This window comes from Cryobacterium sp. TMB3-10, assembly GCF_004402305.1.
In the GTDB taxonomy this organism is placed as follows: domain Bacteria; phylum Actinomycetota; class Actinomycetes; order Actinomycetales; family Microbacteriaceae; genus Cryobacterium; species Cryobacterium zongtaii.
Genome location: NZ_SOGH01000002.1, coordinates 1 through 113,955, shown reverse-complemented (window position 1 = coordinate 113,955; position 113,955 = coordinate 1). Strand labels below are relative to the sequence as shown.

106 protein-coding genes, 3 tRNA genes and 1 other RNA gene (1 of these 110 only partly in view) are annotated in these 113,955 nt (G+C 68.5%); 38 read left to right on the top strand and 72 right to left on the bottom strand.

What is annotated here, in order from left to right; genetic code table 11:
* The 3 genes in view from E3T22_RS00575 to E3T22_RS00565 are tightly spaced (at most 50 nt apart) and all read left to right on the top strand, a layout consistent with a single transcriptional unit that may run on beyond the window.
* Positions 1-61 carry the 3' portion of a YceI family protein gene (locus E3T22_RS00575; protein WP_134479707.1) on the top strand. 647 nt of this gene lie to the left of the window's left edge, so the window shows 61 of its 708 coding nt (coding positions 648-708); the start codon falls outside the window, past its left edge; it ends in the stop codon at positions 59-61.
* Positions 62-111: 50 nt separating this feature from the next.
* Positions 112-618 carry a sigma-70 family RNA polymerase sigma factor gene (locus tag E3T22_RS00570; protein ID WP_088458060.1) on the top strand — a complete coding sequence of 169 codons (507 nt, stop codon included), beginning with the start codon at positions 112-114 and terminating at the stop codon, positions 616-618.
* Positions 615-1,406 (top strand): anti-sigma factor, encoded by a 792-nt coding sequence (locus E3T22_RS00565; protein ID WP_134479706.1) that lies wholly within the window; start codon positions 615-617, stop codon positions 1,404-1,406. Before E3T22_RS00570 ends, E3T22_RS00565 begins: the two co-directional genes overlap by 4 nt.
* Positions 1,407-1,420: 14 nt before the next feature.
* Here the strand turns inward: E3T22_RS00565 and E3T22_RS00560 are convergent, their stop codons facing one another.
* Positions 1,421-2,320: a LysR family transcriptional regulator ArgP gene (locus E3T22_RS00560; RefSeq protein ID WP_088456678.1), complete on the bottom strand. Its 900-nt coding sequence runs from the start codon at positions 2,318-2,320 to the stop codon at positions 1,421-1,423.
* Between the two features lie 69 nt (positions 2,321-2,389).
* Here E3T22_RS00560 and E3T22_RS00555 point away from each other — a divergent pair, with 69 nt between their 5' ends.
* Entirely contained in the window at positions 2,390-3,019 is a 630-nt protein-coding gene (locus E3T22_RS00555) for a LysE/ArgO family amino acid transporter (protein WP_103461548.1), read from the top strand.
* A 37-nt stretch (positions 3,020-3,056) separates the two neighbouring features.
* Positions 3,057-3,719 (top strand): hypothetical protein, encoded by a 663-nt coding sequence (locus tag E3T22_RS00550; protein ID WP_134479704.1) that lies wholly within the window; start codon positions 3,057-3,059, stop codon positions 3,717-3,719.
* Positions 3,720-3,818: 99 nt separating this feature from the next.
* Here the strand turns inward: E3T22_RS00550 and E3T22_RS00545 are convergent, their stop codons facing one another.
* The 4 genes from E3T22_RS00545 to E3T22_RS00530 all read right to left on the bottom strand — a co-directional run bounded on the left by E3T22_RS00545 (position 3,819) and on the right by E3T22_RS00530 (position 7,125).
* Complete coding sequence (locus E3T22_RS00545) at positions 3,819-5,468, bottom strand: DUF2252 domain-containing protein (RefSeq protein ID WP_134479703.1); 1,650 nt, start codon at positions 5,466-5,468, stop codon at positions 3,819-3,821.
* A 210-nt stretch (positions 5,469-5,678) separates the two neighbouring features.
* On the bottom strand, positions 5,679-6,344 hold the full coding sequence (locus tag E3T22_RS00540; protein ID WP_241983554.1) for a M23 family metallopeptidase: 666 nt from the start codon (positions 6,342-6,344) through the stop codon (positions 5,679-5,681).
* A 25-nt stretch (positions 6,345-6,369) separates the two neighbouring features.
* Positions 6,370-6,888 carry a peptide-methionine (S)-S-oxide reductase MsrA gene (gene msrA / locus E3T22_RS00535; protein WP_134409317.1) on the bottom strand — a complete coding sequence of 173 codons (519 nt, stop codon included), beginning with the start codon at positions 6,886-6,888 and terminating at the stop codon, positions 6,370-6,372.
* 161 nt (positions 6,889-7,049) lie between these two features.
* A tRNA-Lys gene (locus E3T22_RS00530) sits at positions 7,050-7,125 on the bottom strand.
* Positions 7,126-7,252: 127 nt separating this feature from the next.
* On the opposite strand from E3T22_RS00530, the gene E3T22_RS00525 reads away from it, so the two are divergent.
* On the top strand, positions 7,253-8,068 hold the full coding sequence (locus E3T22_RS00525; RefSeq protein ID WP_241980301.1) for an inositol monophosphatase family protein: 816 nt from the start codon (positions 7,253-7,255) through the stop codon (positions 8,066-8,068).
* Between the two features lie 38 nt (positions 8,069-8,106).
* On the opposite strand, the gene E3T22_RS00520 is transcribed toward E3T22_RS00525, so the two are convergent.
* Positions 8,107-9,360 carry a GAF domain-containing protein gene (locus E3T22_RS00520; protein ID WP_134479699.1) on the bottom strand — a complete coding sequence of 418 codons (1,254 nt, stop codon included), beginning with the start codon at positions 9,358-9,360 and terminating at the stop codon, positions 8,107-8,109.
* A gap of 103 nt (positions 9,361-9,463) precedes the next feature.
* Here E3T22_RS00520 and E3T22_RS00515 point away from each other — a divergent pair, with 103 nt between their 5' ends.
* Both E3T22_RS00515 and E3T22_RS00510 read left to right on the top strand, forming a co-directional pair.
* Positions 9,464-10,693 (top strand): glycosyltransferase, encoded by a 1,230-nt coding sequence (locus tag E3T22_RS00515; RefSeq protein WP_134409319.1) that lies wholly within the window; start codon positions 9,464-9,466, stop codon positions 10,691-10,693.
* Entirely contained in the window at positions 10,690-11,436 is a 747-nt protein-coding gene (locus E3T22_RS00510; protein ID WP_241983553.1) for a PIG-L family deacetylase, read from the top strand. The genes E3T22_RS00515 and E3T22_RS00510 overlap by 4 nt, the downstream gene beginning before the upstream one ends.
* A 15-nt stretch (positions 11,437-11,451) precedes the next feature.
* On the opposite strand, the gene E3T22_RS00505 is transcribed toward E3T22_RS00510, so the two are convergent.
* Positions 11,452-12,600, bottom strand: a complete 1,149-nt coding sequence (locus E3T22_RS00505) for a YbdK family carboxylate-amine ligase (RefSeq protein ID WP_166789237.1) — start codon at positions 12,598-12,600, stop codon at positions 11,452-11,454.
* Between the two features lie 230 nt (positions 12,601-12,830).
* Between E3T22_RS00505 and E3T22_RS00500 the strand changes: the two genes are divergently transcribed.
* Positions 12,831-13,622 (top strand): class II glutamine amidotransferase, encoded by a 792-nt coding sequence (locus tag E3T22_RS00500; protein WP_241983552.1) that lies wholly within the window; start codon positions 12,831-12,833, stop codon positions 13,620-13,622.
* 95 nt (positions 13,623-13,717) lie between these two features.
* Here the strand turns inward: E3T22_RS00500 and ssrA are convergent.
* Positions 13,718-14,103: a transfer-messenger RNA gene (ssrA, locus tag E3T22_RS00495) on the bottom strand.
* Positions 14,104-14,379: 276 nt separating this feature from the next.
* Here ssrA and E3T22_RS00490 point away from each other — a divergent pair.
* Complete coding sequence (locus E3T22_RS00490; RefSeq protein WP_134479694.1) at positions 14,380-16,080, top strand: HNH endonuclease signature motif containing protein; 1,701 nt, start codon at positions 14,380-14,382, stop codon at positions 16,078-16,080.
* A 46-nt stretch (positions 16,081-16,126) separates the two neighbouring features.
* Here E3T22_RS00490 and smpB read toward each other — a convergent pair whose 3' ends face one another.
* The 4 genes from smpB to prfB form a co-directional block, all read right to left on the bottom strand.
* Positions 16,127-16,603 (bottom strand): SsrA-binding protein SmpB, encoded by a 477-nt coding sequence (gene smpB / locus E3T22_RS00485; protein WP_088458063.1) that lies wholly within the window; start codon positions 16,601-16,603, stop codon positions 16,127-16,129.
* 72 nt (positions 16,604-16,675) lie between these two features.
* The gene (gene ftsX / locus E3T22_RS00480; RefSeq protein ID WP_088456690.1) at positions 16,676-17,590 is read right to left on the bottom strand and encodes a permease-like cell division protein FtsX; all 915 of its coding nucleotides are present in this window, start codon (positions 17,588-17,590) and stop codon (positions 16,676-16,678) included.
* On the bottom strand, positions 17,587-18,795 hold the full coding sequence (gene ftsE, locus E3T22_RS00475) for a cell division ATP-binding protein FtsE (protein WP_134479692.1): 1,209 nt from the start codon (positions 18,793-18,795) through the stop codon (positions 17,587-17,589). The genes ftsX and ftsE overlap by 4 nt, the downstream gene beginning before the upstream one ends.
* A gap of 80 nt (positions 18,796-18,875) precedes the next feature.
* Complete coding sequence (prfB, locus tag E3T22_RS00470) at positions 18,876-19,982, bottom strand: peptide chain release factor 2 (RefSeq protein ID WP_088456692.1); 1,107 nt, start codon at positions 19,980-19,982, stop codon at positions 18,876-18,878.
* A 41-nt stretch (positions 19,983-20,023) separates the two neighbouring features.
* On the opposite strand from prfB, the gene E3T22_RS00465 reads away from it, so the two are divergent.
* The 3 genes from E3T22_RS00465 to E3T22_RS00455 are packed head-to-tail and all read left to right on the top strand — an operon-like array spanning position 20,024 to position 22,379.
* Entirely contained in the window at positions 20,024-21,256 is a 1,233-nt protein-coding gene (locus E3T22_RS00465; RefSeq protein ID WP_088456693.1) for an MFS transporter, read from the top strand.
* A 5-nt stretch (positions 21,257-21,261) separates the two neighbouring features.
* Positions 21,262-21,711 (top strand): nitroreductase family deazaflavin-dependent oxidoreductase, encoded by a 450-nt coding sequence (locus E3T22_RS00460; RefSeq protein WP_088456694.1) that lies wholly within the window; start codon positions 21,262-21,264, stop codon positions 21,709-21,711.
* Complete coding sequence (locus tag E3T22_RS00455) at positions 21,711-22,379, top strand: pentapeptide repeat-containing protein (RefSeq protein ID WP_134479691.1); 669 nt, start codon at positions 21,711-21,713, stop codon at positions 22,377-22,379. The genes E3T22_RS00460 and E3T22_RS00455 overlap by 1 nt, the downstream gene beginning before the upstream one ends.
* 12 nt (positions 22,380-22,391) lie before the next feature.
* On the opposite strand, the gene glpX is transcribed toward E3T22_RS00455, so the two are convergent.
* On the bottom strand, positions 22,392-23,324 hold the full coding sequence (gene glpX, locus E3T22_RS00450; protein ID WP_174776216.1) for a class II fructose-bisphosphatase: 933 nt from the start codon (positions 23,322-23,324) through the stop codon (positions 22,392-22,394).
* A gap of 226 nt (positions 23,325-23,550) precedes the next feature.
* On the opposite strand from glpX, the gene fbaA reads away from it, so the two are divergent.
* Both fbaA and E3T22_RS00440 read left to right on the top strand, forming a co-directional pair.
* Positions 23,551-24,576, top strand: a complete 1,026-nt coding sequence (fbaA, locus tag E3T22_RS00445; RefSeq protein WP_088456697.1) for a class II fructose-bisphosphate aldolase — start codon at positions 23,551-23,553, stop codon at positions 24,574-24,576.
* A gap of 18 nt (positions 24,577-24,594) precedes the next feature.
* On the top strand, positions 24,595-25,194 hold the full coding sequence (locus E3T22_RS00440; RefSeq protein WP_121678487.1) for a DUF6264 family protein: 600 nt from the start codon (positions 24,595-24,597) through the stop codon (positions 25,192-25,194).
* Between the two features lie 18 nt (positions 25,195-25,212).
* Here the strand turns inward: E3T22_RS00440 and E3T22_RS00435 are convergent, their stop codons facing one another.
* Positions 25,213-26,253, bottom strand: a complete 1,041-nt coding sequence (locus tag E3T22_RS00435) for a 4-hydroxy-3-methylbut-2-enyl diphosphate reductase (RefSeq protein WP_134479827.1) — start codon at positions 26,251-26,253, stop codon at positions 25,213-25,215.
* A 102-nt stretch (positions 26,254-26,355) separates the two neighbouring features.
* On the opposite strand from E3T22_RS00435, the gene xseA reads away from it, so the two are divergent.
* Genes xseA through E3T22_RS00410 form a run of 5 tightly spaced genes read left to right on the top strand, consistent with a single transcriptional unit; the run spans position 26,356 to position 30,638 of the window.
* Positions 26,356-27,582 (top strand): exodeoxyribonuclease VII large subunit, encoded by a 1,227-nt coding sequence (gene xseA, locus E3T22_RS00430; protein ID WP_240632223.1) that lies wholly within the window; start codon positions 26,356-26,358, stop codon positions 27,580-27,582.
* Between the two features lie 24 nt (positions 27,583-27,606).
* Positions 27,607-27,855 (top strand): exodeoxyribonuclease VII small subunit, encoded by a 249-nt coding sequence (locus E3T22_RS00425; RefSeq protein ID WP_088458066.1) that lies wholly within the window; start codon positions 27,607-27,609, stop codon positions 27,853-27,855.
* Entirely contained in the window at positions 27,852-28,529 is a 678-nt protein-coding gene (locus E3T22_RS00420) for a DUF4245 domain-containing protein (RefSeq protein ID WP_134479689.1), read from the top strand. The genes E3T22_RS00425 and E3T22_RS00420 overlap by 4 nt, the downstream gene beginning before the upstream one ends.
* Positions 28,526-29,170, top strand: a complete 645-nt coding sequence (locus E3T22_RS00415) for a carbonic anhydrase (protein WP_088456700.1) — start codon at positions 28,526-28,528, stop codon at positions 29,168-29,170. The genes E3T22_RS00420 and E3T22_RS00415 overlap by 4 nt, the downstream gene beginning before the upstream one ends.
* A 52-nt stretch (positions 29,171-29,222) precedes the next feature.
* Complete coding sequence (locus E3T22_RS00410) at positions 29,223-30,638, top strand: aspartate ammonia-lyase (protein ID WP_174776212.1); 1,416 nt, start codon at positions 29,223-29,225, stop codon at positions 30,636-30,638.
* Positions 30,639-30,709: 71 nt separating this feature from the next.
* On the opposite strand, the gene E3T22_RS00405 is transcribed toward E3T22_RS00410, so the two are convergent.
* From E3T22_RS00405 to E3T22_RS00395, 3 genes are all read right to left on the bottom strand, one after another.
* Entirely contained in the window at positions 30,710-32,059 is a 1,350-nt protein-coding gene (locus tag E3T22_RS00405) for a PhoH family protein (protein WP_370291286.1), read from the bottom strand.
* 199 nt (positions 32,060-32,258) lie between these two features.
* Entirely contained in the window at positions 32,259-33,407 is a 1,149-nt protein-coding gene (locus E3T22_RS00400; protein ID WP_241983551.1) for an aminotransferase class V-fold PLP-dependent enzyme, read from the bottom strand.
* The gene (locus E3T22_RS00395; RefSeq protein ID WP_103429803.1) at positions 33,404-34,183 is read right to left on the bottom strand and encodes an isoprenyl transferase; all 780 of its coding nucleotides are present in this window, start codon (positions 34,181-34,183) and stop codon (positions 33,404-33,406) included. The genes E3T22_RS00400 and E3T22_RS00395 overlap by 4 nt, the downstream gene beginning before the upstream one ends.
* Before the next feature lie 76 nt (positions 34,184-34,259).
* Here E3T22_RS00395 and E3T22_RS00390 point away from each other — a divergent pair, with 76 nt between their 5' ends.
* Positions 34,260-34,961, top strand: a complete 702-nt coding sequence (locus tag E3T22_RS00390) for a hemolysin III family protein (RefSeq protein ID WP_088456701.1) — start codon at positions 34,260-34,262, stop codon at positions 34,959-34,961.
* A 16-nt stretch (positions 34,962-34,977) separates the two neighbouring features.
* Here the strand turns inward: E3T22_RS00390 and E3T22_RS00385 are convergent, their stop codons facing one another.
* Both E3T22_RS00385 and mca read right to left on the bottom strand, forming a co-directional pair.
* Complete coding sequence (locus E3T22_RS00385; RefSeq protein ID WP_088456702.1) at positions 34,978-35,232, bottom strand: hypothetical protein; 255 nt, start codon at positions 35,230-35,232, stop codon at positions 34,978-34,980.
* 5 nt (positions 35,233-35,237) lie between these two features.
* Entirely contained in the window at positions 35,238-36,101 is an 864-nt protein-coding gene (gene mca / locus E3T22_RS00380) for a mycothiol conjugate amidase Mca (RefSeq protein ID WP_174776211.1), read from the bottom strand.
* 76 nt (positions 36,102-36,177) lie between these two features.
* Here mca and E3T22_RS00375 point away from each other — a divergent pair, with 76 nt between their 5' ends.
* Positions 36,178-36,573, top strand: coding sequence for a DUF4307 domain-containing protein (locus E3T22_RS00375; protein WP_166788903.1), 396 nt, complete (start codon positions 36,178-36,180; stop codon positions 36,571-36,573).
* Positions 36,574-36,757: 184 nt separating this feature from the next.
* Positions 36,758-37,246: a transcription elongation factor GreA gene (gene greA / locus E3T22_RS00370; protein ID WP_088456704.1), complete on the top strand. Its 489-nt coding sequence runs from the start codon at positions 36,758-36,760 to the stop codon at positions 37,244-37,246.
* A 61-nt stretch (positions 37,247-37,307) separates the two neighbouring features.
* Here the strand turns inward: greA and ilvA are convergent, their stop codons facing one another.
* From ilvA to E3T22_RS00340, 6 genes are read right to left on the bottom strand one after another with little or no spacing between them, the layout of a single operon-like run.
* Complete coding sequence (gene ilvA / locus E3T22_RS00365) at positions 37,308-38,579, bottom strand: threonine ammonia-lyase (protein ID WP_088456705.1); 1,272 nt, start codon at positions 38,577-38,579, stop codon at positions 37,308-37,310.
* The gene (locus E3T22_RS00360) at positions 38,576-39,865 is read right to left on the bottom strand and encodes an AI-2E family transporter (protein WP_241983550.1); all 1,290 of its coding nucleotides are present in this window, start codon (positions 39,863-39,865) and stop codon (positions 38,576-38,578) included. Before E3T22_RS00360 ends, ilvA begins: the two co-directional genes overlap by 4 nt.
* Entirely contained in the window at positions 39,862-40,992 is a 1,131-nt protein-coding gene (locus tag E3T22_RS00355) for an ABC transporter ATP-binding protein (RefSeq protein ID WP_134479687.1), read from the bottom strand. Before E3T22_RS00355 ends, E3T22_RS00360 begins: the two co-directional genes overlap by 4 nt.
* On the bottom strand, positions 40,989-41,864 hold the full coding sequence (locus E3T22_RS00350; protein WP_088456707.1) for an ABC transporter permease: 876 nt from the start codon (positions 41,862-41,864) through the stop codon (positions 40,989-40,991). The genes E3T22_RS00355 and E3T22_RS00350 overlap by 4 nt, the downstream gene beginning before the upstream one ends.
* Positions 41,861-42,703: an ABC transporter permease gene (locus E3T22_RS00345; protein WP_370291284.1), complete on the bottom strand. Its 843-nt coding sequence runs from the start codon at positions 42,701-42,703 to the stop codon at positions 41,861-41,863. Before E3T22_RS00345 ends, E3T22_RS00350 begins: the two co-directional genes overlap by 4 nt.
* A gap of 7 nt (positions 42,704-42,710) precedes the next feature.
* The gene (locus tag E3T22_RS00340) at positions 42,711-43,850 is read right to left on the bottom strand and encodes an ABC transporter substrate-binding protein (RefSeq protein WP_088456709.1); all 1,140 of its coding nucleotides are present in this window, start codon (positions 43,848-43,850) and stop codon (positions 42,711-42,713) included.
* 141 nt (positions 43,851-43,991) lie between these two features.
* On the opposite strand from E3T22_RS00340, the gene E3T22_RS00335 reads away from it, so the two are divergent.
* Complete coding sequence (locus E3T22_RS00335) at positions 43,992-45,194, top strand: winged helix-turn-helix domain-containing protein (protein WP_134479686.1); 1,203 nt, start codon at positions 43,992-43,994, stop codon at positions 45,192-45,194.
* Between the two features lie 18 nt (positions 45,195-45,212).
* Here E3T22_RS00335 and E3T22_RS00330 read toward each other — a convergent pair whose 3' ends face one another.
* From E3T22_RS00330 to E3T22_RS00305, 6 genes are all read right to left on the bottom strand, one after another.
* Entirely contained in the window at positions 45,213-46,097 is an 885-nt protein-coding gene (locus tag E3T22_RS00330) for a M48 family metalloprotease (RefSeq protein ID WP_103429758.1), read from the bottom strand.
* A gap of 36 nt (positions 46,098-46,133) precedes the next feature.
* Positions 46,134-46,700: a LemA family protein gene (locus E3T22_RS00325; RefSeq protein WP_088456712.1), complete on the bottom strand. Its 567-nt coding sequence runs from the start codon at positions 46,698-46,700 to the stop codon at positions 46,134-46,136.
* A 182-nt stretch (positions 46,701-46,882) separates the two neighbouring features.
* A complete protein-coding gene (locus tag E3T22_RS00320; protein WP_134479684.1) occupies positions 46,883-48,337 on the bottom strand; it encodes a glycoside hydrolase family 1 protein in 1,455 nt (484 codons plus the stop codon).
* Positions 48,334-49,644, bottom strand: coding sequence for a D-arabinono-1,4-lactone oxidase (locus E3T22_RS00315; protein WP_134479682.1), 1,311 nt, complete (start codon positions 49,642-49,644; stop codon positions 48,334-48,336). Before E3T22_RS00315 ends, E3T22_RS00320 begins: the two co-directional genes overlap by 4 nt.
* Positions 49,641-50,885 carry an alanine racemase gene (locus E3T22_RS00310; protein WP_088456715.1) on the bottom strand — a complete coding sequence of 415 codons (1,245 nt, stop codon included), beginning with the start codon at positions 50,883-50,885 and terminating at the stop codon, positions 49,641-49,643. The genes E3T22_RS00315 and E3T22_RS00310 overlap by 4 nt, the downstream gene beginning before the upstream one ends.
* Positions 50,882-51,502, bottom strand: coding sequence for a TetR/AcrR family transcriptional regulator (locus E3T22_RS00305; RefSeq protein WP_166789236.1), 621 nt, complete (start codon positions 51,500-51,502; stop codon positions 50,882-50,884). The genes E3T22_RS00310 and E3T22_RS00305 overlap by 4 nt, the downstream gene beginning before the upstream one ends.
* Before the next feature lie 221 nt (positions 51,503-51,723).
* Between E3T22_RS00305 and E3T22_RS00300 the strand changes: the two genes are divergently transcribed.
* Positions 51,724-53,913, top strand: a complete 2,190-nt coding sequence (locus E3T22_RS00300; protein WP_134479679.1) for an Ig-like domain-containing protein — start codon at positions 51,724-51,726, stop codon at positions 53,911-53,913.
* Between the two features lie 23 nt (positions 53,914-53,936).
* Here the strand turns inward: E3T22_RS00300 and E3T22_RS00295 are convergent.
* The 9 genes from E3T22_RS00295 to E3T22_RS00255 form a co-directional block, all read right to left on the bottom strand.
* A tRNA-Leu gene (locus E3T22_RS00295) sits at positions 53,937-54,013 on the bottom strand.
* Between the two features lie 64 nt (positions 54,014-54,077).
* The gene (locus E3T22_RS00290) at positions 54,078-55,532 is read right to left on the bottom strand and encodes an NAD(P)/FAD-dependent oxidoreductase (RefSeq protein ID WP_088456718.1); all 1,455 of its coding nucleotides are present in this window, start codon (positions 55,530-55,532) and stop codon (positions 54,078-54,080) included.
* Between the two features lie 39 nt (positions 55,533-55,571).
* Entirely contained in the window at positions 55,572-56,897 is a 1,326-nt protein-coding gene (locus tag E3T22_RS00285) for a S8 family serine peptidase (RefSeq protein ID WP_370289869.1), read from the bottom strand.
* A complete protein-coding gene (locus E3T22_RS00280) occupies positions 56,846-57,382 on the bottom strand; it encodes a DUF501 domain-containing protein (protein ID WP_088456719.1) in 537 nt (178 codons plus the stop codon). Before E3T22_RS00280 ends, E3T22_RS00285 begins: the two co-directional genes overlap by 52 nt.
* The gene (locus tag E3T22_RS00275; protein WP_134479677.1) at positions 57,379-57,981 is read right to left on the bottom strand and encodes a septum formation initiator family protein; all 603 of its coding nucleotides are present in this window, start codon (positions 57,979-57,981) and stop codon (positions 57,379-57,381) included. Before E3T22_RS00275 ends, E3T22_RS00280 begins: the two co-directional genes overlap by 4 nt.
* Before the next feature lie 240 nt (positions 57,982-58,221).
* Positions 58,222-59,502, bottom strand: a complete 1,281-nt coding sequence (gene eno, locus E3T22_RS00270) for a phosphopyruvate hydratase (protein ID WP_088456721.1) — start codon at positions 59,500-59,502, stop codon at positions 58,222-58,224.
* 176 nt (positions 59,503-59,678) lie between these two features.
* Positions 59,679-60,932 (bottom strand): histidine--tRNA ligase, encoded by a 1,254-nt coding sequence (hisS, locus tag E3T22_RS00265; protein WP_103461583.1) that lies wholly within the window; start codon positions 60,930-60,932, stop codon positions 59,679-59,681.
* 43 nt (positions 60,933-60,975) lie between these two features.
* Positions 60,976-61,509 (bottom strand): ferritin, encoded by a 534-nt coding sequence (locus E3T22_RS00260; protein WP_134479675.1) that lies wholly within the window; start codon positions 61,507-61,509, stop codon positions 60,976-60,978.
* A 32-nt stretch (positions 61,510-61,541) separates the two neighbouring features.
* Positions 61,542-62,279, bottom strand: coding sequence for a MazG family protein (locus E3T22_RS00255; protein WP_134409331.1), 738 nt, complete (start codon positions 62,277-62,279; stop codon positions 61,542-61,544).
* A gap of 123 nt (positions 62,280-62,402) precedes the next feature.
* On the opposite strand from E3T22_RS00255, the gene E3T22_RS00250 reads away from it, so the two are divergent.
* Positions 62,403-63,611 carry a Na+/H+ antiporter NhaA gene (locus E3T22_RS00250; RefSeq protein ID WP_134409332.1) on the top strand — a complete coding sequence of 403 codons (1,209 nt, stop codon included), beginning with the start codon at positions 62,403-62,405 and terminating at the stop codon, positions 63,609-63,611.
* Here E3T22_RS00250 and mfd read toward each other — a convergent pair.
* Genes mfd through E3T22_RS00235 form a run of 3 tightly spaced genes read right to left on the bottom strand, consistent with a single transcriptional unit; the run spans position 63,538 to position 68,447 of the window.
* Complete coding sequence (mfd, locus tag E3T22_RS00245) at positions 63,538-67,173, bottom strand: transcription-repair coupling factor (RefSeq protein ID WP_103429772.1); 3,636 nt, start codon at positions 67,171-67,173, stop codon at positions 63,538-63,540. The two genes, E3T22_RS00250 and mfd, sit on opposite strands and share 74 nt — an antisense overlap.
* Before the next feature lie 23 nt (positions 67,174-67,196).
* Positions 67,197-67,784 (bottom strand): aminoacyl-tRNA hydrolase, encoded by a 588-nt coding sequence (gene pth / locus E3T22_RS00240; RefSeq protein ID WP_088456727.1) that lies wholly within the window; start codon positions 67,782-67,784, stop codon positions 67,197-67,199.
* Between the two features lie 45 nt (positions 67,785-67,829).
* Positions 67,830-68,447, bottom strand: coding sequence for a 50S ribosomal protein L25/general stress protein Ctc (locus E3T22_RS00235; RefSeq protein ID WP_088456728.1), 618 nt, complete (start codon positions 68,445-68,447; stop codon positions 67,830-67,832).
* A 219-nt stretch (positions 68,448-68,666) separates the two neighbouring features.
* Between E3T22_RS00235 and E3T22_RS00230 the strand changes: the two genes are divergently transcribed.
* Together E3T22_RS00230 and gndA are read left to right on the top strand one after the other, a co-directional pair.
* The gene (locus E3T22_RS00230; protein WP_088458074.1) at positions 68,667-69,380 is read left to right on the top strand and encodes a FadR/GntR family transcriptional regulator; all 714 of its coding nucleotides are present in this window, start codon (positions 68,667-68,669) and stop codon (positions 69,378-69,380) included.
* A 72-nt stretch (positions 69,381-69,452) separates the two neighbouring features.
* A complete protein-coding gene (gene gndA / locus E3T22_RS00225) occupies positions 69,453-70,904 on the top strand; it encodes an NADP-dependent phosphogluconate dehydrogenase (protein ID WP_255453176.1) in 1,452 nt (483 codons plus the stop codon).
* Positions 70,905-71,053: 149 nt separating this feature from the next.
* Here the strand turns inward: gndA and E3T22_RS00220 are convergent, their stop codons facing one another.
* Both E3T22_RS00220 and E3T22_RS00215 read right to left on the bottom strand, forming a co-directional pair.
* A complete protein-coding gene (locus E3T22_RS00220; protein WP_134479673.1) occupies positions 71,054-72,010 on the bottom strand; it encodes a hypothetical protein in 957 nt (318 codons plus the stop codon).
* A gap of 176 nt (positions 72,011-72,186) precedes the next feature.
* On the bottom strand, positions 72,187-73,461 hold the full coding sequence (locus E3T22_RS00215) for an APC family permease (protein WP_088456731.1): 1,275 nt from the start codon (positions 73,459-73,461) through the stop codon (positions 72,187-72,189).
* 89 nt (positions 73,462-73,550) lie between these two features.
* Between E3T22_RS00215 and E3T22_RS00210 the strand changes: the two genes are divergently transcribed.
* On the top strand, positions 73,551-73,916 hold the full coding sequence (locus E3T22_RS00210) for a hypothetical protein (protein WP_134409334.1): 366 nt from the start codon (positions 73,551-73,553) through the stop codon (positions 73,914-73,916).
* An 18-nt stretch (positions 73,917-73,934) separates the two neighbouring features.
* A complete protein-coding gene (locus E3T22_RS00205; protein WP_088456733.1) occupies positions 73,935-74,234 on the top strand; it encodes a DUF1905 domain-containing protein in 300 nt (99 codons plus the stop codon).
* A gap of 61 nt (positions 74,235-74,295) precedes the next feature.
* Here the strand turns inward: E3T22_RS00205 and E3T22_RS00200 are convergent, their stop codons facing one another.
* From E3T22_RS00200 to E3T22_RS00190, 3 genes are all read right to left on the bottom strand, one after another.
* The gene (locus tag E3T22_RS00200) at positions 74,296-75,273 is read right to left on the bottom strand and encodes a ribose-phosphate diphosphokinase (protein WP_134479672.1); all 978 of its coding nucleotides are present in this window, start codon (positions 75,271-75,273) and stop codon (positions 74,296-74,298) included.
* Positions 75,274-76,731, bottom strand: coding sequence for a bifunctional UDP-N-acetylglucosamine diphosphorylase/glucosamine-1-phosphate N-acetyltransferase GlmU (gene glmU, locus E3T22_RS00195; RefSeq protein ID WP_198415067.1), 1,458 nt, complete (start codon positions 76,729-76,731; stop codon positions 75,274-75,276).
* Positions 76,732-76,734: 3 nt separating this feature from the next.
* Positions 76,735-76,806, bottom strand: a tRNA-Gln gene (locus E3T22_RS00190).
* Between the two features lie 104 nt (positions 76,807-76,910).
* Between E3T22_RS00190 and E3T22_RS00185 the strand changes: the two genes are divergently transcribed.
* The gene (locus E3T22_RS00185; protein ID WP_088456734.1) at positions 76,911-77,402 is read left to right on the top strand and encodes a MarR family winged helix-turn-helix transcriptional regulator; all 492 of its coding nucleotides are present in this window, start codon (positions 76,911-76,913) and stop codon (positions 77,400-77,402) included.
* Between the two features lie 12 nt (positions 77,403-77,414).
* Here E3T22_RS00185 and E3T22_RS00180 read toward each other — a convergent pair whose 3' ends face one another.
* The 22 genes from E3T22_RS00180 to rsmI all read right to left on the bottom strand — a co-directional run bounded on the left by E3T22_RS00180 (position 77,415) and on the right by rsmI (position 103,889).
* Positions 77,415-78,383 carry a phosphate ABC transporter ATP-binding protein gene (locus E3T22_RS00180; RefSeq protein WP_241983548.1) on the bottom strand — a complete coding sequence of 323 codons (969 nt, stop codon included), beginning with the start codon at positions 78,381-78,383 and terminating at the stop codon, positions 77,415-77,417.
* Between the two features lie 18 nt (positions 78,384-78,401).
* Complete coding sequence (locus tag E3T22_RS00175) at positions 78,402-79,277, bottom strand: sortase (protein WP_134479668.1); 876 nt, start codon at positions 79,275-79,277, stop codon at positions 78,402-78,404.
* 140 nt (positions 79,278-79,417) lie between these two features.
* Entirely contained in the window at positions 79,418-80,158 is a 741-nt protein-coding gene (locus E3T22_RS00170; RefSeq protein ID WP_088456736.1) for a hypothetical protein, read from the bottom strand.
* 130 nt (positions 80,159-80,288) lie between these two features.
* On the bottom strand, positions 80,289-81,347 hold the full coding sequence (locus E3T22_RS00165; RefSeq protein WP_166788905.1) for a WxL protein peptidoglycan domain-containing protein: 1,059 nt from the start codon (positions 81,345-81,347) through the stop codon (positions 80,289-80,291).
* Between the two features lie 91 nt (positions 81,348-81,438).
* The gene (locus tag E3T22_RS00160) at positions 81,439-82,530 is read right to left on the bottom strand and encodes a WxL domain-containing protein (protein WP_166788906.1); all 1,092 of its coding nucleotides are present in this window, start codon (positions 82,528-82,530) and stop codon (positions 81,439-81,441) included.
* Between the two features lie 36 nt (positions 82,531-82,566).
* The gene (locus tag E3T22_RS00155; RefSeq protein ID WP_088456739.1) at positions 82,567-83,673 is read right to left on the bottom strand and encodes a hypothetical protein; all 1,107 of its coding nucleotides are present in this window, start codon (positions 83,671-83,673) and stop codon (positions 82,567-82,569) included.
* Between the two features lie 110 nt (positions 83,674-83,783).
* Positions 83,784-86,381 carry a hypothetical protein gene (locus E3T22_RS00150; protein ID WP_134479666.1) on the bottom strand — a complete coding sequence of 866 codons (2,598 nt, stop codon included), beginning with the start codon at positions 86,379-86,381 and terminating at the stop codon, positions 83,784-83,786.
* On the bottom strand, positions 86,378-88,021 hold the full coding sequence (gene pstS / locus E3T22_RS00145; protein ID WP_241980310.1) for a phosphate ABC transporter substrate-binding protein PstS: 1,644 nt from the start codon (positions 88,019-88,021) through the stop codon (positions 86,378-86,380). The genes E3T22_RS00150 and pstS overlap by 4 nt, the downstream gene beginning before the upstream one ends.
* Positions 88,018-89,268, bottom strand: coding sequence for a phosphate ABC transporter permease PstA (gene pstA / locus E3T22_RS00140; RefSeq protein WP_134409337.1), 1,251 nt, complete (start codon positions 89,266-89,268; stop codon positions 88,018-88,020). Before pstA ends, pstS begins: the two co-directional genes overlap by 4 nt.
* A 2-nt stretch (positions 89,269-89,270) precedes the next feature.
* Positions 89,271-90,311 (bottom strand): phosphate ABC transporter permease subunit PstC, encoded by a 1,041-nt coding sequence (gene pstC, locus E3T22_RS00135; RefSeq protein WP_088456742.1) that lies wholly within the window; start codon positions 90,309-90,311, stop codon positions 89,271-89,273.
* 164 nt (positions 90,312-90,475) lie between these two features.
* Positions 90,476-92,278: a PASTA domain-containing protein gene (locus E3T22_RS00130; protein WP_166789234.1), complete on the bottom strand. Its 1,803-nt coding sequence runs from the start codon at positions 92,276-92,278 to the stop codon at positions 90,476-90,478.
* Positions 92,275-93,093, bottom strand: a complete 819-nt coding sequence (locus E3T22_RS18925) for a lytic transglycosylase domain-containing protein (protein ID WP_166789233.1) — start codon at positions 93,091-93,093, stop codon at positions 92,275-92,277. The genes E3T22_RS00130 and E3T22_RS18925 overlap by 4 nt, the downstream gene beginning before the upstream one ends.
* A complete protein-coding gene (locus tag E3T22_RS00125) occupies positions 93,090-93,644 on the bottom strand; it encodes a hypothetical protein (protein ID WP_134409338.1) in 555 nt (184 codons plus the stop codon). The genes E3T22_RS18925 and E3T22_RS00125 overlap by 4 nt, the downstream gene beginning before the upstream one ends.
* Positions 93,645-93,813: 169 nt before the next feature.
* Entirely contained in the window at positions 93,814-94,473 is a 660-nt protein-coding gene (locus E3T22_RS00120; RefSeq protein ID WP_088456745.1) for a methionine ABC transporter permease, read from the bottom strand.
* A gap of 2 nt (positions 94,474-94,475) precedes the next feature.
* Positions 94,476-95,516 (bottom strand): methionine ABC transporter ATP-binding protein, encoded by a 1,041-nt coding sequence (locus E3T22_RS00115; RefSeq protein WP_134409339.1) that lies wholly within the window; start codon positions 95,514-95,516, stop codon positions 94,476-94,478.
* Between the two features lie 70 nt (positions 95,517-95,586).
* Complete coding sequence (locus E3T22_RS00110; RefSeq protein WP_370028148.1) at positions 95,587-96,477, bottom strand: MetQ/NlpA family ABC transporter substrate-binding protein; 891 nt, start codon at positions 96,475-96,477, stop codon at positions 95,587-95,589.
* Between the two features lie 269 nt (positions 96,478-96,746).
* Positions 96,747-98,552, bottom strand: coding sequence for an ABC-F family ATP-binding cassette domain-containing protein (locus E3T22_RS00105; protein WP_103429582.1), 1,806 nt, complete (start codon positions 98,550-98,552; stop codon positions 96,747-96,749).
* Positions 98,553-98,602: 50 nt separating this feature from the next.
* Positions 98,603-99,538 (bottom strand): 4-(cytidine 5'-diphospho)-2-C-methyl-D-erythritol kinase, encoded by a 936-nt coding sequence (locus E3T22_RS00100; protein ID WP_134479662.1) that lies wholly within the window; start codon positions 99,536-99,538, stop codon positions 98,603-98,605.
* A 9-nt stretch (positions 99,539-99,547) separates the two neighbouring features.
* A complete protein-coding gene (gene rsmA / locus E3T22_RS00095) occupies positions 99,548-100,426 on the bottom strand; it encodes a 16S rRNA (adenine(1518)-N(6)/adenine(1519)-N(6))-dimethyltransferase RsmA (RefSeq protein ID WP_134409341.1) in 879 nt (292 codons plus the stop codon).
* Positions 100,423-101,379: a TatD family hydrolase gene (locus tag E3T22_RS00090; RefSeq protein WP_134479660.1), complete on the bottom strand. Its 957-nt coding sequence runs from the start codon at positions 101,377-101,379 to the stop codon at positions 100,423-100,425. Before E3T22_RS00090 ends, rsmA begins: the two co-directional genes overlap by 4 nt.
* Positions 101,372-102,934: a methionine--tRNA ligase gene (gene metG / locus E3T22_RS00085; protein WP_134409343.1), complete on the bottom strand. Its 1,563-nt coding sequence runs from the start codon at positions 102,932-102,934 to the stop codon at positions 101,372-101,374. The genes E3T22_RS00090 and metG overlap by 8 nt, the downstream gene beginning before the upstream one ends.
* A 79-nt stretch (positions 102,935-103,013) precedes the next feature.
* Positions 103,014-103,889 (bottom strand): 16S rRNA (cytidine(1402)-2'-O)-methyltransferase, encoded by an 876-nt coding sequence (gene rsmI, locus E3T22_RS00080; RefSeq protein WP_088456752.1) that lies wholly within the window; start codon positions 103,887-103,889, stop codon positions 103,014-103,016.
* A gap of 44 nt (positions 103,890-103,933) precedes the next feature.
* Between rsmI and E3T22_RS00075 the strand changes: the two genes are divergently transcribed.
* The 6 genes from E3T22_RS00075 to E3T22_RS00050 all read left to right on the top strand — a co-directional run bounded on the left by E3T22_RS00075 (position 103,934) and on the right by E3T22_RS00050 (position 111,211).
* Positions 103,934-105,496 (top strand): dolichyl-phosphate-mannose--protein mannosyltransferase, encoded by a 1,563-nt coding sequence (locus tag E3T22_RS00075; protein WP_241983547.1) that lies wholly within the window; start codon positions 103,934-103,936, stop codon positions 105,494-105,496.
* A 190-nt stretch (positions 105,497-105,686) separates the two neighbouring features.
* Positions 105,687-106,787, top strand: coding sequence for an acyl-CoA desaturase (locus tag E3T22_RS00070; RefSeq protein ID WP_088456754.1), 1,101 nt, complete (start codon positions 105,687-105,689; stop codon positions 106,785-106,787).
* Positions 106,788-106,877: 90 nt separating this feature from the next.
* A complete protein-coding gene (locus E3T22_RS00065; protein ID WP_241980316.1) occupies positions 106,878-107,858 on the top strand; it encodes a YeiH family protein in 981 nt (326 codons plus the stop codon).
* A gap of 92 nt (positions 107,859-107,950) precedes the next feature.
* Positions 107,951-109,249: an O-acetylhomoserine aminocarboxypropyltransferase/cysteine synthase family protein gene (locus E3T22_RS00060; RefSeq protein WP_088456756.1), complete on the top strand. Its 1,299-nt coding sequence runs from the start codon at positions 107,951-107,953 to the stop codon at positions 109,247-109,249.
* Entirely contained in the window at positions 109,246-109,809 is a 564-nt protein-coding gene (locus E3T22_RS00055) for a CoA-binding protein (RefSeq protein ID WP_088456757.1), read from the top strand. The genes E3T22_RS00060 and E3T22_RS00055 overlap by 4 nt, the downstream gene beginning before the upstream one ends.
* 22 nt (positions 109,810-109,831) lie before the next feature.
* Positions 109,832-111,211 carry an L-serine ammonia-lyase gene (locus tag E3T22_RS00050; protein WP_134479657.1) on the top strand — a complete coding sequence of 460 codons (1,380 nt, stop codon included), beginning with the start codon at positions 109,832-109,834 and terminating at the stop codon, positions 111,209-111,211.
* Between the two features lie 160 nt (positions 111,212-111,371).
* On the opposite strand, the gene E3T22_RS18920 is transcribed toward E3T22_RS00050, so the two are convergent.
* Positions 111,372-111,860, bottom strand: coding sequence for a hypothetical protein (locus E3T22_RS18920; protein ID WP_166789232.1), 489 nt, complete (start codon positions 111,858-111,860; stop codon positions 111,372-111,374).
* A gap of 267 nt (positions 111,861-112,127) precedes the next feature.
* Between E3T22_RS18920 and E3T22_RS00035 the strand changes: the two genes are divergently transcribed.
* Positions 112,128-112,574: a LysM domain-containing protein gene (locus E3T22_RS00035; RefSeq protein WP_166789231.1), complete on the top strand. Its 447-nt coding sequence runs from the start codon at positions 112,128-112,130 to the stop codon at positions 112,572-112,574.
* Positions 112,575-112,603: 29 nt separating this feature from the next.
* Here E3T22_RS00035 and E3T22_RS00030 read toward each other — a convergent pair whose 3' ends face one another.
* Positions 112,604-113,773, bottom strand: a complete 1,170-nt coding sequence (locus E3T22_RS00030) for a Gfo/Idh/MocA family oxidoreductase (protein WP_240632231.1) — start codon at positions 113,771-113,773, stop codon at positions 112,604-112,606.
* Positions 113,774-113,955 lie beyond the last annotated feature (182 nt).

Genomic DNA, 113,955 nt, shown 5'->3' with positions numbered 1-113,955 from the left:
CTTCGTCTCGGTCGAAGATGCCGGCTCCGTCGAGTTCGAGCTCTTCGTCGCGCAGAATTAGTCCAGCAGAGCCGTGTTCATTGTGGGCATCGGGCAGACCGGGAGGTGACCGTGGCAGAGCCACACGCGGAGCTCCTGCGGGCGCTGCACGACGCCCACGGGCCGGCACTGTTTCGGTACGTGGTGCGTTTGACCGGGGATTACGGGTTCGCGCAGGACGTGGTGCAGGAGACCCTGTTGCGCGCCTGGACGCGGCCGGCGTTGCTGGACCGGGATGACGACGCCGCTCGTGCCTGGCTGTTCACGGTGGCCCGCAACCTCGTCATCGACGACAGGCGCAGCGCTCGGTACGCCCGTGAGATCGCGACCGATGACCTGCCGGAGAGGTCGTCGACCGACGCCACCGAGGCCATCCTGGATCGCTGGCTGCTCACGGATGCCCTCACCGCGCTCACTCCCGAGCACCGCACCGTACTGGTGAGCGCCTACTACCTCGGGCAGTCGATCGCGGAAATCGCCCTCCTCCAACAGGTGCCGGAGGGCACCGTGAAGTCCCGCCTGCACTACGCCCTGCGAGCAATGCGGCTCGCCCTACAGGAAAGAGGGGTCACCGAATGACCTCCGACCGCTTCCGCGAGTGGGACGCCGCCTACCTGCTCGGCGCGCTCAGCCCCGAAGACCGGCACGCCTTCGAACGCCACCTGCCGACCTGCCCCGCCTGCGCCGTCGCCGTCGCCGAACTCGCCGGGCTGCCCGGCATCCTGGCGGCCCTGCCCGCGGCGGAGGCCGTGGCGCTCACCGAAACCACGCCCACCGAGATCGCCGCCTCTGCACCTCTGAGTGACGCGCATCTGCGCGCCGCGCCGCACCAGCCCGGAGCTGTGCAGCGGCTCGCCGGGGCGGCCGTCGCCCGCACGCGGCGCAACCGGCTGCGTCTGGCCGTGGCCGGCACGGCCGTCGCTGCCGGCCTCGCCCTGGGCGGCGGGTTCCTCGGCGCCACCCTGGGCACTCCGGCGACTCTCGAGGCCGCACCGCACTCATCCGCACCGTCCGCCACCGCGCCGCCCACACCCGCCGACCCGGCCCCGACGATGGTCGTTGCCATGGAGCCCGTGGAGGACGACGCCCTCACCGCGGCCCTCACCATCACCGACACCGACTGGGGCACCCGGTTCGACTGGTCGTGCGTGTACCTCAATCAGCTCTGGAAGGACAACGGGCCCCAGGACTACGACATGGTGATGACCGATCAGGACGGCACCGCGACGGTGCTCGCGACCTGGACGGCGACGAGCCCGAGCACCGAGAACCTCGCCGCGTCGACCGATGTGACCCTCGACCAGATTCGGAGCGTCGAGATCCGGGCCAGCCTCAGCGGCCTGCCGCTGGCGCACACAGACCTGTAGGACCGTTCGGAGAGTCAGACCGTGAGCGGCCGCAGTGTCCGCTCAGCCTGAACGCGCACCGCCGTCGAAACCGCGTCGAGCAGCGGCGACGCCAGGTTCCAGCGCTGCCAGTAGAGCGGCACGTCCACCGGATGCGCCGCCGCCAGCTCCACCAGACGGCCGTCGGCGATCTCGTCCAGACACTGCTGCTCGGGCAGCACTCCCCAGCCCATGCCCAGCAGCACTGTGCGGGCGAAATCGTGGGAGGTGGGGATGACGTGACGGGGTGGGTCACCGGGCCCGCCGGCGTGCGCCCGCAGGAAGGAGTCCTGCAGGTCGTCGTTGCGGTCGAAGGTGACCACGGGCGCCTCCGGCAACGCGGCGAGTCCGTGGGCGAGCCAGCGGGCCACGAAGGCCGGCGTGGCGACTGCACGGTAGCGCATCCGGCCCAGCGGCTCGGTGACACAGCCCTGGATCGATTCGCGGTCGGAGGTGACCGCGGCCATCACGGCGCCGGAGCGCAGCAGCGAGATCGTGTGCTCCTGGTCTTCGCGGTGCAGGTCGAAGGTGATGTCGAGTTCGTCGGCCACCCCGGCGAGCGCGCCGAGGAACCAGGTGGCCAGGCTGTCCGCGTTCACGGCGAGGGAGATCTGCACGGACCGTTCGGCGGACCCGTTCTCGCGCAGCGCTCGCTCGGTGTCGGCCTCCAGGAGTTCGACCTGGCGCGCGTAGCGCAGCACCACCGCACCGGCGGCTGTGAGACAGACCGGGGTGGTGCGCTGCACGAGGACCCGGCCGCAGGACTGCTCCATGGCCTTGACCCGCTGCGAGACCGCCGACGCCGTGACGTGCAGCCGGCGGGCGGCCTTCTCGAAGGTGCCGTCCTGTACCAGGGCGCGCAGGGTCTCCAGCTGGTCGAGGGTGAAGCGTTGCATAAGTCCAGCTTACGCATCCTAAGAAAACGTAGCTGGACTGAATCACTGCGACTCCCTAGCGTGGGAGGCATGACACCTGCGACAACCCTCCTCCCCGCACTGTTGGGCCTGGTCACGGGTCTGTCCCTCATCATCGCCATCGGCGCCCAGAACGCGTTCGTGTTGCGGCTGGGCATCGAGGGCCGCACCCGGGTGATCGCACCGGTGGTGGCCATTGCCGCTCTGTCCGATGCGGCTCTCATCCTCGCTGGCGTGCTGGGAATGGGTGCCCTGGTGGCGGCGGCGCCGGCGGTCATGGTGGTCGTGCGACTGGTCGGGGCCGCTTTCCTGGTCGGTTACGGCCTGTGGGCGGCGCGGCGGGCCATCCGTCCGGGCGCGCTTCTGGTGACCGGATCCTCGGGCAGCACCGGGATGCGGGTCGCCGTGGGCACGGTTCTCGCCCTCACCTGGCTCAACCCGCACGTTTACCTGGACACCGTGGTGTTCCTCGGCGCCGTGGCCAGCCAACAGGACCCCGCCGAGCGCTGGTGGTGGGCCGGCGGCGCCATCACGGCTAGCATCCTGTGGTTCACCGGCCTCGGCTTCGGGGCTCGTCTGCTGCGCCCGATCTTCGCGCGCCCCGGTGCCTGGCGGGTGCTCGACGGCGCTATCGCTGTGCTCATGCTTGCCCTCGGCGCCCGGCTCGCGTTCGACCTCTGACCCCGGTCGGCCGGCTAAGCGGCGGTACGCTTGCCCCGTGCTTTCCAAGGACCTGATCCGCCTCTACCCCGAGCTGTACCACGTGGCAGCGGATGGGTCGTGGCCGTCGATCGAGCGGCACGGACTGCTCAGCACGGCTGCGCTGGTCACCCGATGGGGCGTGCGGCAGGGGGCACCGCAGGCCGCGATCCTCACCAAGCGGCGTGGTGAGTCGCTGGAGTTGGAACATCCGGACTACGGCACCGCCGTCATCCGGCATCAGAAGGCGATTCACGAGTCATCGCTGGCGGCCGCGCTGGAGGACCTCTCCCCCAGCGAGTGGTACACGATGCTCAACGACCGGGTGTTCTTCTTCCTGCAGAAGCCGCGGCTGAACGAGCTGCTCGCCGCGCGCTCCTACCGGGACGACGCCCACACCGTGATCACGGTGGACACCCGCAGCCTGGTCACCGCGCACGAGGCCGACATCGAGCTCACCAGCGTGAACACCGGCTTCGCGCAGCGATTCAGCGCCGAGCCGCGCGGGCGGGACAGCTTCCAGTCGATCGAGGAATTCGCGCATCCGACCCGGTCACACGCCTCGACCAAGGTGGTGGATGTTGCCGAACTCGCGGTGTATCGCGGGGTGCGCGACATCGCCAAGCACGTGAAGCGCGTCGAGCGGATGCGCGAGGGCACGGTGCTCGAGCGCTTCGTCTAGCCGCGCGGCGTCCCGCCGCACTGTTCCCGTTCCGGACACGTTCGGCCGGCGCACCGGGACCATTTGTCCGCCGGCAACAGTTGCAGCCGCGGAGGCGGCTCAGACGCCCTCCCGGGCCTCCAGCCAGCCGGTGTGCACGGCCTCGAGGAAGGCCTCGTAGTCCTTCTCGTTCTGGTCGGCATACCGGTTGGAGAAGTCGGTGACCGCGCGGTCGAACGTGTCGCTCTTTCCGAGGTACGCCGCGATCGCGACGGGGTCGCCCGACCTGGCGTGGGCCCGGGCCAGGGTCCAGCCGCAGGCGTGCGCGTAGAACGTCATCCCCATCGGCACCATCGCCTCCACGATCGCCGAGCCCTTCATGTCACGCAGCTGACGCCAGTACAGGTACCGGTCGGCCTGCACTCCCTTGGTCCAGCCCAGGAAGATGTCGCTGGCGGCCTGCATCATCCGCTGCCCCTGCACCACCCGCTCCCCCGGCTGCTCGTAGACGCTCTTGGGCAGGTGGTCCTCGAGCACGGATGCCGTGGCCTCCTTCACCTGCAGGAACAACGGGTCCTGCTCGTCGCGGCCCTGCAGCAGGGCGATGAACGCCCGGTTGCCGACGCTGCCGACACCCACCACCTTGTGAGCCACATCCACCACCTCGAAGCGTTCGAGCAGCCGGCGCCTGTCGTCCTGCAGGCTCTCGCGGTACGACCTCAGCTGTTCCAGGACCGCCGCCTGCACATCGTCGGACGACAGGCCGAGGGACTCCGCGAGGTCGCGGACCGGAATGACGATCGGCGGTTGGCTGATGATCCGGTACTGGCCGTCGACGAGCTCGGCAAGCTTGGACAGAGCCTGCATGCTGTCGCGGGAGCGTGCCTTCGCAGCGTTCTTCAGCGCGGTCTTCTCCAGCCCCTTGGCCGCCTTTCGCGCCGCCTTGTCCTTCTGGGTGGCCCTGGCCATGTCCATGGCCTTGAGCATCTCCTGCTCGGTCATCCGGGCATACCAGATGTCCATGGTGCGCATCGCGGCGAACTGAGCCATCCCCTCCCGATAGGAGCGCACGGCTTCCAGCGTCACGCTCCGGATGTCCGCGGCACTGAACCCGTTGTTGCGGGCCGCGATCGTGAAGCTCGCCGTCATGCGCAGCACGTCGTATTCGAAGGGACCGGGCAGGGTCTCATCGAAGTCGTTGAGGTCGAAGAGCAGGTTGCGCTCCGGCGACGCGAACACGCCGAAGTTGGAGAGATGGGCGTCACCGCAGAGCTGGACTATGAGTCCGGCGCGCGGGGTGTCTTTGAGGTCGGTCGCCATGATCTTGGCGGCGCCGCGGTAGAAGGTGAACGGCGAGACCATCATCCGCCCGTGCCGCACCGGCACCAGATCGGGCACCCGGGTGCGATTCTGCTCCTCGATCAGAGCGACGGGGTCGGGGCGGTCGGCGGCCGGCTCCCACCCGTTGTGGCTGGCGCGGGGGGTCTCGGCTCTCGCCGCCTTGCCTCGAGCGGCGCGCGCGACCACGGTCGGGTGCTCGACGATGTGGGGCGCGCTGGTCCGGCGCTCGGTGCTCGACCGCGTGGTGGACAGCTTCTTGGCGGGGGCCTTCTTCGCGGGCGCTTTCTTGACGGGCGCTGTCTTAGCGGTCGCTTTCCTGACGGGCGCATTCTTCGCGGTCGGTTTCTTCGCGAGCGCTGCCTTGACGGGCGCTTTCTTCGCAGGCGCTTTCTTGACGGGCGCTTTCTTCGCGGTCGCTTTATCTGCCATGGTGGCGGCTCCTCTGTGGACGACGCTGGAGCCCTCGCGAGCGGCGAAACCCACCGGCGGGCGGAAAGACCCTGTGAAGGGTCCACGATTGCCCGGGGGTCGGCGGCTGTCAATGCCCGCCGAGGCAAAAAGTGTTCAGCCGGTGGGTGCCCGGACACCACGCGTTGAGCCTGGACGCCGAGTCCGTCGATGCCCAACTCGAGGCCTCCACTATGACGGCAGGGGCTCGACGGTGGCGCCCTCGCCAGGCATACCGACGTCCCGAAGTACTGAATGCTTCGCGCCGGCCGGCCACTCCCGGTAGCGCCGAAACGCCAGTGGCAGGCCTCGCGCGATAGACAGGTCCGGGCTGTCCATCACCTGCAGATGCAGGTGCGGCTGGGTCGAGTTGCCGGAATTCCCGCATTCGGCCAGAGGTTGCCCCGGGTTTACGGTGTCTCCCGGACGAACGCGAATGGAACCGGCCCGCAGATGCACGAGAGCCAGAAACCCGGCACCCCCGACGAGTTCGATGACGATGTGATTGCCCGCGATGGCTCCCACTCCGGCCCGGAGCCGCGCCACCTGGCCCAGGGCGTATGGCACGAGCGCCAGCTGAGATCGCCGGGCGGGGTGGTCGACCTCGCCGTCGAACGCCTCGACGACGACGCCGGCGGCCGGTGCCAGGATCGCCCGCCCGTAGGCGAAGAACCGCTCCGGTGGTTCTGTGCCGACGTAGGTGCCCCAGTCGCGGCTGGCTGCCGTGCGCCCGCGATCATCCACCCCGGTGAAGTCGATCGCGTAGCGCTCGCCGAGCAGGTCGGTGCCATGGCTCGGCACGCGTCGGGCCGGGCTGTTGCCCGCCAGCCACCGGCCCGCGAACGGCAGGGCGAGCACGACCGCGCCGCGCGCCGGGGGCTGGTTAGCTGGCGGTCTGCTCACGGCGCGGCAGGACCCAGCCCGGCCGCACGAAGTGGCAGGTGTAGCCGTTGGGGTAGTTCTGCAGGTAGTCCTGGTGCTCGGGCTCGGCCAACCAGAAGTCGCCGACAGGCTCCACCTCGGTCACGACGGGGCCCGGCCAGATACCGGATGCGTCGACATCCGCGATGGTGTCGCGGGCGACGCGCTCCTGCTCGGCATCCGCGAAGAAGATCGCCGAACGGTAGCTGCGGCCACGGTCGTTGCCCTGGCGGTCCTTCGTCGACGGGTCGTGGATCTGGAAGAAGAACTCCAGCAGTTCCCGGAAGCTGGTGCGCTCGGGGTCGAAGGTGATCTCGATCGCCTCGGCGTGGTCGCCGTGGTTGCGGTAGGTGGCGTTCGGGGTGTCGCCGCCGGTGTAGCCCACCCGGGTGGAGAGAACGCCCTCGCGCTTCCGCACCAGTTCCTCGACGCCCCAGAAACAGCCGCCGGCCAGTGTCGCCTTCTCAGTGGTTGTGCTCATAGTGTCTCTCCTCGTGTCGTGGACATTCCCTGGGCACAACGTGTCGGCGTACCGGCCTGTTCCGGCGCTCCCGTCACACACAGCCCGCTCACAGCTTAAGCGGTCGTTTGAGGGTACAGAAAAGCCCGGCCGCACACTCGCGGCCGGGCTTGTCTTTCGTGTGGTGCACCCCCCCGGACTTGAACCGGGAACCCGCTGATTAAGAGTCAGCTGCTCTGCCAATTGAGCTAGAGGTGCGTATTTTTGTGCATATCGTTCAGGCGGGGCATCCCCGCCGACATGAGACATTACCATCAGTTTCGGCGCTCGCGCCAATCGAGAGCTGACATCGGCGTGTCGCGCCCCAGTCACTATTCTGGGGAGCGTGACCGAGACCCTGCCGCCCACCCTCGCCGATGATCTCACGCTGGCCCTCGAGCTGGCCGATGCGGCCGACGCGATCTCGATGGCCCGATTCGAAGCCCTCGACCTTGTTGTCACCACCAAGCCGGACCGCACCCCGGTGACCGATGCCGACCAGGCGGTCGAGCGCGCCATCCGTGCTCTCCTGGCCGAGCGGCGCCCCGGCGACGGAATCCTCGGTGAGGAATTCGGCACGGCGGGGTCGACGACCCGGCAGTGGATCATCGACCCGATCGACGGCACCGCCGGCTTTTTGCGGGGCATCAGCATCTGGGGCACCCTGATCGCCCTCGCGATCGACGGGGTTCCGGTGCTCGGTGTGGTCAGCTCCCCCGCCCTGGGTAAACGGTGGTGGGCCGCGACCGGCGGCGGAGCCTGGGCGACCGATGCCCGCCGTCCCGAGGCCGCGCCCACCCGTCTGCACGTCTCCGGCGTCGAGACCCTCGCGGACGCGTCCCTCAGCTACGGCAGTATCCAGCAGTGGGATACGGCCGGCCGGCTCGACGGGCTCGTGGCGCTGACCCGGCAGGTCTGGCGCACCAGGGCCTACGGCGACATGTGGTCATACATGCTGCTCGCCGAGGGACACCTTGACATCGCCGGCGAATTCGACCTGCAGCCGTACGACATGGCGGCCCTCGTGCCCATCGTGCAGGAGGCCGGTGGCGTGTTCACCTCGGCCGATGGCGCGGCCGGCCCGTGGCACGGCAGCGCCCTGGCCACCAACGGCCTGCTGCACCAGCCGGCGCTGGACGCCATCGCCCCACCGGTTCGCTGAGCCGACCCCACTGGGCAGACGGCGCCAAGAGCCCGGACCTACGGCCCCGCGGTGTCGGCTCGGTCGACGGCGCCGGCCGACTGCCAGAGCTCGTACTGCAGCAACAGCGCCAACTCGCGCAACAACACCAGGTCAACGTCCTCCTGGGAGCGGGGGTTCTGGTCGTATACGCAGAGCGCGCCGATGCGTTCGCCCGAGGGTGATTCGATCGGGAAACCGGCGTAAAAGCGCAACCGGGGACCGGAGACGACCAGAGGATTGTCCCGGAATCTCGGGTCAAGCCGCGCATCGGGAACAACCAGAGCCGCCGACTCGAGCACCGTGACGGTGCAGAACGACTCGCTCCGTGGAATGTCGAACACCGCGAGGCCCACCGTCGCCTTGTGCCATTGCCTGTCACCGTCGATCACCGTGAACGCGGCCGCGCTGGTGCCCAGCGACGAGCGGGCCAGCGCAACAATCCGGTCGAACCGCGCCTCCGGTGCGGTGTCGAGCAGGTTCAACGCCATCAGCGCCCGGTGCCTGGCCTGCTCGATCTCCTCGGGCGTGCGGCCCTGTACCTCGGGTGCCGGCACCCCATCGGTGCGTCGCAGGGGCTCCAGCGGGCCGGCCATCGGCTCGGCCAGCACCTCCGCCCAGAGGTCGTAGTCGCTCGCGGACCGGAACCGGCCGGACCTGGCGACCGGCGTGCCGGGCAGCCTCACGAAGGTCAGCCGGTCCACGGCGGCACAGACGTCTTCGCTCAAAGCGTTGAGCTCCAGCGCGTGCCTGCCGGCCAGTGCGCCGAAGGGGCCGCTGAAGGCCGGAATCAACGCCACCGGGGCGATCCCGGCGACGAAGACCTCGGTGCCGAGGGAGCTCGAGTGCTGGATCTGCTCAACCAGGCTGGCGAGGTCCCGGCGCCAGGCCCGTGTGGACGTGAGCCGGCCCGCGTCGAACAGGCCGAGGGTGAGCACCACGGCGTCGTATCGCCACAGGTTGGCGAAGTCGATGTGCTCTGGCGCGTTGCGCGGCGTCATGTTCGACCGGGCGATCACGTCGACATCCACGCCGCGACCGGTGCGGGCCGTGAGCGCCCTGGCCAGAGCGCCCGGCAGTGCGAGGGTGTGACTGAGCACACCCCAGCCGATGGCCGGTCCGCCGCCGACGATGAGGATACGGTCACTGTCGATTCCCGGCGAGTGCGCCTGGGGAGCATCGTCCGGCACCGGGATGCCGCGGAACTTGCGCTCGAGAGTAGCCAGCCATGCCAGCATCACGGGGACCATCGCGCACCGCAGGGCTTCGCGCACGTGACCCTCCAACTCGAAGTTGTTGGTACTGGACGGTCGTAGGCGTACATTGCATACAACTGGGTCTCATCATACGCATCCGCCGGTGTCATAAGATTCTGTAGTGTCCCCTGTTACAGATCCCCTGCGTATCGCCCTGGTTTCCCTGCACACCTCCCCCGGTGCCGAGCCCGGTTCGGGGGACGCCGGCGGCATGAATGTCGTGGTGCGGCACCAGGCCGAGGCCATGGCCGCGCTGGGCCACCAGGTGGAGATCCTGACCCGACGGTCCTCCCCCGAGATGCCCGCCGCCCGGAGCCTGGGCGCCGGCGTCACCCTGCGTTACCTCGACGCCGGACCGCTCCGCTCGGTGCCCAAGGGCGACCACGAGGGGTTCATCGACGAATTCCGTGCGCAGGCCGCCGCGCTGGGTCCGTGGGACGTCATCCACTCGCATCACTGGTTCTCCGGCATGGCGATGCTGCCACTGGCCCGCGAGCTGGGCGTGCCGCACGTACAGAGCTTCCACTCCATCGCGGCCGACGAGGCCACCCCGCTGTCGGCGGGCGAGCGGCCCGAATCCGGCGGGCGGATGGCCGGCGAAGCCTGGCTGGCCCGGGAATCGGACCTGATCGTGGCCGTGAGCGCCGCCGAGGCCGACACCGTCGTGCGTCGGCTCGGCGGGTCGATGAACCGCATCGCGATAGTCCCACCCGGCGTGGACGGGTCCCTTTTCCATCCCGTCGCGCCCGCAGCAGCCGGAGCGGACCGGGCCACGCCATCGGACCGCGGCTACGCGGTGGTCGCCGGGCGCCTCCAGCCGCTCAAGGGCCTCGACCTGGCCATCGAGGCCATCGCCGCCGTGCCGGCTCACCTGAGGCCGGAGCTCGTGATCGCGGGTGACGCCTCGGCCGACTACGACGGCTACATCGATGAGCTGAACCGGCTCGCGGCCCGGCACGGCATTGAGAACGGGGTGCGCTTCGTCGGTCCGCGGTCCCGCGTCGACCTGGCGGCCCTGCTCCGCGGCGCCCGGGTGGTGCTGGTTCCCTCACACTCCGAGACCTTCGGCCTGGTGGCCCTGGAGGCCGCGGCCAGCGGTGTTCCCGTCGTCGCCCAGGGCACGGGCGGACTGCGCGAAGCTGTGCTCGACGGCGACACCGGTCTGCTCATCGAGTCGCGCGACCCGCAGGTCTGGGCGGATGCGCTCACCGACGTGCTCGCGGACCCCGCCCTGGCGCGGCGCCTGTCGCTGGCGGCCCGCGCGCGCGCCGAGACCTTTGACTGGTCGCGCTCCGCCGCGTCCCTGCTCGACGTTTACTGCGCCCTGCTGCCGGTATCGGTCTGCGCGTGAGCCTGCTCGACGGCCAGCGGTCGGTGCTGTTCGTGCACGCCCACCCCGACGACGAGACCATCTCCACCGGCGCACTCATCGCCGAGTTCGTCGCCAGGGGCAGCCGGGTGTGCCTGCTCACCTGCTCACGGGGCGAACGCGGCGAGGTCGTCGACGGTCCGCTCACGGCCCTGGCCGGCACCGAGGAGCTGGCGCGCGAACGGGAACTGGAGCTCGAACGGGCCACCGGCATCCTGGGCATCACCGAACGGTTCTGGCTCGGTGAGCCGCCCGCCAGGGTCGACGGCCTCGAGCCCCGCCGCTACCGCGACTCCGGCATGGTCTGGATTCGCCCCGGCCTGGCCGGGCCGGCGGACGACGCCGCCGACGACGCCCTCTCGGTGGCGCCGCTGGCCGAGGTCACGGCCGACATCGCGGCCCTGATTGTGCGGCTGCGGCCGTCCCTGGTGATCAGTTACGACGACGGCGGCGGTTACGGGCATCCCGACCACGTGCGCGCCCACGATGCCGCCCACGCCGCGACCACGGCCACCGGCACCGCCTTCGCCGAGGTCCTCGAGGCACCCGCGGGCGACGAAGAATGGTTCGATCTGCCCCAGCACCTCGCGGTGGTGACGGATGCGCTGCGCGCGCACGCAAGCCAGCTCACCGTGCACGGCACCGAGATCGTGCACTCCGGCGGTCAGCGCGAGGCGATCGGCACCTCGGCCGGCCTGCGGCTGCACCCACACCCCGCCGTCTGACCATGGCGAGCATCCTCAGCCGAGGATCGCTCCAGCGGCCACCGTCACCCTCTCGGCGCGCCGAGCCGGGGTCATCGTCCTGGTGAGCAGCCGGCGCAGCTCGGGCCGGCCGCCCCGGCTGAAGGCGGCACGCTGCTGTGCCGCACCGGTGCCGTCGACTCTGAGCCGGGCCACCGCCTCTCGCACCAGTTCGACGTCGCCCAGTTCTACGAGCTCGGGCTCGAGCATCCGCACGAATCGGCGGAGGCAGCCGTGAGCCGGGGCCAGCCCGCCGCGCAGCGGATCGAAGACCTGCCGGTCCATTCCGTGATGGGCCGAGTGCAGCAGGGCAGCGGAGAGGAGTTCGGAGGGCATCTGGGCGGATGCGCTCGCGGCGGCGGCCTGCGCGGCCGGCACCCCGAGTGAATGCGCCACGAACGCCCGGCACAGCGCAGTGATGAACAGCGTGGTCTGCGCGTCGAGCTGTGCGTCTGCCACCCGGAACTCGATCGTGGGCAGGTGCTCCGAGAGCCGCACATCCCACATGATCACGCCCAGGTCGACGGTGCCGCCGATGCCCAGCAGTCGTGCGATGCGTCGGTCGTAGTCCGCGGCGTCGAGGAAGGCCGGCGGGCAGCCCGAGGTCGTCCACCGGCGCAGCAATACCGTGCGCCAGCTGTCGTGCCCGGTGTCCTGCCCCCTCCACAGCGGAGAGTTCGCGGCGATGGCCGTGAAGAGCGGCAACCAGGGCCGCACCGCATTCAGGACGATCACCCCGGCCTCCCGGCTCGGGATGCCGACGTGCACGTGCAGACCACTCACCTGATGGTCGGCGATCACAGCGTCCATGGTGCGTACGATGCGTTGGTAGCGCTCGGTGTCGGTGATCGTGGGGAACGCCGTCGTGTCGGGCGGGGTGCCGATACTCGCCACGATCACACCGAGTTCGGCCGCCTGGTCGGCGACCGCGCGTCGAAAGCCCGTCATGGCCGCGTGAGCGTCGTCCATCTTTTCGAACACCGCCGAAGCGTGCTCGATCTGGGAGGCCAGGAACTCCCGGTGCGTCACGCCCTGCCACTCGGGCATCGTCGACAGGTGCTCGAAGGCCTGGGCGCCCACATCCACGGGGAACAGGGTGTCAGGATCGAGGAATTGGAACTCCTCTTCGATGCCAAACGTAGCCACGTTGACCTCTTCCGTCGCCGTCGGATCACGACAGTGTGAACCGTCTGCGATGAGTGTGACCTGTAGCCGGATAGCGGTCAAGGGTCTTGCATCACCCTGCTGGGGGAACCGGACCGCCCTCGGTGGACGGGTGCACAATGGTCGCGTGCGCGCCACCGCGGCGGTGCCGGATGGGAGATGGACGGATGTGCAGATGGCTGGCGTACCTCGGGGAACCCCTGCAACCCTCAATGATCGTGCTCGACGCTAAGCACTCGATAGTCGCGCAATCGCTGAACTCCCCGCTCGGGGCCGAGACGGTGAACGGGGATGGCTTCGGCTTCGGCTGGTACCCCACGGGAGCCCCGAAGGGCACCGCACCGGCGCTGTTCCACAGCATCGAACCCGCGTGGAACGACGCGAACCTGAGCGAGCTCACCAGGGCTCTCACCAGCCCGCTCTTCTTCACCCATGTTCGCGCGGCAACCGCACCGCCGATCCAGCAGACGAACTGCCATCCGTATCGCTATCAGAACTGGATGTTCATGCACAACGGCGCCATTGCGGGGTGGCGCGAGCTCAGGCGCGACCTGACGTTGGCGATCGACCCGTCGCTGTACCCGAACGTGCTCGGCACGACGGACTCAGAGGTGCTCTTTCACCTCGCGCTGACCTACGGGCTCCGTGATGACCCTATCGATGCCATCGGGCGCGCCATTCGCACCGTCGAGTCTGTCGGCCACGATCACGATGTGCGTTTTCCCTGGCAGGGCACCGTCGCCGTCTCCGACGGCACCACCTTGTGGGCCTTCCGTTACTCGACCCAGGGACGCACGCGCACGTTGTTTCATTCGGCGGACATCCGCACGCTCCGCCAGATGTACCCCGACCAGGAGCGGCTGGCCGCCTTCGGTGATCATGCGAAGGTCGTGGTGTCCGAGCCGCTCAACGACCTGCCCGGCGCCTTCGTCGAGGTACCGGAATCGTCCGCACTCATTCTCGAAATGGACGGGTATCGGCATCAGCCCTTCCTAATCGACTGACCACGTCGGGCCGGCCGCTCCTGAATACACAAAACGCCACCTCGAGAGGTGGCTTTTTGCATGTTGGTGGTCAACAGCGTGTGGCAACAACCCAATGGTGGAGATGCGGGGAATTGAACCCCGGTCCATTGCTGTGGTCATGTTTCTTCTACGGGTGTATCCAGTGAAGGCGTTCTACTCGGCTCCGGAACTTGCCACTGGCAGCTGATCCGACGAGCCCAGCCCTCGTTTAAGTCCCCCTATACCCCGAGGCTCAGGATAGGAGCAATCTCTCTAAATGACGTCAGGATCCGAGTAGAGAGCATTCCCGGTCTGACGGTCTCAATGTGGTTCTACTTAGGCCGCGAGGGCGAAAGCGGAACGCGAGACAGTGCGGTTTGAATTGGCACTTATTGTTTTGCAGAGATCGTTTACGAGATAACCCTGCATCCTCGACCCGCTTCTCACAGTTACGCAGGCAATGTCGAAACCGATCATCCCCATGTTCACGTGCTGCCGACTCGAATGAGTTGCGCAGAACGCGGTTGTTGTCACACGCTGTTGAGTTACCAATCCTGTTTCCAGAACCGCAGTGGCGAACATTGCAGCTCACCACCACGGCCTTTCAGGATACAACACTTTCGCGCCACCCCGGTAGCGACGGATGCCGCATGCCGTCATCGACAACGCGCCGTCTAGCGAAAATGTTTCCGATACCTGGCCTACAGATTCATGACAAATTCTCGCATACTTCTACGATTTATGAGATAATGGGCGTATGGACGACGAGCTGGCTCCAGGCTCCCCCGCACCGACGGGAACTTCTCCCACCGGTTCCAATCTCCACGACTGGAACACCGGCCTGACCGGGCCGGCACCGGATGCCGGCAGCGTGAGCGGCACCGCCGACACTCAATTCGGCGGTGAGGGCAAGCCGGAGTGGCGGGATCCGTCGGCGATCTCGGGGGTGCAGCGCGCGTTCACCGGCGCCTTCGGTGAAAAGCTCCGGGTCCTCGCGGATGCCGCGGAGATGGTGCAGGCCGTTCTGGAGTCGACCGACCTCGACTCGCTCAGTGACGCGGAGGTGGTGGCGTTCACCCAGACGGTCGAGAATGCCGGCCGGCCCGTGGACGCGGCCCGGGTTGGCGCGGCGACCGTTGTCGGATACCGGTCCCGCCCCGGGTTGGGCCGGGATTCGATGGCGTGGCGGTTGGGGGCGTCGCATCAAATCGACCTGCTCACCCGCCTCACCTTGACGTCTCGGCAGGAGATGAAACGGCGCCTGGCGCTGGGTGAGAAGGTGGCCCAGAGGATGCTGGCCGGCCAGGTGCTGGAGCCGGAGTTCCCCGCGGTGGCGGCCGCGATGCGCGCCGGGGAATTGGGGATCGATGCGGCGGAGACGATCGTGAAGGGGCTGGCCGACTATAAGGTGCACGGCCGCTTCGATGCCGACCAGGCCGACGTCGAATCCGCCGAGCTCGGCCTCGTCGAGCGGGCGACAGGGTCGGTCTTCGATCGCACCCGCGGCCCCGGCGACAGCGACATCCGGTGCACCGGTCCGATTCTGCGGCGTGGCGATTCGGAGGGGTTCACCTATCCGGCCGATGATCTGCGGTCCCTGGCGGCACGGATGCAGGCGCTACTAAACCCCGACGGGGCCGCCCCGAACGCGACCACGGTTGAAGCGAAATCCACCATATCCTTCGGCGAGCTCACCCGGGGCCTCTACCCGCTGCGTGGCGGCGTGACCCCGGTCCTCAAGGGTGTCATCCAGAACCTGTTCAACACCTTCCAATCCGCCCGCTCCGCACCACGGTTCCCGTCCGCACAGGAACAGCAACGCATCGAAGCCGGCGAACTCGTGCCCGGCGAGCTGATCGACGAACGCACCGGCGGGGAGAAGCGCGCCGATATTCTCCGCGGCATCCTGGTGCAGGTCGCCCAAGACCCCCGCACCCCGACCATGGGCGGCATGCCACCGACGGTGATGGTGCATGTGAACGCGGCCGACCTCCTCAAGGACGCCGGCGTCGGTTGGATCGACGGCGTCGACGGGCCGGTCTCGATGAAGACCATTACGCAGATGATCGACAACGGCGGCTTCCAGCCCGTCTTCTTCGGCAGGGCCGGTGCCGTCCTCGGCCTGGGCTCCAAAGCCCGTTGTTTCTCCCCGATGCAACGCAAAATGATCACCGCCAGAGACGGTGGCTGCATCATCCCGGGCTGCGACTGCCCACCCCAGTGGACCGAAGTACACCATGTGGTGCCGTGGCAGGTCGGTGGGAAAACCCATGCTTCCAACGGGGTATTGCTGTGCTGGTACCACCACCGCACCATCGACAGCAGCGGGTGGAGAATCCGGATGGTCGGCGGGCGGCCGCGAGTGATGGCCCCGCACTGGATCGACCCGTCCGGGACATGGCGCACACCCGGAAAACACCGGGCGCACGACCCGAAGACCCGACCACAAGACGAGTAGCGGCCAGATTGAGCGGGCGACTCGGGGCGGGTCGGGTCGGGGCTGGCTAGTCGCCGAGGTTGCGGCGGGCGGAGATGGCTCGGTCGGACTCGCGCTTGTCCTGGCGTTCGCGCAGGGTCTGCCGCTTGTCGTATTCCTTCTTACCCTTGGCCACCGCGATCTCGACCTTGGCCTTGCCGTCGCTGAAGTAGATCTTCAGCGGAATCAGGGTGTAGCCACCCTCTTTGGTCTTGTGGCTGATCTTGACGATCTCCGCCTTGTGCAGCAGCAGCTTGCGCTTGCGACGGGGCGGGTGGTTCGTCCAGGTGCCGGCGGTGTACTCCGGAATGTGCACGGCATCCAGCCAGGCCTCCCCGGACTCGATGAACGCGTAGCCGTCGACGAGGGACGCCCGTCCGGCGCGGAGGGACTTCACCTCGGTGCCGCTGAGCACCATTCCGGCCTCGTACGTATCCTCGATGAGGTAGTCGTGGCGCGCCTTGCGATTGGTCGCGACGACCTTCTCGCCTTTTTCCCTGGGCACGGCATTCTCCTCGATCGGTTCAGTGAAGCGGCCAGGCATCCGCCGGGCAACCCATTAGTCTAGTGGATCTGATCAGACCTTCAGATAGCGGGTGATCGCGAAGTTGGCCGACGCCGCGGCCAGCGCCGCACCGAGCACCAGCAGGATCGGCACCACGGTGAACGCGTCATCGAGGCCGACCAGGGCGAAGCCGGTGAGACTGGCACCCAGGTAGCCCTGCACGAAGTAGTGCACGATCGCCACGATCGCCCCACCGGCCAGCAGTGAACCCAGCAGCGCCGCGAAGACACCCTCAAGGATGAACGGCGTTTGGATGAACCGGTTCGACGCACCCACCAGTCGCATGATGCCCAACTCCTTGCGCCTGGAGAACGCCGACAGCCGGATGGTCGTGGCAATCAGCAGGGCCGCCGCCACGAGCATCAACGATGCGATGCCGATGGCTGTATAGCTGGCCACGTTCAGCACCGAGAAAATCTGATCGAGGTACTTGCGTTGATCGGCGACATTCTCGACCCCGGCGACGCCGGACAGGCTCTCGACCAGCACCTCGGAGTCCTCGGGGTTGTTGAGGTTGACCCAGAAGGTCTGGTTGAGCTGTTCGGCTGTCACGTAGTCGGCCACGGGGTTGCCCGCGAACTGCGTCTTGAAGTTCTCGAACGCCTGCTCGTGCGTCTCGAAGTAGTACTTGTCGATGAAGGTTGCCAGGGTCGGGGACTCCAGCTGCGCCTGCACCGAGTCGATCTGCTCCTGGGAGGCTTCGCCTGCGGTGCAGGTCTCCCCCGGCGAGATGGCGGTGCACATGTAAATGCCCACCTGAGCGCGGTCGTACCAGAAGTTCTTCATCTGGCCGATCTGCATCTGCATCAGGATCGCCGCGCCCACGAAGGTGAGCGAGATGAAGGTGACCAGCACGACCGAGACGACCATGGAGGCGTTGCGGCGCAGGCCGTTGGATGCTTCGGAAAGCACAAGTCCGAGTCTCATCGGGTGGGTCCTACGTTCTGCTCACTAGTGGGATCGGCCTTTTCGCCCGGAGCCCGCAGGCCGAGCTTCTCGGCCAGGGTGAGCTGTTCTGGTTCGTCGTGCTGGGTGACCGGGAGCACCGGCCTGGACATCGTGGAGGTCGGCTGCTCGACCGGCGGCGCAGCGGCCTGCTGGTCGGGTTCCGGCTGAGGGGTTTCCGGCTGACGGTCAACCGCTGCGGGCTGCTCGGCCATGGCCGGAACAGGCGGGATGGGCGCCAGGACAGGGACCGGCGGGGTGGAAGCCACGACCGACAGGGGCTCGGCCCGTTCGATCACCGGTGCCGGTTCGGGCGTCGGCTCCACCGGCAGCGCGGTGCTCACCGCAACGGCGGCGGCCTCGACCTCGGCCGATGCCACCTCCTGGGGCAGCACCTCCGGCGCGGGGTGGGTCAGCGGCGTGGCCGGGGCGGCGCCCGTGGCCGGCATCCGGGAGGACCGCGACGCGGCCCGCTCGCCGGGGGGCAGCACCATCGGGATGGCCGCCGTGGCGTAGCCGCCCTGACGCTCGTCGCGCACGATCTGGCCCGCGGAGAGTTCGATCACGCGGCGCTTCATCTTGTCGACGATGCCGGCCTCGTGCGTGGCCATGATCACGGTGGTGCCGCCGGCGTTGATCCGGGCCAGCAGCGACATGATCTCCGCACTGGTGGTGGGGTCGAGGTTTCCGGTCGGTTCGTCGGCGAGAACGATCTGCGGTTTGTTCACGATCGCTCGGGCGATGGCCACGCGCTGCTGCTCACCACCGGAGAGTTCGTGTGGTAGACGCTGCGCCTTCTCAGCCAGGCCCACCATCTGCAGGGTGTCGGGCACGGCTTCCTGGATGTACCCACGGGACTTACCGATGACCTGCAGGCTGAACGCGACGTTGTCGTAGACGGTCTTGTTCGGCAGCAGACGGAAGTCCTGGAAGACCACCCCGAGGTTGCGACGGAAGTAGGGCACCTTGCGGTTGGAGATGGAGCGCAGATCCTGGCCGAGCACGTGAATGCTTCCGCTGGACGGCTTCTCCTCCTTCAACATCAGGCGAAGGCAGCTCGACTTTCCCGAGCCCGAAGCCCCGACCAGGAAGACAAACTCGCCGCGAAGAATTTCGACGTCGATTGAGTTCAGGGCCGGTCGGTTCGTACCGGGATATTTCTTGGTGATGTGATCAAATCGGATCATGGCGTTTCGAGCCTAGGCAGCCATCCGGGATTTACCTACTTGCGACATGCCTCAAGCAGCAAGTCCAAAGGTTGACACGCCTAGTCGGTGGGGGTCTTGCGCCAGCGGATGCCGGCGGCGATGAATCCGTCCAGGTCACCGTCGAACACGTTGGACGGGTTGTTGACCTCGTACTCGGTGCGCAGGTCCTTGACCATTTGATACGGCGCGAGCACGTAGCTGCGCATCTGGTCACCCCAGCTCGCGGTGATGATTCCGGCGAACTCCTTCTTGGTGGCCGCCTCCTGCTCACGCTGCAGCAACAACAGCCTGGACGCCAGCACCCGCATCGCCGCCGCGCGGTTCTGGATCTGGCTCTTTTCGTTCTGGCAGCTCACCACCAGTCCGGTGGGCAGGTGGGTGATGCGCACGGCGGAGTCTGTGGTGTTCACCGACTGCCCGCCGGGGCCGCTGGAGCGGAACACATCGACGCGGATGTCGTTGTCGGGAATCTCCACGGCCTCGGCCTGGGCGATCAGCGGGACCACCTCGACGGCGGCGAAGGAGGTCTGGCGCTTGCCCGCGGAGTTGAACGGGCTCATCCGGACCAGCCGGTGCGTGCCGGCTTCGACGCTGAGGGTGCCGAACGCGTACGGCGCGTTCACCTCGAACGTGGCGGACTTGATGCCGGCCTCTTCGGCGTAGCTCACGTCGAGAACGTTGGTGGTGTAATCGTGCTGCTCGGCCCACCGCAGGTACATGCGCAACAGCATCTCGGCGAAGTCGGCGGCGTCCACGCCACCGGCCCCGGCCCGGATGGTGATCACGGCAGGGTTGGGGTCGAACTCACCGTTGAGCAGGGTGTGCACCTCGAGGTCGCCGAGGACCTTCTGCACGCTGCGCAGTTCGGCCGTGGCCTCATCGGCCGATTCCTGGTCGCCCTCGGCGTTGGCCAGCTCCACGAGCACCTCGAGGTCGTCGAGGCGGGACTCGATGCTGTCGATGCGTTTGAGCTCGCTCTGGCGGTGGCTGAGCTCGCTGGTCACCTTTTGGGCGTGCTCGGAGTCGTTCCACAGGTCGGGGGCACCCGCCTGGTCGCTCAACTCGGCAATGTCCAGCTTCAGCCTGTCGATGTCGATCACCGACCGGATGTCGTCAAACGTGGCCCGCAGCGCGGCGATCTGCTCAGAGAAATCCAGCTCAATCATTGTGGAATCCAGCCTACCGGGCGAGAGGTAACATCGAACGGATGAGCACCGAGCGCCCCTTCAGCCTCCGGGGAGTGGCTCTGGCCGCGTTTCTACCCACGCTGCTCTTCTCCATCGGCGAGGGTGCGATGATCCCGCTCATCCCCCTGGTGGCGGACGGCCTCGGCGCGTCGCTGGCCTTCGCCGGTTTCATCGCGGCCATGGTCATGGTCGGTGAACTCGTCGGCGACATCCCCAGCGGCGCGATAGTGTCCCGCATCGGCGAACGCAACTCGATGATCGGGGCGTCGCTGCTTGCGATCATCGCCGTGCTGGTCTGCATCGTCGCCCCCAACCCGGTCGTGCTGCTGGTGGGCATCTTCCTGATCGGCCTGGCCACGGCCGTGTTCGCTCTGGCCCGCCATGCCTTCATGACCAGCTACGTGCCCGTGGCCTACCGGGCCAGGGCGCTGTCGACCCTCGGCGGCGTCTTCCGCGCCGGTTGGTTCGTCGGACCGTTCCTGGCCGCCGGGGTCATCCACCTCACCGGCAGCACCACCGCCGTCTTCTGGGTGTTCATCGTCTGTTGCGTGGCCGCCGCCGTCGTGCTGATGCTGCTGCCGGATCCGACGATTACCTTCGCGAAGCCTGCTCCCGTCGCCGTCGCGGAGACCGCGGGACTGTTCAGCACCATCTGGCGCTACCGGGGCGTGCTGCTGCGGCTGGGCACCGGCGCGGGGCTGGTCGGTGCGATGCGGGCCACCCGCACGGTGCTGCTGCCGCTCTGGGCGGTCAGCATCGGCATCAACGAACCCGACACCGCCCTCATCATCGGCATCGCCGGCGGCATCGACTTCGCGCTCTTCTATGCCAGCGGCCAGATCATGGACCGCTTCGGGCGCATGTGGACCGCGATCCCGTCGATGACCGGACTGGGGGTCGGCATGCTCGCCCTCGCGTTCACCCACGATCTGCCCGAGAACGTGGCGTGGTTCATCGCCGTGGCGATGTTCCTGTCCGTGGCCAACGGTATCGGCAGCGGATTGCTGATGACCCTGGGCGCCGACCTGGCGCCGGCCGGCGGCCCGGCCCCGTTCCTGGGCGCCTGGCGGTTCACCGCCGACTTCGGCAGCGCCGCCGCTCCCCTGGCCGTCGCCGCCATGATCGCGCTGTTGTCGCTGTCGGTGGCCAGTGCTGTGATGGGAGTGGTGGGCCTGGTGGGAGCCGGCGTGCTCTGGCGCTACATTCCGCGGTACGCCCCGCGCCACCCCCGTTTTCCCCCGAGAGAAAGATAGCCAGCATGCCCCTGCACGGAGAGTACGAGCCCAGCCCCGAGAAGTGGGTCCGCGACCAGGTCGAACTCTACGAGACCTCCGCCGGTACCAAGGGCACCACCATGCGCGGGATGCCCGTGATCGTCCTGAGCACCCTCGGCGCCAAATCCGGCAAGATCCGCAAGGCTCCGCTCATGCGCGTCGAACACGACGGCCGTTACGCCGCCGTGGCGTCGCTCGGCGGCAGCCCGAAGAACCCGGTCTGGTACGCCAACGTGCTCGCGCATCCGCTCGTCGAGGTGCAGGACGGTCCGGTGCGACGCGACATGCTCGCCCGGGAGATCACCGGCGACGAGAAGGCCCTTTGGTGGGAGCGGGCCGTTCTGGCGTACCCCGACTACGCCGATTACCAGGTCAAGACCGATCGGGTCATCCCGGTGTTCCTGCTCGAACCCGTCGCCGAGCGGGCCTCCTAGTGGCCAAGCCACCGGCCCGGTCGAAGCGGCGCGGACCCCAGCTGGACCGGATCCTGCTCGAGAACCTGCTCGACAACGACGGCTCGCTGGTGGGCCGCGGTGACGACCGTGAGGCCGAACGCTACAGCCGGGTGGACTTCTCCGGCCGGGACTTCACCGGCACCCGGTTCGCGGAGTGTGAGTTCCACGGCGTTGACCTGAATACCACGGTGCTGCGCGGCAGCACCTGGAACGAGTGCGTCGCCACCGAACTGCACGCGGCCGTGTTCAGCGCGCCACGATCGAGCTGGCGGGACGTGCGCATCGAGCACTCCAGGCTCGGCTCGGTCGAGCTCTACGACTCCAGCCTGCGCAGCGTTCAGCTGGACGGGTCGAAGCTGGACTTCATCAACCTGCGCAACGCCACCCTCACCGACGTGCTCATCTCCAACTGCATCATCGACGAGCTCGACCTCTCCGGGGCCACCGTGCAACGGCTGGAACTCCGCGACTGCCGGATCGGCACCCTCGACGTGGCCGGCGCACGGCTGACCGACGTGGACCTGCGCTCCAGCGATTTCTCGGCCATCCACAGCCTGGAAGGGCTCAGGGGCGCCACCATCGACGACGCCCAGCTCGCGCTGCTCGCTCCGTTGCTCGCGGCGCAGCTGGGCATCCTCGTTGAATAAAAGTAGGGCTCTCTAGAGCCACTTCTCGGCAAGGTGCTCGGCCACGACCCGGCGGATGGTGCCGGTACTGCCGCGCAACACGATGCTCTCGGTGCGGATCTTCGGCCCCATCTTGCGCACCCCGCCGACCAGCTGGCCGTCGGTGACGCCGGTGGCGACGAAATAGGTGTTGTCGCTGGTGACGAGGTCGTTCACGCCCAGGATGCGGTCAAGGTCGTGGCCGGCGTCGATGGCCCGCTGGGCCTCGTCGTCGTCCTTGGGGTGCAGCTTCGCCTGGATGAAACCGCCCAACGCCTTCAACGCGCAGGCGGTGATGATGCCCTCCGGGGTGCCGCCGATGCCGACGCACATGTCGATCCGGGTCTCGGTGATGGCCGCGTTGATGCCGCCGGCCACGTCGCCGTCGAGCATCAACCGGGTGCCGGCGCCCGCCGCGCGCACCTCTTCGATCAGGCCGGCGTGCCGCGGCCGGTCGAGGATGGCGATGGTCATGTCTGACACATCCTTGCCCTTGGCCTTGGCCAGAGCGCGAATGTTCTCGCCGATCGGCTGGCGCAGGTCCACGACGTTGTGGCCCTCCCATCCGGTGACGATCTTGTCCATGTAGAACACGGCACTGGGGTCGTACATGCTGCCCCGGTCGGCGACCGCGATCATGCTCAGTGCGTTCTGACGCCCGTTGGCGGTGAGTGAGGTGCCGTCGATGGGGTCCACCGCGATGTCGCAGGAGGGCCCGCGCCCGCTGCCGACGTGCTCGCCGTTGTAGAGCATCGGCGCGTCATCCTTCTCGCCCTCGCCGATGACGACGACGCCGTCGAAATCGACAGTGCCGAGGAATTTGCGCATCGCGTCGACGGCGGCACCGTCTGCGGCGTTCTTGTCGCCGCGGCCGATGAACGGCACAGCGCGGATGGCGGCGGCTTCGGTGGCCCGCACCAGCTCCATGCCGAGGCTGCGGTCGGGGTGGAGGTAGAGAGAATCGTGTTCAGTAGTCACTGTGTATTGGTGTCCTTCGAGGTCGTATGTGGGTTGCTGAGGGACGCGCCGGAACTACGCCGGTACGGGGCCAGCATACCCAGCGTGCCTAGAGCGGGACCTTGTACCCCGAGCGCTCACACAGAAGCCCTCGCTAGACTTGACGGACACCCCCGCTCGATTTCGAGGAGAAGCAATGCCCATCGCAACCCCAGACCAATACGCCGAAATGCTGAACAAGGCCAAGTCGAAGGGGTTCGCGTACCCCGCATTCAACGTCTCCTCCTCGCAGTCCATCAACGCCGTTCTCCAGGGCCTGACCGAAGCCGGCTCTGACGGCATCATCCAGGTCACCACCGGTGGCGCCGACTACTTCGCCGGTCACACCGTCAAGAACCGTGCCGCCGGCGCCCTCGCGTTCGCCAAGTTCGCGCACGCCGTTGCTGACAACTACCCCGTCACCGTGGCCCTGCACACCGACCACTGCCCCAAGGGTGCGCTGGACGACTTCGTCCTGCCCCTCATCTCGGCCTCCGAGACCGCCGTCGCCGATGGCTTCAACCCGATCTTCCAGTCGCACATGTGGGACGGCTCGGCCATCGCGCTCGACGAGAACCTCGAGATCGCCAAGGGCATCATCACCCGCACCAAGGCGATCAACGCCATCCTCGAGGTCGAGATCGGCGCCGTCGGCGGCGAAGAAGACGGCGTTGAGGGCGACATCAACGACAACCTGTACACGACCTTCGACGACACCGTCAAGATGATCGAGGCCCTCGGCCTCGGCGAACAGGGCCGCTACATGGCCGCCCTCACCTTCGGCAACGTGCACGGCGTCTACAAGCCCGGCAACGTCAAGCTGCGTCCGGAGCTCCTTGCGGAGATCCAGGCCAGCGTCGCCGCCAAGTACGGCACCAGCGCACTGCCCCTCGACCTCGTCTTCCACGGCGGCTCGGGCTCGACCGATGCCGAGATCGCCGAAGCCGTCGCCAACGGTGTCGTGAAGATGAACGTCGACACCGACACCCAGTACGCGTTCACCCGCGCCATCGCCGACTACATGCTGAAGAATTACGACGGCGTGCTCAAGGTCGACGGCGAAGTCGGAAACAAGAAGCTGTACGACCCGCGCGCCTGGGGCAAGGTTGCCGAGACGGCCATGGCCGCTCGCGTTGCCCAGGCCACCCGCCAGCTCGGTTCCGCCGGGCACTCCAACAGCTAGTTCAACAGAAAACACCGGATGACGATGGCAGAGAACGCTTCAGACCAGACCCCGGCGGTCACCCCGCCGGTGGACTACCGCCCCCAGCCCCGCTACGGCGAGCTGGCTCCGGAGGGCTGGACCTGGACGCCGCCGCAGGACGAACCCGTTCCTGCGGCCTCTGCCGCCGCATCCACCACGGTGACGCCGGCCCGGGCGACGCGGGGATCGGCCGAACGGCCGGCCTCCGCGGCGCCAGGTTCGGTGCCGGGAACAGCGCCTGCCTGGGACCGACCCCTCACCATCAGCCTGCTGGTCTTCGGGCTGCTCGGCGCCTACTTCACCATCTCGATTCTCGGCAGCCTGCCGCAGGCCCTGGCGATGCTCTATTCGCAGGCCGAACTGGGTGAGTACACCGTGACGGACTCCGTCACCGCGATCATCACCGGCGGCAGCATCGGCCAGGCCGTCGTCTGGGTGGCCGCAGCCGTCTCGTCGATCCTGCTGCTGCTGCGCGGCCGACGCGCGTTCTACGTTCCGATCATCGGCGGCGTCGTCGCGTTTGTCCTGCTGGTCGCGGCCGTGGCCGTCGTGCTCGCCGGTGACCCGGCGTTGCTCGAGTACCTCAGCCAGCCGTAAGGCCCGGCCAGCCACCGACTACTCCGGTCGACTGACCCTGCCCCCGAGCGCACGCGCGTCGGTCTTGCCCTGCAGGTCTTTGCGCAGCTCCTTGGGCAGCGAGAAGAGCAGGTCTTCTTCGGCGGTCTTGATCTGCTCCACGTCGCCGTAGCCGGCGCCGGCCAGGTCGCGCAGCAGTTCCTCGACGAGTTCCTCGGGCACGGATGCTCCGCTCGTGACGCCCACGGTGTTCACGCCGTCGAGCCACTCCTGCTTCACTTCGTTGGCGTAGTCCACCCGGTAGGCTGCCTTCGCGCCGTACTCCAGCGCCACCTCCACCAGGCGTACCGAGTTGGACGAGTTCGCCGACCCCACCACGATCACCAGATCGGAGTCGCGGGCGACCATCTTGATGGCCACCTGACGGTTCTGGGTGGCGTAGCAGATGTCGTCGCTGGGCGGGTCCTGCAGGTTCGGGAACCGGGCCCGCAGCCGGCGCACCGTCTCCATGGTCTCGTCAACGCTCAGCGTGGTCTGCGACAGCCAGACCACCTTGTCCGGGTCGCGCACGACGATAGTGTCGGCCTCGTCCGGGCTGCCGACGAGCGTCGTGTGCTCCGGCGCCTCGCCGGCGGTGCCCTCGACCTCTTCGTGGCCTTCGTGGCCGATCAGCAAGATCTCGAAGTCGTCGCGGGCGAAGCGCACAGCCTCGCGGTGCACCTTGGTGACGAGCGGGCAGGTGGCGTCGATGGCCGACAGGCCGCGAGCGGCGGCGGCGTTGACCACGGCCGGCGACACGCCGTGCGCGCTGAAGACGATATGCGAACCGGTGGGGACCTCATCCACTTCTTCGACGAAGATGGCGCCCTTCTTCTCGAGTTCGCTCACCACGTGGGTGTTGTGCACGATCTGCTTGCGCACGTAGACGGGCGCCCCGTACAGTTCGAGGGCCTTCTCCACCGCGATGACCGCCCGGTCCACGCCGGCGCAGTAGCCGCGCGGGGCCGCGAGCAGCACCTTTTTCGGCCCGACCACCGGGGTATCCTTGAGCCTGTTGCGCAGGCTGGGAATTCTGGGCATGCCAAGGCCGATCACGGGCGCATTAGTACTGGTACTCACCCGAACAGTCTAAGCGGGCATGTCTGAACGGACCGTGCGAGCCCTCAGCAGACCAGGAGACCCATGAACGCAGTCACGATGCCCGCCGCGGGCGACGAGCCGCCCACCGTCGACGCCCCCTGGCCCGTCGCCGTGCTCTCCAACAAGATCCGCGGCTACATCGAACGGCTCGGCACCGCCTGGGTGGAGGGCGAGATCGTGCAGTGGGGCACCAGCGGCGGCAACGTCTACGGCAAGCTCAAGGACCTCTCGGTGGATGCGACGGTGAGCTTCACGGTCTGGTCGTCGGTGAAGGCCCGCCTGACCGGTGACTTCAAGCAGGGCGACAGGGTCATCGCCCTCGTCAAGCCCAACTACTGGGTCAAGGGCGGCTCCCTCACGATGCAGGTCTTCGAGCTGCGCCACGTGGGGCTCGGCGACCTGCTGGAACGGCTCGAACGCCTGCGCGCGCAGCTCAAGGCCGAGGGCCTCTTCGACGCGTCCCGCAAACGATCGCTGCCGTTCCTGCCGCACCGCATCGGGCTGGTCACCGGCAAGGACTCCGACGCCGAGAAAGACGTGCTCCGCAACGCCCAGCTGCGCTGGCCGGCCGTCGACTTCAGGGTGGTGCACGCCGCCGTGCAGGGCGACCGGATGGTCGGTGAGGTCACCGCGGCCATCAGGGCGCTGGATGCCGACCCCGAGGTGGACGTCATCATCGTCGCCCGCGGCGGCGGCGACTTCCAGAACCTGCTCGGCTTCAGCGACGAGTCACTCGTGCGCGCCGTCGCGGCCTGCACTACCCCGGTGGTCAGCGCCATCGGCCACGAGGCCGACCGGCCGCTGCTCGACGATGTCGCCGACCTCCGCGCCTCGACTCCCACCGACGCGGCGAAGCGGGTGGTGCCCGACGTCTCCGACGAACTCAACAGGGTGCAGCAGGCGCGGGCGCGGCTGAGCAGCCGGCTCACCGGTATCCTCGCCACCGAGGTCGACAGGCTCGGCCAATTGCGCAGCCGACCGGTGCTCGCCGGCGCGGACTGGATCATCGACAGTCGTTCGCAGGACCTCACCCGCTACGTGGCGCGCGGCACCGAGCTGATGCACCGTACTCTCGAACGCGCCGGGTCCAGCGTGGTCGAGCTGCGCTCCCAACTGCGCGCCCTCTCCCCCCAGGGCACCCTCGACCGGGGCTACGCCATCGTGCAGCTGCCGGACGGCCACGTGCTGCGCTCCAGCGACCAGGCCCCGGCCGGCACCGAGCTGCGCATCACCGTGGGCGTTGGCACCGTGCCCGCGGTCTCGAAATAGATGGAAAGAAATAGGATGGATGACATGACTTCGTCCGCAGCCCCGACTCCGACCACCGCCGGCACCGTCCCGGCGGTCGACTCGCTCAGCTACGAGCAGGCCAGGGACGAACTGATCCGTGTCGTCTCGGTGCTCGAGCAGGGTGCGTCCACGCTCGAGGAATCCCTGGCGCTCTGGGAGCGGGGCGAGGCCCTCGCCACCCGCTGTGAGGAATGGCTGATCGGCGCCAAAGCACGCCTGGACGCCGCCCGCGGCGCGGCCACCGCGGAATGAGCCGCAGTCCCCGCCCACCGCGCGTCGTCGCGGAGCTCGGCCGCCCCGAGACCGCCGAGGAACGCGCTAGGCGGCTGGCAACCAACTCCAAGAACTACCGGTCCCGCAAGACCATCAACAACCTCGTCTACTCGCTGTTGGCGACCCTCGGCGCGGTCATCGTGCTGGTGCTGATCGTGCCCCGCAGCGACACCCCGATCAATCGCGAGGTCGACTACACGAGCGTCGCCGAACAGGCGCAGTCCGGCGTCGAGGAACCGCTCGTCGTGCCCGAGCTCCCACCCGGCTGGAGCGCCAACGCCGCCCAGTGGCGCCAGGGCGGCAACGACGGTGTCTCGAGCTGGTACCTCGGCCTGCTCACCCCCGAGAATGAGTTCATCGGGCTCACCCAGGCCGTCGACGCCAACCCCACCTGGCTGGCCGACCAGCTCGAAGACGTCGAACCGACCGACACCATCACCATCGCCGGTCTGGACTGGGCTGTCTACCGCAATCCCGCGCCGGCCGCCGACCGGGGCAACTTCGAATCCGCCCTCGTCTCCGAGGCCGGCGACAGCAGCTATCTCCTGATCGGCACCGCCACCGACGAAGAGCTGACCGTGCTCGCCGCCGCCGTGGCCCGGCAGATCAGCACCGAACCGACCGGCACCGAACAGAACGGCTCCAGCGAATGACCGACACACCGACTCTGACACCGGCCCAGGTCTGGAACGACCTCGCCGCGGGCAACGAACGCTTCGTGGCGGGCACACCGCAACATCCCCGGCAGGACGTCGACCGTCGCGCCGAGACCGCGTTCGTGCAGAATCCCATGGCCGCCCTGTTCGGCTGCAGCGACTCCAGGCTCGCCGCCGAGATCATCTTCGACAAGGGTCTGGGAGACCTGTTCGTCGTGCGGAACGCCGGCCAGGTCATCTCCGATTCGGTGCTCGGCTCACTCGAGTACGCCGTTGCGGTGCTCAAGGTGCCTTTGATCCTGGTACTCGGCCACGACAGGTGCGGCGCGGTCCGAGCCGCCATCGACTCGCAAGCCGAAGACGCCGAGGCCCTGCCGCCGCACATCAACAGCATCATCGAGAAGATCGTGCCGGCGGTGCGCCGCGTCAATGGACCCGAAACCGGTCCGCTCGACCCCGACGATGTGGATGCATCCGCCGTGGGCCGGGAACACCTGCGCGACACCGTGGCGGAGCTCGTGCAGCGCTCCGAGATGATCAGCGCCGCGATCGCAGAAGGTACATTGGCTATCGTCGGTGCGAACTACAGGCTCCTCGAGGGCCGCGCAGATCCTGACCTCGTCGTCGGCGTCGTCTAGGAACTCTCGACACCGACCGGCAACCCGCATGAATCGAAAGGTATGACACACCGTGGTGGACATTTCAGCTGAGACAGAATTCCGGATCGAACACGACACGATGGGCGAGGTCCGGGTTCCCGCCGACGCGCTCTACGGTGCGCAGACGCAGCGGGCGGTCGAGAACTTCCCGATCTCCGGATCCGTGCTCGAGTCCGCCCAGATCGCAGCCCTGGCCCGCATCAAAAAGTCGGCGGCCCTCGCCAATGCCCGTCTGGGCGTGCTCGACTCGAACATCGCCGACGCCATCGCGGCAGCCGCCGACGAGGTCATCACCGGTCGATACGACGCCCAGTTCCCCATCGACGTGTACCAGACCGGCAGCGGAACCTCGTCGAACATGAACATGAACGAGGTGCTCGCCACCCTCGCCACCCGCCGCCTGGGCAGCCCGGTTCACCCCAACGACCACGTGAACGCGTCGCAGTCCTCCAACGACGTCTTCCCCACCTCGGTGCACATCGCCGTGACCAGCGCCCTCATCGACGACCTCATCCCGGCCCTGGATCACCTCGCGGTCGCGTTCGAGGCCAAGGCCGAACTGTGGGCGACCGCGGTCAAGGCCGGCCGCACCCACCTGATGGACGCCACCCCGGTCACCCTCGGCCAGGAATTCGGCGGCTACGCCCGCCAGATGCGCCTGGGCATCGAACGGGTGCGCACCGCGCTCCCCCGCGTCGCCGAGGTGCCGCTGGGCGGCACCGCCGTCGGCACCGGCATCAACACGCCGGCCGGTTTCCCGCAGCTCGTCATCGAGCTGCTCTGCGACGAGACCGAGCTGCCGATCACCGAGGCCATCGACCACTTCGAGGCCCAGGCCAACCGTGACGGCCTGGTCGACGCCTCCGGTGCTCTGCGCACCATCGCCGTTGGCCTCACCAAGATCTGCAACGACCTGCGTTGGATGGGCTCCGGCCCCAACACCGGCATCGGTGAGCTGAGCATCCCCGACCTGCAGCCGGGCTCGTCGATCATGCCCGGCAAGGTCAACCCGGTCATCCCGGAGGCCGTGCTCATGGTCTGCTCCCGCGTGATCGGCAACGACGCCACCATCGCCTGGTCCGGCGCCTCCGGCGCGTTCGAACTCAACGTGGCCATCCCCGTGATGGGCACGGCGCTGCTCGAGTCGATCCGGCTACTCACCAACGGCGCCCGGGTGCTCGCCGACAAGACCGTCGACGGCCTCGAGGCCAACCTCGACCGTGCCCGCGCGCTGGCCGAATCATCGCCGTCGATCGTTACCCCGCTCAACCGGGTGATCGGCTACGAAGCCGCCGCCAAGGTGGCCAAGCACTCCGTGGCGCAGGGCCTCACGGTGCGCGAGTCGGTCATCGACCTGGGCTTCGTGGAACGCGGCGAGGTCACCCTCGAGCAGCTCGACACGGCCCTGGACGTCCTGAGCATGACCCGGCCGCCCCAGGCACGCTAACCCGTACCGCGAAAGCGGCGAACCGGTTGCTTCAGCTTCGCTGAGGCAACCGGTTCGCCGCTTTCGCGCCTCTATGCCAGCTCGTTTCCCTCCAGCATCTCGGTGACCAGGGCGGCGATGGCGCTGCGCTCGGACCGGGTGAGGGTCATGTGGGCGAACAAGGGGTGGCCTTTCAGCGTTTCGATCACACTCGCGACACCGTCGAAGCGCCCCACCCGCAGGTTGTCGCGCTGGGCCACATCGTGGGTGAGCACCACCCTGGAGTTCTGTCCGATCCGGCTGAGCACCGTCAGGAGCACGTTCCGCTCCAGCGACTGCGCCTCGTCGACGATCACGAAGGCGTCGTGCAGGCTCCGACCACGGATGTGGGTCAGCGGCAGCACCTCGAGGATGCCGCGCTCGACGACCTCCTCCAGTACGTTCTCGCTCACCAGTGCCCCGAGGGTGTCGAACACAGCCTGGCCCCAGGGACCCATCTTCTCCTGCGCGTCACCGGGCAGGTAGCCGAGCTCCTGGCCGCCCACCGCGTACAGCGGCCGGAACACCATGATCTTGCGGTGCTGCTGCCGTTCCAGCACGGCTTCCAGGCCGGCGCAGAGGGCGAGCGCCGACTTCCCCGTCCCCGCTCGACCTCCCAACGACAGGATGCCGATCTCCGGGTCCAGCAGCAGGTCGATCGCCAGGCGTTGCTCCGCCGAACGTCCGTGCAGGCCGAACAGGTCGCGGTCCCCGCGCACCAGGCGCAACTCGCCCCGCCCGGTGACCCGCCCTAGGGCCGAGCCTCGGTCGGAGTGGATCACCAGGCCCGTGTTGACCGGCATGTCCTGCACCAGGCGGGTCTGCAGGGACTCCTTGTCGTAGAGGTCGTTGACCTGCTCGGCGCTCAGGGTGATCTCGTCCATGCCCGTCCAGCCGGAGTCCACAGCCAGCTCATGCCGGTACTCGTCTGCGGTCAGTCCGATCGAGGCGGCCTTCACCCGCAACGGCAGGTCCTTGGACACCACGGTGACTGCGAGTCCGTCGTTGGCCAGGTTCATGGCCACCGCGAGGATGCGCGAGTCGTTGTCGCCCAGCTGCAACCCGGAGGGCAGCACCGACATGTTCGAGTGGTTCAACTCGACCCGCAGGCTGCCGCCCTCCCCCACCGGGATGGCGAAGTCGAGTCGTTCGTGCTTGACCCGCAGTTCGTCGAGGTAACGCAGCGCCTGCCGGGCGAAGTAACCGATCTCCGGGTCGTTGCGCTTGGACTCCAGTTCGGTGATCACCACCACCGGCAGTACGACGGAGTGTTCGGCGAACCGGAAGATCGCCTTCGGATCGGACAGGAGAACCGAGGTGTCCAGCACGAAGGTGCGCTCGGTTTGGTCGACCCCTGACGGTGTGTGTTCTGCGTTCAGGTAGTCGGTTCGATTAGCGGTCACAACCACTCCCACCCCGCACCCGAGGGTGCGGATTTGTTGGCGAGCGGCCACAAGCTTTTTCTCGAGCCGTACTTATGTGGCCGTCTCGATCAGGTGCCATACCTGATGAGATGAACGTACGTCGAGTGGCTGGGAATTAGAAAAGCGACACGCCCAACGTCACGAGACGTTAACGTTCGTCGGGCGGGTGCCGGCCAGGTCAGTATCCGGCGGCGGCCGCGTACGCCGTGAAGGCGCCGCGCAGCATGCCGACGGTCTCGTCGGCGAGGTGCGCGTGCACGCTGAGCCGCACCGTGCCGCCCCGGGTCGTGACCGTCACGCCGTGGTTGTGCAGCGCGGCACCGAGCGCGGTGAGACGTTCCGCGGGCGGTGCGAGTACCACCAGGCCGGCCCGTTCCCTGGCGTCCCTGGCGGACAGCACCGGAATGCCGAACTGGTCGGCCAGGTCGATCAGTCGCTCGACGTTGGCGCACACCAGGGCCTCGATGGCGGGCAGGCCCGCGACCTGGATCTCCTCCAGCGCCGTCGCGAACCGGGCCTGGGCGATGCCGTCCCCGTTGGTCACCCCGAACGCCGACGCCGCGTGTGCCGGCGGCGGCACCTGGTCCCACGGCTCGGTGATCTCAGTGCCGGTGAATCCGGAGACAACCGGGGTGAGCCGTTCCACGGCCCGGTCGCTCAGGGCGAGGAAGCCGGTGCCCCAGCCGGCCCTGACCCACTTCTGGCCGCCGGAGGCGACGACATCGGCCGCCTCGTAGGCGGCATCCACCACCCCGAAGCCCTGGATGGCGTCGACGATGAGCAGCCTGTCACCGATGACCTGCCGGATGCCTTCCAGGTCGGCCCTGAAGCCCGTGCGGGAATCGACGAGGCTGACGGCGACCGCGACGGTGGTCGGTGTCAGCTGGTCCCGCACCTGGCCGGGAGTGACCGCTCCGGCGCTGTTCTCGCCGCCGTCGGCCGTGAGCCACTGCGGCGTCGCCACGTGCAGGGCCTCCGCGGCACGGCTGGCCGCGAACGGCAGGCTCGGAAAGTCCGCCGGTGACAACAGCACGTCACCGGTCAGGCCGAACATGGCGTGCATGAGGCCCATGCTGGTGTTGGGTTGGGACACGATCTGGTCGGCCCTGAACCCCAGGCCCGCGGCCACGGCGGTGCGCATCCGCAGATCTTGCTCGCCGAAGTGGCCGAGGCTGCCGTGTCGGGCCCTGGCCAGGATCTCGGTCTGGCCGCGCGTTTCGGCGACGACGGCGCTGGACATGGGGCCGATACGGCCGTAGTCCAGGTAGCCGGGGTCTTCGGTGAAGCCGTTCAGGAAGGCGGCGAGGGGCGTCTCGACCGCGCTCACCCGCCGAACCTGCGGTGCCGTTTGGCGAAGTCGCGCAGGGCCCGCAGGAAGTCGACCTGGCGGAGGTCGGGGCCGAGGGCCTCGACGAAATAGAACTCGCTGTGCGCGCTCTGCCAGAGCATGAAGTCGCTGAGGCGCTGCTCGCCCGAGGTGCGGATGACGAGGTCGGGGTCGGGCTGGCCGCCCGTGTACAGGTGCTGGCCGATGAGTTCGGGGGTGAGGGTCTCGGCGAGGTCCTCGAGAGTGCCGCCGTGGGCATGGTGGGTGGCGACGATGCTGCGCATCGCGTCGGTGATCTCGGTGCGGCCGCCGTAGCCGACGGCGAGGTTCACGTGCAGGCCCGTGTTGGCGTGCGTGCGGGCCTCCGCGGCGGACAGGGCGCCCTCCAGGGGCCCGGGCAGGCACTTCTTCGACCCGACCTGCTGCACCTTCCAGTCGCGGTAATGCGACAGGTCCTCGGCGAGGTCGGCGATGATCTCGAAAAGGGCGTCGAGTTCCTCGGTCGGGCGCTGGGTGAGGTTGTCGGCCGAGAGCAGGTACAGCGTGACGACGGAGATGCCGAGATCGTCGCACCACTCCAGGAATTCGCGCATCTTCGCGGCCCCGGCCCGGTGCCCGTGGGCGGCGGAGTCGTAGCCGAGCTGTTTGGCCCACCGACGGTTGCCGTCGATGATCATGGCCACGTGCCGCGGCAGGACCGCCGCGGTCAGCCCGCGACGCAGCCGACGCTGGTAGACCCTGTAGAGGAGTCCGCGTCCGAGGGAGAATTGCCGCATCTGCACACAGTTACGCTAGCTCAATCCGGCCCGCGTTCGCGCCGCGGCGCCGCCGAGGCTGCCGTATCCTGACAGCATGGCCGCTACGGATGACATCCCGAATCTCCCCCTCCTCGAAGACGAGATCGAGCATCCGGTTCCCGAAAAGCCCACCTGGCGGGGCTGGATCCACGCCGGCACGTTCCCGGTCACCATCGTCGCCGGCATCATCCTGCTGCTCGCGGCGGACGGCCCGGCTGCTAAATGGAGTTCGGCGGTCTTCGTGGCCAGTTCGATGCTCCTGTTCGGCAACTCGGCGCTGTACCACCGCTTCAACTGGCAGCCGCGCACCCGCATGGTGCTCAAGCGCATCGACCACGCCAACATCTTCCTGCTGATCGCCGGATCGTACACGCCCATCACGGTGCTGGCCCTGCCGCCGGACAAGGCAGTGCTGCTGCTGACCCTGGTCTGGGGCGGCGCGATCCTCGGCATCGCGTTCAGGGTGTTCTGGATCAACGCCCCGCGCTGGCTGTACGTGCCGCTCTACCTCGCGCTGGGCTGGGGCGCGCTGATGTTCATCGTCGACTTCTTCCAGGCCGATGCCCTGATGATGACCCTGATCATGGTCGGCGGGCTCTGCTACTCGGTCGGCGCCGTCGTCTACGGTCTCAAGAAGCCCAACCCGATCCCCGGGGTGTTCGGCTTCCACGAGATCTTCCACTCGCTGACCGTGGTGGCGTTCCTCTGCCACTGGTTCGCGATTCTGATCATCGCCACGCATCCGCTGTACCCGTAGGCGGGTACCCCCGAGCTCAGGCTTCTGGCGTGTCCTTCTTCTGGGCGGCCAGCGCGTCGCGTTCGGCGACCTCGGCCTGCAGCCGTTCCTGCATCTCCGCACGGTATGTGGTGCGGCGGATGCGGCGGGCCAGGTCCATGCCCAGCAGCAAGGTCACGGCCGCGACGAAGAAGATCGCGAAGAAGCCCCACGGGCCCGGTGTGACGGTGTCGGGGTTGAACTCGGGCGCCGGGGTGTTGGACAGGATGAAGCTGACCACGGGAGAGTACATCCCGCTCACGCGTCGTCCCTCACACCACTGAAAAGATCGGATTCGGGCATGTTCGTGTCAACTTTCGATTCGACGAGTTGGAAGTCCTCGTAGGGCCAGGCCTTGCGCACCATGTCATTGGGCCAGAAGAAGAAACTGCTCGTCGGCGACACCTGGCTGGCATGTGACCGCAAGGCATCGTCGCGCACCTCCAAGAAGTCCCCGATCGGCACGTGCGTCGTGGCCAGGTTCGGGTACTCGCTCATCCGTTCCCTGGCGCTGGCCAGCGGTTCGAGCAGGTCGGAGTCCGGTTCGGTGATGCTGAGTTCGAGGTACATGGCGTCCATGCGCTCGAGGTTGAAGATGCGGTCGTAGTACAGCTTGTCGATCTGCCACGGCGCGCCGGCATCGGGATACCGGTCGGCGTCGGCCGCGGCGCGGAACGCCTCGACGGAGACCTGGTGGCAGCGAATGTGATCGGGGTGCGGGTAGCCGCCGTTCTCGTCGTAGGTGATGAGCACCTGGGGACGGAAATCGCGGATGATGCGCACCAGGGGTTCGGCCGAGTACTCCAGGGGCACGTCGGCGAAGGAGTTCTTGGGCACCCCGCCGTCGTCGGCCATGCCGGAGTCCTGGTAGCCCAGCCAGAGGTGTTGGATGCCCATCGTCTGCTGGGCCGCCGTCATCTCCCGGCGGCGGAGGCCGGCGAGGTCGCGCTCGGCCATGGCCACGTCGGCCAGGTCCTCGTTGAGGATGCTGCCGCGTTCACCGCCCGTGCAGCTCACGATGAGAACCTCGGCGCCGAGGCTTCGGTAGTACGCGTACGTCGCGGCGCCCTTGCTCGACTCGTCGTCGGGATGGGCGTGCACTGCCAAGAGCCGCAGGGTCATGAAACTCCTCAGAAATGCCAGCTAACCTAAGGTACAAGCCTAATCGTTGAACCGTGAGTGTGGAGTCTGAGTGGCCGTGAGCAGCAACCTCGACGAACGCTATGGGCGAACCCCCGGCAGCACCCGCCGCGACCGCCGGGTGTTGTGGGTCGTTGCCGGACTCTTCGCCCTGATCCTCACCGGATGGGTCGTCTGGGCGGGCCTTGACGGCGCGGGCCCGGAGATCGAAGCCAGGGACACCAGGCACCAGATCATCGACGAGAACGGCATCAGCGTGACCTTCGAGGTGTCGCTGCCCCCGGAGAAGGCCGCCAGCTGTGCTGTGCAGGCGCTCAACGAGTCGTTCACCGTGGTGGGCTGGAAGGTCATCGATCTGGCGCCGTCCGCCGACTACACCCGCTCGTTCACGGAGATCGTGAAGACGACCGAGTTGAGCAACACCGGATTGATTTACCGCTGCTGGTTGACCTAGACTGATGTATTCGCCCTGACAGAAGTCGGGGCGTCCGCTGTATGTCGTGACGTACTAGGCCGCGATGATCTAGGACGTGACGTGTCAGGCCGTGACCTGCCCAGCGACGAACGGCCGCTTCCTGCGGCACCATCGGCGCACTATCTGCCGGCGCACCACCGATCAGCACGAGAAGGAGAGAACCATGACTACCGAAACCTCGGTCACCTGGCTAACCCAGGAGGCCTATGACCGCCTCGCTGCGGAGCTGGACACTCTCAGCACTGTTGCTCGGGTGGACATCGCCAACAAGATCGAGTCCGCGCGGTCGGAGGGCGACCTCAAGGAGAACGCCGGCTACCACGCGGCCAAGGAGGAGCAGGGCAAGATGGAGGCGCGCATCCGCACCCTCACCCTGCTGCTGCGCACCGCAGAGGTGGGCCACGCCCCCGAGAGCAAGGGCGTCGTCGAGCCCGGAACCGTCATCACCGCCACCATCGCCGGTGACGAGAGCCGGTTCCTCATCGGCAGCCGGGAGATCGCCGGCGACAGCGACCTGGACGTGTACAGCGAGAAGAGCCCCCTGGGCGAAGCCATCATCGGGCTCAAGGTCGGCGCGAAGACGAGCTACGAGACCCCCAACGGAAAGCAGATCGCCGTGGAGATCCACCTCGTGGAGACCTTCACCGGCTAACTGCCCCTGGTGACTCGAACGGCCGGCTGCTCACGCAGCCGGCCGTTTTTGTGTGCCCGGTCTAGTCGGTGCGGGGATCGTACCCGGCGGCGCGCAGGGTGTCGACGACGTGTTGGCGGTGTTCGGGGCCGCGGGTCTCGACGCTGATGTCCAGCTCGACCTCGCTGATCTGCAGGCCGGCGCCGTGGCGGGTGTGCAGGACCTCGATGACGTTGGCGTGCGCCTCGGCGAGCAGCTCGGAGATCCGGGCGAGCTGGCCGGGACGGTCGGGCAGCATGATCCGCAGCTTGAGGTACCGGCCGGATGCCGCCAAGCCGTGGCTGATCACGCGCTGCATGAGCAACGGGTCGATGTTGCCGCCCGAGAGCACCGCAACGGTGCGGCCGGTGTTCGTGATCTTGCCGGCCAGGATGGCGGCGACCGAGACGGCTCCGGCCGGCTCGACGACGAGCTTGGCCCGCTCGAGGAGCACCAGGATCGCCCTGGCCATGTCGTCCTCGCTGACGGTGACGATCTCGTCGACGGCGTCGCGGATGATGGCGAAGTTCAGCAGGCCCGGCTTGGCCACGGCGATGCCGTCGGCCATGGTCGGGGTGATGTCGATGGCGAGGGCCTCCCCCGCGGCGATGGACGGCGGGTACGCTGCAGCGTTCTCCGACTGCACCCCGATGACCCGGATCCGACGGTTGTGCCGTGCCGAGTACTGCTTGAGCACACTGGCCATGCCGGAGGTGAGCCCGCCGCCGCCGATCGGCACGATCACGGTCTCGAGGTCGGGCATCTGGTCGAGGACCTCGAGGCCGAGGGTGCCGGCGCCGGCCACCACATCCGGGTGGTCGAACGGGGGAATCAGGACCGCGCCGGTCTCGCGGGCGTACTCGGCGGCGGCCAGGAGCGGCTCCGCGACCGTGTGCCCGCGCAGGATCACCTGGGCGCCGTAGTCGCGAGTGGCCTGCAGCTTGGGCAGCGCGACGCCGACGGGCATGAAGATGGTCGCCTCGATGCCGAGCTCCCTGGCGGCGAACGCCACCCCCTGGGCGTGGTTGCCGGCGGAGGCGGCGACGACGCCGCGAGCCTTCTCCTCGTCGGTGAGCTTGGACAGCCGGTGGTACGCGCCGCGGATCTTGTACGATCCGGTGCGCTGCAGGTTCTCGCACTTGAGGAAGACCGGTGCACCGAGGATCGCCGAGAGGTAGCGGGAGCTTTCCATCGGCGTGACATCGGCCACCCGCGACACCACGGTGCGGGCGGTCTCGAAGTCGTCGAGGGTGGGGCCGGCCAAGGTTGTGTCGGCACGGGCTGCGCCGGCGAGAACTGCGGGGGTGTCTGTCATGGACGGGTCTCTCTTACTCTGCTCTCGGTGACGGCGACTGTGCGCTGCGGCCGGAAGCCCGGCCGCTGCGGAATCGTCTGCCACAGAATGGAGCCGGGTGCAGCGCCGGCCGGCGGCACTCCCCCGCGCCAGGCACCGCTATGGATGTAGCTGATCATAACGTTCAGCACGGCAGCGACGGGAACCGCGAACAGGGCGCCGGGGATGCCGGCCAGCAGCGCACCGGCCGCCACGACCAGCACCACGCCGAGCGGATGCACCTTGACGGCGGTGCCCATGATCAACGGCTGCAGCACATGGCCTTCGATCTGCTGTACGAGCAGCACCACCCCGAGCATCAGCAGGGCCACGAACCAGTCGTTGAAGATCAGCGCTATCAGCACGGCCACGGCGCCCGTGGCCACGGCGCCGACGATCGGGACGAACGAGCCCAGGAACACCAGCACGCCGATCGGGATGGCCATCGGCACGCCCAGGATCGCGGCTCCGGCGCCGATGCCGATCGCGTCGATCGTGGCGACCAGGATCTGCACCCTGGCGAAGTTGCCCAGGGTCGTCCAGCCGGCCGCGCCGGCTCCGGCGACGGCAGGTCGCGCCCGGCGGGGGAAGATCCGGACGATCCAGTTCCAGATGCCCTTACCGTCGATGAGGATGAACAGCAGACTGAACAGGGTGAGGAGCGCACCCGTGGCCAGGTGCCCCAGCGACGACCCCAGCGACAGGGCGCCGCTGATGAAGATCTGGCTGTCGGCCTGGAGGGCGTCGACGGCCCGGCTGAGATAGCCATTGATCTCGGCGTTGCTCAGCTGCAACGGCGACGCCGCCAGGACCTCCTTGAGGTTCGCGTACGACGCCGCGAACCGGGCGCTCAGCCCCACCGAGCCGGCGGCGATCTGCGTGACGGCCAGCGTCACGAGACCGGCGATCACCGCGAGGGTGCCGACCAGAGCCGCCGCGACGGCGAGCCCCTTGGGCCAGTGATGCCGGGTGAGGAAGCCGACCAGCGGTACGAGCAGGGCGGACACCAGCACCGCCACGAGCAGCGGGATCACGATGAAGCGCAGCTGCACGATGAGGTACAGCAGCACGGCGATCACGGCGGCGATCACGAGAAGACGCCACGCCCACGCGCCGGCCAGGCGGATGCCCGCCGGGATGTTCTCGTCCACGCCGTTGGTCTCCGGCTGCACCGGCGTGAGGACCGCCGTGATAGGCGCGGTCGAGGGGGTCGTTCGGAGTTTACGCCGGCGGCCGAACCAGCCGGGACTTCCCGTGGGTGTGCTCACCGAACCAGTCTAGGACGGCGTGGGAGCGCGGCGGCGAGGTCCTGCACAGCTTCCACCGGGACGGGTGCGCCGGCAAAGCGCACCAGCACGCTCTCGCCCACCTGATGGCGGTCGCGGACGTCGTGTTGCACCACGACGGTGCCGCCTTGCTCGAGTTGCACGCTGGTGCGGCGCAACGAGCCGAGGAAGCTGGAGACCAGCACGGTGCCCGCCAGGCTCATGCCTGCCGGAGCGTCGCCTGGCGTCCCGGCCGTGACCAGCGTCAGGTCCTCTGGACGCACGAAGACCCGCACCGGCCCATCCGCGTGGGACGGGTCCAGCAGCGGCAGGACCACCCCGTGCACCTCGGCGAAGCCGTGCCGCACCGCTCCGGGCAGCCGGTTGCTCAGCCCCACGAAATCCGCGATGAACGGCGTCGCCGGCCTGGTGTAGAGCTCCTCCGGCGTGCCCACCTGCTCGATCCGGCCGTCCCGCATCACCGCGACCCTGTCGGCGACGGCGAGGGCCTCGTCCTGGTCGTGCGTCACGAAGAGGGTGGTGATGCCCAGTTCGGTCTGGATGCGCCGGATCTCATCGCGCAGCTGCACCCGCACCTTGGCGTCCAGCGCCGAGAGCGGTTCGTCGAGCAGCAGCACCCGGGGCCGGGTGACCAGCGCCCTGGCCAGGGCCACCCGCTGCTGCTGGCCGCCGGAGAGTTCGTGCGCGAACCGGCCGTAGTGGGCTTCCAGGCCGACCAGGGCCAGGGCCGCCGCCGCCCGTTCGCGGCGCTCCGCGGCCGGCACCCGGCGCATTCGCAGTCCGAATTCGACGTTCTCGCCGGCGCTCAGGTGCGGGAACAGCGAGTAGGACTGGAACACCATGCCCATGTCGCGGCGGCTGGTCGGCAGCCCGGAGACGTCGTCGCCGTTGATCAGGATGCGTCCGTCGTCGCAGCTCTCCAGGCCAGCCAGCACCCGCAGCGCCGTGGTCTTGCCGCTGCCGCTGGGGCCGAGCAGGGCCACGAGTTCGCCGGGCTGCAGGGTGAGGTCGAACTCGGTCAGCGCAAGGTGGCTGCCGTAGCGCTTGGCCACGCCGGCGAACTCGACGACAGTCTTCTGCTGAACTGTGGGCGTTTGGATGTGACTCATGACTGGTCTCCGCCGGAGGTCGGGGTGGTCGGGGTGAGGGTGGTCGGGGTGCGGGCCGGCCGGCGACGTTCGGTGCCGAGCCGGCCGATGGCCAGCAACAGCAGGAACGCCGCGAACAGTGCAAGCAGCGAGAGGATCACGGCGCTGTACGGGTCGTTCTTGCTGACCACCACGAGCGCGGTCTGCAGGTTGACCCGGCTCAGTAGCGACGCGATGGTGAACTCGCCCAGCACCACGGCCACGGCGATGAACGCGCCGGCCAGGATGCCGCGGCGGAGGTTCGGGACGAGCACCCGCACCAGCACACTGGCCCAGCCGGCACCGAGGGTGCGCGCCGCCTCGCTGAGCGTGCGCACGTCCACACCGTCGAGGTTGGCCTGGATCGCCCGGTAGGCGAACGGCAGCACGGTGATGCCGTACGCGAATGCCAGCGTCCAGACGCCGCTGCCCGCGAACCGGGCCAGCACGCTGAACACCGGGGCCAGGCCCACCACGAGCACGATCGCGGGGATGGAGATGGGCAGGATGCACACGATCTCCAGCGTGCGGCGCAGCCGGGGGAACCGGATGTGCACGAGCAGCATCGTCGGCACCAGCAGCACCAGCACGATCATGACGGTGCCGACGGCCAGACCCACCGAGTTGCCGAGGGCGACCAGAACCGGGGCGTACTCGCCGGTCAGCCCGTTCTGGAACAGCTCGATCCAGCGCTGGAAGTCGTAGCCGCCGACCAGGCCGCGCCGCAGGGTGAACTCGATCATCGCGAGGATCGGCACCGCGAAGACCAGGCCGACCCCGCCGAGGATCAGCAGCCTGGTGAGCCGACCGGGCGCGTGCGCGACGCCGCGCACCGACCGGAGACCCGCCGTCATCGCTGCCACCTCGCGGCGCGGGACGCCAGCTTGGAGTAGCCGATCATCACGACGGTCATCACCAGGATCATGCCCAGCGCCAGCGCACCGGCGAGGTTCTCCCGGCCGAGCATGGTCTCGCTGGTCAGCGCCGACCGGATCTGCAGCGGCACGATCTGCGCGCCCTGGCTGGTGAGGGTGGCGGCGGTGGCGTACGAGGAGAACGCGTTGGCGAACAGGAGCAGCAGGCCGCCCAGGAACGACGGCGCCAGCACCGGCAGGCCGATGCGCAGCCAGTAGGTGCGCGTGCTGCCGCCGAGGGTGGCGTTGGCTTCCGCCCAGGTCGACTTGAGCGACGCGAGCGCCGGCATGAAGGTGATGATCATCAGGGGCACTTGAAAGTAGATGTACGGCAGCACCAGGCCGGGCAGTTCGTAGAGCCAGACCCCGTCGGCGAAGATGTCGATGCCCAGACGCTCCTGCAGCAGCAGGGTGACCATGCCCTGGATACCGATGGTCGCGGTGAACGCGAAGGCGAGCATGGCGCCGCCGAACTGGGCGATGACGCTACTGAGGGAATCGACGGTGGAGCGCAACGCCCCGTCCGGGCGGGCGCCGAGCAGGGCGTAACAGACCAGGGCGCCCACGACGGCGCCGATGATCGCGGTCAGCGCCGACAACCAGATCGAGCTGCCGAAGGCGGCCAGCACCACGGGGTCGCCGAGCGCGGCGACGGTGCCGAGGGTGAAGCCGCCGTCGTTGCCGATGAAGCCGGTGCCGACGGCGATCAGGGTCGGCAGGGCCAGGAAGAGCAGCACATAGACCGCGAACGGCAGCAGCCCGAAGGCTGCTGCCGGCACACGGAACCTACTGGACAGCCGCGGCCCACTTTTCGCCGAGCAGCGTTGCCGCGGCTTCGCTCTGCGCGGCGGTCGGGACCACTGTGGTGTCCGGCACGGCGGGCAGGGCGTCGAACAGGTCGGCGTCGATGGTGCCTTCCGCCGCCATGGCGTCGGCGCGCGCCGGGCGGGCGCCTCCTTCGAGCCAGAGGTTCTGCGCTTCGTCGCTGTAGAGGAATTCCTGCCAGAGGCGCGCGGCGGCCGGGTGCGGCGCATCCACGTTGATCGCCTGGTTGTAGTAGCCGGCGTAGCCGGTGCCGGGGAAGACCACGACCTCCCAGTTGCGCTCACCCTCCAGCTGGGCGCCGTAGCCGACGTTGAGGTAGTCCCAGTCGAAGACGACGGGGGTCTCGCCCGAGGCGATGGTGGCGGGGGTCGGGTCGACCTTCACGAAGTTGCCGGCGGCGTTGAGGTCACTGAAGAAGTCGATGCCGGCCTGGAAGTCGTCCACCGAGCCGTCGTTCTGGACGGCGGCCATGCCGACGGCGGCGAAAGCCGCTCCGGCCTGGGTCGGGTCGCCGTTGATGGCGACCTTGCCCTTGTAGTCGGCGCCGAGCAGGTCGGCCAACGACTCGGGTGCGGGAACGGCGTCGGGGTCGTAGCCCACGGCCATGTATCCGCCGTAGTCACCGACGTACAGGCCGCTCTCTTCCTTCAGCGCGTCGGGGATGTCGGACCAGGTGGCCACCTGGTAGGGGGCGAACTGGTCGGTGTTGGCCAGGGCAACGGCCAGGCCCAGGTCGAAGACATCGGGGGCGGTGTCCTGGCCGGCCAGGTTCTCGGCGGCCTGGATTTCCTCGGCGCTGGAGCCGTCAGGGGCAGCCTCGGTGATGGTGATCTCGGGGTACTTCTCGGCGAAGAGGTCCAGAACAGCGCCGTAATTGGCCCAGTCCCGCGGGAGGGCGATGACGTTCAGGGCGCCCTCCTCGATGGCGGCGGCCTCAAGGCCGGCCAGGTCGCCGAAGGCGGAGATGCTGGTGGCGGTGGCCGCGTCGACGGAACCGTCGGTGCCGGTCGCCTCGGCGGTGCCGCTCGCGCAGCCCGTAAGGGTGAGAGCGACGATGGCTGTCGCGGCGAGGGAAGCGGCCAGGGTGCGGGTGGTAAGCAAGGGTCCTCCGTATGAGAGAGCAGGGTGATGGCCGGCTGTACCGGTCGCTGCGAGACTAGAAGCGGCGGGTTGCGCAGGCACACCGCAGGGTTGAACGCGGCGTGAACGTCGGATGTCGCCGGCCGCCGGTAGGGTCGAGGCGTGCTCCAGACGATCTCGCCTGCCCTCGCCCGCCGTGTCGCCCTCGCCGCGCAGGGCTTCGGCCGCCCGGCCGCGCCCACTCCAGGCATCCGCCAGCTCGGCGCCCTCGTGGAGCGGCTCGGATTGCTGCAGATCGACTCGGTGAACGTCTTCGAACGCAGCCACTACGTGCCGGCCTTCAGCCGTCTCGGCCCCTACGACAAGGCCCAGCTCGACAGGTTGAGCACCGGCGCCAAGCCGCGGCTCACCGAGTACTGGGTGCACGAGGCGTCGCTGATCCCGGTGGATGACTGGCCGCTGTTCCGCTGGCGGATGCAGGCATACAGGGACAAGGCCGCCGCCGACGACACCCACTGGTCGCAGGAGAACGCACCCATGCTGGCCTGGCTGCGGGCCGCGCTGGCCGCCAACGGCCCCATGCGCGCCAGCGCGATCGAGCACGACGCCAACAAACGCAGCGGCCCCTGGTGGGGCTGGTCGGATGTGAAGATCGGCCTGGAGACGCTGTTCCGCTGGGGCGACGTGGTCAGCGGCGGCCGCCAACGGTTCGAGAGGGTCTACGCGTTGCCCGAGCAGGTCTTCCCGACCGCGCTGCTCGACCGCGAGGTACCGGCCGCCGACGCGCACCGTGCGCTCATCTCGCAGGCGGCCCGGGCCCACGGCATCGGCACTGTGAAAGACCTGGCCGACTACTTCCGGTTGCGCACCGAGCCCGCCCGCGCCGCCATCGCCGAGCTCGAGGATGCGGGTGAGCTGATTCCGGTCGAGGTTCCCGGTTGGGGCCGGGGCGGGGCCGCCGGCGCCGCCTGGTTGCACCGGGACGCCCGGCTGCCCCGCCGGCTGGACGCCGCGGCGGTACTCAGCCCGTTCGACCCTGTGGTCTGGGAACGGGCGCGGGCGCTACGACTGTTCGGCTTCCACTACCGCATCGAGATCTACACCCCCCAGGAGAAACGGCAGTTCGGCTACTACGTGCTGCCGGTGCTGCTCGGCGACACCATCGTGGGCCGTGTCGACCTCAAGAACGACAGGCAGGCCGGGGTGCTGAGGGTGCAGGCCAGCTGGGCCGAGCCCACCGCGCCCGCCGACACCGCCGCACGCCTGGCCGAGGTTCTGCGGAGCACCGCGGCCTGGCAGGGTCTGTCCGACATCGAGGTGGTCCCCCGCGGCAACCTCGCGGCCGCTCTCGCCGCGGAGTTCTAGCGCCAGAGATCTAGCGCTTTAGAAGGTGCTGCCCATCGCGTGCAGTCGCTCGATGCGCTCGGTAAGCGGCGGGTGGGTGGCGAAGAGCTTGTCCATCACACCGGGTTTGAGCGGGTCGGCGATCCACAGGTGCGCCATTGAGGTGTTCTGCTTGCGCATCGGGCGGCCGTACTCGCCCAGCTTGGCCAGGGCGCTGGCCAAGGCATCCGGCTGACGGGTGGTCAGCGCGCCGGTGGCATCCGCGAGGTACTCGCGCTGCCGCGACACGGCCAGTTGCACGACCGAGGCGATCAGCGGGGCCACGATCATGGCGACCAGGCCGAACACCAGCACGATCGGGTTGCCGTTGTTGTTGTTGCCGCGGCCGAAGAACGCCATTCGCAGGAAGATGTCGGAGATGAAACCGACGGCCACGACCAGGCCGAAAACGATCATCGAGACGCGGATGTCGTAGTTGCGCACGTGCCCGATCTCGTGGGCCATGACGCCCTCCAGTTCGGCGTCGTCCATGATGTCGAGCAGACCGGTGGTGGCGGCCACGATGGCGTGTTTGGGGTCCCGGCCGGTGGCGAAGGCGTTGGGCGCCGGGTCGTTGATGATGTACACCTCGGGCATCGGCGTGCCCGTGGTGATGGACAGGTTCTCCACGATGCGCCAGAGCCGGGGGTGATCGGTGACGCTGTTCACCCGGATGCCCCCGCTCATGGCGATCGACTGCCGACCGGCTGCGAAGTACTGGATCAGCGCGTAACCGCCGGCGATCACCAGGGTGAGGATGAGCACGCCGGGACCCTGTACGCCGTAGGCAAGACCGGCGAGCCAGCCGAGCCCGGAGATGATCACCACGAACAGCACAATGATGAAGACGGTGTTGCGCTTGTTACGCGCGATCGCGCTGTACATGGGTCCTCTTCGGGGCTGCGGTTACAGGTGTGGCGGCTAGAACTGCACGCGAGGCGGTTCGGCGATGGCCGCGGCGTCGCTGACCTCGAAGAACTCGCGCTGGCTGAAACCGAGGTTCTTCGCGAACAGGTGGTTCGGGAAGACCTGGATCTTGGTGTTCAGCTCGCGCACGCCACCGTTGTAGAACCGGCGGGAGGCCTGGATCTTGTCTTCGGTGTCGACCAGCTCGCCCTGCAACTGCAGGTAGTTCTGGCTGGCCTGCAGCTGCGGGTACGCCTCGGCGACGGCGAAGATGCTCTTCAGGGCCGTCTGCATGTGGTTCTCGGCCGCGGCGGCGTCCACCGGGCCCTGCGCGGAGAGAGTCTCGGCGCGCGCCTTGGTCACGTTCTCGAAAACCGACTTCTCGTGAGCCGCGTAGCCCTTGACGGTTTCGATCAGATTGGGGATGAGGTCGGCACGGCGCTTGAGCTGCACAGTGATATCGCTCCACGCTTCATCCACCCGCACCTTGAGGGTGATGAGCGAGTTGTAGGTCGCCCACAGGTAGATACCCGCGATCGCAACGAGTGCGACGACGATGAGGACCGGGATGAGCCATTCCATGGCAGCGTCTCCTTGCGATTTGACCTGGGCGATACGTGTTCGAGCCCCATCATAACGAAGCCCGCTGGGGCTCCCATGTGCTTCCCATCACACTCCAAGGAATCATCCCGCCCGGGTCCGCGAAGTGTGAGAAAAGCACCCATCCGGGCCGGTTTTTGGGGCTTATCTCACACCTCGCGAACCTATCTTGCGCTGAGGACTTCCTGGAGCCAACGGTAGGAGAGTTTGGGGGTGCGCTTGCGGGCGGGGTCGATGAAGTCCACGTGGACCAGGCCGAAGCGTTGGGTGTAGCCGGCCGCCCATTCGAAGCCGTCCAGCAGCGACCAGACCAGATAGCCGCGAAGGTCAACCCCCTCGGCCGGTCCGCCGGGCGCGACGGCGTCCACGGCCGCGACGAGGTGCTCGGCCAGGTAGTCGATGCGGGCCAGGTCGGTCACCGCGCCACGGACATCCGCTGTGTCGGGATAGCTCGCGCCGCCCGCGGTGAGGTAGACCGGCGGCAGGGCCTCGCCGTAGCGGTCCTGCAATTCGGCCAGCAGCACCGGCAGGTACTCGGGTGCGTTCGGCCAGCCGAACCCGGTGACCGGATGCTCGCGGAACGAGGTCAGGTGGAATGGCAACCGGCTGCTCATCGGGCGTTCCTCAGCGGGACGGTCCTCGGGCGCGCGTACCGGTTTGGCCGCTCCGGCCGCAACCCGGCTGGGCTGGAAGTACTCGACGCCGTAGAAGTCCAGCGGCTGGTGGATCGTGCGCAGGTCGTCGGGTTCGATCTCGTGCAGGTAGCGCAGCTCGTTCTCGAACACCCCGACGGGGTCCGGATAGCGGCCGAGCAGCACCGGATCGGCGAAGAGCCGGTTGTGCAGCAGGTCGTAGAGGGCCGCGGCGTCGCGGTCGGCTTCCCGGTCGGTGGCGCTCTGCACCGGCGAGTGCACATTGGCGAGGCCGATCCCGCCGCGCACGTCGGCGGCGCGCAGCCCCTGCACGGCGAGGCCGTGAGCGAGCAGCTGGTGGTGGCCGGCCGGTAACGCGTCGAACAAGAGGGCCTGGCCCGGGGCGTGCACGCCGATCATGTAGCCGTTGAACATCACCGTCGCCGGGTCGGCGATGGTGACCCACCGGTCGATGCGGTCGCCGAAGACCGCACCCATCTCGTGGGCGTAATCGCCGAATCTCATCGCGGTGTCACGGTTCAGCCAGCCGCCACGGAGCGCAGCGGGGGTGTCCCAGTGCGACAGGGTTGCCATCGGGCTGATGCCGTTGCCGAGCAGCTGATCGAGCAGCCTGTCGTAGAACGCCAGACCCGACCGGTTCAGCGTCCCACGACCGTCGGGTTGCAGGCGCGGCCAGGCGAAGGAGAACCGATAGCTGTCTGCGCCCAACTCCCGCAGCAGGGTGACGTCCTCGGTCAGCTTGCCGATGTGGTCGGCGGTGACCGACGCGTTCTGGCCGTCCAGGATGCGGCCGGGCTCGCGGGTGAAGGCATCCCAATGGGATTCGCCGCGGCCGCCGTCACGAGCGCCGCCCTCGATCTGGAAGGCCGAGGTGGCCGTGCCGATCTGAAAACCGGTGGGGAGCCGATCGCCCAGTTCGGCGGCCCGGTGCTGCCAGGCGCGGGACGCCGGGGTGTTGCTGCTCATGGCCCAAGAACTCTTTCCAGGTAACGGTTGGTGAATCGACGCTCCGGGTCGAGCCGGTCCCGCACGGCGAGGAAGTCGTCGAAGCGCGGGTAGACCTGGCGGAGCGTGTCCGCGTCCAGGTTGTGCATCTTCCCCCAGTGTGGGCGACCGTCGTGCGCGCGCATAATCGCCTCGACGTCGGCGAAGTACTTCTGCGGGTTCTCGCGGAAGTACCTGTGCACGGCGATGTAGCCGGTGTCTCGGCCGTAGCCGGTGGAGAGCCAGACATCGTCGGCCGCGCTCGAGCGTACTTCGAGGGGGAAGGAGATGCGCCAGCCGCGCTTCTGGATGAGGGCGCGCACCTCGCGGAGCGCGTCCGGCACCGCCTGGCGCGGCAGCGCGTACTCCATCTCGTGGAATCGCACGGTGCGGTTCGTGACGTAAACCCGATGCGAGTGGTCGGTGACGTCGCGGCGGCCGGTGAGCCGTTCCACGAGGCGGTTGACCCTGGGCACCAGCGGCGGCAGGACCACTCCCGCCGCGCAGGTGGCGCGGAACACCGCGTTGCCGAGCAGTTCGTCGTCGACCCAGCGGTTCAGCCGGCCCAGCGGGTCCCGGCCGGTGCGCGGCGGCAGCCGGGTGTTGGTCTTGGTGAGGGCGGTCTCGGTGTGCGGGAACCAGTAGAACTCGAAGTGGTCGGCCGAGGTGCTGCGCTCGAGGTAGCCGTCCAGAACGGCCTCGAACGGCTCCGGTGCGTCGACGGCGTGCAGGAGAAAAGCCGGCACGCACTGGATGGTGAGGTCCACGAGGATACCCAGGGCGCCGAGCCCCAGTCGCACCGCGGGTAGCAGCTCGGGATTCTCGGTCTCGGTGACGCGCAGCACCGAACCGTCGCCGGTGACCAGCGTCACGGCGACGATCTGGGCGGCGAGGCCGGCAAAGGCGCCGCCGGTGCCGTGCGTGCCGGTCGAGGTGGCTCCGGCGATGGTCTGCCTGTCGATGTCGCCCATATTCTCCAGGGCGAGCCCGTAGGGGGCCAGCAGCGCGGGCAGCTGGTGCAGGCGGGTGCCGGCGGCGATGGTCACCCTGGCCGTGGCCTCGTCGACGTCGATCAACCCGCCCCAGGCCAGGTCCAGTTGCACGCCGGGCGAAACCGCGATGCCCGAGAAACTGTGTCCGGAACCGACGGCCTTGATCCTGACGCCCGATTTCACAGCGGCGAGCACGGCGCGTTGCGTGGCGGCCGCGCTGGTCGGCCGCTCCACCCTGACCGGCACGACGGACTCGCTGCGTGCCCAGTTCTGCCAGCGGGCGCCGCTGGCCGTCACAGGAAGGCCTTGCCTTCGCCTCGGTAGGTCGGCAGCATGTCGACCACGATACCGTCCTCGACCAGCGCGAATTCGTTGAGATGTTCGCTGAGTTCGCCGGACTTGGTGTGCCGCATCCAGACACGCTCGCCGACCCGCAGTGCGGCGGCGGCAGACCCGGTGACCGGTGACTGCACCTCCCCCGCCATCTCGCGCGGCACCAGGCTCAGACCCTCCGGCCAGACCAGGCGCGGTGAGCGATCCGCCCCCGGCGGACCGGAGGCGATCCAGCCGCCGCCGAGCAAGGCCGCCGTCTGCGCGGTGGGCTTCCGCACAACCGACAGGGCGAATGCGGCGGCCGGTGCCGGCCGGAAGCCCGAGTAGCTGTCGAACAGGTGGCCGCCGAAAAAACCGCTCCCGGCCGCGATATCGGTCACCGAAGTGTCGGCGTGGGTGCTCTCCAGCGAGCCGGTGCCGCCGCCGTTGACGAATTCCAGGTCGGCGACCTGCCGCACCGCGGCGACCGCCGCGGCGCGCCGGGCCGTGATGTCGACGATCGACCGATTGCGCACCCACCGGTTCAGCCCGCCCTGCACGGGGTGGCCAGGGGGTCTGTCGCCGAGACCGGCGATCTGCGCCTCATACGCCATCAGCCCGACCAGCTCGAAGCCGGGCCTGGAGACGATGGCCAGGGCCAGGGCCCTGGCGTGCTCCGGCGTGTGCACGGGCGAGCGCCACACCCCCAGGTGGCCGAGCACCGGCGCGTTCCAGGACGCGTCCAGTTCGAGGCAGACCCGGATGCGTTCACGCTGCGACGGCGCGAGCACGGCGTCGACGATGTCGAGGTGGTCGATCGAGTCCACCATCAGGGTCACTCGGGCGGCCAGGTCGGCCGAGCGGGCCAGCGTGTGAAGCGCCGCCCTGTCGACGCTGGGGTAGCCGACCACGATATCGTCGTGGGTCTGGGCGAGCCAGAGGGCCTCGGCCAGGGTGAAGGCGAGAATGCCGCGGTAGCCGGGCAGGGCGAGCACGGCGTCGAGCACGCCGCGTACCCGCAGTGACTTGCTGGCCACCCGGATCGGGGTGCCCTGGGCGCGGCCGAGCATGTCGTGGGTGTTGTGCCGCAGGGCCCCGAGGTGCAGCGCCCCCACGGGGGTGTCCAGGCCCCGGGTGGCCTCGGTCAGGTCCGGCCAGTACTGCTGCGGGTCGAGCCAGGGCGTGGCAGCCGGACCGGTCGGCCGCGGTGAGAGGTCGAGGCTCATGCGGGCCGGCCCAGCGCGGCGACGGAGTCCGCGGCGAAATCGAGCAGGGTGGCGGTGGCGGTGTCATCCCGATCCACCAGCCAGGCGATGGTGAGGCCGTCGGTGAGGGAGACGAGAAGGCGGGCCACCTCGCCGACGGGATGCAGCCAGACCGAGCCGCTTCGCCGGGCCGCGGTGTCCAGCGCCTCGGCCGCGAGGGCGTGGTAGCGCTCGTACTGGGCCACGGCGAGGTGGTGCAACCCCGGGGACCTGAGGGCGTACTGGGTGAGTTCGAGCATGGCCTTCTCTCTCAGGGGGTCGCGGCTCATGTGATCGGCGTAGCGTTGCAGTCCGTCGCGCAGGATCTGCCGCAGCGACTGGATGTCGTCCTGTCCCTGCGATTCCGTGCTGGACGGCTCAGGTAGCACGGCGGTGGCTTCCTCAGCCACGACGTGCCTGATGAGTTCGACCATCAGCTCGTCGCGGCTCTGGAAGGCGTAGTGGAAGCTTGCCAGCGACATCCCGGCCTCGGCCACGATAGCCCGAGTGGTGGCCTGGGCCACGCCCCGGTCGGCGACGACCCGTAACGCGGCACGCACCAGGGCGCTGCGCCGGTCCGCGGCGGGAATGCGTGTCACCTGGTCACCTTGTCCTGCGTCGTTAACGTCGAATAGTGGGGCAGTTGACCCAGTGCACATTATGGCGCAGGATCTCCTCGGTCGGGCGCGCCACATTGACATTCCTGGCCATGGCCCATGGAATGGTCTGAGGGAGTCCATTGCAGAGGTCACGCCGTTTCAGCGCGCACGGGTCGAACACACGAACCGGTCGGGGTCTTCGGCGACCCACACGCACGCGGGTGGCCTCGTTCGGGATCCTGCTCGCGGCTCTGGTCGGCACCGTGCTGATCGGCCCGCTCGCCGGTGCGGTCCAACCGGCCATGGCCGTCACGACCGAGACGGCGCCTGCCACCGCGACCGAACCGGCACCGGCCGAAACCACGACTCCCGACGCCTCGCTGGCGCCGTCGGAGCCAGACTCGCCGTCAGAGTCACCAGCGGAGACGCCGTCCGAGTCGCCGGCTCCGCCCGCCCCCGCCGCGCCCACCATCGACAGCCCCGGCGCCAACGCCTTCGTGGCCGGGAGCGTCACCGTCTCCGGCACCCGTGACCCCACACACGACATTCAGCTGCTCTCCCCCACCGGCGGTGCTCCGCTGTGCACCGTCGCCGCCGACGGGTCGTCCACCTGGCAGTGCCCCGGAGTGGTCCTGCCCAGCGGACCCGCCGTCGACCTGCGGGCGGAGGTGCCCGGGGACTCCGCCCTCGCGGCGGTCCACACCGTGCGGGTGCTGCAGGCCCCGACGATCACGGGCGGCTCGACCGGCCATTCCTCTTCGAGCGGGATGGTGCGCGGCGCCGGCTATCCCGGCGCCACCGTCACCGCCACTCTCGCCGCGGGAGCGAGCTGTTCGTTCACCGTCGACACCTCCGGGGTGTGGGCCTGCCTGCTGGAGGGCGCAGTGTCGAGCGGGGCGCAGCAAATCACCGCCTCACAGCAGACCTCGTTCAGCGCCCCGGAGTCGTCGCCGGCAAGCGATCCGATCAGCCTGACCTTCGACGTCGACGGCCCGGCCGCGCCCGTCGTGACGAGTCCCGCCGCCGACGCCACGCTGACCTCCGCCGCCGGGCCGTTCTCCGGGCGGGGCGAGAACGGGGCCACCGTCACGGTCTTCGCCGGCGCCTACTCGGTCTGCAGCGCCGTCGTGTCCGGTGGCACCTGGTCGTGCACAGGGTCCGGCATCGCGAACGGCTCGTACGACCTGCGCGCCGTACAGCAGGATGCCGCCGGCAATGTGAGCCCCGGCAGCTCGGCGATCCGGGTGACCTTCGGTGCCGCGACCGCGGCGCCCGCACCGGCACCGACACCGACCGCCGCCCCGCCCGTCGTGCCTGCCCCGACGGCGACCGCACTGGCGACCCCCACGGCCACACCGGGCAGCGGTTCGCCCAGCCCGCTGCCCGCCGCCCCCAACGACGGCGACGCCGCCGCACCGCCCGAGCTGACCGTGCCAGGAGGCGGCTGGAACGACCCCACCCAGTTCAGCACCGCGGTGATCCCGCCCTGGACCGTGGCGCAATTCCCTTGGCTGCAGGCGGCGATGCTCACGCTGGGAGCCCTGCTGCTGCTCGTGATTCCGGCCCGGCTGCTGGCCGGCACCATCACCCGGGCGCGAGACGGCCGGCCGCTCCTTCGCGGCCACCAGCTCGCCGGCCGCAACCGCGCCGGTGAGGAATTCGAGGTCGCCCCGACCCTGCAGGTCAACCGCTGGGTGGCCTACGGCGGCACCGTCGTCGCCGCCGCCGTGTTCGTCCTGTTGTCTGGCCCGGTGTCCGCGACGCCGGCCTATCTCCGGCTGCTGCTGGCCGTGGTTCTCGCCCTCGTGGTGGTGAACGCCGTGGCCGCCCTGGTGCCGCAGTGGTGGGGGTCCAGGGCGCTGCACATCGAGGTGACCACGACGATCCTGCCGCGGTACCTCGCGGTCGTCGCCGTCACCGCGCTCGCCTCCAGACTGTTCGAGCTCCAGCCCGCCCTGCTCTTCGGCCTGCTGGGCAGCGTCGTCGTGGGCGCGGGGCCCGGCCTGGCCCAACGGGGCCAGTTGGCCGCCATCCGGGCCGGCAGCCTGTTCGCCCTGGGACTGGCGTCGCTGCTGGTCGTCGGCACCCTACCGGCGGCCGACGGTTTCCTCAGCACCCTGGCCGCTGAGGTCGCGAACACCGTCGTGCTGGCCTCGATCGGCTCGGCCGTGCTCGTGCTCATTCCGATCGGGAATACGAGTGGACGCAGCATCCTGGCCTGGTCGCCGCCGATCTGGGCCGCCCTGACGGTGCCGGCCTTCCTCACCCTGTTCACGCTGCTCTCGCCCATGCTTCCGCGTTGGACGGGCACCGGCACCGCGATGCTGCTCTGGGTGGTGGCGACAGGCTTCGCCGTGGTCAGCGTGGCCGCCTGGGCGTGGCAGCGCTTCGTACTGCCGGGCCGACGCTGAGGCGCGCCGCGCCGGGTGATTCCTGGTGCCCCCGCTGGGATTCGAACCCAGACTGTGACGATTTTAAGTCGCCTGCCTCTGCCGGTTGGGCTACGGGGGCACGCCCGGTCTAGCCGGGCATCACGAGCGGATGCCGCACCGGGGTGCGGCATCCACCGGTGACTTTACGGTGCTGCGATGGTCTCCGTGCCTGATTCGGCAGCGGCGACCTCGACGACGGGCTTCTTCACCGGGGCCTTGCGCGGTGCTCGCGGGGCCTTCACCGCGGCCGGGGCGACGACCGCGGGTGCGGCTGCCGGCGGCTTCGGACGGGACGCGAACTCCTGGAACACGGCGCGAGGCGTCTGCACGGCCTCGAGCGACACGATGTCGCGGCCCAGGAAGAGGTTCAGGACCCAACCTCCGACGACGCGGATCTTGCGCTCCCAGCTCGGCATGGCCAGGCCGTGGTAGCCGCGGTGGGCGATCCAGGCAGGGAAACCCTTGAGGGCGAATTTGCCGGACTGGAATGCGCCGACGCCGACGCCGAGGCCGGCCACGGCTCCGAGGTTCTTGTGGTTGTAGTCCGCGGGGCCCTCACCGCGGAGGACCGCGACGATGTTCTTGGCCATGAGCTTGCCCTGGCGCACGGCGTGCTGGGCGTTCGGCACGCAGAAGCCGCCGACGCCGCCGCCGGAGAGGTCGGGAACCGCGGTGATGTCACCGGCGGCCCAGGCGTCGACGACGATCTCGTCCTCGGTGCCGACACGCAGGTCGGCGCGCACGCGCAACCGGCCGCGCTCTTCGACCGGGAGGTCGGTGTTGCGCACGATGCCGGGGTTCGCCATGACGCCGGCGGTCCAGACGATCAGGTCGGTCTCGAAGGACTCCCCGGTGGAGAGCTCGATCTTGCCGTCGACGGCAGAGGTGAGCTGGGTGTTCAGGTGCACCTCTGCACCACGCTCGGCGAGGTTCTTGATGACCCACAGCGCGGTGGTTTCGCTCACCTCCGGCATGATGCGACCCATTGCCTCGATGAGGTGGAAGTGCGTGTCCTCGAAGGCGATCTGCGGGTACTTGGTGAGCAGCGAGCTGGCGAAGGAGCGCAGCTCGGCGAACACCTCGATGCCGGCAAAGCCGCCACCGATGACCACGAAGGTCAGCAGGCGGTCCCGCTCGGGGCCGGCGGGCAGCTGGGCTGCCTTGTCGAAGTTGGTGAGGACGGTGTCGCGGATCGCGACGGCTTCCTCGATGGTCTTCAGGCCGATGGCCTGGTCCGCGACCCCGGGAATCGGGAAGGTGCGCGACACGGCGCCGGCGGTGACCACGATGATGTCGTAGTCGAAGACCCACGGTTCGCCGACCGGCGGCGTAATCGTGGCCTTCTTTTCCGCGTGGTTCACGTTGGTGACCTTGGCGGTGAGCACATTGGTCTTCTTGAGGTGGCGACGGTGGGCCACGACCGAGTGACGCGGATCGATGGATCCGGCAGCCACCTCGGGGAGGAACGGCTGGTAGGTCATGTACGGCAGCGGATCGACCATGGTGACCTCGGCCTCGCCGGGACGCAACCACTTCTCAAGCTTCCAGGCGGTATAAAAACCCGCGTAGCCGCCACCGACGATGAGAATTTTGGGCACGATTAGAAGGCCTCCTACAGGGATTGGATACGCGAAAGTTTAGAGATGAGAACGAATTCGCTTGAAATGCCGCGTGGCCCCAATGCCGAACAGCGTTACTAGGATAGCAAAACCCACCAGGACGGCGAGCGGCACGCTGACATAGGTGAGGGTGAGGGGGCTGGGCAGCCAGCCGGCGGCGCTGTTCTGCTCCGGCAGGGGCGGGTCGGCATCCGGGACAACGGGCACCGGAGTTCCCGGTGTGGCGGGCGTCATCGGCGCGGCGTCGGCGCGGCGGTGCAGGGTGATCCACTCCTGCAGGAGCTCGGCGGGCGTGGCGGAGGTGGACTTCGGCACGTACGCGGAGACCGCGGCGGCGGCGTCGATCAGGCCGTTGCCGTAGATCGGGCTCGGTACCGTGTGCCCGTTCGGGTTCGCGGTCTCGATGATCCGGTTCATCACCTCGGTGGCATCCAGCTTCGGGTAGGCCGAGCGCACCAGGGCCACCAGCCCGGAGACTATCGGCGCGGCCGCGCTGGTGCCGTTCCACTCCATGTAGCCGCCGCCGGGCGCGACACCGACGAGCTTCTCGCTGGGTGCGGCAACGGCGATGGTGATGCCCTGCGAGGAGGCGTCGAAGCTGGCCTCCTTGGACTGGTCGACACCGGCGACGGTGAGTACGCCGGGAATGGTGGCGGGGGCGCCGACCTCGGTCGTTCCGCTGCCCCTGTTGCCGGCCGCAGCGACAACCACGACGTCGTTTTCGAACGCGTACATGAACGCGTCATCCCAACTGGTCGGCCAGTCCAGAGTGTTGCGGGTGAGTGACATGTTGATCACGTCGGCGCCGTTGTCGACGGCCCACCGGATGCCCGCGGCGATCTGGTCGTCATTGCTGAGCACGGCGTCACTGGTGCCGAACGCCACCGAGACGGCGAGGATGGACGCCTCTGGCGCCACGCCGATCAGGCCGCCGCCGGTTGGCGTGCCACGGCCGGCGAGGAGGGATGCCACCAGTGTGCCGTGTTCGTTCTCGGCGCCGACCGGGGTCTGGCCGTTCGACGAGCCGACGCCGGAGACGTCGGTGCCGCCGACGACGGCGCCGTTGAGCTCGGTGATGCTGCCGTCGACACCGGTGTCGATGACGGCGACGGTGACGCCGGCTCCTTTGGTGGTGGTCCAGGCTTGGCTGAAGCCGTAGTCATTCAGCCAGTATTCGAGGTCGCGTACCTGGTCGGCGCGGGCGACGGAGGTGTCGCCGACGACGCCCACGACCGCGACGGCTGCCGCGAGGGTGATCGCGACGCCGGTGAGGATGCGGCGCGCGGCGCCGGTCACGCGTCGGCCGGCGGGACCGCCGGCGGAGCGTAGTCCAGGCACTCGCACACCTGGGGCGACCAGGCGGCCCGCAGCAGGGCCAGGTCGCCGATCGGGTTGACGCCGGGACCGGCCGCCAGGGCGTGCGCGGCCAGGGCGTGCAGGCACTTGACCCGCACCGGCATCCCGCCGGAGGAGACGCCGGCGAGCTCGGGGACCACGCCGATCATCTCGCGATCGGCCAGGAAGCTTTCGTGTGCGGCCCGGTAGTGGGCGCGCAGGTCCTCGTCGTCGGCGAGCATCTGGTTGTACTCGTTCATCACCTGGGTGGCTTCCAGGAACGACAGCGCGGCCGTGGCGGCGGGGTGCGATAGGTAGTACAGGGTGGGGAACGGGGTGCCGTCCTCCAGCCGCGGCGCCGTGGCCACGACGGTGGGCGCGCCGCAGGTGCAGCGGGCGGCGATGCCGATCACGTTGCGGGCGGGGCGGCCGAGCTGCGCGGAGACCGTGGCAATGTCGGCCTCGGAGGCGGGGTCGAAGGGCGGTCGGGTCATTGTGCTGCCTCCTGGGGGGCCAGTGCGGATGTCATCACCGATCGGAAGACGGAGTCGACCCAGTCGACTTCGGTGTCCTGGATGGCGGTACTGATGGGTGCGGTGTCGGCGGCGTCGTCGACGCTGGCTCCGCTGTCGTTGATCACGAGAAAACTGATGTCACCGGGCAGCACATAGGAGAGCCGGTCCCGCGCCTGGGTGGTCACGAAGGTGCGGTCGTTCCACCGTTCCCGCTCCGCCTTGAGGTCGTCGACCGAATCCTGTTGCGCTGCGACGGTGTCGCTCAGCTGGTCGATCTGTTTGCGCTGTTCGGCGTAGGTGCGCACACTGGGCGCGAGCACGACGACAGCGAGCACCAGAAGACCCATCATCACGAAGGAGAATCCGCTCAATCGCAGGCCACGGAGCCAGCTGCGCACCGCGGTCTCGTCGGTGGCGAGTTTGACCGCCCTCTGCTCCGTTCGGCGGGGCTCGGTCCGGCGGGGCTCGGTTCCGCGGGACTCGGTTCCGCGGGACTCGGTTCCGCGGGACTCGGTACCGCGGGACTCGGTACTGTGCGGCTTCGCCCGGCGCGGTTTGGGCAGGCGCGGTGGGGTCATGCCAGAACCGGTGAAGGTCACGGTGACTCCCGTCGGGTGCTCGGTGGGTGATGCTCGCCGGGGCACACAGAAATGCCCCGGTTCTAGAGTGCCAGATCTTTCGGCCCGCACCGTTCGCCACGGCCCGCGAACCCGGATCCTGTGCAAACCCGCAGCCTGGCGGTGGCGCACGCCCCAAAAAAAAGCTCCCCGCCCCGGACGATGTCCGATGAGCGGGGAGCCCGGGTGGTTCAGAGGGGATTAGCCCTTGAAACGCGGGAACGCGGAACGGCCGGCGTAGACCGCGGCCTCGCCGAGTTCTTCTTCGATGCGCAGGAGCTGGTTGTACTTGGCAACGCGCTCGCTGCGGGCCGGGGCGCCGGTCTTGATCTGGCCGGCATCCGTGGCGACCGCGAGGTCGGCGATGAAGGTGTCTTCGGTCTCACCGGAGCGGTGCGAGATGACGGTCGTGTAGCCGGCGCGCTGGGCGAGGGCGACGGCGTCCATCGTCTCGGTCAGGGTGCCGATCTGGTTGACCTTGATGAGGATGGAGTTCGCTGCCTTGATCTCGAGGCCCTTGGCCAGGCGGATCGGGTTGGTGACGAACAGGTCGTCTCCGACGATCTGAACCTTGTCGCCGAGCTGAGCGGTGAGGTGGACGTAGCCTTCCCAGTCCTCTTCCTCGAGCGGGTCTTCGATGGAGACGAGCGGGTACGCCTCGAGGAGTTCGGCGTAGTAAGCGACGATCTCGGTGGAGGTCAATTCCTTGCCCTCGAAGTGGTAGACGCCGTCCTTGAAGAACTCGGTGGCTGCGCAGTCGAGCGCCAGGCCGATGTCGGTGCCGGGCGTGTAGCCGGCCAGCGTGATGGCTTCGACGATGAGGTCGAGCGCCGCACGGTTGCTGGGCAGGTTGGGGGCGAAGCCACCCTCGTCGCCGAGGCCGGTCGCCAGGCCCTTGCTCTTCAGCAGGCCCTTGAGGGCGTGGTAGACCTCAACGCCCCAGCGCAGGCCCTCGCTGAAGGTGGGGGCGCCGAGCGGGACAACCATGAATTCCTGGATGTCGACGTCGTTGTCGGCGTGCGAGCCACCGTTGATGATGTTCATCATGGGAACGGGCAGGGTGTGCGCGTTCGGGCCGCCGAGGTAGCGGAAGAGGGGCAGGTCGGCCGAGCTGGCGGCGGCCTTGGCGACGGCCAGGCTCACGCCGAGGATGGCGTTGGCGCCGACGCGCTCCTTGTTGACGGTGCCATCGGTCTCGTTGAGGACCATGTCGATGATGCGCTGGTCGGCGGCGTCGAGGTCCTCGACGGCCGGGCCGAGCTCGTCGGTGACGGAGCCGACGGCCTTGAGCACGCCCTTGCCCAGGTAACGCTTCTTGTCACCGTCGTGCAGCTCGTAGGCCTCGAAGGCGCCGGTCGAGGCGCCTGAGGGTACGGCGGCACGGCTCAGCGTGCCGTCCTCGAGCAAAACCTCGACCTCGACGGTCGGGTTGCCCCGAGAGTCGAGGATTTCGCGTGCAACAACTGCGTCAATAAGAGCCACAACTATCTCCTGTGTCTGTCTGTGTATCGATTTTTGGATTCTAAGTCCGTGTGGATTTTGAGGAAGACGCCGCTGTGTTCCAGTCCGTAGAACAGTCTAGTGACCGGTTCGCCGGCCCGCTCAGGACTGAAGTCCCGTTCACCGCCGGAACATCAACCGTTCAGCCGGTGCTCGGTTCAGCCGGCCAGCGGCTTGAAGACCAGGTCGTCGGGCTCGACGGAGTCATCGGTCACGAACGCGAACCGGCCGTAACCCGCGGCACCGGCCCGTTCGAGCAGAGCCTTGAGGTTCTTGGTGCGCTTGTCCAGCCGCACCCGGAGGCCCTCTGCCACGAGGGCGGTCTTGAGCGCGACGAGGGCGGCCGGGTCGGCATCCTTCTCGTGAACGAGCAGGACGGCGGACTCGGTGTCGTCGTCGGAGCCGGCGAGCAGGTCGACGATGCGTTCGAACCCGATCGAGAAGCCGCAGGCGGGCACGTCGGTGCCGAGGAACCGGCCGATCATGCCGTCGTAACGGCCGCCGCCGCCCAGCGAGTAGCCCAGGTCGGGGTGCTTGATCTCGAAGATGGTTCCGGTGTAGTAGCCCATCCCGCGCACCAGGGTGGGGTCGAACTCGAGCGCGACTCCGGGCAGCGCGGCCCGCAGCGCGGACAGGTCGGCGTACGCGGCGGCGTCCAGCCAGGCCGGCGCATCCTGCGGGTCGGGCCAGCCGGCGTCGCTGAACCCGGCGAGGGTGTCGGCCAGGCCGGTGGTGTCGATTCCGAGGCCGCCGAGCTCGGTGACGACGCCGTCCACACCGATCTTGTCGAGCTTGTCGAGGGTGATCAGGGCGCGTTCGGTGAGGTTGCCGGCCACGCCCCAGGTGCTGAGCATGGCGGTGAGGATGCGGCGATCGTTGATGCGGATCGAGCAGCCGGTCAGGCCCAGGTTGTCCAGGGCTGCGACGGTGGCGGTGATCAGTTCGATCTCGGCAAGCGGGCCGGCCTCGCCGATGATGTCGATGTCGCACTGCACGAACTGGCGGTAGCGGCCCTTCTGCGGGCGTTCGGCGCGCCAGACCGGGGCGATCTGGATGGAGCGGAACACCGTGGGCAGCTCGGCGCGGTGGCTGGCGTAGAACCGGGCCAGCGGCACCGTGAGGTCGAAGCGCAGCCCCAGGTCGGCCAGGGAGAGCAGGTCGTCGGCCTCGGCGGCCGTCACGAGGTCGGCCGGGCCGATTCCGCGCTTGAGCACGGCGAAGCCGAGCTTCTCGTTGTCGCCGCCGAGGCCGGAGTGCAGCCTGATGGTGTCTTCCATCACGGGCGTTTCGATCTCGTCGAAACCGTGCGCGGCAAAGCTGGAGCGGATGATGCCCAGAGCCCTTTCGCGGGTGGCCTTGTCGGCCGGGAGGAAGTCGCGCATGCCGCGGGGAGGGGTCACTGCTGTTGCCATGCCCCAATTCTGTCAGGTCGCCCGGCCCGACCCCGCCGCGGCGTTAGATCGCGCCGCCGGCGGCTCCGGGCGCGTCGGCGTCGCCGCCGGCGTCACCGACCTGCTCGCGGGCGATGAAGTTCTCGATGTCGAACAGGTTGTCCTTGGCGCGCTTGGCGATGGTCAACAGGGTCGACATGGAGGCGACCTCCTCGACCTGTTCCTTGAGGAACCAGAGCATGGCCTGCTCGCCGAGGGCGTCGCCGTCGGTGCGGGCGGCTTTGAAGAGCGCCTCGATCTGAGCGGTGACCTGCTGTTCCTGCGCGAGGGCCAGCGCGATCGGTTCGACGATGTCAGCGAAACCGTTGATCACGGCGGGGATCCCGGGGATCACGACCTCCAGGCCCCGGTCGAGCCGGTACTGCACGAGCATCATCGCGTGGTTGCGCTCTTCTACGGACTGCCGGTAGAAGTGTGCGGCCAGCTGGGGCAGGTCCTGGCTGTCGAACCAGGTGGCGATGGCGATGTATTGCTGGGACGCGGCGAACTCGTTGCCGATTTGCTGGGTGAGGAGCGCGTTGAAGGTCGATTCGGTCATGCTGCGACGTTAGCGGGCCGCACCGCCTGGCGCTATGCGGTGGGGAACGCGATAACGCCGGCGTCGGCCGGGTCGCCGTCGGCCACGCCGAAGGACCCGTCGCCGCTCTCCTGCTCGGCCGCGCGGATCTCGTCCTGCAGGTCGCGGAGCGCGGTGCGCAGCGCCCGCTCGGAGTCCAGCCCCTGGGCCTTGGCCGCGGACACGATGGCGAGCAGGATCGGGCCCAGCTCGGCCTCGCTGTCGATGGGCAGCAGGGCGGGCGCATCCGTCTCGAGCAGGCCGATCTTCTGGGCCCGGCCGAGCACCTTGTCGGCCAGCGCCAGCGCCGGCATGCCCTGCGGTATGCCGTCGAGCACGCTGGTGCGGTGCGGCTTCTCGGCGGCCTTCACGTCATCCCAGCCGGCGATGACCTCGTCGGTGGTCTTCTGAGCGCCGCTCTCGGCGAAGACGTGCGGGTGCCGGCCGACCATCTTGCGAGTCATCCGGGCGGCCACCTCCTGGATGTCGAAGTCCTCCCCCGGTGTCTCGGCGGCGATGCTCGCGTGGAAGACCACCTGGTAGAGCACGTCACCGAGCTCCTCCAGCAGGTCGTCGCGGCTGCCGCTCTCGATCGCCTCGATCAGCTCGTGAGTCTCCTCGGTGAGGTACTGCACGAGCGACGCGTGGGTCTGCTCGGCGTCCCACGGGCAACCGCCCTGCGCACGCAGGCGGGCGACCGTGGCGACGAGCTCGTCGAAAGCGGATGGCGTGGGCTGGGCGTATTCGGTCACACTCCATCGTAGGCGGCGGGACTAAACTGAACGCTGGTGTGCCGGGAAGTCTGGTCGGCGGGCGAAATGTTTCGCTCACGACGTACGACCGACCCGCTTTTACCGTGGGTGGACAGGATCTCCATGACTTTCATCCGTTCCGAACGCTACGCCGCCGGGTTCCTGCTTCTCGCCGGTGTGCTCGGCCTGATCATGGCCAATCTCGCCTTCGGTCCGGCGCTGATCGAGGCGGCCAACGAACATCTGCACACCGGCCTGTTCGGGCTGGACCTGTCGGCCAAGCACTGGATCAGCGACGGACTGCTGTCGATCTTCTTCTTCCTCATCGCCATCGAGCTCAAACGCGAACTGGTGATCGGCGACCTGAACAGCTTCGGCAAGGCGGCGCTGCCCGCCCTCGCCGCGCTCGGCGGGGTCGCGGTTCCCGCCGGCATCTACCTGCTGCTCACCCAGGGCTCGGGGCTGGCCGCGGGCTGGCCGGTGCCCACGGCCACCGACATCGCGTTCGCGTTGGGGGTGCTGGCGGTGTTCGGCCGCGGGATCCCCACCCGGGTGCGGGTGTTCCTGCTGGCCCTGGCGGTGCTCGACGACCTCGTGGCGATCCTGATCATCGCGTTTTTCTTCACCCAGGACCCCGAGCTGCAGTACATCGGCTTCGCGGCGATCACGGCCACCCTCTTCGGGGTCACCAGCCGGCTGCTCAAGCCGCGTTCGCCGTGGGTGCTGGGCCGGAAGCCGGTCTGGCCGATCATCGTCCTGCTGATCGTCCTCGGCGTGGCCACCTGGTACTTCACCTATCTCTCCGGCGTGCACGCCACCATCGCCGGCGTGATCCTCGGCCTGGTGATGGCCCGGGTGCCCGGTGGCCGCACCCACCACGTGCTCGAGCCGTACTCCAACGCGGTGATCCTGCCGCTGTTCGCGTTCTCGGCGGCCCTCGTGGCCATCCCGCAGGTGAGCCTGGCCGAGCTCAGCCCGGCGTTTTGGGGCATCCTGGTGGCCTTGCCGGTGGGCAAGCTGATCGGCATCACCCTGGCCGGGAGCCTGGGTAGCCTGATCTCCCGGCGCCCCAACGGGTCCAGGTCCGGGCTCAAGTTCATCGACATCGTGATGGTCGCCTGCCTGGGCGGCATCGGCTTCACAGTGTCACTGCTGATGGGCGCGCTCGCCTTCGCCGGCAGCGTCGAGGTGGTCGACGAGGCTACCCTCGCCGTGCTGCTGGGCTCGGGCTTCGCGATCCTGGTCTCGGCCGTCGTGGTCAGTGCGCGGGCACGGCAGTATCGACGGGCCGCGGAAACACCGCGTCCAGCAGCGAGCCCGTCCACGCTATAAGGGCGGCGTCGGCCAGCGGCTCGCCGTTCAGGCGCGGCAGCGGCACGATCATCGACCCGGCCGCGGCTGAGTACTTGGCACCCGGGTACATCCGCTGCACCCGAACCTGCATGGAGTCGGCCAGGTCGACCGGCGCCACCCGCAGGTTGGAGCCCATCGCGACGACCTCACCGAGGCCGGCCTGTTGCGCGTGCCTGCGCAGCCTGGACACGGCGATGAGGTTGGTGACGGCTTCGGGCGGTTCGCCGTAGCGGTCGGTGAGCTCCTCGAGCACGAGCCCGATCTGGTCGTCGGCGGCCGCGAGCCCGCTGGCGCCGGAGAGCTTCTGATACGCCTCCAGGCGCAGCCGCTCGCTGTCCACGTACTCCTCGGGGATGTGCGCGTCCACGGGCAGCTCCAGCCGCAGCTCCGTCTGGCCCTCGGCCACGTCACCGCGGAAGGTCGACACGGCCTCGCCGATCATGCGCAGGTAGAGGTCGAAGCCGACCCCGGCGATGTGACCGGCCTGCTCGCCGCCGAGCAGGTTGCCCGCACCGCGGATCTCGAGGTCCTTCAGCGCCACCTGCATGCCGGCGCCGAGTTCGTTGTTGGCCGCGATGGTGGCCAGCCTGTCGTGCGCGATCTCGGAGAGCGGCTTGTTCTCGTCGTAGAGGAAATAGGCGTATGCACGCTCCCGGGCACGGCCGACCCGGCCGCGCAGCTGGTGCAGCTGGCTGAGCCCGTACTTGTCGGCCCTGTCGATGATGATGGTGTTCGCGTTGGCGATGTCCAGGCCGGTCTCGATGATGGTCGTGGAGACCAGGATGTCGAACTTGTTCTCCCAGAAGTCCACCACCACCTGTTCCAGCTGCGCCTCCGGCAGCTGCCCATGCGCCACGGCGACGCGGGCTTCCGGCACCAGTTCGGCCAGCTGCGCGGCCACCCGGTTAATGCTGGAGACGCGGTTATGCACGAAGAAGATCTGGCCCTCGCGAAGCAGTTCGCGGCGGATGGCGGCGGCCACCTGGCGGTCGGAGTACGGCCCGACGAAGGTGAGGATCGGGTGCCGGTCCTCCGGCGGGGTGGCCAGGGTGGACATCTCCCGGATGCCTGTGACGGCCATCTCCAGGGTGCGCGGGATGGGCGTGGCGCTCATGGCGAGGATGTCGACGTTGGTCTTGAGCTTCTTGAGAGCGTCCTTGTGCTCGACACCGAAACGCTGTTCCTCGTCGATGATGACCAGGCCGAGGTCCTTGAAGATCGTGTTCTCCGACAACAGCCGGTGGGTGCCGATGACCATGTCGACGGTGCCGTCGAGCATGCCGGCCACGGTCTCGCGGGATTCCTTGTCGGTCTGGAACCGGCTGAGCGCCCGCAGGTGGATGGGGAACCCGGCGAAGCGCTCCTGGAAGGTCTCCATGTGCTGGCGCACGAGCAGGGTGGTCGGCACGAGCATGGCCACCTGCTTGCCGTCCTGGATGGCCTTGAACGCTGCGCGCACGGCGACCTCGGTCTTGCCGAAGCCCACGTCACCGGACAGCAACCGGTCCATCGGGATGGGCCGCTCCATGTCGGCCTTGACCTCCTCGATGGTGGTGAGCTGGTCGGGCGTCTCCGCGAACGGGAACGCCTCCTCGAGCTCACGCTGCCAGGGCGTGTCAGGGCCGAATGCGTGACCCTTGCTGGCCATCCGTGCCGAGTAGAGCTTGACGAGTTCGACGGCGATGTCGCGCACCGCCCGCCGGGCCTTTGTCTTGGCGGCCGACCAATCGCTGCCGCCCATCTTGGACAGCGCGGGTGCCTCGCCGCCGACGTAGCGGGAGACCAGGTCGAGCTGGTCGGTGGGCACGTAGAGCTTGTCGCCGCCGTGACCGCGCTTGGACGGCGCGTACTCGAGCACCAGGTATTCGCGGGTGGTCTTGACCGGGTTGCGGCCGCCGCTGGAGACCTCACGCTGGGTGAGTTCGAGGAACTTGCCGATGCCGTGGGTCTGGTGCACGACGTGGTCGCCGGTCTTGAGCTGCAACGGATCGACGACGTTCTTGCGCCGACTGGCGAGCTTCTTGATCTGGCGGGCGTCGTAACCGACGGTGCGGCCGTAGAACTCGCTCTCGCTGACCAGGGTGAGCTTGGTCTCGGGGATCTCGAACCCGTGAGTGATGGAGGCCTTGATCAGGTAGGCGATGCCCGGTTCCGGGTTCGCCGGGAACTCCTCCACGATGCGGGCGGGCAGTTCGGCGCCGGAGAGGACGTCGGCGGCGCGGTCGACGAGGCCGGCGCCCTGCGCGACGACGGCGACGGTCCAACCGTCCTTGAGGCGCGTGGAGAGGTGCCCGACGGCGCCCTCGACGCTGCCGGCGAAGCTCGGCACGGCGTCGCCCTCGATGCGGATGGTGAGCAGTTCGTCGATCTCGCGGTGTTCGGGCAGCACCGGGATGTCGGTGGGCGCGGCCTGGAAGGAGCTCAACGTCCACCAGACCCGTTCGCTGGCCCCGGCGCCGGGGGCCGAGTACCGCACGGCGTCGCGCAGGGTGCCCAGGGTGAGGAAGTCACCGCTGGCGAGGTCGATGGGGGCCTCGGCGCCGGCGGTGGCGGCGTTCCAGGCGGCGGAGAGGAACTCCCGGTTGGTCTCGGCGAGGCTGATGGCGCGGGAGGCGACCCGTTCCGGCGAGATCACGGCGACGGCGGCCTGGCGGGGCAGGTAGTGCGTGACGGGCACCAGCCTGTCGACGAGGGCGGGCGCGAGGCTCTCCATGCCCTCGACGGGGATGCCCTCGGCCACCTTGGCGAGCAGACCCGCCAGGCTGGGGAACTCGTGTTGCATCTCCCGGGCGCGCTGGCGCACGGCGGGGCTGAGCAGCAGTTCGCGGCTGGGCGGCAGGGTCACCGACTCGATGGGTTCGGGCATCGAGCGCTGGTCGGCGACCGCGAAGGCGCGGATCTGCTCGACCTCGTCACCGAAGAACTCGATGCGGTACGGGTGCGCGGCCATCGGTGGGAACACGTCGAGGATGCCGCCGCGCACGGCGAACTCGCCGCGCCGGGTGACCATGTCCACTCGGGCGTACGCCACGTTGACGAGGTCGACGGCGATGGCGGCGAGGTCGTGGCCGCGGCCGCCGGCCGTGAGCTCGAGCGGGTCGTAGTCGGTGAGGTTGTCGGCCACAGGCTGCAGGGCGGCGCGCACCGAGGCCACCACGATGAGGGGGCGCCGGGTGGCGGCGTCCGCAGCCTCCCAGTCGCGCATCCGCCTCAGGGCGTAGAGGCGGCGGCCCACGATCTCGGCACTGGGGCTGAGCCTCTCGTGCGGCAGGGTCTCCCAGGCGGGGAACTCGACGATCTCGGCGTCGTCGGAGAAGCAGCCCAGGTTCTCCCGCAGCGCCTCGGACTCACGGCCGGTTGCGGTGATGATCAACAGCGCCCGGCCCTTGTCCAACCTGTCGCGCTGCTCGAGCAGCGCGGCCAGCAGCGGGGCGCGGAGGCCCTCGGTGAGCGAGAAGTCGGCGTCACGGGCCGCAAAGGCGAGGGCGGCATCGAACGTGGAGGCACGCGAAAGCGCCGGAATCAAGCCCTGAAGAATCACCGCACAAGTCTACGGGTAGTTTTCTACGCAGGTGGGGCGTGGAACTTCTGCTGGGCGGCGGTGACACCCTCCGCGGCGATCATCTCGATCGCATCCGCCGCGTCCTCGAGCATGATCCCCAGGGTGGTGCGTTCGGTGCTGGAGAAATCGTGCAGCACGAAGTCGGCGGCGTTCTGCCGGCCGGGCGGCCGGCCGATGCCCATCCGGATGCGGGTGAACTCGTTGCTGCCGGTGGCCGCGATGATGTCGCGCAGCCCGTTGTGGCCCCCGTGGCCGCCGCCCACCTTGATCTTGAGGGTGTCGAAGGGCAGGTCCAGCTCGTCGTGCACGACGATGAGGCGGGAGACGTCCAGGGAGTAGAACCGGAGCAAGGCCGCGACGGGTCCGCCGGAAAGATTCATGAAGCTGTTCGGCTTGGCCAGGATCAGCTTGGGACCGCCGGGGAAACTGCGCCCCTCGGCGACGGCGGAATTCGCCTTGTGGTTCTTGAAATTCGCGCGCATCCGGTCGGCGAGCACGGCCGTGACCATGTGGCCGACGTTGTGGCGGTTACCGGCGTAGCCGGGCCCGGGGTTACCGAGCCCGACTACGAGCCAGAGATTCTCGTCCAGGGGGTTCCTTTACAAAAGTTTCTGTCCGGTGTTGAAGGGGGAAGACTACTCGGCGGCAGCTTCCTCGGCGGGAGCTTCGTCGCCCTCGACGGTCTCCTCTTCCTCTTCTTCCTCGGCCGGCAGGTGCACGCCGACGACGACCATCTCGGGGTCGGAGATGAGCGACGCGCCGTCGGGCAGGGTGATCTCGCTGGCGTGGATGAGGGTGCCGTCTTCGAGGCCCTCGACGTCGACGCTCACGCTCTGCGGGATGTTGGTGGCTTCGACCTCGAGCAGCAGGGTCTTGGCGTCGAGGTCGGCGGTGGTGCCGGGGGCGGTCTCACCGATGACGTGCACGGCGACCTCAACCTGGACCTTCTCACCCTTGCGGATGACGATGAGGTCGAGGTGCTCGATGATCTGGCGAACCGGGTCCTTCTGCACGTCCTTGACCAGGGTCAGGTGGGTGGTTCCTTCGACGTCGAGCTCGAGCACGGCGTTCGCGCGACGCAGCAGCAGGCCGATCTCGTGAGCCGGCAGGGCCACGTGCACGGGCTCGGTGCCGTGGCCGTAGATGACGGCGGGGATCTTGCCCAGCACGCGCAGCTTGCGGGCCGCGCCCTTGCCGAAGCTGTTGCGTGCGTCTGCGGAAATCTTGTTGTTGCTGTTCTTGGCCTCGGCCATGATGTGTCTCCTTGCGGGCCTCGTGTGCCCGTATTGGTGTTGCGGGCACGGGGCCCGCAGTACGGATGCTGGTTCAACTCGAACGCATGTCAGCGTGAGGAAAGGCCTGAGAGGACTTTTCGCCGCGTCGATTACGGATTTCGCAGGCACCGGTTTCCCGGCTGGCGCGAATCCCTCGCCGAAGTTCAACTCAACAGTCTAGGCGATAAAGTGACGACCATGCCGCCCAGCCTGCACACCCGAGTGACCGAAGACGTCGGACGGTCCATCGTCGATGGGACGGTTCCAGCGGGAACCGTCCTGCTCTCCGACGAGATCGAGCGCCGACAGGGGGTGAGCCGGTCGGTCATCCGGGAGGCCATCCGGGTGCTGGGGTCGATGGGCCTCGTCGAGTCCGTCAAACGGGTCGGCATCAGGGTTCTGCCACCGTCCAGCTGGAACACCTACGACCCGACCATCATCCGTTGGCGCCTGCTCGGCCCCGGCAAGGGCGAACAGCTGCGCTCGCTCACCGAATTGCGCTCCGCGGTGGAACCGATGGCTGCGGAACTGGCCGCTCGGCATGCGGCGGCCTCGGTCGCGGCCGAGCTGATGGACGTGGCCGACCTGATGCGGGCCGCGGGTGACTCGGGTGACCTGTCCTCGTTCCTGGAGCTCGACATCCGGTTTCACCGGCTGGTGCTGCGGGGCTCGGGCAATGAGATGTTCGCCAAGCTCGACGGAGCCGTCGCCGCGGTCCTGTCCGGCCGCACCGACCTGGGCCTGCAGCCGGACCGCCCGCACGAGAACACCCTGCAGTTGCACGCCGAGGTCGCCGAGGCGATTTCGGGCGCGCAACCGCAGAAGGCCCGGGAGGCGATGGAGCGGATCATGCGCCGCACCTACGCCGAGGTGCAGCCCACCTGGGCCGCCGATCCGACCTCCGCGCTATAAATATGATTACATGGGCTATGTAAGCCACTAATCTTGAACATGATCACAACTCACAGATCTAAGGGAGAACACGTGTCAGAAACCGGTTCAGCAAACATCGGCGTTGTCGGACTGGCGGTGATGGGCTCCAACCTCGCCCGGAACCTCGCCAGCCGCGAAGGCAACACCGTGGCCGTGTACAACCGTTCGCCCGAACGCACCCGGCTGCTCATGGATGAGCACCCCGAGGCCGGTTTTGTCGCCTCCGAGACCATCGAGGCATTCGTCGCCTCGCTCAAGACCCCCCGCACCGCGATCATCATGGTGCAGGCCGGTAAGGGCACCGACGCCGTCATCAGCCAGCTGACCGAGCTGTTCGAGCCCGGCGACATCATCGTCGACGGCGGCAACGCCCTGTTCACCGATACCCTCCGCCGCGAGAAGGCCGTGCGCGAGACCGGTATCAACTTCGTCGGCGCCGGCATCTCCGGTGGTGAGGAAGGCGCCCTCAAGGGTCCCAGCATCATGCCCGGCGGCTCCGCCGAGGCGTACGTCACCCTCGGCCCGATCCTCGAGTCCATCGCCGCTGTCGTCGACGGTGAGCCCTGCGTCACCCACGTCGGCACCGACGGCGCCGGCCACTTCGTCAAGATGATCCACAACGGCATCGAGTACGCCGACATGCAGCTCATCGGCGAGGCGTACGACCTCATCCGTCGCGGAACCGGCAAGACCCCGGCCGAGATCTCCGAGATCTTCACCGAGTGGAACAAGGGCGACCTCGAGAGCTACCTCATCGAGATCACCGCGGAGGTCCTCAAGCAGGTCGACGCCGAGACCGGGAAGCCGCTCGTCGACGTCATCCTCGACCAGGCCGGCAGCAAGGGCACCGGCGTGTGGACCGTGCAGACCGCCCTCGACCTCGGCATCCCCGTGTCGGGCATCGCCGAGGCCGTGTTCGCCCGCTCCGTCTCCTCCAAGCCCGCGCAGCGTGCCGCTGCCGCCGCTCTGCCCGGCCCGACCGTCAACCCCGTCGAAGATGTGGATGGCTTCATCGAGGGTGTCCGCCAGGCGCTCTACGCGTCCAAGGTCATCGCCTACTCGCAGGGCTTCGACGCCATCGTCGCCGGTGCGGAGCAGTACAACTGGGACATCAAGAAGGGCGACATCGCGAAGATCTGGCGCGGTGGCTGCATCATCCGCGCCCGCTTCCTCAACCGCATCACCGAGGCCTACACCGAGAACCCGGGACTCGTCTCGCTCGTCACCGCCCCGTTCTTCACCGATGTCGTCGCCACGGCCCAGGACTCCTGGCGCAACGTTGTCGCCGACGCCGCCCACGCCGGCATCCCCGCGCCGGTGTTCGCGTCGTCGCTGGCGTACTACGACAGCCTGCGTGCCGACCGCCTTCCCGCTGCGCTCACCCAGGGCCAGCGCGACTTCTTCGGGGCGCACACCTACAAGCGCGTCGACAAGGAGGGAACCTTCCACACCCTGTGGTCCGGCGACCGCACCGAGATCGTCACCGAGGGCTCCTCGCACTAGGGCTCCTTCGACTAGGGGGCCCTCCCCCGGAGTTCCTCGCTCCCGCACCACCCGCTCGGCAACTGTTGCCCGTGCGGACATTTGCGCCCGGCACACCGGCCGCAGAAGTCCGCACGGGCAACACGTGTTGGCGTGGGCACCGAGGCAGGTCAGCGGATGATGGGCAGTCCGGCTTTCCGCAGGATGCGCCGCAACACTGCCCGTTCGGTCAGCTCGGCCCATCCCCAGCGCACCACGGTGAAGCCCTCGGCACGCAGGTGGTCCTCACGAATCTTCTCCTCGTAGACCACCTCGCCGGGACTCCGGCCGCGCAGGTACTCCTCCTTGAGATATTTGCCCTTCCCGTCGAATTCCCCGATCACCATGAACGCCAGCCACTCGTGGTCGGTGAAGTACCAGCCGCCGCGGGGGTTGGGATGCCTGGTCTGCAGGGCCGGGTCGGGAAAGCCCAGCTCGAAGATCGAGACCCGGCTCAGCGACTCCCCAGGGTTGGCCGCGTTCGGGCGGGCAAAGTCGATGGCCCGCCGCGCCCTGACCAGCCCTCGCGCCGAGGCGACCCTGGCCAGGGCCTCGGACAGCTCCTCGGCGTAAAGGAGTACCCGAGGGTCCGCGCGGTCCGGGTTGAGTGCGTGGTCGAGCGCCACGACGGCATCCGCGAAGCTCACGGTTCTGGCGAGGTCGAGCAGGGTGCGCGCCGGGCTGGTCACGAGCACTCCGTCGATCTCGACGATCTCCTCCCACGCGAACTCGGAACGGTGCACCAGCACCCCGTTCTTGCTGCGTGCGTGCGACGCCGGCCGCGCAAGCACATGTACGGCGTGCGGCCACGGACTGCCAAGCGGGATTCCCCAGAGTGCCGCCGCAGACTGATGGCTGACCACGGGATCGTATTTCCGGGTCTCCACGACGGCCCGGATCCGATCCAGGTATCTCTGCCCGGGGTCGATGCTCCGCCAGCGCTCAGCCGTCGTGAAGACGCCACGCCTGAGCCGCGTGGCCGAGCCAAGGTCGACCTCCCGCCGGGCGAGCCTCGCGTCAGTGTCGCTCACGCCGATCTTCTTCACGAGGAACAGGCCTGTTTCTGGGTCCAGCCGGTCAATGGTCATGGCTGGAGCGTCACATCCGACGCTCCAGAACCACGGAATCTACCGCCGCCTGTGCACAATCGCGCAGCCGGTACCCTGTGGAGGCCGGGCCGCCGCCCACGCGGTCGCCTACTTCTGTTGCCGAAGCGGACATTTGCGCCCGGCGCACCGGACGCACATGTCCGATCGGGCAACAGTTAGCTCGGGGCGGAGCGGGACAGGCGCAGGGCGCGTCCGACCAGGCCCAGCGCCAGCCAGCCGAACGCGGCGACGACCCCCGGCCAGGGCAGGGTCAGGGCCAGGAGCAGGCAGCCGGCCACGCCCAGGTACTGCACCCAGCGCGGCAGCCAGCGCTGCTCGCCCGGCTGCCGCAGCGCGGCCAGATGCGCGATTGCGTAGTAGACCAGCACCGCGGAGGCCGAGAAGCCCACCAGCCGGGCGGCATCCAGCAGCAGCACGCCGAGCACCGCGACCAGGCCCATGGCCATCTCCGCCGACACCGGGGTGTTCAGGGTCGGCGACACGCGGCTGAGTGCGCCCGGCAGGTCGCCTTCCCTCGCCATCGCCAGCCCGGTGCGGCTGAGTCCGGCCAGGATGCCGGCTAACGAGCCCAGGCAGGCGATGGCCGCCAGCACCCGGACGATGACGGTCCACGGCTCCGCACCGCCGACGAGGTCGGCCAGCGGCGAGACCGAGTCCGCCAGGCCCGCCGGTCCGAGCACGAGCACGCAGAGCACTCCGATCACCGCGTAGACCACCAGGGTGACGCCGAGGGCGGCCACGATCGCGCGGGGCAGGGTGCGGCGGGGGTCCCGCACCTCCTCCCCCAGCGTGGCCATGCGGGCGTAGCCGGCGAACGCGAAGAAGAGCAGGCCGGCCGACTGCAGGATGCCCGCCCCGCCGCCGACCAGCAGCGACCCGGTGTCGAACGAGGCCGTGAGCGACCCGCCGGCTAGCCCGGCAGCCACCACGACCACCAGCATGAGCAGCCCGCCGAGCACCAGGAACACCACCGCGGCGCTGAGCCTGGCGGTGCTGCGCACACCCGCCAGGTTGACGGCTCCGAGCACCAGGATCGCCATTACCGCCACCGGCCGGGCCTGCTCCGGCCACAGGTAGCCGCCCAGGATCGAGGCGATGGCCGCGGCCGAAGCGGTCTTGCCGGCCAGGAACAACCAGCCGGCGGAGAACCCCCACCACGGGCCGAGGGTCGCCCGCCCGAACACATAGACTCCCCCGGACACCGGATGGCTCATCGACAGCTGTGCCGAGCTCAGGGCATTGAGCGAGGCGACCAGCCCCGCCAGAACCAGCCCGATCAGCAGACCGGAGCCGGCGGCGGCCGCCGCGGGCACCCACACGTAGAACACCCCGGCGCCGATCATCGCGGCCAGGCCCAGCACCATCGCCCCGACGGTACCGAGGTGCCGCTGGAGGGCACCCTGGCCCTCCCGCCGATCCGTAGCGTGCATGCGGCAAGGATACGGCCGCAAGGTGAACCGCAGGCATCCGCGATCGGGCGCCCTCAAGCCGGCGCGATCTGATTTACTGGAGGGCACTCATGAGCGACTTTCACCCCGAACTCTCCGGTTACGAACCGACGGACTCCTCCCGGCCCCTCCGCGGCCGGCGGATGGTGCTGCTCATGCGCATCACCGTGATCCTCGGCCTCGTCGCCCTGCTCGTGCCCGGCGTGCTCACCACCATGAGCATCGCCTCGGCCACGGCCGCCAGGGCCTGCGCCGCGGCCGTGACGCGCTACTACCCGCTCTCTGAGGGCATCGACGCCAGGTTCGAGCTGGTCGGGGCGGGCGGCTTCGGCTGGCAGTGTTACGCAATCGACCAGAACGAACGCCAGACCTTCGTCATGCCGCTGGGCATCATCCCGGGCCCGTTCCGGCCGCCGGCCGCCGGCGCCACGACCTAGTCCGACGAAAGGCGCCCGATGGGACCCACCTTCACCTTCACGACGGCACTGTGGAACACCGAGAGCATGAACGCGTGGGTGTTCGTCTCGCTGCCCGCCGACCAGTCCGACGAGATTCGGGAGCTCACCGACGGACTGCGGGTCGGCTTCGGCTCACAGCGAGTGCGGGTGGCCATCAACGGCTCAAGGTGGGCCACCTCGATCTTCCCCGAGAGCGCCACGGGCCGGTTTGTTCTGCCGGTGAAGAAGGCCATCCGCGAGGCCGAGAAGATCGGCGTGGGCGACACAGCGACGGTCACCGTCGAACTCGTGCTCTGAAACGCGAAAAGGCCGGCCCCGAAACAGGACCGGCCAACCGCGAACGTGCTGAGTGCGAGCCTTACGCGGCGCCCTCGAACATCGATGTGACGGATCCCTCGTCGAAGACCTCGTGGATGGCGCGCGCCAGCAGGGGCGCGATCGGCAGCACGGTCAGCGTCGGGAAACGCTTGTCCTCGGGGATCGGCAGGGTATCGGTGACGACGACTTCCTGGATGGCGTCGTTCTGCAGCAGCTCGAGCGCGGGCGGGCTGAAGACGGCGTGCGTGGCGGCGACGACGACACCGATGGCGCCGGCGGCCATGAGCGCCTCCGCGGCCTGCACGATGGTGCGGCCGGTGTCGATCAGGTCGTCGACGATCAGGCAGACCCGACCCTTGACCTCTCCGACGATCTCGTGAACGGTGATCTGGTTGGGCACCAGGGGGTCGCGGCGCTTGTGGATGATGGCCAGCGGGGCGCCGAGCTTGTCGCTCCAGATGTCGGCGACGCGCACGCGGCCCATGTCCGGCGACACGATGGTAAGGGTGGACGGGTCCAGCTTGGCCCGGAAGTGCTCGAGCAGCACCGGCATGGCGAAGAGGTGGTCGACGGGGCCGTCGAAGAAGCCCTGGATCTGGGCGGCGTGCAGGTCGACCGACATGATGCGGTCGGCGCCGGCCACCTTGAACAGGTCGGCGACGAGGCGGGCGGAGATCGGCTCGCGACCGCGACCCTTCTTGTCCTGACGGGCGTACGGGTAGAACGGGGCGACCACGGTGATCCGCTTGGCCGACGCACGCTTGAGCGCATCCACCATGATCAGCTGTTCCATCAACCACTCGTTGATGGGGTTGGTGTGCGACTGGATGACGAACGCGTCGGCACCGCGCACACTCTCGTCGAACCTGGCGTAGATCTCGCCGTTGGCGAAGGTACGCGCGTCGGTGGGGATCAGCTCCGAACCAAGTTCTGCGGCGATGTCGATCGCGAGTTGTGGGTGTGCTCGCCCCGAGATGAGCACCAATTTCTTCTCGCCGCTGCTCTTGATTCCAGGCACCTAGTCTCCGCTCTGTGACGCGGCTGTCGCCGCATCTGTTCCCGGCCGGTTGGTCTCTACCCAACCGACCATATTGCGTTGCGGAGCCACGTTGATCGCGAGCGCCCCGGCCTGCACGTCCTTACGGACCACAGTTCCGGCGCCCGTGTAGGCTCCGTCACCGATTCTAATCGGCGCGACGAACACGTTGTGCGACCCGGTGCGCACATGGGACCCGATCACCGACGGGTTCTTGGTCACGCCGTCGTAGTTCGCAAAGATCGTGCCTGCGCCGATGTTGGAGTGCACCCCGACCGTGGCGTCGCCCACGTAGCTGAGGTGCGGCACCTTGCTGCCCTCGCCGATGACGGCGTTCTTGGTCTCCACGAAGGTGCCGATCTTGCCGTCGGCGCCGAGCCAGGTGCCCGGCCGCAGGTAGGCGAATGGGCCGACGGTGGCGCCGGCGCCGATCACCGCGAGAGTGCCGTCGGTGCGCTTGACCGTGGCCCCTTCGCCGATCTCGCAGTCGAGCAGGGTGGTGTCCGGGCCGACGATCGCTCCGGTGGCCACCGTGGTGGAACCGAGGATCTGGGTGCCCGGCAAGAGGGTCACGTCGTTCGCGAGCGTGGCCTTGAGGTCGATCCAGGTGGTGGCCGGGTCCTGCACGGTCACACCGGCCAGCTGCCAGCCCCGCACGATGACGGCGTTGAGCTTGGCGGCGGTGTCGCTGAGCTGGGCCCTGTCGTTGATGCCTGCGACGAGCCAGGCATCCGCCACCGGCACGGCGCGCACCTCCGACCCGGCGGCGCGCAGCAGACCGATCACGTCGGTGAGGTACTTCTCGCCCTGCACGTTGTCGGTGGTGAGTCTGGCCAGCTGGTCGCGCAGTTCGGACAGGCCGAAGATGTACACGCCGGCGTTGATCTCGTCGACGGCGCGTTCGTCGTCGTTGGCGTCCTTGTGTTCCACGATCCGGTCGAAGCCGCCGTCGTCGCTGCGGATGATGCGGCCGTAGCCGGTGACGTCGGTCGGGAACGCCGACAGCACGGTGGCGGACACCTCCGCGCGTTCCCGGTGCGCCTCGATGAAGTTCGCCAGGGTCGCGGCGTTCAGCAGCGGCACGTCACCGCTGATCACGAGCACGTCACCGTCGAAGTCGGCGGGCAGCGCGGCGACGGCCTGCTCCACGGCGCGACCGGTTCCGGGGATCTCGTCCTGATCGACGAGCAGGCTCTCCGGCAGGTCGAAGGCGACGAGCTCGGCCAGGCGCTCACGCTCGTGCCGGAGCACCGTGATCACGTGCGCGGCATCCAGGGCACGGGCCGTGGCCAGCACATGGCTGATGATCGGCAGTCCGGCGAGCGGATGCATGAGCTTGGGCAGGCTGGACTTCATGCGGGTGCCCTGGCCGGCGGCCAGCACGATGATAGCGAGGCGGGAATCGGTCACTGTGGTCCTCTCAACTGTGCTCTCACACATGAGCTCCGCCGCCAGGACTCGAACCTAGACCTAACAGCTCCAAAGGCTGTCGTGCTGCCATTACACCACGGCGGATTGCATCGGCTCGGGGCCGGGCAACGGAGTCAAGTCTGCCAGATGCGCGGACGCCCCGCGTCATCCGCGGTTTCCGGGGTCGACGAAAACCGGATAATGGACGGATGCCTGCTCATGACGAAGTCGACCGGATCGTTGATGCCTGGTTGCGGGAGCGCCCCGACCTGGATTTCGCGCCGCTTCAGGTGTTCTCCCGCGTCGCCCGGCTGAGCAAGCATCTGGACCGTGCCCGCCGCACCGCGTTCTCGCGGTCGGAGCTGGACTCCTGGGAATTCGACGTGCTGTCGGCGCTCCGCCGGGCCGGCGCCCCGTTCGAGCTGAGCCCGAAGCTGCTGCTGCAACAGACCCTGGTGTCCAGCGGAACCATGACCAACCGTATCGACAGGCTGGTCGAACGGGGCCTGGTCACCCGCCGCACCGACCCAAACGATGGCCGCGGCATCTTTGTGGGCATGACCGCCGGCGGATTGACCCGGGTGGATGCCGCGATCACCCGTCTGGTAGACGCCGAGGCCGCCCTTCTGGCCAGCCTGCCCTCAGCAGACCAGGAGCGCCTCGCCGCCCTCCTGCGCAAGCTCAGTCTCGACTTCGACTGAGCGTCACGCCGGCTATCCGAACCGGCCGTTGACGTAGTCCGCCGTGCGGCTGTCGATCGGGTCGCCGAACATCAGGTCGGTCGGCCCGTGCTCGACGATCCCGCCGGGGGTGCCCTGGGCGGCGAGGAAGAACGCGCAGTTCTGGGAGACCCGCTGGGCCTGCTGCATGTTGTGGGTGACGATGACGATAGTGACCTCGTGGGCCAGCTCGAGCATGGTCTCCTCGATCACCCGGGTCGACGTGGGGTCCAGGGCCGAGCACGGTTCGTCCATCAGCAGGATCCGAGGCGTCACCGCGAGGGACCGGGCAATACACAGACGCTGCTGCTGCCCGCCGGACAGCCCGCCGCCGGGGGCACGCAACCGGTCCCGAACCTCGGTCCACAGCCCGGCCTTGGTCAGGCAGCTCTCGACCAGATAGTCCTTCTCGTCGTTCGAGGCACGGACACCGGTGAGGGTGAGCCCGGCAATGACGTTGTCGTAGATCGACATGGCCGGGAACGGGTTGGGCTTCTGGAAAACCATGCCGATGTGCTTACGGGCGTCGACGAGTTTGCGTTCCGGATCGTAAATGTCCTCTCCGTCGAGCAGCACCTCGCCGGCCAGGCTCGCTGACGGCACGAGCTCGTGCATCCGGTTCAGGATGCGCAGGAATGTCGACTTTCCGCAGCCGGATGGGCCGATGAGGGAGGTGATGACGCCCGCCGGCATGGTCAGGTTCACCCTGTCGAGCACCTGCCGCTCGCCGAACCAGGCCGACACGTTGCGCCCCTCCAGGGTGGCCAGCGGTCGCGGCTCCACCGCGATGGGCAGCCCGACGGTCGGGGTTCGTGTGCCCATGCGGGCCGGAAAGGCGAAGCCGCGGGACCGCCGCGCCCGACGGTCTGGCTGAGGCCGGTCGGCCGGGTGAGCGGGGCGAGGGGCCGTCGTCACGGCCGGCAGCACCTGCGTCAGCTCGGCATCCTGGGTGGACTGGGTCATGAGGACTCGTTTCGTTCGCTAGAGCAGGTTGGGGAGGAGCCGAACGGCCTGGTCGGCGACGAAAAGCCCACCGACTGCCACGACCGGGATGAAAACCGTCCAGGCCTTCTGCAGGCCGACGCGGCGGAAGGACCAGATCATCGCCAGTTCAATCAGGAGGAAGAATTGGAGAGCGAAGGCCAGCGCCCACACCGTCGTGGTGTCCGTTGCCAGTTCCTTGTGCGACGCCGGCAGGGTGACATAGCTGGTCTGGCGGATGCCCGCCGGCTGTGTCTCGCTCGTCAGAACGGCATCCACCCTGGCCACGCCGCCCGGCACGAAGGCCGCCCCGCGCGCGGTCTCCAGGATCAGACGGCTCTCCCCCGCGGCCAGCGGGGTCGGTGCTGGATCTCCGGCGTAGCGCACCCCGATCACTTCGAAGGTCTGCTCGCCCTGGCCGGTCAGCACGGTGAACACCTGGCCGGGCGCCAGTTCCTGGATGCGCGCGAACGGCCCGCCGTACGCGGCGGCCCGGCCCATGACCACGCTGATGCCGGCCTGGCCGGGCAGCACAGTGTCGCGGCGGTGCCCGGGACCCAGGCGGGTGGTCCCGGAATCGGAGCCCTCGACAATAACCTCGTGCACACCGAGCGAGGGGATGTCGATGATCGCGAGCGGGGCGCCGTCGGCCAGGAGCACCTTGTCGACGGTTCCCTCGCTCACCGGCGCCGTTCCCTGGGCCAGTTCCACCCGCAGCGTGTCGGTGAGCTGCTGCTGGGAGACGAGGTGCTGCAGGTTTCCCAGCACCGTGAGGTTGGCGAGGAAGCCGAAGATCAACGCCGCGATAATCGCCAGGATGGTGCGCAGCAGCAGGTCAGCCGGGGTGAGGACCAGCACGGTCGGCGGTGCCGGCATGCGGCGCGGGGGTTTCGGCGGCTGGCGCGGGCGCCATCCCTTGGGCGGCTGCGATCTGACGGTCGTTGGAGCGTCAGGCTGTTCGTAGGACGGCTCAGGAGCCCGGCCCGGCTTCCAGCCGCGCGGCGGCCTGGTCAGGGTCACGATGCGGTTTCCGCGACGCTGACGGGAAAGAGCCTCTTGGTGAGGAACGCATAGCGAGCGGCGACGGACAGGCCGACGACCAGACTGGCGACCAGCAGTACGAAGTATGGCGGAACCAGAAGCAGTGCGTCCCGGGTGACCGGTGTCATCGCGGTGCCGTCGACACTGTCCGGCGGTGTCAGGGTCACGTGGCTGTTGAAGACGCTCCACTGGCTCACATCGGTGAAGGTCGTGGTGACGGTGCGGGTTTCACCACCGGCCAGGTCGGTGAGCGAGGCGTCATTCGCGGCACGGATTTGTAGGCCGACGGCGTTGTCCACCCAGAACCGGAGGGACGAGCTGATCGGATTGTCGGTGAGGTTTTTCACCGTGAACGTGAGCACGATGTCCCCGCCGTCGGGACCCGCGGTCGGGTGTGCGGTCGCGGTGAGCCCGCTCACGGCGAGGACGCCGGCCATGACGACGGGGTCCGTTCCCAGCGCCTCCGTGGCCGCGGAGCCCACCGGGGTCACCTGCGTGGTCAGGGAAGTGACGGGCGCGGCGGGCCTGGTGCTCGCCCGAGTCGTGGCTGCCGGGCTGGGTGCTGAGGTGGAGCCGAGGACGCTGACCGTGAGGCTCACCCCATCCGGGTCTTCGTTCGCCTGGGCGCTGACGGCGAGTCCCATCAGGCCGATCACGGGCACCAGCGCGCAGAGCGCCACGATCAGGAGGTGACGCACGGTGTGGGAGATGAGCACAGTCAAGTTAGTCTGGTCCGGTTTTCTCTGAGCTGTTGGTGGAGCAAACTACAAGCAAACGCGCGGGGAAGAAATGGCGGCGCACGCTCGAATGATCTGCCTCGGAATGGATGAGATCTGGAAGTAGCGGCTAGGCCGTGGCTTCCTCGCGGGCTTTGCGGCGGGCCTCGGCCTCTGTGTAGGCGATCCAGGCCGTGGCGCGAGCCGAATCCCTGGAACGACTCAGTCGCACGACGAGCAGGACGAACCCGGCAAGGACCAGCACGATCACGAAGGCCCACGGCACAACGAACAGATCGCTGCTGCGCTGGGCGGAGGGCAGGAGCCCTGGCGGCAGAGCATCTTCGTCGACAGTGGCTGCGAGGGAGACCTGCGGGTTGAGGTAGATCCATGGGCCCACTCCCGGCACGACGATGGTGACGGTGCGGGAGCTGCCGGGGAGCATCTCGGGGATCGGCGTCCGGGTCAGGTCCGACAGCGGGATGCCGAAGATGCCGCGCACCTGGGCGACGGTGTTGGCGCCCAGCGAGACGTTTCCGGTGTTCTGCAGGCTGATGGTGAGTGATGTTTCGCCGGCGAACGGATTCAGCTCACCGCGGTAGGACGAGGAGATGCTGCTGATGGTGAGACCGGGCTGGAGTTCCCCCTTCACCCTGGCGTAGAGCCGGATGGCGACCCGGCGGTCCACCGTCACCTGGCCGGCCGGGGAGAGGGCAGAGACGATGATGCCGCCGGCGTGGTCGCCGGGCTGGGCGTCGGCGGGCACGGTGACCGTGAACGGGATGATCTGCGAGCCGCCGGGTTCCAGCGTGACCTCGACCTTGTTCGCGCCGTTGTCGAAGCTGACCCAGTGCCCGACATCGACGGTCTCCACCCCGCCGTCGAGCAGGGAAAAGCTGCCGTCTTCAGCGTTGAAGGCGTCGGTGGCGTAGACGGTGACGGCCTGCGCGGTGGTGCCGGTGTTCTGCACCAGGTATTCGTCTGCCACCTGCTGGCCGGGGTCGACCTGATAGCTGTAGCGCGAACGGGTCTGGTCGACGCTGCCGTTGGCCGCCGGGGATCCGGCGATACCGTCTGAGTCATCCGCCCAGGCGCCGGCGGCACCGAGGCCCACGGTCAGTCCCAGGGTGACGAGCAAACCCGACGAGACGAGGGCGAGGCGGCGGGAGCGGGTGCGGCGGTTAGTCACGGTCGGCGATCTCTTTTCTGGCGGAAGGTACGGGGTGAGGAGGGGAGGGACGGCGTCAGACACCGCCCCTCCCCCGTCATTCAGGTGCTGATTACTTCGAGACGACCGTCAGGGTCATGGTCGACGTGTAGGTACCCGCCGCCTTCGCCTGGGGAGCGACAAAGGTCAGTCCGGCGTTCAACACGCTGGCGCCGACGGTGCTGCCTGCCGCTGCCGCGGCGAAAGCCGCCGGGTAGGAGGCGGAACCGGCGACCTGCGCGGCGGCGGCGGTGACACCAGTCGCCGTGGTGCCCGTCGCGGTGACCGACGGTGCAACGCCGAGCTGGGTCTTGCCGATGATGCTGGTTGTGTCCGCGGAGTTCACGAAGTCAGCGACATTGGCGGTCAGGTCCCAGCCGTTGAGGGTCAGAACACGACCGTCGTTCACCGTGACGGCACCGAGGGTACCGGTGGTGGTCGACTTGTTGTCCACCAGGGACGGGGTGCCGAAGGTCGCCGCGGCGCCCGCCGGAACCGTCAGCGCCAGCACGCCGTTGGTGGCACCGACGACAGTCGGTGCCAGGGCGATCGTGCCGGAGGTGCCCTCAGGGGCAGGGTCGGTCGGGTCGGTCGGGTCGGTCGGGTCGGTCGGCGTGGCGTCTGCGACCGCCGCAGCGCGCCAGACACCGGTGCCGGCGTCGACCGTGATGGTGCGGTAGAACGCGCCCACGACGGTGACGTCGTTGTTGATGGTGCAGGCCACGCCGAGGCTGTATGTTCCGCCGGCAGCCTTGGCCGCGGCCTGGCCGGGAAGACCGTTGATCAATCCCTCAGGCATGAGCGGAGCCAGCAGCACCGACAGGTCGAGGGAGGGGTCGAATCCACCCGGGGAGAAGGCCGTCCAGTTGAGCACGGTGCGCTCCTGGCCGACCGGGGAGAGGAACTGCTGGGCGCCTTCAGAGCCGACCGGGCAGAACAGCGGTTCGCTGGGGTCTGTGGCGGAGTTGGAGGACACGGCGGATTCGTCCCACGCGAACGGCGAGCCGGCGGGGATCAGTTCGCCGGTTGCGCCGTCGTAGAGGTACATGGGTCCGTCGGAGCCGTTGGTCTGCGGGGCGGCCTGGGCCGCCGTCGCTGCACCGGCTACGAGGGCCAGGGACATCAGGCCGGCTGCTGCGATGCTGGCTTTTCTGCTGATCTTCATTGTCATATTCCTTTTGTGAATGTGCGCGGGTGCGGGCTAGGCAGTTTTGAGAACGCGGAAGGCGGTGGTGTTGGACGGGGCGAGCATGCCGAACTTCTTCTTGACCGCGCCCGGCTGGTTGGCCAGAACCGAGGCGGTGTTGGTGAGGCTGGTGACCTTGGTCGGGTCGACCAGGCCGGCAAGCTTGGCGTCGTACTTCGCGTTGGTCGGGTCGACCCGCGCGAATTCGACAACCAGGTAGGTGTCGCGGCCCCAGGTGCCGTTGCTGTAGTAGGAAGCGTTGGGAACCATGGCGGTTCCGGTGCCGGTGACCGGCGCGACGCCGGAGACGAGGGAGCCCAGGGTGCCGCTGCCGCGCTTGTCGTAGCTGGCGCCGGTGTTCATGGCGATCCAGCGCGAGACGGCCATCGGCATGACGGACTCGGCCGTCAGGGTGGTCGCGTCGTGCTCCTGGCCCTCAACGACACAGCCACCCTCCGCGACCGTCAGCATGCTGGCCTCGGTGACGCCGATCTTGCTGATGAAGTCCTTGCGGGTTCCCGATCCGGCCTGCGGAATGATCGGGGTGACGGTGACGCCGCCGATCTTGAATCCGGCCGAGCACTCATAGAGGCTCTTCATCTGGGTGGCGGTGATCGAGCCGATGCCGCTGGCCGAGCCCTGGTAGGCGTAGGCGATGGCGTCGCGGGCGAACGGCACATACAGCAGCTCACCGTTCGCGTTACTCGTGCCGGCGCTGGACGAGCGGGCGATGTCGACCTGGCCGGTGATGGTCACGTTGGCCGGTCCGCCGGCGGTGCCAGAGGTGTATGCGGCGCCGTCGATGGAGCGGCTGAGCGCCTTGACGCCGTCGCCGGAGCCGTTGGGCCGGCCGAGACGAACGCCGGAAGACTTGGTGGTGATGTAGGGCGTTCCGGTGGCGTCGAACGAGCCGAGCGTCGAACCGGATGCGGTGGTACGCACGGTGGATCCGGTGATTCGAGTGCCGTTGGCCAGTGCGCCGACAACGTCTTCGAGGGTGTCGGATCCGACGATGGAATAGCTATTGGAGACGGGCTCGGCGTATGCCGGTGCAGCGAGGGCAATTCCAGACAGGGTGACGCCGACAGTCGCGCAGAGCGCAATAGCCTTCTTCGAAATCACGGTGATGCCTTTCGGATGTGATGCAAGGAACGGAGTCCGGGCGGATCCGTTTGTCCCGACGTGCGCGCCCTGGGCGTGTGCCCGGGGTCGAACCGCCAAGCTGTGGCGCATCAGAGCCGCTTTCGTCTGAGGCGCGAAATCATGGGGACAGCCCCTGCGGCTACCAGGCCGGAGAGAAGTCCGGCCGGAACCGCCATGGCCACGGGGCCGACGACGGGGTCGTCGGGAGTCTTCGACCCCAGCAGCGGCCCGGCCACGGTTCCGGTGGCCGTGGGGTCGGTGGCCGCCGCGACAGTCGCCGCAGCGGCGGCAACGGCTCCCGTCACACTGGCTGCTGCGGGCACCGCCGCCGGCTTGGTGACCGGCACCGTCACAGCAGCGGCAGGGGCAGGGGCGGGGGTCGGCTTGGTATTGGGGCTGATGCCCTTCTCGATGGCCGTGGCTGCGACGAGCGCCTGGTCGATCCAGGGCTGAGGCATGGGCGCATACCCGGCGGGCAACTGGCCGAGTGCGGTGCCCGGCTTCTGGCCGTCCGTGGCCGCGTACCGAATCAGATTCGCGAACTTCGCCCGCAGGGTGGCGTCCGTCTGCAACGGATTCAGCGCGGCGTAGATCGGCATGGTCAGCGGGTACGCGGTGGTGGCGCCCTCTGCGGCGGCGGTGGCCGGGTCGAATTCCAGGACCTTCGCCTGCTGGCTGGTCGGAGTCATGGCCGCGGCGGCGGCGAGGAGCGCTTCGCTGGTCGGGGCCACGAAGGAACCGGCCGGATTGCGCAGCGAGGCAGTGACGTTCTGGTACCGGGCAGCGGAGGCAGCGGTGCTCAGGCCGATCACACCCTGCTCGCCGACCAGGCTGCGAGCCGTTTTCAGGTACTTCGGTGGTGTGCTGGTTTGGTCCCAGCCACCGAGCTGCTGACCGTCACCGCGCAGGGTGAGGTAGGCGCCGTTCTCGAAGTCGGAGGTGTAGGGCCGCCAGGTCACGAGGTTCACCGGGCCGACCCCATTCGAGCCGGTCGTAGCCGGCTTCTCCACCGGGTCGGCCTTGGGGAAATTGTCCCTGGGCAGAGTGAAGCCCGCGCCGGTCGGGTTGATGCCGGCGTTGGTCGAATACCACGGGTTGACGATCATGCCCCACTCGTCCGGGGTGCCGTCCAGGAAGGCCACGGCGTCGGCATCCGCCATCACGTACCGCCACAGTTGGGTGGCGAGGTCCGACCGGCCGGACGGCGCCATCGAATCGGACAACGAGGCGCTGTTGAGGTCCTGGGCGGCCCACTCGGCGTCGTTGATCTCGAGGAACTCGGGGTCGCTGGTGATGTTGCGGGCGTTGTCGCCCTGGTGCGCGTAGTCGATGTAGTTGATGTGGGTGAGGTCGGCGCCCGGCGGCAACGCAGAGATGTAGGACGCTGTGAGCAGCTTGGCGATCAGGCGAGGGGTCAGGTTGAGGGAAGTGAAGGCCTGGGTTTCCCGGTCCTTGTACTCCTGGCTGATGCCCTCGACCGGTTTGACCCGGCGGTCGATGGCGAAGGACACGGTGACCCCCGAGATTCCGACCGGGGCGTATTGCAGCGGATCGGCCACGGTCGTGCTGGCCGGGAAAGAAGTCAGCGCGAGCGGGCTCGGCGCGGTGCCGCTCGCCTTGGCGAGCACGTCTGCCTCGTTGCCCGTGCTCAGCACGAACGCGGATCCGGTCGCGCCGGAACAGAGGTTCGGTTGCCAGGACGAGATGGCACCGGCCACGAGCGCGCTGCCGCCGAGCTGGGCCTCCGCACTGCCGATCTCGCAACGGACCCCGACGGGCTTGAAGTCCAGCTTGACCGCGACGTGGTGCTGCCAGGCATCCCAGAACAGACCGGGCCGGACGATCTCGTTGGTGCCTGAATCTCCCACGGGGCGGGGAATGACGACCAGCCAGCAGGATTTGCCGCTGGTCACGCCGTCCGCCACCTCCGGCTCACCGCAGCCGAGACCGGGAGACTGCATGGTGGTCTGCACCTCGAACTTGGCCGAGCCGGTACCGGTGTCGTCTGAACCGGCCCATTTGACCTCGTTGGAGGTGTACTCGGTGAAGTACTCGTTCTTGTTCACATCGACGGTGGTGTCGTGCACCAGCAGGCCGTCCTTCTCGATCACCGAGGCCACGATGGCGCCGTTGCGGGGCTGGAAGGGGATCGACGTGTATGGCGGCACGGCGAACCCGGAGCCGGCCGAGGTGTATTGCTCGTCCTCCGGCGCGATGTTCGGCGCCACATCCGGCTTGTCCGGGTCAGGGGCGACATTGGCGTTGACGTTGGCGTCGCGGCCCGCATTGGGGAAGGCGCCGTATTGGCAGGTGGTGCGGTCGGGGTGCCCGGGGTGGTCCTTGTCTTCGCCCCAGCACTGCGCGATCTGCAGGAAGTTCTCTCCGCCGACGTTGCCCTGTGGCCGCACCGACTTCTTGCCGCCGGTCCAGCTCACCAGGATGCCCTCGGACACGAGGTCGGTGGTTTTGGAGACGGTCACGGCGAGATCGGGAAAAGGTGCCCCGTCCGGGTCGAGCTCGTAGTCAGCGGAGGTCACGGTGACGGCACTTGAGTTGTCGGCCACGGCGGGGACGGGGGCCAGTGAGGTGAGCGCGGCAACGCCGACGCCGACCAGAAGGCCCACGACGATGCCGCCGGCACCGGCTCGGGTCCAGAGCGAGGTTTTCACGGTTGCGTGGCGGCTCATTTGAGGCCGCCCTTGCCACCGCGCGGCGCCAGGCGTCGCCAGAAGACCGGCGGCAACACTGCCGCCGCCACCAGGAGGGTCGCGGCCAGGAGCATCAAGGATTGCTGTGTCCCCCAGCCTTCGTCGGCCAGTGCGAAGGGCGTGGCCACGGCAGCACCGGCCAGGGTCGACCCGGCTGCCCCGCCGGAGATCAGGGCGCCGTTTGCGTCGTACACCGCCGCGGCACCCGTCGAGGCGGCGGCAGCGCCGCCGGTCGCGGCGGCCGCCGCCGCGGCGGTCTCCGTGGTTCCACCGGTGGCGCTTCCGCCGGTTCCCGAGCCGGAGACCGGGGTCTCCGCCGGGGCGCCGGCGGTCCCGGTGGTGCACTGGTTGGGACCCACCTTGTCGCAGTCCTGCGGTTGAGCGGCGGTGAGGGCGAGCTGGTTGCTGGAGGGTGAATCCCCGGGTTTGAAGGTGGGGTTGTTGCACTTATTGATGTCCACACCCGACGTGTCCGCCCCCGGGATGCGCTTGATCTGGTCGAACCCGGCCAGCACCAGGTTCATGGGAAGCGGCGAGTAGCCCAAATCGGCGGCCTGCTGCTGGCCCTCGCAGAGCATGTAATTCGCGAACGCGCCCAGGGTGAAGCCCTTGCTGGCCGAGAAGACGCCGCCGACCTCCGTGGGAACGATCATGTACGAGTAACTCGACAGTGGGTAGGTTCGTGCGTCGGCGCTGTTGTACACCCCGTCCAAGATCTGAGTGAGGTAGTTCGGACCGGGGGTCTGGTCGATTTGGGCTGTCGTCAGGGCAACGGCCACCGAAGAGGCAGTGGGCTCGACGTAGTAGCCGGCCTGGTTGAGCACCTTGGCCACGGGAAAGCCGGACTCGAGGGCGTACGAGTACTCGACGTAGGTGATGGCGCCTTCGCCGTAGTCCTGGCTGACGTAGCCGGCCACCCCTGAGGACAGGCTCTGGGCCTTGGCGTTGCCGAAGGTGGGGTACTGGGAGGTCAGCCCGCAGGGTGTTGGACGGTTGACCGAGGTGCAGAATGCGTTCCACAGGTCGGGGTGCTGCTTGGACATCCAGAGGGTGAACTGGGCGGTGGAGCCGGAGCCGTCGGAGCGGACAACCGGCACGATGCCCTTGTCTGGCATGGCCAGGCCGGGGTTGTCAGCCTGGATGGCCGGGTCGTTCCAGTTGGTGATGACGCCGGTGAAGATCTTGGTGACGACCTCGCCGCTCAGCCGCAGGTTGGATACTCGCACCCCGTTGATCTTGAGGTTGTACATGAAGGAGGTGCCTCCAGCCACGATGGGCATGTACGCGTATCCCCTGGTAGGTACTTCTGGTGCCGTACCGTTTTCCGGGGCGAGCTGGAAGGGGACCTCGCTCACAGCGAAGTGGACGACGCCGGCGATGAAGTCGCTGCGACCGGTCGAAGAACCGCCGCCGTTGTAGTTCACGGTCATCCCGTAGTTCGACGCCACGTTGGTGCGCCACTGGTCGAGGGCGTTCTGCGACCAGGTCGAGCCGCTGCCCGAGATCGGGTCGTAGCTGACAGCCTGCGCCGGCAGGGCGCCGGTCAGGCTCACGATCACGACGGCGCTGAGTGCGAACAGGGCGTGGATTGCACGAATCCACCGGGTTTTCGGCGTCACGAGGACGACTCCTTCTTCTTTGGGGCAGGCGGGAGCGGGGCAGGCTGGTGCGGATGGCGGAGGTCGCCCCGGATCGTGATGCGCTGCAGGTCACGCAACGAGGCCGCCACCACCCGCTGCTGTTGGCGGCGCGACAGGTCGCCCGGGCCGCGCCCACCGATCAGCCTGGCGATGGCGAACAGGGCGAGCACCAGCAGGATCAGAACCGCCGCCGCCCCGAAGCCGCGGGCGATCATGTTGGGCTCAGGTGACTTGACGAAGTCGAACACCTGAAGCGGCAGCGAGATCATCGGGCCCTCGAACGGGTTGAGGTTGACGACCGCGGTCACGCCGCTGGTGAGCAGGACCGGGCTGGTCTCACCGATTCCCCGTGCGGTGCCCAGGATCACGGCCGTGGCCAGCCCGGGCCGGGCCGTGGGCAGCACAACGTGCCAGATGGTGCGCCACCGGGTTGACCCCAGGGCATATGCGGCCTCGCGCAGGTTGCCGGCCACCAGGCGCAGCACGATGTCGGAGGCCCGGATGACGATGGGCAGCATCATCACCGTGATCGCCATCGCTGCGGCAAAACCCGACCGCTGGTGGGTGATCAGTACGATGATCGCCGAGTAGACGAAGAGGCCGGCCACGATCGAGGGCAGCGCGGTCATGGCATCCGAAATCGTGCGCACGAACCGGGCGAACCGGCCGCCGACCTCGTTGAGGAAGAGCGCGGTGAGGATGCCCAGCGGAACCGTGATGATCAGCGCCATGCCGATCTGCATCAGGGTGCCGACGATGGCGTGCAGGATGCCACCGACGTCGAGTCCGTCGAGGGGCCCGGCCATCTCCATGCTCTCGGTGAAGAAGTTGAGGTGGGGCAGCGCCTCCTGCCCGCGCACCAGGGTGAAGGCCACGACGAAGACCAGGGCGCCGAAGAGCACAACACCGGCGCTGGAGAGCAACACGGCCATCACCCGGTCCTTCACCTCCTGGAAGTCAGCCGTGAAGCTCACCAGCAGGGCGTAGAAGCCGATGAAGGAGAGGAAGGCGACAATCGTCCATCCAATGCCCCCGGACAGCGGCGTGACCCAACCGAAGATCAGGGTGGCAAGGGCCATGGCCGCGGCGGCGGCGCCCAACACGTTGAAGCGGTCGCCCACCCGCGCCGAGCGCACCCGGCGGCGTTGGCCGATCGCGATTCCGTCGGGTGACGGGATGTGGGTGCTGCGCGCAGCCGGCGTCAGGGTGGTCTCTGTCAGTGTCATGGTCAGTCGCTCTCTGCCCCTGAGCGGGACCTGGCCACAATGGAGGAGGCTGTGAAGTTGATGACCAGGGTCAGCAGGAACAGCACCAGACCGGCCGCCATCAGCGCGGAGAGGCCGAACGCGCTCGATTCGCCGTAGCGCAGGGCGATGAGCGCCGACACCGAATTGCTACCGGTCTTGAGCAGCTGCCAGTTGATGGTGAAGATCGGCGAGATGATCATGTAGACGGCGATGGTCTCGCCCAGGGCCCGGCCGAGGCCGAGCATGGTGCCGCCGATGATTCCGCCGCGTCCGAAGGGAAGAACGACGGCCTGGATCATGCCCCAGCGGGTCGACCCGAGGGCGAACGCCGCCTCGCGTTCCCCGATCGGGGCCTGGGAGAAGGCCTCGCGCATGACCGAAGTCTGGGTGGGCACCACCATCAGCCCGACGACGATGCCGGCGATGAACGCCGAGGAGGTGAAGGCGCTGGCGTCGGTGAGGGCATCGCCGGACGCATCCGAGACCCTGAAGAACGGGATCCAGCCGAAGTAGGTCGAGATCCAGCTGGCCACCGGGATGACGTTGGCTTGCAGGAAGAAGACTCCCCAGAGCCCGAAGACCACGCTCGGCACGGCGGCCATCAGGTCGACGAGGGTGACCAGGGTGGACCGCAACCGGCCCTGGGCGACCTCGGAGATGAGCAGCGCGGTGCCCAGCGCGAGCGGCACCGCGACACACATGGCGATGAGGGCGATCGTGATGGTGCCGAAGAGCACAGAGGCGATGCCGAAGGACTGGGACTCCGGTGACCATTCCTGTTCGGTGAGGAACGAGAAGCCCGCGACGCCGAGGGCGTCAGAGGCCCGGATCGAGAGGAAGACCCCCACGGCGAGCATGATCGCGACGGTGATGCCACCGGCGGCGAACGCCACCGAACGAAACACGGAGTCCGACACCGACGGCCGGGACACCAGCGTGCGCCGACGTTCCTTCTCGAAGGGGAACGCTTCGGTGTCCGGCGCGGGGCGCGCAGACAGAGAAGCATTGATCGTGCGTGGCATGGGTGTCCTCGGGAGCGACAGGGGGGAAAACGTGGGCAGGGCCGTGCGGGCCGGGTAAGCGGCCGCACGTCCGAAACATATGTTTGGGTTGCCGGGTGAATTCGCGGAGTCGGTTTCGCTACCGAGCCATGGACACGGTGTGTTGACTTGGCGCCGGTCGACGTTCAGGGCGACGGAGCCGGCGGTGCGCTGTCCGTGGGCGTGTTGCTCGGGCCCGGCGACGACGACGGCGTGGGCGTCGGATGGACCGGGGCCGCGGCGGCCACGGTGATCGTCACGCTCGTTCCGAGGCGCAGCACCGCTGCCGTGTCCGGATGGCTCGCGAGCACCGTGCCAGGCACCGTATCCCCGTCGACGCGGGTCTCGACGACGGCGACGAATCCCGCGTTCTGCAGGGCAGCCACAGCCTCAGCCGAGGCAAGCCCGACGGTGGCGGGAACGCTGTTCGAGCCGGACGCCACCACCAGGTTGACGGTGTCCCCCGCGTTCAGCCACGACCCTGGCCCCGGCTCAAGGGCGAGAACGGTGTCGCCGGTCCGCACCGAATCCGCCGGTGTCAGGCTGCCCAGACGGAGACCGGCGGCCTCGAGGGCAGCGCGGGCCTCGCCGAGCGGCATGATGGTGAGCTCGGGCACCTGGACCGATGGGGATGGGGCCTCGACCGGCGCTGGGGGTGCCGTCGACATGTCGGTGCTGACCTCCGCAGCGGTCGCCGATGGCGTGCTGCTCACGGCCACGAACGACCGGGCAGAACCACCGGCGGCCGCCACCCAGCCTGCCGCGATCACCCCCGCGACGAGCACCAGGGCGACCCAGCCGCCCGCCTTCCCTCCGCCCGGTCGCCGGGGTCCGGGCCGAGGCACGGCGGGCGATCCGGCCGCGGAACCGGTGGCCGACCCGGCCGTCGCCCCACCCGGCGGACGTTGCGCGGTGCGCGGCAGCACGGTGGTGCGGCCGGGATCGATGACGGCGTGGGGCAGCCCGTCAACCAGGCGGTCGAACCGGCGAGTGCGGTCGTCGCCGATACCGGTATCGGCTGGCGCGGGCGGCGTCAGGGCCAGAATGGCGTTCCGCATCTCAGCCGCGGAGGCGAACCTGTCCTCCCGGTGCTTGAGCAGCGCCCGCACCACGATCCGGTCGACGCCCCGAGGGATGCCGGCCCGTGCCACCGACGGAACCGGTGGCGGTGCGAGCGCGTGGGCGCGCATCACCGCGGCCACGGTGTCGCGGACATAGGGCGCCTCCCCGGTCAGCGCGAAGTACAACACCCCGCCCAGCTGGTAGAGGTCACCGCGCTCGTCGACGGGAATACCGGTGGCCTGCTCGGGTGAGAGGTAGTTGACACTGCCCAGCACGCCCACGGGCCGGTCCGCGTCGGCATCCGGATCGTGGCCGTCTGCCGGTTCGCTGCCCAGCACGTCCGACCCGACCGCCACCCGGCCGGCCGCATCCGCCAGGCCGAAGTCGAGCAGTCGTACGCCAGCTATATGGAGTCGGCCATCGCCGCCGGGTGCGATCATGATGTTCGCCGGTGATACGTCGCGGTGGATCAGCCCGGCGGCGTGGGCTGCGGCCAGCGCCTGCAGCACGGCTAGAGCGACCGTGAGGGCATCCGGGACCGGCAGCGGGCCGGTGCGGCCGACGTGCTCGGCGAGGCTCTCGCCCGGTGCGAGATCCAGGGCGATCCAGGCGAGCGGCTCGGCGGCATCGTCGTGCACGCCCACGTCGAGGACAGCCACGATGTTCGGGTGCCGGACCGAGGCCGCCGCACGGGCCTCCCGGAAAAACGCCTCCCGGAGCCTCGGGGAGCTGGACAACACCGGATGCAGGATCTTGAGCGCGATGGTGTCGCCGGAACGGGTGTCGACTGCGGCGAAAACCGACGCGGATCCGCCCGTGCCGAGCAGCGCGCCCAGCCTGTAGCGCTCGGAGATCAGGCCGGCGACCGGGCCGGACAGCCGGTTCACGGCATCCGCGCTGCGTAGCCGTTCGCCGCCACGGCGACGGAATCGACGTAGCTCTCGACGTGGTTGTACGAGTAGACGGCCGCCCGCCAGGCCGTCGCGGCCGAGAGGTCGCCCGAGTCGCAGAGGTACCGGCCGGTCGCCAGCGCGGCGTCGTCGATCTGTTGGGGGTCGGCGGTTCCGTCGCCATTGCCGTCCGCACCCCACCGGTCCCAAGTGGCCGGGATGAATTGGAGCGGGCCGACGGCACGGTCGAACTCGGTATTGGCGTCCCAGCGGCCGGCGTCGGTGTCGACGAAGACGTCGTAACCGGACCCATCCAGCAGCGGCCCGTAGATCCCCGGCGCCGCGACGCCGTCGGCGCCGATCGCTGAGCCGTCGTGGCTGCCGTGGTCGGATTCGATCGATCCCAGCGCCGCGAGGGTAGTCCAGCCCAGGCGACAGTCGGGCTGTTCGTTAGCCAGCCGCAGTGCTGCGCCCGCGTACCCGAGCAGAGCCCTGTGCGGGATGCCGGTGGCCGATGCCGCCGCCCTGGCCCAGTCCGCCGACACCAGGCCGGCAGCGGGGACTCCGACCAGGACGGAAGTGCCGACGGCCACGTTCTCCGGCTGGCTGACGGGTTCCGTTGGCGCCGGGGCAGGCAGCAATACTGCCGGCGCAGCTGCACTGCTCGACTCGACCGCACTGCTCGACCAAGCCGTCTTGGACGCCCCTGGACCTCCCACCGATTCCAGCAGGGCTCCCCCCACCAGCCAGGCCGTCAGGACCAGGAACAGGCCGAGGGGCACCCAGTCGGCCCAACGCCCGCGGGCGCTCACCAGACGCCGGTCAGTTCTGCGTCGCCACGGGGCCGGCGGGAACGGCGGGCTCCGGGCTCGACCATTCGCCGAGGATCAGCCGTCACCACTGCGCTGCGCAAGGCGGCCAGAGCGCCCGCGCAGGCATCCCGGCTGGCCGACGTCGTTCCGTACCACCGTCCACTCGTCATCACGGCGACGTCGTCGACGGTCACAACCCAGCCGTGGGTTCCGGATACCGGCCCGGTCACGGCGCGCATGGCCATCCGGTCGACCCCCAGCTGCAACACGAGCACGTGCGCCCGAGCCGTGGCGAAGGACGAATACACGGAGGAACTGCGCCCCAACTCCCGGCTGTTCGACGCGAGAAGACGCCAGATCCCGGAGTGTGCCGACCAGGACCCGTCGGTGGCCACCGTGCCGCGCGCGCCGCCGCGGCGTGGAACCGGCACGATGCGGGCAAGCCCGACCTCGCCCGATTGCAGGTGTTGCCTAAACGACAGCCAACCCTGCAATCGGGGGTCAGCGGCCGAGCTGAAGGCGCAAAAGATCACGCTGGCGCTCGTTGACACGCTGCTCCTCGAAACCCTGGATTGACTCGGTACGAGGACAAACCCAGCGGGTGTCGGTGATGACAACGCTGACGTGGCCGGCCTCAGCGAGAACATTCGTGGGACGAGGTGACCGTAACCGGTCAGTTGACTGAACGAGAGGTGTACGCTCCCTGACCGAACCCTGTGCCTATCGGCGCAGCGCCTTGCGGGCCAGTCGGTTGCCGAGGAACTGCACAACCTGCACGAAGATGACGATCAATAGCACCGCGGCCCAAGTGACGACGGGGTCGAACTGGCGCCAGCCGTAGAGCAACGCGAACGCACCCAGTCCGCCGCCGCCGACGTAGCCGGCTACCGCTGACATGTCCACGAGCGCGACGAAGATGAACGTGTAGCCCAGGATCAGCGGGCCCAGAGCCTCGGGCAGCAGCACCGTGAAGATGATCCGCACGGGGCCGGCGCCCACGCTGCGGGCCGCTTCGATCACACCGGGCGTCACGGTGAGCAGGTTCTGCTCCACGATGCGCGCCATCGCGAACATGGCCGCGAGGGCGATCGTGAAGATCATCGCGTTGTTGCCGATCCCGGTGCCCACCACGGCGCGGGTGAGCGGTTGCACGGCGGCCAGGAAGATGATGAACGGGATGGGCCTGATGGTGTTGACCAGAACGTTGAGCACGCCGAACACCATTCGGTTGGCCAGGATGCTGCCCGCCCGGGTGAGGTAGAGGCCGAGGCCCACGAGCAGGCCGCCGAACCCGCCCAGGAGCAGGGTGAGGCCCACGATGTACAGGGTCTCCCACGCGGCTACCCACAGCTGGGGCAGAAGATCGATGAGTCCGTCCATGGTCAGCGCACCTCGGTGACTGTCGTGAGCGCGCGCACCCTGTCGAGTGCGGCGTCGATGGTCGTGTCGTCGCCGCTCAGCGCGAGGGTGAGGTGCCCGAACGGGCGCCCCTGGATTTCGTTGATGCCGCCGTAGACGACCTGGAAGGCGATACCGTCGCGGGACAGTTCGCCGAACACCTGGGTCTGGTCGACGGTGTCGCTGCGGAACGCGAGGGTCACGATGCGGCCGGTGTGCCTGGCGCGGAGCACCTCCAGCTCGGGCTTGGACGGCAGCCCCTTCACCACCGTTGAGACGAAACGAGCGGATGCGGCCTGCTGCGGGTTCGAGAACACGTCGAACACGTCGCCGCGTTCGATGATGCGACCCTGGTCCATCACGGCGACCTTGGTGGCCAGCGTCTGGATGACATCCATCTCGTGGGTGATGACGATGATGGTGACGCCGAACTCGCGGTTGACCCGCTTGAGCAGTTCGAGGACCTCGTGGGTGGTCTCGGGGTCGAGGGCGCTGGTGGCCTCATCGGCCAGCAGCAGCGCGGGCGATGAGGCGAGGGCACGGGCGATGCCCACCCGCTGCTTCTGTCCGCCGGAGAGCTGGTCGGGATAGGCGCCGGCCTTGTCGGCCAGTCCCACGAAGTCGAGCATCTCGGCGACCCGTTTGGTGCGCTCGGCCTTCTCTCGACCGGCCACCTCGAGCGGATACGCCACATTCCGGGCCACGGTGCGGGAGTTCAGCAGGTTGAACTGCTGGAAGATCATGCCGATACCCAACCGGACCGGCCGCAGTTCGCGTTCGGGCAGCTGGGCGACGTCCCGACCGTCGATGAGGATCTGGCCCGCGGTTGACCGCTCGAGCACATTCACCAAGCGCACCAGGGTGCTCTTGCCGGCACCCGAGTAGCCGATGATGCCGTAGACGTCGCCGGCGTCGATTCTGATGCTCACGTCGTCGATCGCCGTCACATCCGGGGCTCCCTTGACGGTGGCCGGGTACACCTTGCTGACGTTGCGCAATTCTACGAGTGGGGTTGAAACGGTCATGCAGATCCTTCGGTTGGAAAGGGGAAAGGCCGGCCGCGCCTCACGGGGAGGGGCGACCGGCCGGGACTGCCTACTTCTGTGCTGCGGTGTCCTTCTCGACCGTGGCCAGGGCGGCCTGCAGGTCGGCGGGCGACGTGGTGGCCAGGACCGCGGAATTGCCGGAGACCTCGAGCAGGCCGTCGGTGACGGTCGTCGTGGTCTGGAACAGCTCGACGAGCTTGGCGTAGGTCTCGTTGTCCTTGTCGTCGGCGCGCACGGCGAACACGTTCACGTAGGGCAGTGCGGACTCGTCGGAGGGATCGTCCTTGACGAGGGCGTCCTCGAACTTGAGGCCGGCCTTCTCCACGAAGTCGTTGTTGATGATCGCGGCATCCACGTCGGGCAGCGACGTCGCGGTGAGGGACGGCTCGAGCGCGGTGACGGTGACGAGGGACTTCTCGGTGTCGACGTCGTCGAGGGTAGAGAAGATCGTGCCGCCGTCCTTGAGGGTCAGCAGGTCGGCGCTCTGCAGCACGAGCAGCGCGCGGGCCAGGTTGCTGGCGTCGTTGGGCACGGCAACGGTGTCGCCCTTGCCCAGGTCGGCCACGTCGGTGACCTTGGTGGAGTACAGGCCGAGCGGGTAAATGGCCGTCGCGCCGATGGGCGTGAGGTCTTCGCCGCTGGAGACGTTGTAATCGGCCAGGTAGACCAGGTGCTGGAACTGGTTCATATCGATGTCACCGTTGGTCAGCGCCGGGTTGGGCTGGTTGTAGTCGGCGAAGTCGACGACCTCTACGGTGATGCCCTCTTCGGCGGCGGCCTCGGTGTAGTCGGCCCAGTAGGGGTCGCTGGCCCCGACAACACCGATTTTCACGGTCTCGTCGTTGCCGCCGGCGCCACCGGCGCAGCCGGCGAGCAGGGTCACGCTGGCGCCGAGCGCCAGGGCTGCCAGGATGCTCTTCTTCGTTGTGATGTTTTTCACTCTGATGTTCTCCACGTTTCGTTCGCTGTGTGTGCGCCCGCGCACGACGATGCGTTCACAGGCACAGCGCAACCACGGAGTCTTCGCGTGGGGGTTCTGTGCCGCAGCGTCGGGTGGCACTCTTCTACGGTAGCCGCAGCTCGGTCGAGCCGTTGGCCGCTCGGACACGAAACGTCACAGGAACTTCGACGAAAGCCGCCCAGTCACAGAATCTGCGAGCCGGGCGGCGGGTCGAGCAACCGGGGGGTGCCGGTGGTGAGGCCGGTGACCTATTTTTCGAGCAGCACCGAGAGTTCCACCCACCGGGTTTCGAAGCCGGCGACGGCGTCTTCGGCCGCGGCAACCTCGGCCTGCAGTTTGCCCAGGCCCGTGTAGTCGCTCTGGTCGTGCGCGGCGAGGGCGTTGTGGAGTTCCTTGATCTTGGCCTGCTGCTTGGCGACCTTGCGGTCGATGGAGGCGAGTTCCTTCTGGGCGTTGCGCAGCTCGGCGCCGCCGAGCGCCGGCTTACCGGAACCCTTGGCGGTGGCGGACGTCGGGGACGCCGCATCCGCCGTGAAGGAGCCGCCGGCGACCTGGCGCTTGCGCAGCTCGAGGTACTGGTCCACACCGCCTGGCAGGTGGTGGAAGCCGCCGTCGGAGACCGCGTACTGGTTGTCGGTGACGCGCTCGATCAAGTACCTGTCGTGCGAGACCACCAGCAGGGTGCCGGGGAAGGAGTCGAGCAGGTCTTCCATGGCCGCGAGCATGTCGGTGTCCAGGTCGTTGGTGGGCTCGTCGAGGATCAGCACGTTCGGCTCGTCCAACACGATCAGCAGCAGCTGCAGGCGACGCTTCTGGCCGCCGGAGAGGTCCTTGACCTGGGTGGAGAGCTGCGCGCTCATGAAGCCCATCCGCTCGAGCATCTGGCCGGGCGTGATCTCTTTGCCACCGGCCATGTACGAGGTGCGCTGGCGGGCGATGACGTCGCTGACCCTGTCATTGCGGATGTCATCTAGTTCGAACAGCTGCTGGGTGAGCACGGCGACCTTGATGGTCTTGCCGCGCTTGACCTTGCCACTGTCGGGCGTGAGGGTGCCGGCCACGAGGTTGAGCAGGGTCGACTTGCCGGCGCCGTTGACACCGAGGATGCCGGTGCGTTCACCCGGTGCGATCAGCCAGGTGATGTTGTTGAGCACCGTCTTCTCACCGAAGGTGACGGAGACATCGACGAGGTCGACGACATCCTTGCCGAGGCGCTGCATGGCCATCGACTGCATCGACACGGTGTCGCGGGGCGGCGGCTCGTTCTCGATCAGTTCGTTGGCGGCGTCGATGCGGAACTTGGGCTTGGCGGTGCGGGCGGGAGCGCCGCGGCGCAGCCAGGCCAGTTCCTTCTTCATCAGGTTCTGGCGTTTGCCCTCCATCACGGCGCTCATCCGGTCGCGCTCGACGCGCTGCAGGATGTAGGCGGCGTAGCCACCCTCGAACGGTTCGATCAGGCGGTCGTGCACCTCCCAGGTCATGTTGCAGACCTCGTCGAGGAACCACCTGTCGTGGGTGACGACCACGAGGCCGCCGGAGTTCTGGGCCCACCGGTTCTTGAGGTGGCCGGCCAGCCAGGCGATGCCTTCGACGTCGAGGTGGTTGGTGGGCTCATCGAGGAAGACCACGTCGTGGTCGCCGATGAGTACCTGGGCGAGGGCCACCCGGCGGCGCTGGCCACCGGAGAGGTCGTCGACGAGGGTGTCCCAGGGGATGTCGCGCACGAGGCCCGCGATCACGTCGCGCACCTTCGAGTCGCCCGCCCAGACGTGCTCGTCGATGCCGCCGACGATGGTGTGCCCCACGGTCTGGCCGTTGACGAGGTCGTCGGACTGGTCGAGGACGCCGATGGTGACGCCGCGTCGGCGGGTCACCCGGCCGGAATCCGGCTCCATGCGACCGGCGAGCAGGCGCAGGAGGGTGGACTTGCCGTCGCCATTACGGCCGACGATGCCAATGCGGTCACCCTCGTTCAGTCCGGCGGTGACGCTGTCGAAGATGACGCGGGTGGGAAATTCAAGGTGCAGGGACTCGGCCCCGAGCAAATGTGCCATAGGGTTCGAGCCTATCCCCCGCAGCTGAGCGCCAGTACCGCGCGGGCGGGCTAGGAGGTGAGGATTCGGGCGCCGTGCACGGGGCCGGTGGCGCGCACCACGTTCAGGCGGGCGGCGCTCAGCGCCACCGTCAGTTCGAGGCCGGCGTCCAGGTCAGGCACGAGGAACGCCACGGTGGGTCCTGACCCCGAGAGGATGCCGGCCAGCGCGCCGTTGGCCTCGCCGAGCTCGAGCACCCGGCCCAGACCCGGCGCCAGCTGCAGCGCCGGGGCCTGCAGGTCGTTGTGCATGGTGTCGGCGAGCATGGCCGGGTCCCCCGCGCGCAGGGCCTGCAGCACGTCGGCATCCACGGTGGGCTGCTGTGAGGCGGGGAAGATGTCCTGGGCGTGCCGGGTGCGGTGCCGGTCGAGCTCGTTGTAGACCGAGGGTGTCGACATGCCGAACTCGGCCAGGGCGAGCACCCAGTGGAAGGTGCCCTTGGCCAGGGCGGGGCTGAGCTGGTCACCACGGCCGGTGCCGATGGCGGTGCCGCCGGTGAACGCGAACGGCACATCCGCGCCGAGGGTGGCCGCGATCTTCAGCAGCTCGTCGCGGCTCAGCTCGGTGCCCCAGAGCGTGTCGCAGGCGAGCAGCGTGGCCGCGGCATCCGCAGAGCCGCCGCCCATGCCGCCGGCGATGGGCACGTTCTTGTCGATTTCGAGGTGCACCCCGCCGGTGTAGCCGGTGGCCCTGGCCAACGCACGGGCGGCCTTGATCGCCAGGTTGCTGCCGTCCACGGTCAAATTCGACGTGTCGATGGTGCCGGTGAACTCGACGCTGAAGTCGTCGGAGGCCGAGGCACGCACGTCTTCGTAGAGGGAGACGGCCTGGAACGCCGTGGCGAGATCGTGGTAGCCGTCGTCCATCACGGCTCCCACTTTGAGGAAGACATTGATTTTGCCCGGTGCCCGCGCATGCACAACCGGTGAGGTCGCCGTGTTGGTCATGTTCCTAACCTAGGCCAGCCAGGCCCGGGCGATCGCCAGGAAGTCGTGGACGGTGAGCTGCTCGCCGCGCTCGGTGGGGTCGATGCCCGCCTTGCCGAGCACGTCCGTCGCCTGGGCCGAGTCGCCGAGCACACCGGACAGCGACTGGCGCAGCATCTTGCGGCGCTGCTGGAATGCACCGTCGACCAGGGCAAACGTGGCCAGGCGCAGTTCCTCGGATTCGAGTTCCTCTGCACGACGTTCGAAGGCGATGAGGATAGAATCGACGTTGGGGACCGGCCAGAAGACCTGCCGGCTCACCTTGCCGGCGGTGCGGAACTGCCCGTACCAGGCGGCCTTGACGCTGGGACTGCCGTAGATCTTCGAGCCCGGCGCGGCGGCGAGGCGCTCGCCCACCTCGGCCTGCACCATCACCACGCCGGCACGGATGGAGGCGAAGTGCTCGAGCAGGTGCAGCAGCACCGGCACCGACACGTTGTAGGGCAGGTTCGCCACCAGGCGGGTGGGGTCGCCGGGCAGCTCGGCGATCTTCAGAGCGTCGGCACGGATGACGGTGAGCGCGGCGCCCGGCTGCATCAGCTGCACGGTCAGCGGCAGCTGCTCGGCGAGGCGGTCGTCGATCTCCACGGCCACGACGGCGGCGCCCACCTCGAGGATGCCCAGGGTGAGCGAGCCCAGGCCTGGACCCACCTCCACCACGGTTTCGCCGGGCTTCACGGCGGCGACCTTGACGATCCGCCGTACGGTGTTGCCGTCGATGACGAAGTTCTGGCCGAGCTTTTTGGTCGGGTTCACCCCGAGCATCTCGGCGAGGTCGCGGATCTCGGCCGGCCCGAGCAGGGTGGGCGCGGTCGGTTCTTTGGCTGAGTTGTGGGCAGAGTCGGTCATGCGAGGCCTCCGGCCGGGCTGATGCGGGGGTCTCGGGGGGTGTCGGTCAACACCACGGGTTCCGCGTCCCAGCGGCCGTAGACGAGTTCGGTGTTCGAGGTGATCTGGGCGGCGAGCACCGCGACATCCGTCTGCAGGTGCTCGGCCATGGCGCGCAGGGTGTGCGGCAGCAGGTACGGCGCGTTGGGGCGACCGCGGTGCGGGGTGGGCGTGAGGTAGGGCGCGTCGGTTTCCACCAGCAGCAGGGCGCGAGGGGCGACGTCGAGTGCCTCCCGCAGCGTGGCGGCGTTTTTGAAGCTCACCGGTCCGGCGAACGACATGTACCAGCCTTGGTCGGCGCACAGCCGTGCCAGTTCGGCGTCGCCGGAGAAGCAATGGAAGACCGTGCGCTCGGGGGCTCCCACCCTCAGCAGGGTCGCGACGACCTCGTCGTGGGCGTCCCGGTCATGGATCTGCAGGGCGAGACCGTGTCGTTTGGCGATCTCGATGTGCGCCTCGAAAGACCGGAACTGGGCCGCCCGGCCGTCGGGGCCGGTGCGGTAGAAGTCCAGCCCGGTTTCGCCGATGGCGACCACCCGGGGGCCGGCGGCGAGCTCGTCGATCACCGCGAGGGCGTCGTCGAGGGTGCCGGCGGTCTCCAACTCCGGTGTGTCGTTGGGGTGGATGGCGACGGCGGCGAGCATCCGTGGTTCACGGGCCGCCATCTCGGCGGACCAGCGGGAGGTGGCCACGTCGGTGCCCACCTGGATGACGCCGCGGACGCCAACGCTGGAGGCCAGGTCCAGTTGCTCGGCCACCGAGAGCGGCGTGATTCCGTCTGAGATTTCGAGGTGGGTGTGGTTGTCGTAGACGCCAACGACCAGCGGCACCGGCGCCGGCGGGTAGACCAAGTCGCGGCCGGCGGTGGCCTCGCGCGAGCGGATGTGGGTGCTGTCGGCCGAACCGTTAGCCAACAGTGGCCTCGATGCGCGGGAACAGGGCGGCTAGCGGCGAGACGTGGCTGCCGCCGGTCCATTCCCAGGCCCGGTCGATCTGTGCGTCCTGCACGTCGCCGGTGCCGCCGAGGGCGGCCCATAGCGTCGCGGTGGCCTGCGGGGTCACCGGGGAGAGCAGCACGGCGAGGGTGCCGAGGCCGCGGACCACGGTGTGCAGCACGGTTTCGAGGCGTTCGCGGTCGTCAGGGTTCTTGGCCAGCGCCCACGGTTCCTGCGTGGTGATGTAGCCGTTGAGCTCGTCGACGAGCTCCCACACCGCGGCGAGGGCCTCGTGCAGGGCGAGCCTGTCGATGGCCGCGTCGGCGGCCTTGGTGACCCGGATTTCGGTGTCGCGGATGGCGGTATCCGCATCACGCGGCGTACCGCCGGCCGGGATCTCGCCGTCGCAGTAGCGCACGACCATGGCGATGACGCGGGATGCCAGGTTGCCGAAGCCATTGGCGAGCTCGGACTGGTAACGCGCGGACAGGTCCTCCCACGAGAACGAGCCGTCCTGGCCGAAGCTGATGGCGCGCATGAAGTAGTACCGGAAGGTGTCGGAGCCGAAGACGTCGGTGATCTGGTTCGGGGCGATGCCGGTGAGCTTGGACTTGCTCATCTTCTCGCCGCCGACGAGCAGCCAACCGTGGCCGAAGACCTGGGTGGGCACCGGCAGCCCGGCGGCCAGCAGCATGGCGGGCCAGATGACGGCGTGGAAGCGCAGGATGTCCTTACCGACGATGTGCGTGGCGGGCCAGAGCCGGCTGAACTTCTCATCGTCCTGGCCGTAGCCGGCGGCGGTGATGTAGTTGAGCAGGGCGTCGAACCAGACGTAGACGACGTGGCTGTCGTCCCACGGCACCTTGATGCCCCAGTCAAAGCTGGACCGCGAGATCGACAGGTCGCTCAGGCCCTGCTTGACAAAGGAGATGACCTCGTTGCGGGCCGATTCGGGCTGGATGAAGGTGGGGTTGGCCTCGTACATGGCCAACAGCTGGTCGGTGAAGGTGCTCATCCGGAAGAAGTAGTTCTTCTCGTGCAGCAGCTCGACGGGGATCGAATGGATGGCGCAGACCTGCTGGCCGGTGTATTCGCCGGCGCCGGCCACGAGGTCGCCGGGCTGCTTGTACTCCTCACAGCCCACACAGTAGAAACCCTCGTACTCGCCCGTGTAGATGTGGCCGGCGTCGAAGAGGTGCTGCAGGAACTTCTGCGCGTTCTCCTCGTGGCGGACGTCGGTGGTGCGGATGAAATCGTCGTTTCGGATATCGACGGTCTTCAGCAGCGGCTTCCACGCGGTCTCGACCAGCCGGTCGGCCCACTCCTTGGGGGTGACGCCGTTGGCGGTGGCGGTGCGCAGGATCTTCTGGCCGTGCTCGTCGGTGCCGGTGAGCAGCCAGGTGTCCTCCCCCCGCTGGCGGTGCCAGCGGGCAAGCACATCCGCGGCCACCTCCGTGTAGGCATGCCCGATGTGCGGGACATCATTCACATAGAAAATAGGCGTGGTGATGTAAAAAGATGAGCCGTCGGACATGCTCATATCTTATGGGGGCCTGCGTAGGCGTCAGACCCTGTTACGCCGCGCGGCAGCCCGGCCCGGCTCAGCCCATTGCTCAGTCCAGCGGCAATTCAGGCTGCGGGGCGGCTTTCTGGCGCGGCGCGGCGGTCCCGGCGGCCTTGCCGGTGAGCGCGGCCTCGTACAGGTCGCGCTTGCCGAGCCCGGATGCGGCTGACACGTCGGCAGCTGCGTCCTTCAGGCGAGCCCCGGCCGCGACCAGCGCCAGAACCTCCTCGACGCCGGTGGCCAGGTCGAGCACCCGCGGCGTCGCCCCGGCGACGACGATGCAGATTTCGCCGCGGACGCCCGCCGCGGCCCACTCGGCCAGCTCGGCGGCGGTGCCCCGCTTGACCTCTTCGTAGAACTTGGTCAGCTCCCGGCAGACCACAACGCGGCGGTCGGCGCCGAGCGCGACGGCGAGGTCGGTGAGCGACGCGGCAAGCCGGTTGGGTGATTCGAAGAAGACCATGGTGCGGCGTTCGGTGGCCACCTCGCGCAGCGCCTGCATCCGCTCACCGTGTTTGCGGGGCAGGAAGCCCTCGAAGGTGAACCTGTCGGTGGGCAGGCCGGAGACGGCCAGCGCGGTGAGCACGGCCGACGGTCCGGGCAGCGCGGTGACGGTCACACCGGCGGCGATCGCGGCATCCACCAGGTGGAAGCCGGGGTCGGAGACCGTGGGCATGCCCGCGTCGCTGAGCACGAGCAGGTCGGTGTCGCGGGCGAGTTCGACGAGTTCGGCGGCCTTGCCCCGTTCGTTGTGGTCGTGCAGGGCGATCAGGCGCGGCCGGTTCTCCACGCCGAGGGCCTTGAGCAGGTGCACCGTCACCCGGGTGTCCTCGGCGGCGATGACGGTGCTGGTACGCAGCGCCTCGATCAGGCGGGTCGAGGCGTCCCCGAGGTTTCCGATGGGCGTGGCAGCCAGAATGATCATGGTCCCAGTCTCGCAGCACAGTCTTGCAGCACAGTCACGCAGCAGTGGCTCACTACGATGGTCAGGTGCTCCTCACCCCCGTTGCGACCGCCCGTGTGACCGAGCGTTGGAGTGCCCTGTGGGGCAACCGGTGGGTTCGCCTGGCCGGGCCGGCACTGGTGGTTCTGCTGGCCGCGGGCTTACGGTTCTGGAACCTCGGCCACCCCGGCACCCTGGTGTTCGACGAGACCTTCTATGTGAAGGACGCCTGGAGCCTGTTCAACAACGGTTACGAGTCCACCTGGCCGGATGGCGCCGACGCCCTGTTCGCGGCGGGGCAGAGCAATATCTTCGGTACCGCCCCGTCGTTCGTGGTGCATCCGCCGCTCGGCAAATGGCTCATCGCCCTGGGGATGGCGGTCTTCGGCGCCGATAACCCGTTCGGTTGGCGGGTCGTCACGGCGCTGGTCGGGGTGCTCGCCGTCGTGCTGCTCATGCTCATCGCCCAGAAGCTGTTCGGCTCGGTGTTGCTGAGTACGATCGCCGGTTTCCTCTTCGCCATCGACGGCAACGCGATCGTGATGAGCCGGGTCGCCCTGCTCGACAACTACGTGATGTTCTTCGCCCTCCTCGGCTTCGGCGCGGTGCTGATGGACCGGGACCACCACCGGGCCAGGCTCGGGGCGTGGCTGAACGAGAAACGGGACAACGAGGTCGACCCCACCTGGGGCCCCGCGCTCTGGTGGCGGCCGTGGGTGCTGGCCGCGGGCCTGGCCTTCGGGCTGGCCTGTTCGGTGAAATGGTCTGGGGCCTATTTCCTGGCCGCCTTCGGCATCTACCTCGTGGTGGTCGACGCGCTCGCCCGCCGCCGGGCCGGGCTGCCGTTCTGGGCCAGCGGAGCGATCCTCAAGCAGGGGCCGGTGACCTTCCTGCTCCTGGTTCCCGTGGCGGCGCTGACCTTCCTGGTCTCCTGGACCGGCTGGTTCGTCACCCGCGGCGGCTACTACCGGGACTGGGCCGATCAGGCCGGACAAGCCTGGACCGGGGCTCTGGCCTGGGTTCCGCACAGCCTGCAGAGCTTCTGGCACTACCAATCGGCCGCCTACGGCTACCACGTTGGCCTGGTGACCCCGCATCCGTACCAGGCGAACCCGCTCACCTGGCTGCTGATGAGCCGGCCGACGAGCATGTACTACCAGGGCTCGTCCCTGGGCGAGAACGGCTGTGGTTATGCCACCTGCTCCGAGGCCATCACCGGCATCGCCAACCCGCTGATCTGGTGGGCGGCGACGGCCGCGATCCTCTATTTGGTCTACAGGTTGGTGCGGTACCGGGAGTGGCGCGTCGGCCTGATCCTGATGGGCATGGTGGCCGGTTACCTGCCCTGGCTGATGTACCTGAACCGCACGGTGTTCCAGTTCTATACGATCGCGTTCGAGCCGTACTTGATCCTCGGGCTGACCCTGGTGATCTCTCTGCTGATCAAGAATGGGTCCGGTCGGGCGATCGTGGCGGTGTTCCTGGCCCTGGCCACGATAGTGAGCGCCTACTACTTCCCGCTCTGGACCGGTGCCCAGGTTCCGTTCGCTTTCTGGCAGGCGCACATCTTGCTGCCGAGCTGGCGCTGACCAGCATTAACGCTGTGATTGCAACACATTCCCAGCCTCGAACATATGCCAAAATTGGAATACATCCCCTGTTAAAGGCGTGTGAATTCACGCTATTTTCGGGTCTCGAACCCGTAGGATGGCCGTTATCTGCTTGACGAGTGATTGCTCTACAACCGACTGAGAAGTCCAGATACAAACCAAAGGCCTCATGTCGGAAGCATCTGCCGCACCCACGGTGCGTATTGTCCGCACCCGCAAGGGTGGCGACTCCCAGAACCCCACCACCGAGTACTCCTCCCTGCTGCACACCGTGCGGAATCTCGGTCTGCTCGGCCGCCGCACCGGCTTCTACTGGGGCGTCTTCGCCGCCCTGGTCCTGATCACCGTCGGCCTCGGCGTCGGCTTCGTGCTGCTCGGCGACTCCTGGTACCAGCTGATCATCGCCGGCGTGCTCGGCATCATCCTCACCCAGTTCGCGTTCCTCGCCCACGAGGCGTCGCACCGCCAGGTCTTCCAGTCCGGCCCCGCCAACGACAGGGCCGGCCGTGTCCTCGCCAACCTCTTCGTCGGCATCAGCTACGCCTGGTGGATGACCAAGCACAGCCGCCACCACGCCAACCCGAACGTGGTCGGCAAGGACCCCGACATCGACCCCGACTTCATTGTGTTCCGCGAGGAAGACGCCGCGAAGGTCAACTGGATCACCTCGTTCATGACCCGCAAGCAGGGGTACCTGTTCTTCCCGATGCTCACCCTCGAGGGCATCAACCTGCACATCCAGGGCTTCAAGACGGTCTTCGGCAAGGGCAAGGTCGACAAGCGTTGGCTCGAGATCAGCATGCTCACCAGCCGCATCGTGATCTACCTCGCCGTCATCTTCTACTTCCTGCCGCTGGGCATGGCGTTCGCCTTCGTCGGCGTGCAGATGGCCGTGTTCGGCGTCTACATGGGCGCCTCCTTCGCCCCCAACCACAAGGGCATGCCGCAGCTGCCGCACGAGAGCAAGGTCGACTTCCTGCGTCGCCAGGTGCTCACGTCGCGCAACATCCGAGGCGGCACCCTCATGGACACCTTCATGGGCGGCCTGAACTACCAGGTCGAGCACCACCTGTTCCCGAACATGGCCCGCCCGCACCTGAAGAAGGCGCAGGAGATCACCAAGGAATATTGCCAGTCCAACAAGATCCTCTACACCGAGACCGGACTGTTCGAGTCCTACGGCATCGTGGTCGCCTACCTCAACAAGGTGGGCCTGGCCGCCCGTGACCCGTTCGACTGCCCGATGGTGCAGCGCTTCCACCACCGCTGACCCTCCTCTCGGACTGAGAGAGAAGCCCCGAGAATCCTCGATTCTTGGGGCTTTTCTCACGCTTCACGGGCGATGGGTAAAGTTGACCCAATGTGGATCTGGGGAGTGGGTGCGGCCGGGGTGGCCGCGCTGGTCGCGTGGGGCGTGCACGCCGCGCTTCCCGCGGTACCGCTGCTGACCGCGGCCGTGCTGCTCGGCATCGTGGTGGGGCAGCTGCCCGTGCTGCGTCCGGCGGTCACCGGGATGCTCGCGCCCGGCCTGACCCTGGCGTCCCACCGGCTGATGCGCCTGGGCGTGGTGTTGCTGGGCCTCAAGCTCAGCCTGGTCGACATCCTCGGTCTGGGCTGGGTCACCATCACCAGCACGGTCCTCATCGTGGTGCTCACCTTCTTCGGCACCCTGTGGCTCGGCCGCCGCGTCGGCCTACCCGGACACCAGCCGCTGCTCATCGCCACGGGCTTCGCCGTCTGCGGCGCGTCTGCGATCGGGGCGATGAGCGGCGTGGTCAAGGCCAAGGACCGGGAGACCGCCACCCCGGTGGCGTTGGTGACCCTGTGCGGCACCCTCGCGATCGGCGTGCTGCCGTTACTCTGGCATCCGCTGGGCCTGACCGACCTCCAGTTCGGCCACTGGGTCGGCGCCGGTGTGCACGATGTGGGCCAGGTGGTCGCCACGGCGCAGATCGCCGGGTCGGCGGCCCTCGCCGTGGCCGTGGTCGTCAAGCTCACCCGGGTGCTGATGCTGGCGCCACTCGTGGCCGGCGTGGCGGTGTACGAGCGGCGGCGGGCGGGCACCGTCGATCGCACGGTCCGGCGGCCGCCGGTGGTTCCCCTGTTCGTCGCGGGGTTCCTGGCCATGGTGCTGGTGCGCACCTTCGTTCCGCTGCCCGCCACCGTGCTCGAGTCCATCGATCTGGTACAGACGGTGCTGCTGGCCATGGCGCTGTTCGGCCTGGGCACCGCGGTGCGCCTGTCCGAGCTCCTGCGCACCGGCGGCAAGGCCCTCGGCGTGGGCCTGGCCTCCTGGCTGCTGATCGCCCTGCTCGCTCTGGCCGCCGTCCTCATCAGCTGACGGTCGCTGCTGTGCAAGCCGGGCGGAGGCCATGTGGCGCACTGTTACGCCACTCCGCCCGCGGTCCCGCGCCGGGCCGGTAGCGTACCCGCATGGCAGATCGCGAGTACGGCTTCACCACCAGGGCAATCCACGCCGGGAACATCCCCGACGCAGTGACCGGGGCCCGGGCCCTGCCCATCTACCAGACCAGCGCGTTCGTGTTCGACGACACCGCGGATGCCGCGGCCCGGTTCGCGCTGCAGAAGTACGGCAACGTCTACTCCCGGCTGTCGAACCCCACTGTGGCTGCGTTCGAGGAGCGCATCGCGAGCCTCGAGGGGGGCCTGGGCGCCGTCGCCACGGCATCCGGCCTGGCCGCGCAGTACATCACCTTCGCCAGCCTGGCCGGGGCCGGCGACCACATCGTCTCCAGCGCCAACCTCTACGGCGGTTCGATCACCCAGCTCGACGTGACCCTGCGCCGCTTCGGCGTGGAGACCACCTTCGTGCAATCCGCCGACCCGGCCGACTACGCCGCCGCGATCACCGACAAGACCAAGCTGATCTTCGCCGAGACCGTCGCCAACCCGTCCGGTGAGGTCGCCGACATCGAGGGCCTCGCCGCGGTGGCGCACGCCGCCGGAATCCCGCTGATCATCGACTCCACCATCGCCACGCCGTACCTCTGCCGGCCCATCGAGTGGGGCGCCGACATCGTCATCCACTCCGCCACCAAGTTCCTCGGCGGCCACGGCACCACACTCGGCGGCGTGGTCGTGGAGAGCGGCCGGTTCAACTGGCACAGCGACAAGTTCCCGCTCTTCACCGAGCCGGTGTCCAGCTACGGCGGCCTGGAGTGGTCGGGCAACTTCGGTGAGTACGCCTTCCTCACCCGCCTCCGCGCCGAACAGCTGCGCGACATCGGGCCGGTTCTCGCGCCGCACTCCGCGTTCCTGCTCGCCCAGGGTGTCGAGACGCTGCCCTACCGGCTGCAGGCGCACGTGAACAACGCCCGCATCGTGGCCGAGTGGCTGGACGCCGACCCGCGCGTCGACTTCGTCAACTGGGCCGGGTTGCCCAGCCACCCGCACTACGAGCGCGGCCTCAAATACCTGCCCAAGGGCCCCGGCTCGGTATTCAGCTTCGGCGTCAAAGGCGGCCGCGACGCCGGTCGTACCTTCATCGAGTCCGTCGACCTGGCCAGCCACCTGGCCAACATCGGCGACGCCAAGACCCTCGTCATCCACCCGGCCTCCACCACCCACGCCCAGCTCAGCGAGCAGCAGCTCGCCGATGCCGGGGTTCTGGCAGGCCTGGTGCGCATCAGCGTGGGCATCGAGGATGTCGACGACATCATCTACGATCTCGACCAGGCGCTCAGCCAGGCCGCAGCGGGGGGACGCTCATGAGCACCGAGACAGTCCAGCTCACGAACGGTTTGAGCTGCAGCGTTCCCACAAATTCGCCGCTGGCCAAGCTGCTGCGCACCCAGCGCACCTGGGAGGGCCCGGACGCCAAGGCGCGCCTGGGCATCCTGCGGCGGGCACAGTCGATCGCCATCGTGGGTGCCTCCCCCAACCCGGCCCGGTCCAGCTACTTCGTGGGCACCTACCTGCAACAGTCGAGCGACTACAGGGTCTACTTCGTCAATCCGCGTGCCGACACCATCCTGGGCCAGAAGGCCTACCCCGACCTGGCGTCGCTGCCCGAGGTACCCGACATCGTCGATGTCTTCCGCAAGGCCGCCGACATCCCCGCCGTGATCGACGACGCCCTCGCCGTGGGCGCCACGACGGTGTGGGTGCAGCTGGGCATCTGGAACCAGGAGGCCGCGGAGTACGGCGAGGCGAAGGGGCTCACCATTGTGATGGACCGCTGCATCAAGATCGAGCACGCCCGCTTCCACGGCGGCCTGCACCTGCTCGGTTTCGACACCGGGCAGATCACGGCGCGCAAGACCATCAGGTAGCCGCCCGCGTACGATAGAGCGGGTGACTGCGTACGTATCGGCTCTCGACCTCTTCTCCATCGGAATCGGTCCATCCAGTTCCCACACTGTCGGCCCGATGCGGGCCGCCCTGGCCTTCGCCCAGCACCTCGCCGAGAGTGGGTGGCTGCCCGAGGTGCGCCGCATCCGCTGCTCGCTGTTCGGCTCGCTCGGCTCCACCGGTCTCGGCCACGGCACGCCCGACGCGATTTTGGCGGGTCTGGCGGGCCTCACCCCGGAGACCTGCGACCCCGCCGAGGTGCGCAACAGCTGGGTCGATCTCACCGACGGGTCCACTCTGCGCCTGAACGGCAGCCACCCGGTTGCTGTGCAGAAGAGCGACGTGGTCTTCGAACCGCGCACCCGGCTGCCCGGACACCCCAACGCGATGACGCTGTCGGCCTGGGGGGACGACTCGAGCGGCACCGCGCTGCTCGAGGAGACCTACTACTCCATCGGCGGCGGCTTCATCCGCCGCGACGGCGACCCGGTCCGGCCTGTAGCCACGGTGGTCCAGCCGATGCCGTACGCCTCGAGTGCCGCCCTGCTCGCGCTCTGCGACAGCCACGGCATCGGCATCTGCGATGTCGCGCGCGCCAACGAGGAAGCCATCCACGGCGCCGACGGGTTGGATGCCGGGTTGGACGCGATCTGGGCTGCAATGCACGCCTGCGTCGAGGCGGGCCTGCGCGTGGACGGCACGCTGCCCGGCGGTCTCGGCGTCAAACGCCGCGCCTCCGCCATCCGTATGCAGCTGGAGGAATACGACGGTCTGCAGCAACGCGAGCGGGACACCTCGACCGAGTGGCTGCACGCCTTCGCCCTCGCGGTCAACGAGGAGAACGCGTCCGGCGGCCGCGTCGTGACGGCGCCCACCAACGGCGCCGCGGGCATCATCCCCGCCGTCGCCCACTACTACCTGCGTTTTGTGCCCGGCGCGAGCGCGGCCGGCATCCGTCGGTTCCTGCTCACCGCGGTGGCGATCGGCTCGCTGGTCAAGGCGAACGCCTCCATCTCCGGCGCCGAGGGCGGCTGCCAGGCCGAGGTCGGCTCGGCCTGCGCCATGGCCGCGGGGGCGCTCTGCGCGGTGCTCGGCGGCACGCCCCGCCAGGTGGAGAACGCGGCGGAGATCGCGATGGAGCACCACCTCGGCCTGACCTGCGACCCTGTCGGCGGACTCGTTCAGGTGCCCTGCATCGAACGCAACGCCATCGCCGCGTCGACGGCGGTGTCGGCGGCCCGGCTGGCCCTGCACGGCGACGGCACCCATCTGGTCTCGCTCGACACCGTCATCGAGACCATGCGACAGACCGGCCTGGACATGATGACCAAGTACAAGGAAACCAGCGAGGGCGGCCTCGCGGTCAACGTCATCGAGTGCTGAGCGCCCGGCCTTTCGGGTCAGCGACCGCCGCCTCCACCACCGCCGGAGAAGCCGCCACCTGAGGTTCCTCCGGAGGAACTGCTGCCGCCGGAGCCCGACCGTGACGACCCCGAACCCGACCCCGAACTCTTCGTCGGTGTTGTGGCGAAGCTCACCCGACCTATCGAGCGGGTGAACCCGGCGACGTTCTGGGTGAACACGGCGGTGCCACCCGCGCCGGAATACCAGGTAGTCGCGCAGGCCCAGCAGGTAGTCCCGCTGCCTGGCGCCCTTCTCGCTGGTCGGTGATCGAACCGCGCAACCGTTCGAGCCGGTCGCCGAGTTTCTGGTCCGTGGTGTCCAGCCGCAGCCTGGCACCGTTTTTCAGCTTGGGGCCCAGGGCAGTGAGGATGACCGACAGATCCTCCGGCGGGGTGTACTGCACGATGATGGTGCCGGGGGTGAAGCCGACCGCGATGGTGATGTTCTCCCCCGCAACCAGATCGCGGGAGGGCGCGATGATTACGGTGCCTGCCGCATCCGTGCTCGTCTCGATGGCGCACGGGTCGCCGCCCCCGTAGTATCCGGCGTAGCAGGCCGCGTCGCCGGTGAGAGCCTTCGTGAGCGCCCCGGCGGATGCCCCGGCCGGGGCCAGGACCGCGGCCAGCACACGCCGGCGCTGCAGAATCTGTCGGTGTGTCGTGGTTCCCCCGGCTCGATCATATCCAGCGGGTACCTGGCGACGCGGCCCGGTGTCCCCCGTATTAGGCACAGCACGCCGGCTGCGCCGGGAGAATCCTGACCTAAACTGTCTTCTCGGGGGTACACCATCAACAATCTCACCAGTTCACCGCAGTCGGCCGCGCCGCGCCTCTCTGTTCCGCGCCCAGCTGCACCGCGTCGCACTGCCCAGACCCGGCCGACCCGACGGGACGTCGTGCTGTCGGTGATGCTGATCGGTGGCCTGGCCTTGGCCGGCTGCGCCGCCGCGCCCGCACCGGTGGTGACGGCGACTGTCGTGGTCACCCAAACACCGACCCCCACGCCGACGCCCACGCCCACACCGACCCCGACGCCGACGCCGGTGGCCGAGGCGCCCGCGCCGGAGCTCACCGCAAACCCCGAGGTGCCGGCCGAGCCCATTCCGGAGGGCCCCGCCGTTGACCTCGGCGCGATTCCCGGCGCCCAGGCCGCGCCGGAATACGACGGCGCCGGCAACCCGATCAGCTACACGGTCATCGAGGGTGATTCGTTCTTCGATATCGCCCAGCGCTTCGACCTGCCGATGCAGCAGCTCCTCCGCATGAACCCGAAGGTCGCCGGGCTCGGCGAGGACATCTACCTCCGCCAGGTCATCAACCTCGACTGGACCAAGACCGGCTGAGCCCGCGGGCCGGCGGTGACAAGCGCGGGTCAGCGCACGGACGCGTGAATGCGTTCGATCAGCTCGATGGTGTGTGCCGAGTCGACAGCGTTGACCGGCAATGGCGCTCCGCGCAACAGCGCATTCGCCAGGCCCTCGTAGAAGGCCGTGTACTGGCCGCGCTGGGTCGGCACGACCTGGCTGGCGCCGTCGGCGCCGAGCCGGCCCCAGGTGGCTTCCGGTTCGAGGCCGAAGTCGGCGTCGCTGGGCAGGTTGCCGGCCTGGATGGCGGCCTCCTGGCCGTCCACTCCCCATTTGGTGTACCCCGCGGCCGAGCCGAGCACCCTGAACCGTGGGCCGGTCTGGGCCGCGAACGAGCTCACCCAGAGGTGCGAACGCACCCCGGAGCCGTGGTGCAGCGACACGAACGAATCGTCGTCGGCGGCGCCGCCCGGCCGGCGGGTGGACAGTTCGGCGGTGAAGTCATCGACCGGGCCGAAGAGCAGCACGGCCTGGTCGATCAGGTGCGCGCCGAGGTCATAGAGCACGCCGCCGCCCGCGGCCGGGGTCGCCCCGGCCTTCCAGCTTCGCGGGGTGCCGGGCTTGAAGAACTCAAACCTGGACTCGAATCTGTAGACGTCGCCGAGGGCGCCATCGGCCAGGAGCGCTTGAAGGGTGAGGAAGTCACCGTCCCAGCGTCGGTTCTGGAACACCGTGAGCGGAAGCCCCAGGCTCTCGGCCCGGTTCAGCAGCGCCCAGCCCTGCTCGGAATCCACCGCGAACGGCTTGTCGATGACCACGGCGAGGCCCGCATCGAGGGCGGCGTTGGCCAGCGCCACATGGGTGTCCGGCGGGGTGCCGATGATCACGAGGTCGAGGTCGGCCGCCTGAGCGAACAGCGCCTCGGCGGTGGGTACGATCCGCACCCCCGGGTAGCTCTCGATGGCCTTGGCGCCCCGATCGGGGTCGCCGGTCACGATGGCCTCGAGCGAGAAGTCGGGGTTGGCCGCGAGGAACGGTGCGTGGAAGACCCGGCCGGAGAGCCCGAAGCCGATGACGGCCGCGCGGATCGGGCCGGTCCGCGGGGTAGGCGTTCCCCCGGTGGCCGCCGAATTCGGCTGGGCGCCGTGCTGCGGTCCCGGACCGGGCCGCGGGCCCGGCTTGGGTGCCGGCTTCGGCGTCATGATCGGGGTTTCCGGCTGGTTGTCTGAAGTGGCCATGGCCCGAGGTTACGCCGGTTCGGGCGCCCTCCCGCCCACAACTGTTCCCGTTCCGGACAATTGCACCCGGCACACCGGGGGTGGATTCAACTGGTCGATGCAACACCGCTGTTTTCTTGGTCTGAGAGTAGCTGATGCAGGGCTTCTCGCGGGGTGGCTGCGTCGAGCCGTTTTCGTGGTCG

Bases quoted from the DNA above. Each gene is read 5' to 3' on its own strand.
- E3T22_RS00565 (WP_134479706.1), top strand. From the start codon at position 615: ATGACCTCCGACCGCTTCCGCGAGTGGGACGCCGCCTACCTGCTCGGC.
- E3T22_RS00560 (WP_088456678.1), bottom strand. From the start codon at position 2,320: ATGCAACGCTTCACCCTCGACCAGCTGGAGACCCTGCGCGCCCTGGTA.
- E3T22_RS00555 (WP_103461548.1), top strand. From the start codon at position 2,390: ATGACACCTGCGACAACCCTCCTCCCCGCACTGTTGGGCCTGGTCACG.
- E3T22_RS00545 (WP_134479703.1), bottom strand. From the start codon at position 5,468: ATGGCAGATAAAGCGACCGCGAAGAAAGCGCCCGTCAAGAAAGCGCCT.
- msrA (WP_134409317.1), bottom strand. From the start codon at position 6,888: ATGAGCACAACCACTGAGAAGGCGACACTGGCCGGCGGCTGTTTCTGG.
- E3T22_RS00500 (WP_241983552.1), top strand. From the start codon at position 12,831: ATGATCGTGCTCGACGCTAAGCACTCGATAGTCGCGCAATCGCTGAAC.
- E3T22_RS00490 (WP_134479694.1), top strand. From the start codon at position 14,380: ATGGACGACGAGCTGGCTCCAGGCTCCCCCGCACCGACGGGAACTTCT.
- ftsX (WP_088456690.1), bottom strand. From the start codon at position 17,590: ATGAGACTCGGACTTGTGCTTTCCGAAGCATCCAACGGCCTGCGCCGC.
- ftsE (WP_134479692.1), bottom strand. From the start codon at position 18,795: ATGATCCGATTTGATCACATCACCAAGAAATATCCCGGTACGAACCGA.
- prfB (WP_088456692.1), bottom strand. From the start codon at position 19,982: ATGATTGAGCTGGATTTCTCTGAGCAGATCGCCGCGCTGCGGGCCACG.
- E3T22_RS00465 (WP_088456693.1), top strand. From the start codon at position 20,024: ATGAGCACCGAGCGCCCCTTCAGCCTCCGGGGAGTGGCTCTGGCCGCG.
- E3T22_RS00460 (WP_088456694.1), top strand. From the start codon at position 21,262: ATGCCCCTGCACGGAGAGTACGAGCCCAGCCCCGAGAAGTGGGTCCGC.
- glpX (WP_174776216.1), bottom strand. From the start codon at position 23,324: ATGGAGCTGGTGCGGGCCACCGAAGCCGCCGCCATCCGCGCTGTGCCG.
- fbaA (WP_088456697.1), top strand. From the start codon at position 23,551: ATGCCCATCGCAACCCCAGACCAATACGCCGAAATGCTGAACAAGGCC.
- E3T22_RS00440 (WP_121678487.1), top strand. From the start codon at position 24,595: ATGACGATGGCAGAGAACGCTTCAGACCAGACCCCGGCGGTCACCCCG.
- E3T22_RS00435 (WP_134479827.1), bottom strand. From the start codon at position 26,253: ATGCCCAGAATTCCCAGCCTGCGCAACAGGCTCAAGGATACCCCGGTG.
- xseA (WP_240632223.1), top strand. From the start codon at position 26,356: ATGAACGCAGTCACGATGCCCGCCGCGGGCGACGAGCCGCCCACCGTC.
- E3T22_RS00425 (WP_088458066.1), top strand. From the start codon at position 27,607: ATGACTTCGTCCGCAGCCCCGACTCCGACCACCGCCGGCACCGTCCCG.
- E3T22_RS00420 (WP_134479689.1), top strand. From the start codon at position 27,852: ATGAGCCGCAGTCCCCGCCCACCGCGCGTCGTCGCGGAGCTCGGCCGC.
- E3T22_RS00415 (WP_088456700.1), top strand. From the start codon at position 28,526: ATGACCGACACACCGACTCTGACACCGGCCCAGGTCTGGAACGACCTC.
- E3T22_RS00395 (WP_103429803.1), bottom strand. From the start codon at position 34,183: ATGCGGCAATTCTCCCTCGGACGCGGACTCCTCTACAGGGTCTACCAG.
- E3T22_RS00390 (WP_088456701.1), top strand. From the start codon at position 34,260: ATGGCCGCTACGGATGACATCCCGAATCTCCCCCTCCTCGAAGACGAG.
- E3T22_RS00385 (WP_088456702.1), bottom strand. From the start codon at position 35,232: ATGTACTCTCCCGTGGTCAGCTTCATCCTGTCCAACACCCCGGCGCCC.
- mca (WP_174776211.1), bottom strand. From the start codon at position 36,101: ATGACCCTGCGGCTCTTGGCAGTGCACGCCCATCCCGACGACGAGTCG.
- greA (WP_088456704.1), top strand. From the start codon at position 36,758: ATGACTACCGAAACCTCGGTCACCTGGCTAACCCAGGAGGCCTATGAC.
- ilvA (WP_088456705.1), bottom strand. From the start codon at position 38,579: ATGACAGACACCCCCGCAGTTCTCGCCGGCGCAGCCCGTGCCGACACA.
- E3T22_RS00355 (WP_134479687.1), bottom strand. From the start codon at position 40,992: ATGAGTCACATCCAAACGCCCACAGTTCAGCAGAAGACTGTCGTCGAG.
- E3T22_RS00350 (WP_088456707.1), bottom strand. From the start codon at position 41,864: ATGACGGCGGGTCTCCGGTCGGTGCGCGGCGTCGCGCACGCGCCCGGT.
- E3T22_RS00330 (WP_103429758.1), bottom strand. From the start codon at position 46,097: ATGTACAGCGCGATCGCGCGTAACAAGCGCAACACCGTCTTCATCATT.
- E3T22_RS00325 (WP_088456712.1), bottom strand. From the start codon at position 46,700: ATGGAATGGCTCATCCCGGTCCTCATCGTCGTCGCACTCGTTGCGATC.
- E3T22_RS00320 (WP_134479684.1), bottom strand. From the start codon at position 48,337: ATGAGCAGCAACACCCCGGCGTCCCGCGCCTGGCAGCACCGGGCCGCC.
- E3T22_RS00310 (WP_088456715.1), bottom strand. From the start codon at position 50,885: ATGAGCCTCGACCTCTCACCGCGGCCGACCGGTCCGGCTGCCACGCCC.
- E3T22_RS00280 (WP_088456719.1), bottom strand. From the start codon at position 57,382: ATGACCCGACCGCCCTTCGACCCCGCCTCCGAGGCCGACATTGCCACG.
- E3T22_RS00275 (WP_134479677.1), bottom strand. From the start codon at position 57,981: ATGACCCCACCGCGCCTGCCCAAACCGCGCCGGGCGAAGCCGCACAGT.
- hisS (WP_103461583.1), bottom strand. From the start codon at position 60,932: ATGGCAACAGCAGTGACCCCTCCCCGCGGCATGCGCGACTTCCTCCCG.
- E3T22_RS00260 (WP_134479675.1), bottom strand. From the start codon at position 61,509: ATGACCGAATCGACCTTCAACGCGCTCCTCACCCAGCAAATCGGCAAC.
- E3T22_RS00250 (WP_134409332.1), top strand. From the start codon at position 62,403: ATGACTTTCATCCGTTCCGAACGCTACGCCGCCGGGTTCCTGCTTCTC.
- E3T22_RS00235 (WP_088456728.1), bottom strand. From the start codon at position 68,447: ATGGCCGAGGCCAAGAACAGCAACAACAAGATTTCCGCAGACGCACGC.
- E3T22_RS00230 (WP_088458074.1), top strand. From the start codon at position 68,667: ATGCCGCCCAGCCTGCACACCCGAGTGACCGAAGACGTCGGACGGTCC.
- E3T22_RS00220 (WP_134479673.1), bottom strand. From the start codon at position 72,010: ATGACCATTGACCGGCTGGACCCAGAAACAGGCCTGTTCCTCGTGAAG.
- E3T22_RS00215 (WP_088456731.1), bottom strand. From the start codon at position 73,461: ATGCACGCTACGGATCGGCGGGAGGGCCAGGGTGCCCTCCAGCGGCAC.
- E3T22_RS00210 (WP_134409334.1), top strand. From the start codon at position 73,551: ATGAGCGACTTTCACCCCGAACTCTCCGGTTACGAACCGACGGACTCC.
- E3T22_RS00205 (WP_088456733.1), top strand. From the start codon at position 73,935: ATGGGACCCACCTTCACCTTCACGACGGCACTGTGGAACACCGAGAGC.
- glmU (WP_198415067.1), bottom strand. From the start codon at position 76,731: ATGTGTGAGAGCACAGTTGAGAGGACCACAGTGACCGATTCCCGCCTC.
- E3T22_RS00185 (WP_088456734.1), top strand. From the start codon at position 76,911: ATGCCTGCTCATGACGAAGTCGACCGGATCGTTGATGCCTGGTTGCGG.
- E3T22_RS00180 (WP_241983548.1), bottom strand. From the start codon at position 78,383: ATGACCCAGTCCACCCAGGATGCCGAGCTGACGCAGGTGCTGCCGGCC.
- E3T22_RS00175 (WP_134479668.1), bottom strand. From the start codon at position 79,277: ATGCCGGCACCGCCGACCGTGCTGGTCCTCACCCCGGCTGACCTGCTG.
- E3T22_RS00160 (WP_166788906.1), bottom strand. From the start codon at position 82,530: ATGAAGATCAGCAGAAAAGCCAGCATCGCAGCAGCCGGCCTGATGTCC.
- E3T22_RS00150 (WP_134479666.1), bottom strand. From the start codon at position 86,381: ATGAGCCGCCACGCAACCGTGAAAACCTCGCTCTGGACCCGAGCCGGT.
- pstA (WP_134409337.1), bottom strand. From the start codon at position 89,268: ATGACACTGACAGAGACCACCCTGACGCCGGCTGCGCGCAGCACCCAC.
- pstC (WP_088456742.1), bottom strand. From the start codon at position 90,311: ATGCCACGCACGATCAATGCTTCTCTGTCTGCGCGCCCCGCGCCGGAC.
- E3T22_RS00120 (WP_088456745.1), bottom strand. From the start codon at position 94,473: ATGGACGGACTCATCGATCTTCTGCCCCAGCTGTGGGTAGCCGCGTGG.
- E3T22_RS00115 (WP_134409339.1), bottom strand. From the start codon at position 95,516: ATGACCGTTTCAACCCCACTCGTAGAATTGCGCAACGTCAGCAAGGTG.
- E3T22_RS00105 (WP_103429582.1), bottom strand. From the start codon at position 98,552: ATGGCACATTTGCTCGGGGCCGAGTCCCTGCACCTTGAATTTCCCACC.
- E3T22_RS00100 (WP_134479662.1), bottom strand. From the start codon at position 99,538: ATGACCAACACGGCGACCTCACCGGTTGTGCATGCGCGGGCACCGGGC.
- rsmA (WP_134409341.1), bottom strand. From the start codon at position 100,426: ATGACCGACTCTGCCCACAACTCAGCCAAAGAACCGACCGCGCCCACC.
- metG (WP_134409343.1), bottom strand. From the start codon at position 102,934: ATGTCCGACGGCTCATCTTTTTACATCACCACGCCTATTTTCTATGTG.
- rsmI (WP_088456752.1), bottom strand. From the start codon at position 103,889: ATGATCATTCTGGCTGCCACGCCCATCGGAAACCTCGGGGACGCCTCG.
- E3T22_RS00070 (WP_088456754.1), top strand. From the start codon at position 105,687: ATGTCGGAAGCATCTGCCGCACCCACGGTGCGTATTGTCCGCACCCGC.
- E3T22_RS00065 (WP_241980316.1), top strand. From the start codon at position 106,878: ATGTGGATCTGGGGAGTGGGTGCGGCCGGGGTGGCCGCGCTGGTCGCG.
- E3T22_RS00060 (WP_088456756.1), top strand. From the start codon at position 107,951: ATGGCAGATCGCGAGTACGGCTTCACCACCAGGGCAATCCACGCCGGG.
- E3T22_RS00055 (WP_088456757.1), top strand. From the start codon at position 109,246: ATGAGCACCGAGACAGTCCAGCTCACGAACGGTTTGAGCTGCAGCGTT.
- E3T22_RS00030 (WP_240632231.1), bottom strand. From the start codon at position 113,773: ATGGCCACTTCAGACAACCAGCCGGAAACCCCGATCATGACGCCGAAG.